Below are 115,343 nucleotides of genomic sequence, written 5' to 3' on the forward strand. Positions count from 1 at the left end.
CGCTGCTGTCCGTGGTGTTCGCGATCGTGCTGTTCCACGAGCATCCATCTGCACTCGCGCTGGCGGGGGCGGCCGTGGTGGTGGCGGGCATCGTCGGCATCGGGCTCAGTACGGGACGGCCAGTCCAGCCCGGGATGCGCGGGCCCGACCAGCCTGGGATGCGGCGAGCCGGGATACACCGGATGCTCGGCCCCGGCATCCTCTACGGCCTGCTCACCGGCGTCACCATCGCCGTCTACACGCTGTGGGACGCGTTCACGGTCAACGACCTCGGCGTCTCTCCCGTCGCGTTCATGGTGGGATGCAGTCTCGGCGAGGTGGTGCTGCTCGCTCCCGTGCTCGTGCGGCGACGCGCGGAGGTCGTCGCGGTGTGGCGGCGGTTCCGGTGGCAGGTGGTGATCGTGGGGGTGCTGTCCCCGTTGTCGTACATCCTGGTGCTGAGCGCCGTGCAGCTCGCCCCTGTCTCGCTCGTCGCCCCCGCGCGTGAGCTGAGCGTGGTGCTGGTGAGCCTGGCCGGGTGGCTGATCCTGCGCGAGCCGAAGCCGGCGCAGCGGATGGCGGGAGCCGTCGTGGTACTCGGCGGGGTCGCGATGCTCGCCCTGAGCTGATCGCCCTGAGCTGACCGCCCCGCGCGGAGCAGGCGCGCCGCCGAACGCGCCACGCTCGTCTGCCCACGGCGAACAGGCCGGAAATGCGTCACGGGCTCCGATAGATTCATGTTCGAAGCGACAAGGAAATGGAGCGACACATGGCCGACATGGGCATGCAACCCAGTGTTTTTGACCGACTGCTGAAGGACCGCATCATCTGGCTCGGGTCCGAGGTCCGGGATGAGAACGCGAACGAGATCGCCGCAAAGCTGCTTCTCCTCGCCGCGGAGGACGCGCAGCGCGACATCTACCTTTACATCAACTCGCCAGGCGGGTCGATCACGGCCGGCATGGCCATCTACGACACCATGCAGTTCGTGCCGAACGACATCGTCACGGTCGGCATCGGCATGGCCGCCTCGATGGGGCAGCTGCTCCTCACGGCCGGTACCAAGGGCAAGCGGTACATCACCCCGAACGCACGCGTCCTGCTGCACCAGCCGCACGGCGGCTTCGGCGGCACCGCGAGCGACATCCAGACTCAGGCGCAGCTCATCCTCGACATGAAGAAGCGCCTCGCAGAGATCACGGCGGCCCAGACGGGCAAGAGCGTCGAGCAGATCAACGCGGACGGTGACCGCGACCGCTGGTTCACCGCGCAGGAGGCCCTCGAGTACGGCTTCGTCGACCACATCCGTGAGACGGCGACCGAGGTCGTCGGCGGCGGCGGAACCGCGGACGAGAAGTAAGACCTCGGAAGGAATAGGAATCGACATGAACATCCCCAACTTCGGCGGTCAAGCGTTCAACGGGGTCCAGGCTCCCGGCTCGCGCTACATCCTCCCGAGCTTCGAAGAGCGTACGGCATACGGCTACAAGCGCCAGGACCCGTACGCCAAGCTGTTCGAGGACCGCATCATCTTCCTCGGCGTGCAGGTGGACGACGCTTCGGCAGACGACATCATGGCCCAGCTCCTCGTGCTCGAGAGCCAGGACCCGGACCGCGACATCGTCATGTACATCAACTCGCCAGGTGGCTCGTTCACCGCGATGACGGCGATCTACGACACGATGCAGTACATCCGCCCGCAGATCCAGACGGTCGTGCTCGGCCAGGCGGCATCCGCAGCCGCCGTGCTGACGGCGGCCGGCAGCCCGGGCAAGCGTCTCGCACTGCCGAACGCCCGCATCCTCATCCACCAGCCCGCCGTCGGCGAGGCAGGCCAGGGGCAGGCGTCCGACATCGAGATCCAGGCCAACGAGATCATGCGGATGCGCACCTGGCTCGAGGAGACGCTCGCGCGCCACTCGAACCGCTCGCAGGAGCAGGTCAACAAGGACATCGACCGCGACAAGATCCTGTCGGCGGCCGAGGCCCTGGAGTACGGCCTGATCGACCAGGTGCTGACGAGCCGCAAGACGCTCCCGGCGCTGGTCAAGTAAGACAGCATCCCGAGCCTGCTGCGATGAACGAACGGGGCGATCGTCTGGACGACGGTCGCCCCGTTCGTCGTGTCAGGGCGTATGCGGACGCAGCGTACGATCCTGATGTGTGGCCGGCGAACATCCCCGCCGTCGCGCAGCTGCTCCGCACGGGGCTCGAACTCGCGCAGGGCGTGACGTTCCTGGTGGGGGAGAACGGCAGCGGCAAGTCCACCATCGTGGAGGGCATCGCGACCGCGTACGGCCTGCCGCCGGAGGGCGGGAGCAACCAGGGGTCGCACTCCACGCGCCCGAGCGAGTCTCCGCTCGGGGAGTGGCTGATGGTGGAGCGCAGCCCGTCTGCTCCGCGCTGGGGATTCTTCCTGCGCGCGGAGACCATGCACGGCTACTACTCCTACCTCGAAGCGCTGCCGGGCAGCCCGGACAGGCACCTGCACTCGCTGAGCCACGGAGAGTCGTTCAACGACCTGCTGGTGAACAAGCTCAACCACCCGCAGTACGTCGCAGGGCTGGTGTGCCTCGACGAGCCGGAGGCGGCGCTGTCGTTCGAGTCGTCGCTGCGCTGGCTGGCGAACCTGAACGAGATCGTCGACCGCGGCACGCAGGTGCTGTGTGCGACGCACTCGCCGATCCTCGCCGCGCTGCCGGGGGCGCGCATCCTGGAAGTTGGCGAGTGGGGCATCAGGAAGACCACCTGGGAGAGGCTGGGGATCGTGCAGCACTGGCGGTCGTTCCTCGACGCGCCAGGGCGCTATTTCCGCCATCTGCTGTAAGCAGAACGGATGCGCGTGGCGCGCGTGACCAAATGCGGCCAGGTGCGCGCCAATGTCGCTTCCACAGGTTAGGCTCGACGGGAAAGACCCTGAGAAGGAGGGGAGAGGGATGGCACGCATCGGGGAAAGCGCCGATCTGCTCAAGTGTTCCTTCTGTGGCAAGAGCCAGAAGCAGGTCCAGCAACTGATCGCCGGACCGGGCGTGTACATCTGCGACGAGTGCGTCGAGCTGTGCAACGAGATCATCGAAGAGCGACTCGCCGAAGCAGGCGAAGAGGCGGCGGGCGAGTTCGACCTGCCGAAGCCCAAGGAGATCTTCGGGTTCCTCGAGGAGTACGTCATCGGCCAGGAGGCCGCGAAGCGCGCACTGGCGGTGGCTGTCTACAACCACTACAAGCGCGTCCGCGCCAAGGCGTCGATCACCTCGGCGGATGCGATGGACGACGTCGAGATCGCCAAGAGCAACATCCTGCTGATCGGCCCGACGGGCTGCGGCAAGACGTACCTGGCCCAGACGCTGGCGAAGCGGCTCAACGTTCCGTTCGCCGTCGCAGACGCGACAGCCCTCACCGAGGCGGGCTACGTCGGCGAGGACGTCGAGAACATCCTGCTGAAGCTCATCCAGGCCGCGGACTACGACGTCAAGCGGGCTGAGACCGGCATCATCTACATCGACGAGGTCGACAAGATCGCCCGCAAGGCCGAGAACCCGTCGATCACGCGCGACGTGTCAGGCGAGGGCGTGCAGCAGGCGCTGCTCAAGATCCTCGAAGGCACGGTGGCTTCCGTCCCGCCGCAGGGCGGACGTAAGCACCCGCATCAGGAGTTCATCCAGATCGACACCACGAACGTGCTGTTCATCGTGGCCGGTGCGTTCGCCGGACTGGAAGACATCATCTCCCAGCGCGCAGGCAAGAAGGGCATCGGCTTCGGCGCCCCGCTGCACTCGAAGGGCGACGACGTCAACCTGTTTAGCGAGGTGCTGCCGGAAGACCTGCACAAGTTCGGGCTCATCCCGGAGTTCATCGGCCGTCTGCCCGTCGTGACCACGGTCACGCCGCTCGACCAGGACGCGCTGATGCAGATCCTCACGGTGCCGAAGAACGCGCTCGTACGGCAGTACCAGCGCATGTTCGAACTCGACGGGGTGCAGCTCGACTTCGAGCAGCCGGCCCTCGAAGCGATCGCCGACCTCGCGGTGCTCCGCAAGACCGGCGCCCGCGGACTGCGCGCGATCATGGAAGAGGTCCTCGGGCCGATCATGTTCGAGGTGCCGTCCAGCGCAGAGGTCGCACGCGTCGTCGTCACCCGAGAGGCAGTGCTCGAGAACGCCGCGCCCACGATCGTCCCGCACCGCCCGCGGCGCGAGGAGAAGTCGGCGTAGCCGCCTCCGCCTAACCGTAGAGAGTCGCCCCCGTCACCACGGGGGCGGCTCCGTTTGTACGGAGAGGTCGCGGACACGCCGTGCCGAACGTCCGTTCGGACGGAGGAACCGGCCGTGTCGCGCCGAAGATCCGTCCGAACGGAGAAGCCGGCGGCGTGGTGCGCCGGGTCTCCGTCCGGACGGATGGTGCGCGCTCAGCCGGCGAGACCGCGCCGTTCCAGCAGCGGCTCGATGACGGAGTCACGGCCGCGGAAGTCGCGGTAGGCCTCCAGCGGGTCCTTCGAGCCGCCGACGCCGAGCAGACGCTGACGGAAGCGGTCGCCGTTGTCGCGGGTCAGGCCGCCGTTCTCGGTGAACCAGGCGACCGTGTCCGCATCCAGCACCTCGCTCCAGATGTAGGAGTAGTACCCGGCGTCGTAGCCGCCAGAGAAGGTGTGCGCGAAGTACGTGCTCGCGTACCGTGGCCGCACGGCCGGGTTGGCGAGGCCGGCGGCCGCGAGGGCCTGCGCCTCGAACGCGGCGACGTCGTCGACCGTGTCGTCGGCGGTGATCGCGTGCCAGGCCTGGTCGAGCATGGCGGCGGCGAGGTACTCGCTGGTCTGGAAGCCCTCGTTGAACGCCTCCGACTCGTGCAGCTTGTCGACGAGCTCCTGCGGCATCCGCTCGCCGGTGACGTTGTGCACGGCGTAGTTCTCGAGGATCTCCGGCCAGAGCATCCACATCTCGTTGACCTGGCTGGGGAACTCGACGAAGTCGCGGTACACGTTGGTGCCGGCGAACTTCGGGTATGTGACGCGCGCGAACAGTCCGTGCAGGGCGTGGCCGAACTCGTGGAACAGCGTGTTCGTCTCGTCGTAGCTGAGCAGGGTCGGCTCGCCGGCCGCCGGCTTCGGCACGTTCAGGTTGTTGACGACGATCGTCGGGTATTCGAGCAGCGCCGACTGGGAGATCAGCGGGTTCATCCACGCCCCTCCGCGCTTGGAGTCGCGCGTGTAGAGGTCGAGGATGTAGAGGCCGAGCTCTGAGCCGTCCTCGTTGCGCACCTCGAAGACGCGCGCCTCCGGGTGGTATGCGACCAGGTCAGGCCGCTCTTCGAAGGTGATGCCGTAGAGCTTCGTCGCCGCGAAGAAGACGCCGTCGCGCAAGACGCGCTCCGCCTCGAAATACGGGCGCATGGCCGCGACGTCGATGTCGTACGTCGCCTGGCGCACCTTCTCGGTGTAGTAGGCCCAGTCCCAGGCGGCAAGCTCTCCGCCGTCGCCGAGCTGCTGCTGCAGGGCGGCCTGCTCGGCGAGCGCGTTGCGCGCGGCGGCGGGGGCCAGCCGGCCGAGCATGGCGGCGACGGCCTCCGGCGTCTTGGCCGTCTGGTCGGCCGTGACGTACGCGGCGTGCGTCTCGAAACCGAGCAGCCTGGCACGCTCGGCGCGCAGCCGGGTGATGTCGAGCACGAGCTGCCGGTTGTCGTTCTCGCCGCCCCGGATGCCCCGGGAACGGGATGCGGTCATGATGCGCTCGCGCACGTCGCGATTCGTCAGCCCGGCGAGGAACGGATGCCCGGTGGGGAGCACCAGCGTGACGACGTACTTGCCGTCCAGGCCTCGCTCCTTCGCCGCCTCCGCCGCCGCAGAGATCGCGCCGTCGCCGAGCCCGTCGAGGTCGGAGACATCGTCGAAGACCACGGCGAGGTCGTTGGTGTCTGCGAGCAGGTTCTTCTCGAACCGGGTTGTGAGCGTGGAGAGCTGCTGGTTGTACGCGCGCAGCTTCTCCTTGTCCTCGTCACTGAGCCCCGCGCCTGCGAGCGTGAACTCGTCGTAGTAGCGCTCGACCAGGTAGCGGGACTCCGCGTCGAGGTCCAGCGCATCCAGGCTGTCGTGGATGGCCTTGATCCGGCCGTAGAGCACCGGGTCGAGTCGGATAGCGTCCTGGTGCGCGGCCAGCAGGGGAGCGATCTCCTCCTCGAGCGCGTTGGTGAAGTCGCTGGAGTCCGACGAGCTCTTGTTGAAGAAGACCTCGGCGACGCGCTGCAGGGTCTGGCCAGACCGCTCCAACGGGATGACGGTGTTCTGGAAGGTGGGCTCTGCAGTGGATGCGGTGATCGCCGCCACCTCGGCCAGCTGCTCCTCGAAGCCTCTGTCGAAGGCGGGCCGGTAGTGCTCGTCGCGGATGTCTGCGAACGGCGGCAACTGGTACGGGAGGGTGCTGGGGGAGAAGAACGGGTTCGTGTCTGCCATTGATCCAGCCTAGGGCTGTCGCCGTCCGGCGTGCAAAGGACTCTATGCAAATGAATCCTTGCAAAATACTGATTGCAAAGAAGTGCTTGCAAAGAAGTCTTTGCATTGCTAATCTCTGAGCATGGCCACCGACGAAGACAACGCAGCCCAGCAGACGGAGAAGCCCCCGGCGATCTCCCACCCCATGCACGACGCCCTGGGCATGGAAGCGCTGCGGGCGCTCGCGCACCCACTGCGGGTCGAGATCATGAACGAGCTCTCCGACTTCGGCCCCGCCACGGCGAGCGGTCTCGCCGAGCGGCTGGGGGAGTCCAGCGGTTCCACCAGCTACCACCTGCGCCAGCTCGCCAAGCACAACATCATCGTCGAGGATGCCGAGAAGGGGTCCGGCCGCGAACGCTGGTGGAAGATGGCGCCGGGCGGCGTCACCCTCGGCTCGTTGGAGACCCTGGCCACCCCGGCCGGACGCGAGGCCAACGAGCTGATCTCGCGCGAATGGCAGCAGAACAACGAACGCCGCCTCACCGCGTTCCTGCGCCGCGGCCTCGACGTCTACGGCAGCGAGTGGATGCAGGCCAGCACCCTCTCCACCTCGCACCTCCAGCTCACCATCGACCAGCTCGCCGAGTTCGGCCGCGAGTACTACGCCATGCAGACCAGGTTGCGCGAGAAGTGGCGCGCGGCCGACGGCAGTGACACCAGCGGCGGCGGAGAGAGCCCGGAGGGCAGCCTTCGCGTCCAGGTGCAGTTCAACGCATTCCCGCTCGTGGAGGCGAGCGAGCGATGAGCACCGCGACGGCGCAGAAGGTCGCGCGCACGCCGATGAGCGCCGGGTTCAACCGGCTCTGGACGGCGGCCATCGCGAGCAATCTCGCCGACGGCGTCGGCCGCACGGCGGTGCCGCTGATCGCGACGACGCTCACCCGCGACCCGGCCCTTATCGCCGGGCTCAGCGCCGTGACCTTCCTGCCCTGGCTGCTGTTCGGCATCCCGGCCGGAATGCTGCTCGACCGGGTGGACAGGCGGATCGCGATGGCGGTCGCCAACTCGCTGCGGTTCGCGGTCGCCGCGCTGCTCGCCGTGCTCATCTCCACCGACGCCCTGACGATCTGGCTGCTCTACGGCTGCGTGCTGCTGTTCGGGCTGGGGGAGACGGTCTTCGACAACGCGACCACCACGGTCGTCCCGAGCCTGGTCACCCGTGATCAGCTCGACAGGGCGAACGGCAGGATGCAGTCGGCGGAGATCGTCGTGCAGAACTTCATCGCGACCCCGATCGCCGGGTTCCTGTTCGCGGCCGCCATCGTGCTGCCGGTCTGGCTCACCGGAGGCGGGTTCCTGATCGCCGGTCTGCTGGCGCTCACGATCCCTGCCGCCGCGGCCAGCGCGTACCGGAAAGGCGCAGCGGTCGACGGCGAGGCCGCTCAGGATCGTCCGACCTTCAGCGCCGTCGTCTCGTTCCTCGTGCACCACTGCTTCCTGCGGACGATGATCATCCTCACCTCGATCACCGCCTCCGCCCTCGCGTTCGCGCAGGGCAGCGTCGTGCTGCTTCTGCTCCAGACCTTCTCCGTCCCCGCCGCGCTCATCGGCGTCGTGACGGCGGCGGTCGGCGTCGGCGCCCTGGTCGGCGCACTCATCTCCAGCCGCCTGGTCGAACGGTTCGGCCGGGGCCGGGTGATGTTCTGCTCGATGCTCGTCAGCGGCGCGGGGGTCCTCTGCGTCGGCGTGACGGGGAACGTAATCTTCGCCATCAGCTCGTACGCGGTCGGCGCCTTCGGCGTGGCCGTCTGGAACGTGCCGTGGGGTGCGCTGCGTCAGGCGATCGTGCCGAACGACATGCTCGGTCGCGCGATGGGGATCGTGCGCACCATCGGCTGGGGTCTCACCCCGATCGCCACGGTGCTGGGCGGCTTCGTCGCCCGCATCGACCTGCGCCTGCCGTTCGTCATCGGCGGCATCGTCGTCGTCGCACTGACGCTCATCGCGGTGCGGCTCCTGCTCTCCGCCGGCACGCACGTGCCGGCGACCGAAACAGCAACGGAAGGAACCGGATCATGACCGCCTTCGCAGTCACCGTCCCCAGCATCCACCAGGCCACCTGGACCCAGCGCACCGCGATCAGGTTCGGCAGTGCCATCGCCGCGTGGGGGGTGCGCAGCGCGATGCTCCGCACGGCTCCGCATTACGCCGATCAGCTCGCAGCGGTCGAGCGCACGCGCGACTTCGCCGCGCGCGATCTGCCGCAGCTTCCGCGCTGACACGCCGACCGCGCTGACACGGACCAGGCACGACGCCAGCCGAGCCGGGCGGGTTCAGCCTTCGAGGTCGAACTCGTCTGGTTCCTGCTGGACAGGCTGGGTGATCGTCGCCGAGTCCTCCTGCCGGTTGAACCGGATGACCGTGCCGTCGTCGAGTTCGACGACAGGGTTGCCCTCCAGCCAGGTGAGCGTCCACTTCCAGCCGTCGGTGGCCACGTCGGTCGCCACGAGCTCCTCCTCGACCGTGCTGATCGCGTACGCGACCACCTCGGGGAGGGTGCTCGGGGCGTCGTCTCCCACCGACCAGCGTGTGCCGAGCTGCATCAGGCGCTCGCCTGGTTCTCGAGAAGGTCGATCTCGTATGTGACCCAGGAGGTTCGGGTCGCGACGGAGTCGTACACCTGCTGCGCCTCGGTGTTGTCGCGCGCGGTGATCCACTGGACGACGCCGAGGCCGCGCTCCTGAGCGCGGTCGCGCGTCGCCGCGATGAGCGAGCGGCCGATGCCCTTTCCTCGCTGGTCCTCCGACACGAACAGGTCGTCGAGGAACAGACCGCGGTCGCCCTCCAGCGGGCGGGCGAACTCGCGCATGTGCGCCAGCCCGACGATGCGGCCGTCGTCCACGGCGACCAGCCCGTCCTCCTCGTGGTCGGGAGCGGTCAGCCAGGACCAGAGCAGAAGAGCCTTCTGATCGGTGAGCGTGGTCTCGTAGAACGCCGCGTACTTCTCGTACAGGTCCAGCCAGGCGAAGAAATCGCCGTCTGCGACCGGTCGGATCTCAATCGACATGGGTGCCTCCGTTCGCCTTCCCCGCACGGCTGTGTCTCAGTGCGTGTTTCGACCTTATCGCGCGCATCCCGAGCGGTCGATGCCGTCGGGGGTCCGGGATGCGCACGAGTGCTTCACGGTACGAGGTCGTACGTGACCCACTTGGTCTTCTCTGCGACGCGATCGTAGACGCGCCGAGCAGTCTCGTTGTCTTTGGCGGTGATCCACCGAACGACGGACAGGCCCTGTTCGCGAGCGCGGTCGCGCAGCGCTTCGAGGAGCGCTGTTCCCGCGCCGTCTCCGCGCGCGTCCCTCGCCACGAACAGGTCGTCGAGGTAGAGGCCGCGGCTGCCGTCGAGGGGCCGGACGAACTCGCGCACGTGCGCCAGCCCGATCGGGGTGCCCTCGTCGTTCACGGCGAAATACGCCTCCAGCTCGTTGTCCGCATCGGTGATCCAGCTCCACACCAGCAGAGCCTTCTCATCCGTCAGCGGCTGCTCGTAGAACTCGCCGTACCCCGCATAGAGGTCGAGCCAGGTGAAGAACTCGTTGTCTTCCACACTCCGGACCGTCACGGTCATCGTTCCTCCTCGCTCGGGGCCTGGGCCAGCAGGATATCGGTCACTGATAGTTCATCGGCTGCTGCGAAACGCAGTTCGGCGATCTTGCCCACCGAACGCAGGTCGCCCGCCGCGCTCTCGATGGCGGCGATCTCGGTCTCCGGACCCGCGATGACGGCCGAATCGACGGCCGTGCGCTGGGAGGCTTTGGCCGTGGTCTTGGCACCGCGGATCGCGGTCAGCGCGCGGCCGACGATGCCGAGGACGGCGGCGTCCGCGCTCCAGTCTCCTGCGACCTCCGAGGCGACCGGCCACGCGGCGGTGTGGACGGAGCCGTCGTTGAACCAGCTCCAGGCCTCCTCCGTCGCGAACGGCACCACCGGTGCGAACAGGCGCAGGAACGCCGACAGGGCGATGCGGAGGGCGACGACCGCAGAGGTCTGCTCCGCGCTCGGCTCGCCGTATGCGCGCTCCTTGACCAGCTCGAGATAGTCGTCGCAGAACGTCCAGAAGTACGTCTCCGCGATTTCCAGGGCGCGCGCGTGGTCATAGCCGTCGAGCGCAGTGGTGGCGTCGGAGACGACCGTCGACAGGTTCTGGAGCATGCTCCGGTCGAGCGGGCTGGTGACGAGCGCGATGTCGTCGGCGCCCGTCGCCTCGAAGCCCAGGATGAACTTCGCCGCGTTCAGGATCTTGATGGCCAGACGGCGGCCGATCTTGATCTGCGTCGGGTTCTGCGGGTCGAAGGCGGCGTCCGTGCCGAGCCGCGACGACGCCGCCCAGTAGCGCACAGCATCCGACCCGTGCTTCTCCAGGATGTCGGCGGGGGTGACGACGTTGCCCTTGGACTTGGACATCTTCTTGCGGTCGGGGTCGACGATGAAGCCGGAGAGCGCAGTGTGCGCCCACGGCGCGACCTGGTTCTCCAGCTCGGAGCGCAGCATGGTGGAGAACAGCCAGGTGCGGATGATGTCCTGACCCTGCGGGCGCAGGTCGAACGGGTACACCGCGTCGAAGAGCGCGTCGTCCCGCTTCCAGCCTCCGGCCAGCTGCGGCGTGAGCGAGGACGTCATCCAGGTGTCCATCACGTCGTGCTCGCCGACGAAGCCGCCCGGCTGGTTGCGCTGCGCCTCGTCGAAGCCGGGGGCCGCATCCGAGGACGGGTCGACAGGAAGCTGGTCGTGCGCGGGGAGGATCGGCTCGTCGAACACCGGGTTGCCGTCCGCGTCGAGCGGGTACCAGACCGGGATGGGGACGCCGAAGAAGCGCTGGCGCGAGATGAGCCAGTCGCCGGTGAGGCCGCCGACCCAGTTCTCGTAACGCACGCGCATGAAGTCGGGATGCCAGTCGATGCTCTGGCCGAGCTCGATCAGCCGGGCGCGCAGCACCTCGTCGCGGGCGCCGTTCTTCACGTACCACTGACGGGTCGAGACGATCTCGAGCGGCTTGTCGCCCTTCTCGAAGAACTTGACGGGGTGCTGGATGGGCTTGGGGTCGCCATCCAGGTCGCCGGATGCGCGGAGCAGGTCGACGACGGCCTGCTTGGCCGAAAAGACGGTCTTGCCTGCCAGCTCGGCGTACGCTGCCTTGCCTGCCTCGCTCTCGATGGCGAGCGGCGCCTCCGACACGATGCGGCCGTCGAAGCCGATGATCGCGCGGTTCGGCAGGTCGAGCTCGCGCCACCAGGTGACGTCGGTGATGTCGCCGAAGGTGCAGATCATGGCGATGCCGGAGCCCTTGTCCGGCTGCGCGAGGTGGTGCGCGAGCACGGGGACCTCGACGCCGAACACCGGCGTGGTGACGGTCGTGCCGAACAGCGGCTTGTATCGCTCGTCATCCGGATGCGCGACCAGTGCGACGCATGCCGGCAGCAGTTCCGGCCTGGTGGTCTCGATCCAGATCGGCCCGTCCGCGCCGTGGAAGGACACGCGGTGGTACGCGCTCGGCTGGTCGCGGTCCTCCAGCTCTGCCTGGGCGACGGCGGTGCGGAACGTGATGTCCCACAGCGTCGGCGCCATCGCCTGGTACGCCTCGCCGCGCTCGATGTTGCGCAGGAAGGCGAGCTGGGAGGTGAACAGCGCCTCCTGGCCGATGGTGCGGTAGGTCTGGCTCCAATCGACCGAGAGGCCGAGCGAGCGCCAGAGCGCCTCGAACTGCTTCTCGTCCTCGACGGTCAGCCGCTCGCACAGCTCGATGAAGTTGCGGCGCGAGATCGGCTTCTGGTCTGCCGCCTTGCTGCTCTTGTTGTCCCCGCCCTCGAACGGAGGCACGAAGTCGGCGTCGTACGGCAGGGTCGGGTCGCAGCGGACGCCGTAGTAGTTCTGCACGCGGCGCTCGGTCGGCAGGCCGTTGTCGTCCCAGCCCATCGGGTAGAAGACGTGCTGGCCGCGCATCCGGTGGTAGCGGGCGACGACGTCGGTGTGCGTGTAGCTGAACACGTGACCGATGTGGAGCGATCCGCTGGCGGTGGGCGGTGGCGTGTCGATCGAGTAGATGCACTCGCGGTCGGCGGCGAGGGCCGCATCCCGGGGGAAGAGGTAGGTTCCCGCGGTCTGCCAGTGGGTGCCCCACTTGGCCTCCAGGCCCTCAAGGGCTGGCTTCTCCGGCACCGGGTTGGCGGCGTTCATCGTTCTCCGATTCGCTATATGCGGCACCGTGTCGATGGTGAGGTGCCTGAGTGTGCAGTCCTCCCAGGGTACCGGAGGCTCACTCTGGCGCGACGACCTCGTCGATGATCGGCCTGCGGCGGGCGGCGAACAGGGCGGCGACGAGCGTGATCACGCTCATGATGCCGAGCACGATGCCGGGGTGCCACCAGGCGTTGCCCGTCGCGTTTCCGAGGATCAGCGTGAGCGCGGGGACGAACGCGGTCAGCAGTGCGGCGATACTGTACGCGACCGAGAGGCCGCTGTAGCGGACGTCGCTCGGGAACAGGTCGGACATGAGCCCGCCGAGGCCCGCCCAGGAGAGCGTCGGCAGGATGCCGCCGATGATCATGCTGCCGACCAGGATGGGGAACGTCGCGTACTGCAGCAGGAAGTACATCGGGAACGCGATGATCAGCGTGCCGATCGCGCCGATGGCCACGACGCGGGCGGAACCGATCCTGGTGGCCCAGACGCCGAACAGCGGGATGGTGACGAGCTGCAGCAGGCCGCCGATGGTGGTGGCGATGAGCAGGTCGGAGAAGCTGAACTTCAGCACGGCGGTGCCGTAGTCGACCATGTACGTGTTCATCAGCGAGTACGAGCCGATGCCGAGAACCGCAGCGCCGATGGCGATCACGAACCCGCTCGGGGCCTTGCGGAACACCTGCAGGACGGGGAAGCGGTCGCGCTTCCCGGTCTCCAGGAGCTGCTTGAACACCGGCGTCTCGTCGATCGACCAGCGCAGGTAGAGCGAGACGAGCAGCAGCGGGATGGCCGTCAGGAACGGGATGCGCCAGCCCCAGGCCGCGATGTCCGCCTGGCTGAGCATGGTCGACATCAGGATGAAGACGACGGCGCTCAGGATGCTGCCGACCGGCGAGCCGAGCTGGGGGAGCGCGGCGTAGAAGCCGCGGCGTTTCGGGTTGGCGTACTCGGTCGCGAGCAGGATCGAGCCACCCCACTCTCCACCGAGGCTGAGACCCTGCACGAGGCGCAGCACGACGAGCGCGATCGCTCCGAACCAGCCGGCGGTGGCGTAAGTCGGCAGCACGCCCACGAGCCCGGTGCCGATGCCCATCATCAGGATGGTGATCAGCAGCGTCGGGCGACGACCGATCCTGTCGCCGAGGTGGCCGAAGATGATCGCGCCGATGGGCCGGATGACGAAACCAGCCGCGATGGTGAGGAACCCGGCGAGCACGCCGCCGAACACGCCGAGTGGCTGGAAGAACAGCGGGCCGACGAAGAACGCGCTGAAGTACGCGAAGAGGTAGAAGTCGTACGACTCGAGCGAGGTGCCGACGAACGAGGCGATGGTCACGCGGCGCGCGGTGCCGGGGGTGATGCCAGGGCGGTCTGTTTCGCCGCGGACGATGGTGTCTGGTGCTGTCGCGTTGGGGGACGTCACGGGGTTCCTTGTCTGACGGGCTGCAGTGGTCGGGTTAATATGTGGACCGGGTCCAATAATAGGCGTGAGGAGGTAACGCGTGACGCAGAGCGAGCATTCCCGTTCGGGGCGGCCCCGTGCATCCTCGCGGCTGATGATCGCCGAAGCGGCGGGCGAGCTGTTCCTGGAGAAGACATACGACGGCACGACCGTCGACGACATCGCGAGGCGAGCAGGGGTCGGCAGGGCCACCTTCTTCAACTACTTCGGAGCCAAGAGCGACCTGCTCTGGCTGGAGGTGGACGAGAGCCTGCGCGGTTTCGACCAGCTCCTCTCCGAGACCGATCCCGATGCGCCGCCGATGACAGCCGTTCTGGATGCGATCACAGCTCTGGCCGACGAGTTCGGCCCTGCGCGGCTGCCGCTCGCCGTGACGCAGTACGAGCTGATGGGCACGGACGGCGAGCTCGAAGCCTCCGCCCTCCCGAGGTTCCTCACGCTCGTCCGGCAGCTCAGCGCGTTTCTCGCCGGCCGCCTCGGCGAGCCAAGGGATGCGCTCCTGCCTCGCGCCATCGCGACCGCCGTGATCGGAGCAGCCGGCGCCGCAGCGGCGGTCTGGGCGCGCAGCGGCGTGCGACGGGGCCCGCTCGCGCGGGTGATCGTGGCGGCGGTCGGTCCGGTCTGCGCCGGCTACGCGTCCGCGCTCGACGACCAGCCTCGATAACGCTCGTAAACCCGTTAGAATCGTGCGTACAGACATCGACCCGGCGATCACCGGCGAGTCTTCGGAAGAACAGCGCACCGCGAGGGGCGCCAAGTAGAACCGAACGGGTCTGGCCCGTCACAGCCAAAGAAAGAGCGGTTGCAGCCACACCGAGAGTGGCCGCGGCAAGCGGGGTGGTACCGCGGCGGACGAGTCACACGTCCGGCGTCCTCGTGCAGACGAACGACCTGCCAGGAGTGAGATGCCGTACCCCAAGTCCCCGGAAGAACCTTCGGCGAGCGCATCGGCGGCGCGCGATGCCCAGCCGGGCGTCAGCCCGAGCCCGAGCTTCCCGGACATCGAGACCGACGTGCTCGCGTTCTGGAAAGAGGACGGCACCTTCCGTGCATCCATCGACAACCGGCAGGATGCGCCGGAGTGGGTCTTCTACGACGGCCCGCCATTCGCCAACGGCCTGCCGCACTACGGTCACCTGCTGACCGGATACGCCAAGGACGTCTTCCCGCGCTTCCAGACGATGCGCGGCAAGAAGGTCGAGCGCAGGTTCGGCTGGGACACCCACGGTCTGCCCGCCGAGCTGGAGGCTGAGCGGCAGCTCGGGCTCACCGACAAGAGCCAGATCGAGGAGATGGGCATCGCGGCCTTCAACCAGACCGCGAAGGACGCGGTGCTGCACTACACCCGCGAGTGGCGGGAGTACGTCACCAGGCAGGCGCGCTGGGTCGACTTCGACAACGACTACAAGACGCTCGACGTCACATACATGGAGTCGGTGATCTGGGCGTTCAAGCAGCTGCACGAGAAGGGCCTCGCCTACGAGGGCTACCGCGTGCTGCCGTACTGCTGGCGCGACCAGACCCCGCTGTCCAACCACGAGCTCCGGATGGACGACGACGTCTACAAGATGCGTCAGGACCAGACGGTCACCGTCACGTTCCCGCTGACCGGCGCGAAGGCGGAGTCGCTCGGTCTCACCGGCGTGCGGGCGCTCGCCTGGACGACGACGCCGTGGACCCTGCCGACCAACCTCGCGCTGGTCGTCGGGCCCGACATCGAGTACGCGGTCGTGCCGGCTGGCCCGAACGGCGCGGCCGACGCGCACGGCACCCCGGACGACGAGGTGCTGAGCGGCGAGTACCTGCTCGCGGTCGACCTCGTCGGCAACTACGCCAAAGACCTCGGCTACGAGTCCGTCGCGGATGCGGTGGCCGCCGTGAGGCGCCGCATCCGTGGGGCCGAGCTCGAGGGCGTCACGTACGACAGGCTCTGGGACTACTACGCGGACACCGAGGAGTACGGCACGCAGAACGCGTGGCGCCTCCTGGTCGACGACTACGTCACCACCGAGGACGGCACGGGCATCGTGCACCAGGCTCCGGCATACGGCGAGGACGACCAGCGTGTCTGCGAGGCCGCCGGCATCCCGGTCATCATCTCGGTGGACGACGGCGCCCGGTTCCTTCCTGTGGTCGAGGACGTGGCCGGCTTACAGGTGTTCGAGGCGAACAAGCCGCTCACCAAGCTGCTCAAGGAGAACGGCCGGCTGCTGCGCCAGGCGAGCTACGAGCACTCGTACCCGCACTGCTGGCGCTGCCGCAACCCGCTGATCTACAAGGCGGTGTCGAGCTGGTTCGTGCGCGTGACCGACTTCCGCGGGCGGATGGGCGAGCTCAACCAGCAGATCAACTGGGTGCCGGAGAACGTCAAGGACGGCCAGTTCGGCAAGTGGGTCGGCAACGCCCGCGACTGGTCGATCTCGCGCAACCGCTACTTCGGCTCGCCGATCCCGGTCTGGAAGAGCGACGACCCCGCGTACCCGCGCATCGACGTTTACGGCTCGCTGGCCGAGCTGGAAGCCGACTTCGGCACGATCCCGACGAACGCGGCAGGTGAGCCCGACCTGCATCGTCCGTTCATCGACGACCTCACGCGGCCGAACCCCGACGACCCCACCGGCCGTTCTACGATGCGCCGCATCCCGGACGTGCTGGACGTCTGGTTCGACTCCGGGTCGATGCCGTTCGCCCAGGTGCACTATCCGTTCGAGAACCGTGAGTGGTTCGAAGGGCACAACCCGGCCGACTTCATCGTCGAGTACATCGGGCAGACCCGCGGCTGGTTCTACATGCTGCACACGCTGTCCACGGCGCTGTTCGACCGGCCGGCGTTCAAGAACGTGATCAGCCACGGCATCGTGCTGGGCAGCGACGGGCAGAAGATGTCGAAATCTCTGCGCAACTACCCGGACGTCAACGAGGTCTTCGACCGCGACGGCTCGGATGCGATGCGCTGGTTCCTGATGGCGAGCCCCGTGCTGCGCGGCGGCAACCTGATCGTCACGGAGGAGGGCATCCGCGAGGGCGTCCGCCAGGTGCTGCTCCCGCTGTGGAGCACGTGGTACTTCTTCTCCCTCTACGCCAACGCGACCGGGTACGAGGCGAAGCGCCGCACAGACTCGACGGACGTGCTCGACCGCTACCTGCTGGCGAAGACCCGCGAATTGGTCGAGGACGTCACCGCCGACCTGGAGGCACTGGACTCCACGCTGGCCGCAGCCAAGCTGCGCGACTTCGCCGACATCCTCACCAACTGGTACGTGCGTCGTTCGCGTGACCGATTCTGGGAGGGCGTGGGCGCCGATGGCGCAGGGACGGAAGCGTTCGACACCCTCTACACCGTGCTGGAGACCGTCGCGCGCGTCGCGGCCCCCCTGCTCCCGCTGGTCACGGAGCGCGTCTGGCAGGGCCTCACCGGTGGGCGCAGCGTGCACCTGACCGACTGGCCGGACGCCGCCGAGTTCCCGGCGGACGACGCCCTGGTGGATGCGATGGACCGCATCCGCGGCATCAGCTCGACCACGCTGTCGCTGCGCAAGCAGGCTGGTCTCCGCGTGCGCCTCCCGCTCGCGTCCCTGACCATCGTCGCCGAGAACGCGGATGCGCTGCGGCCGTTCGATGGCATCCTGCGCGACGAGCTCAACGTGAAGGCGGTGGAGCTGGTCGAGCTGCACGAGGACAGCGCTGCGACCTACGGGATCACCAGCAGGCTGACGGTCAACGCCCGCGCGGCAGGACCGCGTCTCGGCAAGGACGTGCAGAAGGTCATCCAGGCCGCCCGTGCAGGCGACTGGTCGGAGAACGGCGGGGTGGTGACCGCCGGCGGCTTCGAGCTGGTCGACGGCGAGTACGAGCTCGTGCTGGAGACGGTGCAGGCGGACGGCGAGTCCACCCAGGCGCTCGCGCTGCTGCCGGGCGGCGGGTTCGTGCTGCTGGACACGCTGACGACGCCGGAGCTGGAGGCGGAGGGACTGGCGCGTGACATCATCCGCGCTGTGCAGGACACCCGCAAGAGCGCTGGCCTCGATGTGAGCGACCGGATCGAACTCTCTCTCAGCTTCGACGACCAGGCGGACGGGAACGCCGTGGAACGCGTCGCCGCAACCGTTGACATCGGAGCAGAGACCCTCGCCACGGTAGTCGGCATCGCGTCCGGCGGTGTCGCCGAGGTCGAAGGCGAGTACAGGAAGAGATTCGCCGCCGGGCAGTTCGCGAACGCGGGCGCATTCACGGTGGGCGTGGCCAAGGCGGAGGTGACGGTCTGATGAGCGACCCCATTCCAGCGGACGAGTTCCGCGACGCGGCGGACGCCGTCTACCAGGCGCTGCTGGCGCGCATCGGCGAGGGGGCGCCGGAGCGGCGACTGGATGCGACCAGGCGCGCAGTCGAGCTGCTGGGCGACCCGCAGCGGGCGTACCCGATCGTGCACATCACCGGCACGAACGGCAAGACATCGACCAGCCGCATCATCGAGAGCATCCTGCGGGCGTACGGCCTGCGCACGGGGCTGTTGACCAGCCCGCACCTGGTGCGTTTCAACGAGCGCATCGTGATCGACGGTCAGCCGATCTCCGATGAGGATCTGGTGCGCAACTGGGAGGACGTCCAGCCGTACATCGAGATCGTGGACAGCGAGCTCGCCGAGGGCGGGCATCCGCCGCTCACCTTCTTCGAAGCGCTGACGGTGCTGGCGTACGCCGCGTTCGCCGACGCGCCCGTCGACGTGGCCGTGATCGAGGTCGGCATGGGCGGCGAGTGGGACTCCACCAACGTCGGAGACGGCCAGGTGGCGGTGTTCACCCCCATCTCGCTCGACCACACCAAGGCGCTCGGCGACACCGTCGCGGAGATCGCGCGCACCAAGTCGGGCATCATCAAGCCCGCGGCCGACGTGGTGAGCGCCGCGCAGACGCAGGATGCGCTGGCCGAATTGAAGAACGCGGCGGAGCTCACGGAGTCCACCATCTCGACCCAGCCAGGAGCGTTCGACGTCGCATCCACGTCGGTCGCCGTCGGCGGTCAGCTGGTGAGCATCCGGGGCCGCGCTGCGACGTATGAGGAGCTGTTCCTGCCGCTCTACGGCGACCACCAGGCGCAGAACGCTGCCGTCGCCGTCGCGGCCGTCGAGACCTTCCTCGGCCGTGGCACCCAGCCGCTGAAAGCAGACCTGCTGGAGGAGGGCTTCGCCACGGCGACGTCACCTGGGCGCCTGCAGCTCATCGGGGTCGACCCGACCGTCCTCGTGGATGCGGCCCACAACCCGGCGGGCGCGCAAACCCTCGCAGATGCGATGCGCCGTTACTTCGATTTCGACGAGCTGACCTTCGTGTTCGGGTCCCTGGCCGACAAGGACGCGCGCGGCATCGTGCGCGCCCTCGCCCCCGTCGCCACGCAGTTCTACGTGACGGAGCCGCGCTCCGACCGCGCGCTGCCGGCCGACGAACTGGGCGAGATCGTGCTCGACGAGGTCGGCGACGAGGCGACCATCGTCTACGGCGACCTCGCTGAGGCGCTCGACGCCGCCCGCGAGTGGGCGGCGGAGGAACCGAAGCGCGCCGTGGTCGTCACCGGCTCGATCGTGCTCGTCGGCGACGCGATGGCCATCGCGGAGGCCGGCGAGTGGAAGCAGGCAGGGGCGTGAGCGGAGCGCAGCAGGACGGCGCAGACGGGCCCGCCGCCGACAAGGCAGCGGCTCCCGCTCGGAGGCCGCGGCGCGAACGCACCGTCCGCGAGATGCTCGGCTCCATCGTGCTCGGCTTCGAACTGCTCGTCGTCTTCCTCGGCGCTCTCGTGCTGTTCGGGCTCGGGTCGCTTCCCGCCGCCGTCGCCCTCGGCGGGGGAGCGGTGGTCGTCGTCCTGATGATCGTCGCCATGGGCACCCTGCAGTCCCCGGTGGGGATCGTGCTCGGCTGGTTCGTGCAGCTGGTGGTCGTCGCCGCCGGTTTCCTCGTGCCTGCCTTCTTCATCGTCGGCGCCATCTTCACGGCCATGTGGGCGTACTGCATGATCGCCGGCGCCCGCATCGACCGCAACAAAAAGGCCGCGAACGCGGCCGCAAACGGAACGGAGAATCCATGACCACCCCCGTCGAAGAGACCCTGGTGCTCGTCAAGCCGGACGGCGTCGCTCGCAACCTCACCGGCGAGATCCTGCGCCGGATCGAGGCGAAGGGCTACTCGCTCGTCGACATCCGGATGCTCCAGGCAGACCGCGACCTGCTCGCCGCTCACTACGCGGAGCACGAGGGCAAGCCGTTCTACGAGCCGCTGGTCGAGTTCATGGAGTCCGGCCCCATCGTCGCGATCCGCCTCGCAGGCAACCGCGTGATCGAGGGTTTCCGCTCCCTCGCCGGCACCACGGACCCCACCACGGCGGCCCCCGGCACCATCCGCGGCGACTTCGCCCGCGACTGGGGTCTCAAGGTGCAGCAGAACCTCGTGCACGGCTCCGACTCGCCAGAGTCTGCCGCCCGCGAGCTCGCCCTCTGGTTCGCCTGACCCCCAGTCCCCAAACCATCGAGTCCGGACTTGTTCAGGCGACACGCCGTGTGTCGCCTGAACAAGTCCGGACTYGTTTGTTTGGGAGGGGCTAGACGAAGACGTTGTTGATCCAGTCGAGCTGGATCTGGGCGAGGATCGCGACGATGGCGTACGAGATCACCGTGATGAGCGGAACCCAGGTGTAGAGCTTGCCGAAGAAGACACGCCCGGCTTCCGGGATGGGGATGTTGCCCGTCTTGAGGTTGTAGAGCGTGACAGCCCAGAACGTCGGGATGGTGACCAGCCAGGTGACCATGCACCAGGGGCAGAGCACGTTGAGCACGGTGATGGACTGAGTGATGAGGAAGATCACGAGCGCCATCGCGCCGATGACGCCCAGGTTGAAGAGCATCCAGAACCACTTGGCGAAACGGGCGCCGGCGAGCACGCCGACCCCCACGGCGATGGTCGCCGTCCAGCCGATCAGGCCGAGTAGCGGGTTCGGGAAGCCGAACAGCGAGCCCTGCCAGGAGTTCAGGTTCTTGGTGCACCCGACGAGCAGGCTGAAGTTGCACGACAGCTGCGCATCCGGGTTCTCCAGGAGGTGGAACTTGTCCATCGTGAGCATGAACGCCGCCCAGAGCCCGATGGCCCCTGCGACGATCAAAAAGATGGCGAGTACGGTCGGGCGGCGCTCGGCTGTAGTGACTGACACAGTCGGATTATGGCATGTGCATTCGCGTGTCGCCCTGGGAGGCAACCGCGTTCCCGGTACGGTCATGCGATAATCGTTGCAACTGGTTCTCCGGCAGCGTGCCGGAGAGACGCCAGCGAAGGCTTGAGGGCGTTGCGACGCCCAGGACAGTCGGCCGAAGTGGTCGACGTACGACGAACGTAAGACGAAATGAGATCGCTGCGGACCGCGCCACGAGCCGACCGCACGCGTGAAGGATTAGCGGTGGCAGGCGCAACGCGTCCGCTGCCCTCATGAAAGTACCCGGTGCGCGGGAGACCGCCGCCGGTCGAGGAGTGCACCAGCGATGGTGGAAAACGAAAATACTGACAACACGCAGAACAACGGATCGGAAGCGGGGCCCAGGAAGCGATCTCGCCTCTTCGGTTCCAGGAAGAGCGCCAAGAAGAGCGCCTCCGCCGTGCCTGCGAACGATTCGCGTGAGGCCATTGCGTCCTCCGCGCCGACGGTGGCCGGGCACGCCTCGACCGCGCCTGCCGTCCAGGAGAGAACACCCATGGACGAGAACATCACCAACGACGGCCACGACGACATCATCGGCGCAGGTCCGTTCCCCGCCGGTCAGCCGGCCGTGACGACGCAGAGCGCACAGGATGCGGTCTCCGGCGCGGAACCGGACGGTTCGGAAGCGGACGCCGCGGACGCCGACGCCGCGGCAACAGCGGACGCCGACGCGGCTCTGCCCGGCCTCCCGCCGACCACGCTGCTGTTCCAGGCACCCGACATCATCCCGCTGCCTCCGCTCCCGCACGACGAGTACGACGACGAGCCGAGCACGGTCCGCCGCCGTTCGCGCCGCCGCGCGGGCGAGGAGAACCGGTCCGGCTCAAACGATCCGGCCAACACCGTCGTGAAGGTACGCGCACCGCGCGAGCCGGAGCTGATCACCGAGCCGCAGAAGGTCAAGGGCTCGACCCGCCTGGAGGCGAAGAAGCAGCGCCGCCGCGACGGACGCGACGCCGGTCGCCGCCGTCCTGTCATCACGGAGGCGGAGTTCCTCGCCAGGCGGGAGTCCGTCGACCGCCAGATGATCGTGCGCGAGAAGGGCGGCCGCATCCAGATCGGCGTTCTGGAGGACAAGGTGCTCGTCGAGCACTACGTCGCCAAGTCGCAGGAGGCGTCGCTCATCGGCAACGTCTACCTCGGTCGCGTGCAGAATGTGCTGCCCAGCATGGAGGCGGCGTTCGTGGACATCGGGCGCGGTCGCAACGCCGTGCTGTACTCCGGCGAGGTCGACTGGGACGCAGCGGAGACGGGCAACCAGCCCCGCCGTATCGAGCTGGCGCTCAAGCCGGGCGACCGCGTGCTCGTGCAGGTCACCAAAGACCCTGTCGGCCACAAGGGCGCCCGACTGACCAGCCAGGTCTCTCTGCCGGGCCGCTACTTGGTCTATGTGCCGAACGGCTCGATGAACGGCATCAGCCGCAAGCTGCCGGACACCGAGCGCGCGCGCCTCAAGAAGATCCTCAAGGAGGTTCTCCCCGAGAACACCGGCGTGATCGTGCGCACCGCCGCAGAGGGCGCGACGGAGGAGCAGCTGACGCTCGACGTCACGCGTCTCACCGCGCAGTGGGCGGACATCAGCAGGCAGGTCGAGACGGTGGGAGCGCCTGCGCTCCTGCACAGCGAGCCCGACCTGCTGATCAAGATCGTGCGCGACGTCTTCAACGAGGACTTCCAGAAGCTGATCATCGCCGGCCAGGATGCGCAGAGCACCATCGAGAACTACCTGCGTCAGGTGGCTCCCGACCTGCTCGACCGCGTCGAGGCATACTCGGGTGACCGGGATGCGTTCGACGAGTTCCGCATCACGGAGCAGATCGAGAAGGCGCTCGACCGCAAGGTCTGGCTGCCTTCCGGCGGCTCGCTGGTGATCGACCGCACAGAGGCGATGACCGTGGTCGACGTCAACACCGGCAAGTTCGTCGGATCTGGCGGAAACCTCGAAGAGACGGTCACCAAGAACAACCTGGAGGCGGCGGAGGAGATCGTCCGCCAGCTGCGCCTGCGCGACATCGGCGGCATCATCGTCGTCGACTTCATCGACATGGTGCTCGAGTCGAACCGCGACCTCGTGCTCCGTCGCCTGATCGAGTGCCTGAGCCGCGACCGCACCAAGCATCAGGTGGCAGAGGTCACGTCGCTCGGCCTGGTCCAGATGACGAGGAAGAAGCTCGGCCTCGGCCTGCTCGAGACGTTCAGCGAGGCCTGCGAGGTCTGCGCTGGCCGCGGCGTCATCGTGCACCACGACCCCGTCGTGAAGCACCGTCAGACGCCGCAGCAGCAGCCGCAGAGCGAGCGCCGTCGTGGACGAGGCAACCAGCAGTCCGGCGGCTCGGGCAACGGCTCGTCGAACGGCAACGGAAACGGTTCCTCGAACGGCAACGGAGGCTCGAACGGCAACGGAGGAACGCCGACCGGTGTGACGCACGCCATCACCGACGACGCCAAGAACGCACTCGCGCAGATCGCAGCGTCGACGCTCGCCCACCCGCACGATGACCACCAGCAGCATGTGGATGCAGACGCAGCGGCGACCGAGGCCGCCCACGGCAAGCACGTGGCCGAGGAGCAGCAGCAGGATGCGCCGAAGAAGTCCCGCCGCAAGAACGGCAAGCGCGACAGGGCGAAGGCAGCGGAGGCCGAGCAGGCCGCCGCTGAGGCGACGAGTAACGAGCCGGCGCGCACCGAATCTGCTCCGGCCGAGCAGGCTGCACCCGCTGCAGAGGCGGCGCCCGACCGCCAGGCAGCCGCTGAGCGCCCCGCTGCGCGACGCGAGGCCGCCGAGGCGCCCGTACCCATCATCGAGCTCCCTGAGCCCGCTGCGGCGCCCGTGACGCGTCGCACGCCCACCAAGGAGGCCGAGCTCCTGCTCGACTCTGTGCTCGACGCGCTCCCGCAGCCGAAGCAGCCAGGTCAGGGCCGTGGCCGCAGCCGCAGGGTCAGCACCGCTGCGATCGTCGGCGGAGACATCGCCCCGGAGATCACCCGTTCGGAGCAGTCCGAGTAACCCGGGCTGTCCAGCCGCGCTGAAGGCGCGGGGTCAGTGCTTGCGCACTCGATCCCGCGCCTTCACGCGTAGTCCGCTCGCGCGCAGCCGGATGACGAGCTCCTTGCCGTCCACCGCCGTCGCTCCCGCGGCCACCAGCTCGTCGTAGCGCTTGTCCGGCACGTCGTAGTGGTCAAGGTCGAAAGCGCGCGGTGCGATGCCGTTGGCGGCCGCGAAGGCGTGCAGCTCGTCCAGGCTCGCGTCGCTGACCAGGTGCGACCACAACATGCCGTGGGCGGGCCATGCCGGGGGATCGATCAGGACCGTCATACAATGATTGTAGGAACCGGCGCCGTCGATGGCGCCGATCGGTCCCGGAGCCCTCTCGTTGAATTGACGATAGATGGGTCGTCGGGTAAAGTTGACCGTTGGTGTGTGTCGGGCGTATCCCGCTCGACCATCATGGTTTTCTGAGAGCCGGTCCGTTGCACACTGCGACGGAGACGGACTCGCCAGTAACTTCCTGAAGAGTAAAGAGACAGGACCAGGTCCGCGGCTCATCGAGCCGAGGGGAGCTGTTCCCCGAAGAAAAGGTACGTAAAAGTGGTTTACGCAGTTGTGCGCGCCGGAGGCCGGCAGGAAAAGGTCGAGGTCGGCACCATCGTGACGATGGACCGGATCAAGGCTGATAAGAACGGCAACGTCGAGCTGGCTGCTGTGCTGCTTGTCGACGGCGACAAGATCACGTCCGACGCCGGTTCGCTGGCGAAGGTCAAGGTCACTGCTGAGGTCCTCAACGACCTCCGTGGCCCGAAGATCGTGATCCAGAAGTTCAAGAACAAGACCGGCTACAAGAAGCGCCAGGGGCACCGTCAGGACCTCACGCGCGTCAAGATCACCGGCATCAAGTAGCCGATCGACCTCAGGCTTAGGAGAAGAAGCAGATGGCACACAAAAAGGGAGCGAGCTCGACTCGCAACGGTCGTGACTCGAACGCACAGCGCCTCGGCGTGAAGCGCTTCGGTGGCCAGGTCGTCGGAGCGGGCGAGATCATCGTCCGTCAGCGCGGCACCCACTTCCACCCCGGCGTGAACGTCGGACGTGGCGGAGACGACACCCTGTTCGCCCTCGCAGCCGGCTCGGTCGAGTTCGGCAACAAGGGCGGCCGCAAGGTCGTCAACATCGTGGCCGCCGAGGCGTAAAGCCCCGCACCACGCACCAGCATTCGAGGATGGGCGGGCTTCGGCCCGCCCTTTCTCCATTTACAGACTGAGAAGTCAGGAATCGAGGGACCCCCATGGCAACGTTCGTGGATCACGTGACGTTGCACCTGCGCGCCGGCAACGGCGGCAACGGGTGCGTCTCCGTCCGGCGGGAGAAGTTCAAGCCGCTGGCGGGTCCGGACGGCGGCAACGGCGGGAACGGCGGCGACATCGTCCTCGTCGCCGACCCGCAGGTCACCACACTGCTCGGCTACCACCGGGCTCCGCACCGCTCGTCGGAGAACGGCGGCTTCGGCATGGGCGACCACCGCAGCGGCCACCTGGGCGAGGAGCTCGAGCTCCCTGTTCCCGTCGGCACCGTGGTCAAGGACCCGTCCGGCGCCGAGCTCATCGACATGAACGAGCCGGGGATGCGCTACGTCGTCGCCCCTGGCGGCATCGGCGGCCTCGGCAACGCCGCGCTCTCCAACCCGAAGCGCAAGGCGCCCGGCTTCGCCCTGCTCGGCACGCCGGGCTGGGAGGGCGACGTCCTCCTGGAGCTCAAGACGGTCGCCGACATCGCGCTCGTCGGCTACCCGTCCGCCGGCAAGTCGAGCCTGATCGCCGCGCTGTCGGCCGCCAAGCCGAAGATTGCGGACTACCCGTTCACCACCCTGCACCCGAACCTGGGTGTCGTGCAGGCCGGTGACACCCGGTTCACCATCGCCGACGTCCCCGGTCTGATCGAGGGCGCGAGCGAGGGCAAGGGCCTCGGTCTCGAGTTCCTGCGCCACGTCGAGCGCTGCAGCGCGCTGCTGCACGTCCTCGACTGCGCGACGCTGGACCCTGGACGCGACCCGCTGAGCGATCTCGACGTCATCCTGGGGGAGCTGGGCGCATACCCGGTCCCCGAGGGGCAGACGCCGCTGCTGGATCGCCCGCAGCTCATCGCCCTCAACAAGATCGACGTGCCTGAGGCGCGCGAGCTCGCCGAGTTCGTCCGGCCCGACCTCGAGGCTCGCGGCTACCGCGTGTTCGAGATCTCGACCGTGAGCCACGAGGGACTGCGTCAGCTGTCCTTCGCCCTGGCAGAGCTGGTCGAGGAGGCGCGCGTCGCGCAAGCCGCGGCCGAGGCGGAGCGTCCGCGCATCGTCATCCGGCCGCAGGCCGTGGACGACGGAGGGTTCGTCGTCAAGGTCGAGGGCGGCTCCGACGGCCCTGTGTACCGCATCTTGGGCGCCAAGCCGGAGCGCTGGGTGGCGCAGACCGACTTCGCGAACGACGAGGCCGTCGGCTTCCTCGCCGACCGGCTGGCGAAGCTGGGCGTCGAAGACAGGCTGTTCAAAGCGGGAGCCGTCGCAGGTTCCACCGTGGTCATCGGCCGGAACAACGGCGTCGTGTTCGACTGGGAGCCGACGCTCACGTCCACCGCGGAGCTCATCACCTCGCCGCGTGGAACGGACGTGCGCCTCGACGGCAACGACCGCCCCACCCGCAACCAGCGCCGCGAGGACTACTTCGACCGGATGGATGCCAAGGCGGAGGCCCGCGCAGAGCTGCTGCGCGAACGCGAGGCAGGGCTCTGGCAGGATGACGACTACGCGGACGCCGTCGAGGCGCTCGACAGCGCGGACAGTGCGCAGGGCGGCCAGACGCAGGGCACTCAGAACAGGGAGACCGATTCGGAATGACCATCGACGACCGCAGCCAGGTCCCCACAGCACGGCGTGTCGTCGTCAAGGTGGGTTCGTCCTCCATCAGCGGGGAGAACGCCGGGCAGATCGGTCCGTTGGTCGATGCTCTCGCCGAGGCGCACGGGCGCGGCACCCAGGTGATCCTGGTGTCGTCCGGTGCCATCGCCACGGGCATCCCGTATCTGGCGCTGCAGGAGCGCCCCACCGACCTGGCGACCCAGCAGGCGGCGGCGGCGGTCGGGCAGAACGTGCTCATCTACCGCTACCAGGACAGCCTCGACCGCTACGACATCGTCGCCGGCCAGGTGCTCCTGACCGCAGGCGACATGGAGACGCCGACCCACCGCATCAACGCCAAGCGGGCGATGGAGCGGCTGCTCGACCTGCGCATCCTGCCCATCGTCAACGAGAACGACACGGTCGCGACGCACGAGATCCGGTTCGGAGACAACGACAGGCTCGCGGCGCTGGTCGCACTGCTGGTCGACGCCGACCTGCTCGTGCTGCTCTCCGACGTGGATGCGCTGTACACCAAGCCCCCGCAGGAACCGGGAGCTGAGCGCATCGACATCGTCGAGTACGACGACGCGCTGGAGGGCGTGGAGATCGGCTCGACCGGCCTGTCCGGCGTCGGAACGGGCGGGGCGCTCACCAAGGTGTCCGCCGCTCGCCAGGCCGCGGAGAACGGAACGGCGGTCATCCTGACCGCTACGGCCAACGTCTCCGAAGCGCTGGCCGGCGCTGCCGTCGGCACCTGGTTCGCTCCGGCACGGGATGCGGTCACCGCGTCCTAAACTTGACGCATGGTCGACACCATCACCGAACCCCTCTCGCTGGTCGAGAAGCTCGCAGCAGCCAAGCGGGCGTCCATCGTGCTCGCCACGGCGAACACGGACGCGAAGAACGCCGCGCTGCTGGCGGTCGCGGCCGGTCTGCGGTCGCAGGCTCCGCGCATCCTGCAGGCGAATGAGCTCGATCTCGCCAACGGCAGGGAGAACGGCCTGACCACCGGCCTGCTCGACCGGCTCACGCTGTCGGAGGCGCGCTTGGATGCGCTGGCTGAGGCTGTGCGCGAGGTCGTCGGCCTCAGCGACCCTGTCGGGGAGGCGGTGCGCGGCAGCCACCTGCCGAACGGCGTGTCGATCACGCAGGTGCGGGTGCCGTTCGGCGTCGTCGGCGCGATCTACGAGGCACGACCCAACGTCACGGTCGACATCGCGGCTCTCGCCCTCAAGAGCGGAAACGCGGCCGTGCTGCGCGGAGGGAGCGCCGCGATCAACACGAATCGGGTGCTGGTCGAGGTGATCCAGGATGCGTTCGCTTCCGTCGGCCTCCCCGCCGACGCTGTGCAGACCATCGACGAGTTCGGCCGCGACGGCGCCACCCAGTTGATGAAGGCCCGCGGATACGTGGATGTGCTGATCCCGCGGGGGAGCGCCGACCTGATCCGCACGGTCGTGACAGAGTCGACCGTCCCGGTCATCGAGACGGGCGCCGGCGTGGTGCACATCGTGCTCGACGAGTCCGCCAGAGAGGACTGGGCCGTCGACATCGTGCGCAACGCCAAGGTGCAGCGCCCGAGCGTGTGCAACGCCGTGGAGACGCTGCTCGTCCACCGCGCGGCCGCCGACCGGCTGCTCCCGCCCGTGCTCGCCGCGCTGACCGCGTCCGGTGTCACGGTGCACGCCGACGAGCGAGCGATCGGATACTCCTCTGCGGCGGTTCCTGTGACGGAGGAGGACTGGGCGACGGAGCACATGAGCCTCGACATCTCGGTGAAGGTCGTCGACGATCTCGACGAGGCGATCGGCCACATCCGCCGGTACTCGACCCAGCACACCGAGTCGATCATCACGAACGACCTGGCCAACGCCGACCGCTTCCTCGCCGAGGTGGACTCCGCGGTGGTCATGGTGAACGCCTCCACCCGGTTCACCGACGGAGGCGAGTTCGGCTTCGGAGCCGAGGTCGGCATCTCCACCCAGAAACTGCACGCGCGCGGGCCGATGGGGCTGCCGGAGCTGACCAGCACCAAGTGGATCGTCCGCGGGTCAGGGCAGATCAGGGCCTGACACGCCACTAGACTGTTTCGCAGGCGTTCGCGCGCCTTCGGAAAGGAAGAAACTCGATGACTCACCTGACGCTGCTGCTGGCCGAGGCCGAAACGCACGTTGAACTCCCCATGCCGACATGGGCGTACGGCGCGATCGCGATCGTGATCTTCACCGTCCTCGGTTTCGTCATCTGGTCGTACCGCGACGTCGCGAACCGCCACAGCCACAAGGCGGGTCCAGGCGCCGCATCGCACGCCGGCGCGCCCGGCGCCACCCACCACGGCACCGGACACCCCACCCAGGGTCACTGACCTCTGCACGACGAATGCAGCTGACGGAGAAGCGTCGCACGCGCATCGGCGTGATGGGCGGCACGTTCGACCCCATCCACCACGGTCACCTGGTCGCGGCCAGCGAGGTCGCCCAGTCGTTCGACCTGGATGAGGTCATCTTCGTCCCCACCGGGCACCCCTGGCAGAAGGGCGAGGTCACGCCGGGGGAGCACCGCTACCTCATGACGGTGATCGCGACCGCCTCCAATCCCCGCTTCACGGTGAGCCGCGTCGACATCGACCGCGAGGGCCCGACGTACACGATCGACACCCTCCGCGACCTGCACGAGTCCCGCCCGGACGCCGAACTCTTCTTCATCACCGGGGCGGACGCCATCGCGCAGATCCTCAGCTGGCGCGATGTGCAAGAGCTCTGGGACCTCGCTCACTTCGTCGCTGTGAGTCGTCCGGGACATGACTTGAGTATTTCTGGATTGCCAGCGCAGGACGTAAGCTTGTTGGAAGTTCCGGCCCTGGCGATCTCGTCAACCGACTGCCGGACCCGGGTGAGCAGGGGATTCCCGGTCTGGTACTTGGTGCCGGACGGGGTTGTTCAATACATCTCCAAACACCATCTGTATCGGAGTGTGGCATGACTTTGTGGCAAGACCCGCCGCCACAGACACGGCGTCAGGCGCGTGAGAACGAGCGTTCAGCGGCACAGGCCGCCGGTCAGGCGTCCCGTCGTGCAGGAACGGCAGAGCCGACCCCGGCCGGGGAGATCCCGACCATGACGACGCCGTACACGTTCTCGTCCGGTCGCGACGCGGCTGACCCGGCGGAGACCGCCGACGGCGCAGAGCCCCCCGCGATCCCCGCATCCGCGTTCGAGGAGCCGGGCGTCACGCCGCCGAGCCGGCCGAACCTGCCGACGTTCGGCAACGCGTTCGACCTTCCCGCCGCGCCTGTCGCTCCCGCCGCCGCTGCGCCCGCCGCCGCTGCGCAGACCGACGACGCCCTGTTCAAGCAGTCCACGGATGCGTCCCAGCCGGAGCCCGTGACGGTGCCGGTCGCCGTGGTGAAGCAGGAGGACGCGGCTGCCGCTTCCCCCGCGCCCGCGCCGACCCCGACTCCGGAGCGCACGCTGACGCGCCGCGAGCTGCGCGCCATGCAGCAGGCGCAGGAGGCCAACCAGCAGGCAGGGCACCCGGATGCGGTGATCCCCGTCACCTTCACGCCTCCGCCTGAGCCTGCTCCCGCGCGTCCGTCTGCAGGGCCGGAGGTGGAGTCGTCCTCGCCGAGCGCCTGGCCGTTCGCGCCGCTCGGGTCCGCGTCGGCGGCGGCGCCCGCTGCTGCGAAGGGCGAGACCGCGCCCGCTGCGCCACAGGACGCTCCTGCTCCCGCCGTGACAGCATCCACCGCCGACGCATCGCTGCTGGCTCCGCCCACCGCGGCCGCGCCGGTAGCGGCCGAGAAAGACGACGCGGACAGCTCGCTCGAGCGTCAGCCGTTCACGCCGCCGACCGGCCACTGGTCGACCGCCGCCGAGCGCGACGACAAGAACCAGCCGTTCGACCAGATCATCTCGCGCAACGTCGGCCAGCCCGGCTCTGCGACCACGACCAACGCCCTCATCCTCCCCGTGCTGCCGACCGCGGACGCGACAGGCCCGCTCACCGCGACAGGGGAGATCCTGGTCACCGGGTCCATCGACCTGCCACGCGGCCTCGGCTCGACCGGCGCCCACCCCGACCGCATCGACTCGTCGGACCTCGACCGTCTGCTCGAGGGAGACGAGAACGAGTTCAACACGTCCGAGGTCGCGCCCATCCGTGCATCCAGGGCCATCAGCTCGCACACGTCCACCCGCGGCGTCATCGCCCCTCCGAAGAAGCGCGGCGGCAAACTGCCCGTCGTGCTCATCGTCACCGCCGGCGTGCTCGCCGTCGGCGTCATCGGCCTGCTCATCTCCGCATACGTCTTGAAGGTGTTCTGATCATCCTTTCCACTCCGTCCCAGCCTGCCGTCCCCACCGGGGAGGTCGGCGCGTGACCGCGACAGACCACGCCAAGCAGATCCTGCAGCTCGCCGCCCGCGCTGCCGACTCCAAGTCCGGAGAGGACCTGGTGGCGCTCGACGTCTCAGGGCCGCTCCCGCTGACCGACGTGTTCCTGCTGGTCAGCGGCCGCGTGGAGCGCAATGTGATCGCGATCGCCGGCGAGATCGAGGACCAGCTCAACGAGGCGGGCGTCAAGACGCTGCGCCGCGAAGGCAAGGCAGAGGGCCGCTGGGTGCTGCTCGACTTCGGCGACCTGGTCGTGCACGTCTTCCACGAGGAGGATCGCATGTACTACGCGCTCGAGCGCCTGTGGAAGGACTGCCCGGTGGTTCCGCTGGAGCTGCCCGTGCACGAGGGCGCCGAGTAGCCAATCCCGTGTCGCGTCCGGCCGCGAACCGGATTGGCGGGGTTCTCCCTGCCCTGTGTGAGAGTTCTCTCATGAACCGTTGATTGACTGGCGGAATGAGATGCCCGACAGACAACGCCACCCTCGTGATGAGCGAGCGCAGTGGTATCGAGATCGACTACTGCCCCGAGTGCCGCGGAGTGTGGCTCGACCGCGGAGAGCTCGACAAGATCATCGACCGCGCGCAGCCTGCCCAGCAGCCGCAGCAGACCGCCCCGTATGCTCCGCCCGCCCAACCGCAACACCCCGCGCAGCAGCAGGCTCCACAGCAGCACTACGGGCAGCAGCAGTACGGCCAGCAGGGATACGGCCAGCAGCAGTACCCGTACAAGAAGAAGCGCGAGAACTGGCTCAGCGAACTCTTCGACTAATCGCGGCACGCCCGAGCGTCGCGCTGGTTTCTTGCAGACCTGGATCATGTAGTACGCTAAACGAGTTGTTTCGGAGAGATCGGGAGCAGCATCTGGGTCTGTGGCGCAGCTGGTAGCGCACCTGCATGGCATGCAGGGGGTCAGGGGTTCGAGTCCCCTCAGATCCACCAAAAACCCCCGGAGTTCCACGGAACTCCGGGGGTCTTCTCGTTCTCGGTCGTCAGCCGATCCGCTTCTTCCACCGCGCCGCGTAGCTGAGCGGAACGAAGCCGATGGCCTCGTTCACGTCGAGCATCGGGCGGTTGTCCTCGGCGTTCATCGTCTCGACGATCCTGCTGTCCGGGAAGCGGGCGCTGAGCTCGCGCAGGTTGGTGAGCTTCAGAAGCATCCCGAGGCGGTGGCCGCGGTGGTCGGCGAGGACCAGCGTGTCCATCTGCTCGGCCGGCCGATCCGGCTCGGCAGGGACGCCGAGCTCTGTGTAGCCGGCTGGGTGTCCGGTCGCGGTCTCGACGGCGATCGTGGTCAGCATCGACATCGGGCTCTCCGCCCAGATGGCGTCGAAAGCGCGGATGCGGTCGGCGGTCCAGACGTCCTCTGTCTGCTCCATGCCGGCGTTCGGGGTGTCCGTGGTCATCCGGGTGCGCATCAGCGCGAAGGCGTCCACCCATTCGTCGGGCGTTGGTCCCTCCCAGGTCACCGTCCGGTAGCCCGTCGCCGCTGCCTGCGCTGCGTCGAGGCTCGACGCGGCGACGTCCGCATCCATCGGCAGGGTGAGGCCGCTCATCCGGCCGACCTGCTCCAGGGTGAAGCCGTAGCGGAGCAGGAACCGGGTGGATGCGAGACGAGCGGGCACCGATCCGAAGCCGGTGGGCGCCGGGATGCTGTCTCCTCCCAGGCCCGCGGGGAAGTCGGTCTGGTTCTGGATGGTGCGGCGGCCGGCGTCCCGCGCCATCCGTTCCAGACGCTCGTACAGTGCTGAGCCGATCCCCGCCGACCGATAGTCGGGCAGGACGGACACGGCCGACCAGCATTCGGAGGCGTCGCCCGGCATGGCCAGGGTGCCTCGGCCGACGACCCGGCCGTCGACGGTGGCGATGAGCCCGAGCGATTTCGTCGACTGGTCCTTCCAGTTCGGCAGCAGCTCGGCGGCTGCCACCTCTGGGTCGGCGACGGGGAAGGCGTCTCCACGCAGCTCGGCCTCCACGATGCTGCGCACCGTGGCCATGCCGATGAAGTCGGCGGCGTCAGGGGCGTCGATGCTATCGGGCACCGTGACCGTGGAGATGGTGAACGCTGGAGTGGTGGTGCTGGTGTGCTCTGGGGAGGAAACGAACTCGGAAACGTGCTCAGAAGATGACATGGGGTCCTCGGTTTGCAGGGTCGATCGACTCACCCACGGTCGTGGGGAGGAAGGAAATCACTGCTACCGGATCACGTTGGACAGTGTTGCATGGCGCCGACGCGGAGAGCAAGAGGGTTCTTGTGCTCGATCGCCGGATGCCGATTGAATGACGGGATGAGCACCGTCGACCCGACCATCGCCCGCCGCGAGCGAGCGGAGCGGCGGCCGTCGAACCTCCGGGTCACGGTCGTGCTGCTGCTTCTGCTGGTCGGCGGCCTCGCCGCAGGGTACGGCTGGGGCGGGTTCGGCACCATGATGCAGGAGCAGCCGGATGAGCCTCCTGTGCTCGTGCTGATCGCGATCCCGGTCGGGATGCTGCTGGTGATCGCCGCATCCATCGCGTGGGCCGCGATCGTGCTGAAGCGGGGCGACCTCGGCATGATGTACGGGAACGCCACCGTGCTCCTCGGTGCAGGTGTCGGCGTGATCGTGGTCTCCGCGCAGAGCGGCCCGGCGTTCGTCAGGTATATCGGCTACGGTCTGCTCGCGCTGGCCGCGGTGTGCCTGCTGCTCGGGGTCGCCGCCGCCGGCGCGCGCAGGAGGCGCGTCAGCGCGGAGGAGTCAGCGATGCGCTCCGGTACGCAGGTCACCGCCGTGGTCACGGACAAGGGATACACGGTGTTCCACGAGAGCGATCGGATCTTCACCACGGTCACCTTCGGGTTCACCGATCTGCAGGGCGTGCAGCGCTGGGTGCAGCGGCCGATGCTGGTCAGGGCGGAAGACCCCATCCAGAACGGTCAGCAGACGCGGCTGTGGTTCGACGCCGCGAACCCGGGAAACGACAAAGCGATCGTGGTCGAACTCGCGTACGCCTCCCCGCTCCGTTCGCCTCTGCCGCGCCGGTGAGGGGCGTGAGGGGGCTTTCAGGACGCGCAGTGCGCCTCCAAGCTGACCGATAGGTGTTATGGCTAGTATTTCGACATTCCTCCTTTCGCCTCACCCTCCGAAGGACCTTCGATGACCGACCTGCCGCGCAGGCACCAGCGCGCCAAGGGGCCGACCGCCGTGCGACACGGTCGCCTGCCTCGCCGTCGTGCTGCCGGAACGGTCATGCGGATACTCGCCGCGGCGGTCGCCGTCGTGGCGGTGAGCGTCGGAAGCGTCGCAGCGTACGCGGTCTGGGATGTCGCCCGCTCGGTCAAGACGGGCGTCGTCCTGGCCACGCTGCCTGGTCACACCAAACAGGCCATTCCGAACGTCGGCGCCATCCAGGGTGGCGTGAACCTGCTCCTCACCGGCACGGACAGCCGCAGCAACCTCGGCGGCATCTACGACTCGGCCGACGAACAGGATGCGAGCACCGGCGAGGGCAACAACGACGTCACGATGCTGCTGCACATCGCCCAGGACCACAAGAGCGCGATGGTGATCAGCTTCCCGCGCGACCTGATGGTCGAGATCCCGGACTGCCCTGCTCCGACCGGAGGTGGCACCGTCGACGGTTCGAGCAGCGCGATGTTCAACACGGCCCTGTCCCGCGGCGGTCTGCCCTGCGTCGTGCTCACGGTGGAGAAGCTGACAGGGATCGACATCCCGTTCGCCGCCGTCATCAACTTCAACGGCGTGAGCGCGATGTCGAACGCGATCGGTGGAGTGACGGTCTGCCTCGCCACTCCGGTCACCGACGACTTCACCACCCCACCGCTCGATCTGCCGGCGGGGGAGAACACCCTGGTCGGCGACGTCGCGCTGTCGTTCCTGCGGAGCAGGCACGGCGTCGGCGACGGCAGCGACCTCGGCAGAATCAGCAACCAGCAGGTGTTCCTGTCCGCACTGGCCAGGAAGGTCGTCTCCGGCGGCGTGCTCGGAAACCCGGTGCAGCTCTACGGGCTGGCGAAGGCCGCGGTGGAGAACATCACGCCGTCGGACACGCTGACCAACCCGACGACACTGGTCGAGATCGCCCTCGCGCTGAAGGACACCGGTCTCGACAACATGGTGTTCATGCAGTATCCGGCGGTGACCGATCCGGACGACTCGAATCGGGTGATCGTGGACGACACGGCGGCCCAGGCGATCAACACCGCGCTGGTGAACGACCAGCCGGTGAAGCTCACCGGCACGACGGGGCGCGCTGCGGAGGACCAGGCCGGCACGGGAACGCCGACTCCGGCGGTGCCGGCGGCTCCGGACGCGACGGCACCCGCAACGACGGCGCCGGCTCCCGGCGACACGTCGACGGCTCCCGCGACGACCGGACCGATCGAGCTCCCCAGCAGCATCACCGGCCAGACGGCAGCGCAGCAGACCTGCACGAAGGGCAACAACTAGCCGGAGCCGCTCACGGCATCGGCGGCACCACCAGGAAGTGCCAGCCGAGCCACCACCAGAACAGCAGGATGGTGAAGCGCGCAGCTCGGTCGGCCAGCACCACGTCGAGCAGGGTGGAGAACGGCGCGATCCGCAGCGGGTCCCTGTGCGACTGCAGCACCAGAACGGCCATCGCGAGGCCGCAGAGCAGGAAGCCGGCGATCGTGACGTCCCTCATCGTCGTCCCCGCCTGATCAAGGCGTAGCCGCCCGCCAGCCAGAGCACCACGAGCGCCGCGCGGGCGGGTGGCCAGGCGACGGCAGGGTCGACGAGGTCGGAGAGGGCGGGGAAGTCGTTCTCCGCCGTGGGGGAGGAGCGTCCGAGGAAGAACACCGCGATCTCCCATGCGCATCCGGCGACGATGACGGCCGACCATGCGATGGCGGCGCGGCGCACGGCAGCCTTCGCTCCAACGCCCGTGGTGGCCGCATCCGTGGCGCCCGCTTCCCCAGCTCCCGATGCGCGCGGTCGGTCGGCCCACACCACCGGCAGCAGGAGCACCCCGATGCCGATCACGATCGCCGTGTCGACGCCGCCGTAGAGCGGAGCGAACGCGAACGTGACCGCCGCCACGCCGATCAGCGTGTACGCCACGATGCGACGGGACAGCGTCTCCCTGTCCGGCATCGCCCGCAACGGGATGCGCAGCCAGCCCAGCCCGTCGAGCGCGATCACGACGGCCCCGCCCAGGAAGATCCACGCATCCACTGGGGCGCCGCGGAGGAAGTGGAAGACCGCTGTGAGGACGAGCACGAGCAGCCAGGCGAGGCGCGTGACGATGGCGATCCGGGTCGCCACCGGCCCCGATCGCGCGGAGACTGGGCGCGACTCATCGGACATCTCCGCTCCAGGCTACGCCCGGTGGGAGGCGGGAGCGCGCTGGGAACCGGCTGCTGTTGCTATCCGGGCGCGCTCCCCGTTTACTGAGAACATGGTTTCCGAGCGTATGTCGCCGACGCAGCGCAGGGTGCTGCTGATCGCGATCCTGGCGAGCTTCGTCGCCTTCCTCGACGGCGCTGTGATCAACGTGGCGCTTCCCGCGATCTCGAAGGAGCTGGGAGGCGGGCTTCCGCTGCAGCAGTGGGTAGTCGACGGCTACTTGGTGACGCTCGGCTCGCTCATCCTGATCGCAGGGTCGCTGTCCGACGTCTTCGGGCGCAAACGGGTACTGTACGCCGGGCTCATCGGGTTCCTGATCACCTCGCTGCTCTGCGCGTTCGCTCCCACCGGTGTGTTCCTGGTCGTCGCCCGCGCGCTGCAGGGCGTCGCGGGTGCCCTGCTGGTGCCGAGCTCGCTCGCCATCATCATCTCGACCTTCTCCGGTGCCGCGCAGGCGAAGGCGATCGGCCGCTGGACCGCCTGGACAGGTGTCGCGATGATCGCCGGCCCCGTGCTCGGCGGCGTCTTCGTGGACACGCTCTCCTGGCGCTGGGTGTTCGTGATCAACGTGGTGCCGATCGGCATCACCCTCGCCATGATGCTCGGGCTCAAGCAGGAGGACCACGGGATGGGCGGCCGCGTCGACGTGCTCGGCGCCGTCCTCGGGTCGGTCGGTCTGGCCGGAACGGTCTTCGCGCTGATCGAGCAGGGCGTGTACGGCTGGGGGAGCCCGCGCGTCTTCCTGCCGCTCATCCTCGGCCTGGTGTCGCTGGCCGCGTTCTTCTTCTGGCAGACCAGGGCGAAGCAGCCGATGCTCCCGCTCGGACTGTTCCGGGTGCACAACTTCTGGGTGGGCAACATCGCCACCGCCCTCGTCTACGGCGCGCTCGCCTTCGCTCCGCTCACCGTCACGCTCTACCTGCAGCAGGTGGCCGGCTTCGCTGCGACGGCCGCCGGGTTCGTGTTCATCCCGTCGACGCTGTGCATGCTGCTGCTCTCCGGGGTGTTCGGGGGGCTGGCGGGGAAGTACGGGCCGAGGCTGTTCATGGCCATCGGCCCTGTCATCGCCGCCTGCGGCTTCCTCTGGCTGCTGATGATGGGCGAGGACGTGAACTTCTGGACGAACCTCCTGCCCGCCGTTCTCCTGTTCGGTGTCGGCCTGTCGATCACCGTGGCGCCGCTGACCAGCGCGATCCTCGGATCGATCCACCCTGCGCAGGCGGGCATCGGCTCGGCGGTCAACAACGCCGTGTCGAGGATCGCCGGGCTGGTGACGGTCGCGATGATCGGCCTGATCGTCGGAGGCACGCTCGACAGGGCGGGCCTCGACAGGGCGATGATCACCGCTGCCGCCCTGATGCTGGTGGGCGGCATCGTCTCCGCGATCGGCATCCGCAACCACGAACCGGCCGCTGAGAAGGTTCAGACCGTCGTCGACTGACCGGCGAACGCGAGCATCAGCACGTCGACGATCGCGCATCCCATGATGAACTGCATCAGCAGGCGCGTCGGCGAGCGGCGCAGGAGCAGCACGACGCCGGCGACGGCGATCCCGATACCGATCACCAGCCCGATCAGCAACGGGATGCGCGGCGGCCAGCCAGGCCCGAACGCGATCAGGATGCTCGCCGCGGCCAGACAGGAGAACGCGAGCAGCCCGCTCGGCACCGCCCCCATCCGGTGAGGCAGTCCCCGGATGCCTGTGCGGTCGTCGTCCGCGAGGTCGGGAAGCACATTGGTGACGTGGGCGGCGACGCCGAGCAGGGCACCCGCCGCGACGACCCAGGCGGCGGCGAAGCGCGGCGGTTCGAGGCCGAGCGTGGCGATGGCGGGCAGGAGCCCGAAGCTGATCGCGAACGGCAGGAAGGAGATCGCGGTGGCCTTGAGCCCCAGGTTGTATGCCCAGCCCCCCGCGATGGCGATGGCGTGGGCCAGCGTCGCCAGTGGCCCGAGCAGCAGGGTGACCAGGATCGCGGCGACCAGGGCGACGAACGCCCAGGTGCGCACCGTCGTGACGCGGATCGCCCCGCGCGCCGCCGGTTTGTCCGTCCGCTCGACCTGCGCATCCCGTGCGGCGTCGAGCCAGTCGTTCGACCAGCCGATGGAGAGCTGGCCGAGCAGGATCGCCAGCGCCAGCGGCGCGAGGCGGCCGGGCGGGTAGCCGAGGCTCGCGCCCAGCACGGTGGCGACGACGGTCACCACGACGCTGGGGCCGGGGTGGCTGGCGAGCAGCAGCGCGGTCATCGAGCGCACCGCCGGCCTCGCCGCCGGCCCTGCCGTCCCCGGCTTCGCGCGCTGTGTCATGGGCGCCATGCTAGGCCGATCTGCCGTCTTGCAAAAGACTTGCGCTGTCTTGCAAGGAATTGCGTATGCTGAGCGCATGTCGAAACGTCTCGCCGAGGTCGCTCGCAAGGTCGGGGTCAGTGAAGCAACGGTCAGCCGCGTCCTCAACGAGAAACCCGGCGTGTCCGAGGCGACCAGGCAGGCGGTGCTCACCGCACTGGATGTGCTGGGATACGAACGCCCGACCAAGCTGCGCGGAGAGCGCGCCAGATTGGTCGGCCTGGTGCTGCCAGAGCTGCAGAATCCGATCTTCCCCGCGTTCGCGGAGGTCATCGGGGGAGCACTGGCGCAGAACGGATACACCCCGGTGCTCTGCACCCAGACGGCAGGGGGAATCTCCGAGTCCGACTATGTGGAGCTGCTGCTCCAGCAGCAGGTGTCAGGGGTCGTCTTCGTCGGCGGCGCGTACGCCCAGCAGGATGCGTCGCACGAGCACTACGCCAGGCTCACCGATCTGAATCTGCCGACGGTGCTGGTGAACGCGCCCGTCGACGACCTGCACTTCGCGACGGTGTCCTGCGACGACACGGTGGCCACCGCCCAGGCGCTCGGCCACCTGCGCTCGCTCGGGCACGAGCGGATCGGCCTGCTGCTCGGACCGCGCGATCACGTGCCGTCGCAGCGGAAGCTCGCGGCCGCGAAGCGCATCGTCGCTGGCTGGGGCGACGAGTTCGACGACGACCTGGTCGTGCACTCGCTGTACTCGCTCGAGGCGGGGCAGGCAGGGGCTGCCCGGCTGCTGAAGGCCGGGGTCTCCGCGATCGTCTGCGCGAGCGACCCGATGGCGCTCGGCGCGATCAGGGCGGTGCGCCGCGCCGGTCTGTCCGTGCCGTCGGACATCTCCATTGTCGGCTACGACGACTCGGCGCTGATGAACTGCACGGAGCCTCCGCTGACGACCGTGCGCCAGCCGATCGAGCCGATGGGGCGCACGGTGATCGAGTTGCTGCTGCGCCAGATCTCCAGCGATTCCGCCATCTCCGACGAGCTCTTCTTCGAGCCGGAACTGGTGGTTCGCGGGTCGACGGGACCAGCGCTGCACACGTAATTGTTATGCAATTCGGCGCAAATGTACGCAAACGAATTACTCTCTGTCAGTTTCTTGCAGTGAACTGTCATTAACGCTACATTCGGCTCAACGACGACGGAGCCGACTGTTCGGGCACGTCGACGTGACGACCGAACCGCCGACCAGGGTGGCGCGGACGCGCCCCGTTCGATCGGAGCGCACCGCACCGCCGGAGGTCGCCCGACCGAAGGGCACATCCGTGGACCTCCCCGTGCTGACCGTGCACTCCAGCGCTCCGTCGACCGCCCAGCCCACCGCATCCCCGCTGTCGCCGTCCACCGCCGACCCGCTCTGGTGGAGGAGCGCGGTGATCTACCAGATCTACCTGCGCAGCTTCGCGGACGGCAACGGAGACGGCATCGGCGACCTCGCCGGCGTCCGGCAGCACCTCGGCTACCTCAAAGAGCTGGGGGTGGATGCGATCTGGTTCACCCCCTGGTACGAGTCCCCGCTGGCGGACGGCGGATACGACGTGTCCGACTACCGCACGATTCACCCGGCGTTCGGCGACCTGACCGAGGCGGAGACGCTCATCCAGGAGGCGCTCGCCCTCGGCATCCGCACGATCATCGACGTCGTCCCCAACCACATCTCCGACCAGCACCCCTGGTTCCAGGCCGCCCTCGCGGCCGGGCCAGGCTCGCCGGAGCGCGAGCGCTTCTGGTTCCGCCCTGGCCGCGGAGCCGACGGCGACCAGATGCCGACGGACTGGGTGTCCAACTTCTCCGGCGAGACCTGGACCCGCACGACCAACCAGGACGGCACGCCCGGCGAGTGGTACCTGCACCTGTTCACCCCGCAGCAGCCCGACCTCAACTGGAACCACCCCGACGTACGGGCGGAGCATGAGGCCGTCCTGCGGTTCTGGTTCGACCGCGGTGTCGCAGGGGTCCGCATCGACTCGGCCGCACTCCTGGTCAAGGACGAGAACCTGCCGGAGGTGCCGGAGCATCCTGGGCCGGGGGAGCACCCCAACCAGGACAGGGACGAGCTGCACGAGATCTACCGCGGCTGGCGCGCCATCGCAGACTCGTACCCGGGCACCCGCGTGCTGGTCGGCGAGATCTGGCTGCCGGAGATCGACCGGTTCGCGATGTACCTGCGGAAGGACGAACTGCACACCGCGTTCAACTTCGACTTCCTGGCGAGGCCGTGGGAGGCGCGCGAGCTCCGCGCATCCATCGACGAGACCATCGCGGCGCACGCCCCGGTGGATGCGCCGAGCACCTGGGTGCTGTCGAACCACGACGTCACCAGGCCCGTCACCCGCTACGGCCGAGCCGACTCGTCGTTCGCGTTCCTGAAGAAGCGCGTCGGCACGCCGACCGACCTCGCGCTCGGCCGTCGCCGCGCCCGCGCCGCCGCCCTGCTCACCGCCGCCCTGCCAGGCTCGCTCTACCTGTACCAGGGCGACGAGCTCGGCCTGCCGGAGGTCGAGGACATCCCGGCCGACCGGCTGGAGGACCCGATGCACTTCCGCTCCGGCGGCGTCGATCCAGGCAGGGACGGCTGCCGGGTTCCGCTGCCGTGGAGCGGCGAGCATCCGCCGTTCGGGTTCAGCCCGGCAGGTGCCTCCGCGGAGCCGTGGCTGCCGCAGCCGGAGAACTGGGCGCCGCTGACTGTCGAAGCGCAGCAGTCCGACGCCTACTCCATGCTCCGGCTCTACCGCGAGGCTCTGCGGCTGCGCCGCACAGAGGACGGCCTCGGCGACGGACCGCTGCGCTGGCTCGACAGCGCAGACGGCACCCTCGTGTTCTCCCGCGGCGACGCCTTCGTGAGCGTCACCAACCTCTCCTCCGACGCGATCGAGCTTCCCGATCACGTCGCCATCCTGCTCAGCAGCGACCCGCTCGACCGCGGGCTGCTGCCACCGGACTCCACGGCGTGGCTTAGAACACAGCACGGTCCGCCGGAGGTCGCGTAACGCACCGCGACACAGCACACCGCACCTCACCACACCATCGAAAGGAACCGACAATGAGGTCACCACGTACGATCGCGGCCGTGGCCGCGATCACGATCGCCGGGGTCGGCCTGCTTGCAGGATGCTCAGGCTCCGGCAGCGGCGACTCGAGCGACGGCAAGGTGCACATCACCGTTGCCAGTCTCATCCCCGGCAGCGACAAGGCAGCGTTCAAGGCGTTCGACGACCGCGTGAAGGAGTTCGAGAAGGCCAACCCGAACATCGTCATCAAGTCGGAGGAGTACCAGTGGACGGGGCCGACGTTCTCGACCCAGCTCGCCGGCGGCACGCTGCCCGACGTGTTCAACGTCCCGTTCACCGACTCGCAGTCGCTCCTGCAGGCCGGTCAGCTCGCCGACATCACCAAGGAGGTCAAGGCGCTGTCGTACGCGGGCAAGTTCAACGAGAACGTGCTCGCCGTCGCCAAGAGCGGCGACAAGATCTACGGCATCCCGTACGGCCCGTACGCCATGGGGCTCTCGTACAACCGCGAGATCTTCCAGAAGGCCGGTCTCGACCCTGACAAGCCCCCGACGACGTGGGACGAAGTCCGGCAGGACGCCAAGACCATCTCGGAGAAGGTGCCTGGCGTCGCAGGCTACATGCAGATGACGCAGGGCAACACCGGCGGCTGGGAGCTGACCACCACGACGTACGCGCGTGGCGGCCGGATGGAGACCACGGACGGCGGCAAGACCAAGGTCACCACGAACAACCCCGTCACCAAGGAGGCGCTGCAGTTCCTGCACGACCTGCGCTGGGAGGACAACTCGGTCGGCAGCAACTTCCTGCTCGACTGGAGCGGCATCAACCAGGCGTTCGGCGCAGGCCAGATCGCGATGTACCCGTCCGGCTCAGACGTGCTCACCTCGCTGGTGCAGCAGAACAACGTCGACCCGAAGACGTACGGGCTGACGATGCTCCCGATCGACTCCAGCAACAAGGATGCGGGCGTCCTGGTCGGCGGCAACGTCGCGGCGGTCAGCCCCAAGTCCAACGAGGCGCAGAAGACGGCGGCGGTCAAGTGGATCGACTTCTACTACATGCAGAAGCTGCTCAACCAGGACCAGGCCATCGCGGACGCGAAGGTGCTCGCCAAGTCGAACCAGCCGGTCGGCGTTCCGACGCTGCCGGTCTTCGACAAGGCGACGTACGACCAGACGATGTCCTGGATCAAGCCGGAGGTCAACATCCCGTTGGAGAACGTCGCACCGTTCACCGACAAGATCTTCGACGCGAACCTCGTGCCTGAGCCGAACAAGCACACCCAGGAGCTCTACGGAGCACTGGATGCGGTGGTCCAGGCCGTGCTGACGGACAAGAACGCGAACATCGATCAGCTCCTGACGAAGGTCGACTCCGACATTCAGAAGCTCGTCGACGCCGACAAGTAAGTCACCGGTTCGGCCGGCGGGACGCCTCGTGCGCCCCGCCGGCCGCGCCGCACGTTTCCGACCACGACAGAAAGCACTCACCCCATGACAGCGATCGACCGCCAGCGAACGAGTTCGCGCCGCGTCGTGCGACGCACCCCGATGACCTGGCTCCGCGGAGGCGGGCTCAGCAACCTCGTCTTCCTGCTGCCGATGCTCGTGATCTTCGGCGTCTTCTCCTGGTGGCCGATCGTCCGCAGCGTGGTGATGAGCTTCCAGCACACCAACCTCGTCACCGCTCCGACGTTCGTCGGCTGGGACAACTTCGTGCAGGTCGTGAACGACCCGCTGTTCTGGACGGCGATCGGCAACACCGCCTGGTTCGCGTTCCTCGCCCTCATCCTGGGCTACCCCATCCCGCTCATCGCCGCCGTGCTGATGAGCGAGGTCAAGCGCGCGAAGGGGCTGTACAGCGCGCTCGCATACCTTCCGGTGGTCGTGCCTCCCGTGGTCGCCGTGCTGCTCTGGAAGTTCTTCTACGACGCGAGCCCGACGGGCGTGTTCAACACGATCCTCGGCTGGGTGGGCATCCCGCCGCAGCCGTGGATCCAGTCGGCGACCCAGGCCATGCCGTCCCTCGTCGTGGAGGCGACCTGGGCGGCAGCGGGAGGGACGATCATCATCTACCTGGCCGCGATCACCGGCGTCGCGCCGGAGCTGTACGACGCGGCTGAGGTGGACGGCGCCAACATCTGGCAGAAGATCTGGCACGTCACGATGCCGCAGTTGCGCAGCATCCTGCTGATCACGCTCATCCTGCAGATCATCGGCACGGCGCAGGTATTCCTCGAACCGTACCTGTTCACCGGAGGCGGTCCTGTCAACTCGACGGTGACCGTGCTGCTGCTCATCTACCGCTACGCGTTCCAGAACTCGCTCGGTGGCGACTACGGAGCAGCGACAGCGCTCAGCCTGATGCTCGCCGCGTTCCTCGCCGTGCTCTCGCTCGTGTACTTCCGCCTCACCAAGTCCTGGAGCCAGAATTGACCACCTCGACCGACTACACGCCAGAGGTCATGAACGTCATGACCGACGAACTCGACGAGTCCGGCATCGCGCCGGGCGGTCCAGGCGGCCGCAAGCGCAAGCGCCGGTCGCGCAGGCCGAGCGAGCCGTCGGGCGACCGCGGCATCCTGTCGCCGTCCGACTGGCGGAAGCCGGGCATCCGGTGGGGGACGCGCGCCACCCACCTGGTGCTGCTGCTCCTGCTGATCGTGCTCGGCCTCGGGCCGCTGCTGTGGCTCGCCAAGTCGGCGATCACGCCGACGCAGGACACGCTCCGCACACCGATGGCGCTGTTCCCGAACGGCGTCGACTGGGCCAACCTGTCGACGGCCTGGTCGACGGTGCACATCGACGTGCAGTTCATGAACACGATCTGGGTCGCGCTCGGCTCCTGGATTATGCAGATCGTGGTGGCGACGACGGCGGGATACGCGCTGAGCGTGCTGCGGCCGAAGTACGGCAAGGTGATCTATGGGCTCATCCTCGGCACGCTGTTCGTGCCGTCGGTGGTGCTGCTGGTGCCGCTCTACCTCACCATCCTCAACCCGCCCCTGCTCGGGCAGTCGCTGATCAACACGTTCTGGGCGGTCTGGCTGCCCGCCGGCGCGAGCGCATTCAACGTGGTGCTGATCAAGCGGTTCTTCGACAACCTGCCGCGCGAGGTCTTCGAGGCGGCGCGCACGGACGGGGCTGGGCCGTTCCGGCTGTTCTGGTCGATCGTGCTCCCGATGTCGAAGCCCATCCTGGGCGTGGTGTCGGTGTTCGCGATCATCGCGGCCTGGAAGGACTACCTGTGGCCGCTGCTGGTGCTGCGCGACCCGGCCATCCAGCCGCTGTCCGTCCGGCTGCCCACGCTGCAGGCGGCGATCCAGCTCGATGTGTACCTCGCGGCGCTCGCGATCTCCACGCTGATCCCGATCGTGCTCTTCCTGGTGTTCCAGGGGCTGTTCCTGCGGTCGGCGGGGCTGGGCGGAGCTGTTAAGGGCTGAGGCGGCGGCGGTTACCATCGATGGATGAGGAGTCGACGCGGAATCCGGAGGGCGCCGCTTGCGCTGACCCTGGTGACCGCGTCGGCTCTCGCCGTCACCGGCTGCGCTGCCGGGGCGCCGCGCACGGCCCAGCACAGCGCAGCCGATAGCTCTGCCACGCCGGAACAGACGAAGACGGTGGATCCGGCGACGGCGTACGTGAACGCGCGCCTGGCCAACATGACGCTGCGCCAGAAGGTCGCCAGCCTGCTGATGCTGCACCAGCCGGGCACGGACGGCGCCGCCCTGCGCGGCTTCGTCGACCGCTACGGCGTCGGCGGGATGATTCTGATGGGCGACAATGTGCTCGGCAGCCCTGCCGCCCTCGCTGCGCAGAACGCGGCGATGACCGCCTCCGACCCGCAGCTCCCTCCGCTCGTCGCCATCGACGAGGAGGGCGGCGACGTCACCCGGCTTCCCTGGGACACCCTGCCGGGCGCCGACGTGCTCAAGGCCCAGCCGCCCGCAGCGACGCAGGCGGCGTTCTCGCAGCGCGCCGCCCTGCTGAAGCAGGCAGGTGTCACGGTCAACTTCGGCACCATCGCGGACACGACGGCCGACCCGGACTCGTTCATCTACGACAGGGTCCTCGGCATGACGCCCGCTGCGGCGGCCGACAGGGTCGCCGCGTCGGTCACGGGGGAGCGCGGCCAGGTGTTCAGCACGCTCAAGCACTTCCCCGGCCACGGGGAGACGGAGGCGGACTCGCACACGAGCATCCCCACCACCGCGGTCAGCGTCGCCGAGTGGCGGGCGAGGGATGCGCCGCCCTTCGGCGCCGGCATAGCGGCGGGCACGGAGCTGGTCATGTTCGGCCACCTCGTCTACAGCGCGGTGGATGCTGCGCCCGCCTCGCTCTCCGCGCCGTGGCACCGCATCCTGAGCGACACGCTCGGCTTCCACGGGGTGACGATCACCGACGACATGCGGATGCTGCAGGACTCCGGGCTGCCGCAGTACGCGAACCCAGAGGAGAACGCCGTGCAGGCGCTGGCGGCGGGCAACACGATGCTGCTCTACGTGCTCCCTGCGGACCCTGCCGCCGCCGGCCTCGACCCGGATGCGCTGATCGACGCGGTCGTCGGCGCGGTCGGCTCCGGCCGGATTCCCGCCGCGCAGATCGACGCCGATGCCAGGAAACTGCTGGAACTGCGCCACGAGCTGGCCACAAAAGAGTGACGCGTCAACTTTTTTTTTGGATTTCCGGAATAGGACCGCTGTCCATACGCTTGCATGTACCTGTACGGCGCGCGGAGCGCCGCGAACCATACTTCAAGGAGATCACCGAATGACCATCGACATCCCCGGCTACAAAGCAGGCACCTGGACCATCGACCCGGCGCACTCCGAGGTCGGCTTCAGCATCCGCCACCTCATGATCAGCAAGGTGAAGGGCGTCTTCGAGAACTTCGACGCCACCTTCGTCACCGCAGAGAACCCGCTCGAGTCGACCGTGACCGCGAAGGCGGACGTCGCGTCGGTCAACACCAAGGACAAGAACCGCGACGCGCACCTGCGCACCGGCGACTTCTTCCTCGCCGACGAGTTCCCGACCATCGACTTCGTCTCCACGGGCGTCCGCCACGAGGGCGGCGACTTCCTCGTCGACGGCGACCTCACGATCAAGGGCGTGACCAAGCCGGTCACCTTCGAGTTCGACTTCGGCGGCTTCGGCCAGGACCCGTACGGCAACTACAAGGCCGGTGCGACCGCGAAGACCACGATCAACCGCGAGGACTTCGGCCTCACGTACAACGCGGCCCTCGAAACCGGCGGCGTGCTCCTCGGCGAGCAGGTCACCATCACGCTCGAGCTGCAGGCGGTTCTCGCCAACGCGTAAGCGGCACGAACACCAGTCAGGGACTCCGCGCGAGCGGGGTCCCTGTTCTCGTTGACCGGCGCCCGCGCGACGCGCAGCTCAGTGGTGCCGCTTGCGCACGCCAGGCGGCCGCGGCGCCCTGAGCCGGTCGAACACCGGGTTGAGGAACTGCACCAGGAACGCCAGCGACCCGAACCACGGCGCGAGCACGACGGTCAACGCCGCGAGCCCGAGCGCGACCAGCGTGCCCGCCTTGGTCGAGCGGACGCCGGCAGGGGAGAGGCCGGCCACCAGATCGCGCTTGGGTGAGGTCAGGTAGAACCAGTGCACCGTGGTGATGCCGATCACGAACAGGAAGTTGAGCGGCAGCAGCAGGCGAGCGGGGAGGAAGTCGTTGTACTCGCTGATCAGGCTCGTGGTGAACGGGATCAGCACCACGCCGAGGAGCCGGAGTGTGTTGAGCAGGGTCGCGCGCGCATCCACCCTGACCACGTACTCGAACTGCCAGACGTGGATGCGCCACAGCGTCGCCAGCAGCAGGAAGCTGATGACGAGGCTGAGGAAGCCGAACGACTGATCGCCGAGCGCGGCCCAGAGCTGCGCATTCGTGTGGACGTCGCCGAGCTTGGTGACGTCCAGGTCGAGGACCAGGAGCGTCGCCGCGATGGCGAACACGCCGTCGGTGAACGCTTCGAGTCGTCTGGTCGACACCGGCGCGCTGTCGGTGTCGTCGACCCCTGAGGCGGATCCTGACGGGGAGCTGCTGTCGGCGGACATGCGGCCATGCTACGGCCAGCAGGCCCGATCAGGCGCTCTCCTCCCCGGTGATCTCGTCGTGCACGCGGCGCAGGTCCTCCATCAGAGAGCCGATCAGCACCCAGTGGCGCGGGTCAGGCGTCGAGATGACGAGCGGCGCCGTCAGCACCGGGAGCCCAGCGGTATCCGTGGTCGGCTCGGCGGGCGGCGCATCCGGGTCGCGCGCGAGCAGACGCAGATCGTGCGCTGAACGGCGCAGCTCCTCCGCGATTGCCTGCAGCGTCGGCTCTCCGGCGAGCGTGTCGTCGTAGTGGTCGCGGAATGCGCGCGTCATGCCGAGCGCTCTGGTGATGATCGGACGGAACCGGGCGAACAGCTCGGCGTCGTGGTCGAGGGCGACGCGGTGCCTGCCCTGCCGGGGGTTGAGGGTCAGGCTCTCCTCAGCCTGGACCAGCGCCGCGTCCGCTTTCTTCTCCATCGGGCGCAGCAGCCTGGCCTCGATGAGCAGCGCGTTGAGCTGCGCTGCGGTCTGCGGCGTGGTGATCGCCGTCGCCAGCCGGTCGAGGGTGGCCGCGAGCTCGTTGCCGAGAGCGAGGATCGCCTTGTGCGCAGGCTCGCGTTGCACGGGAGGCACGATCGCGATGTTGATGATCACACCGATGACGGCGCCGATGATCGTCTCCACGATGCGCGCGAACGCGTACTCCGGGTTGGATGCGCCGACCGCGAGCACGAGCATCGCGGTGATCGGCACCTGGTTCGCCGTTCCCGGCGTCAGCTTGAGCGCCCAGGCGAGCAGGATCGAGATGACGACGGCGACGAGCACGATCCAGCTGTTCGTGCCGAAGGCGAGACCGATGCCGTAGGCGATGAGCACGCCGACGATCACCCCGATGCTGCGCTCGATCGCCCGGCCGACGGACTGATTGACGCTCGGCTGCACCACGAGCAGGGCGGCGATGGTCGCGAACACCGGAAGCTCGCCAGGCAGCAGCAGGCTCGCCAGCACCCAGGCGAGGATCATGGCGACCGCGGTCTTCGCCACCTGCAGGAAGGGAACCCTGCTCGTCGTCCTGATGTTGGCGGGAAGGCTGATGTTGGCAGGAAGGCGGAGCTTGGCGGGAAATCGTGGAGCCACGGTCCAAGGCTACCGGCGTCAGTCCTCGGCGGTCACCGCAGCGGGCAGTCCGAGGAAACGGCCGTACGCCGTCGCTGCCCGGCGCACCCCCGTCTTCTCCGCCGCCGTGAGCCGCGCGAACGGCAGCGGCTCGACCGTCACCGCCGACGACGTGGATGCGCGTCTCCAGGTGCCGACGACGCGCCCCGCCGAGACGAGGATCGGCGCGAACACGCCGTTCTTGCCCGGCACGACCACGGTGAAGTGCTCGTCGTCGATGACGGGCGTGCGATCCTGGTAGCCGAGCAGGTACTCGTCGAACGCCGGCAGGAGGTCGACTCCCTTCCTGGCTGCAGGAGTGCCGGCCTCCGCGTCCGCCTGCTCCGCCGTCGCAAGGTACTTCACGCCGTCCACCTCCAGCGTGCTGATCCTGTCGCCGAGCACGGCGACGGCCGTCTTCGCTCCTGCCACGGTGCCCTTGGTCCACCAGACGAAGTCCTTGAGCGTCGCCGGCCCGTGACCGTTCAGGTAGCGCAGCAGGAATTCGCCGAGCGCCTCGTCCGGCTCCAGCTCGCGCCGCTCTGGGGCCCACTCGTCCAGCAGCACGAGCGACTGCTGCGTCTTGTGCGTCGGCCCCCAGCACAGCAGGCCGTTCTGGGCGAAGAAGTAGATCAGGTGGTATCCGCGCTGCCCGGCCGTCGCGATGCCGTTGGCCTCCCACAGCGCCATCAGCTCCGCCCTGCCGATGCTGCGGCCACCGGACAGCGCTTCCGTGACGACGTCGCGCGCACGCGTGAAGTCTTCGGACTCCAGTTCGAGCTGGCGATGCCGCAGCGTGAGTCCGGCGATCATCCTCGTGGTCGTGACCCCGAGCATCCAGCGCAGGTCGGCGGACGGCACGAAGTGGAGGGTTCCGCGCATCGGCCAGGAGCGGACGATGCTGCCGTCGTCGAGGGCCGCGAGCACGTCGTCGCGGGTGCTGCCGGCGCTGCGGGCGCCGAGCGCCCAGCAGGCCGCACCGAAGTCCTGCGCCTGCACCGCCAGCATCCGCTGGACGACGGCCACGGGGGTCGGAGCCGACCGATCGTCGAGGAGCTGGGCGCTTCTGCGCATCCGGAGCAGGTCGGCGCGGCGTGCTGGCATGGGTCCAGTATCGCGGTCGGTACCGACATCCGGGGAACGGCGGGTGGAGCTAGTGCAGCAGCCCGAGCTCGTTGAGCTGCTCGCTGAGGCTCGCTCCGTCCGGCGCGTACACCCACGGCGCCCCGCTCAGCTCGGTGTGCTTCGAGGCCTTGGAACGGCCTCCGGCGAGCACGGCCTCGCTGTTCGAGAGCTGCCGGATCGCCACAGCGGACACGCTCTCGGGATGCTCGACGGTGAACTCTCCGTAGAGCGTCTCGTCGTGCTGGCCGTCGTCGCCGATCAGCAGCCATTTGAGACCGGGGAACTCGTCGGCGAGGCGCTCCAGGCTGATCCGTTTGTGGTCGCGGCCACTGCGGAACCAGCGGTCGTGCGTCGGGCCCCAGTCGGTCAGCAGCAGCGGGCCGGCGGGGAAGAGGTTGCGGGAGAGGAACCTGGTGAGCGTCGGCGCGACGTTCCACGCGCCCGTCGAGAGGTAGATAACCGGGGTGCCGGGATGGGTCGCGGCGAGACGTTCCAGCAGCACAGCCATCCCTGGCGTGGCGACCCGCGCGTGCTCGTCGAGGACGAACGTGTTCCAGGCGGCGAGCAGCGGCCGGGGGAGCGCGGTCACCATGACGGTGTCGTCCACGTCTGAGATGATTCCGAAGGTGGCCTTCGGGTCGACGATGAACACCGGGGACTCGAAGACGCGCGTCGACTCGTGCGTGAACATCCGGACGGTGTGCCAGCCGGGCGTGAGCTGCACCGGGATGACCGTGTCGATCACGCCGCCGCGGTCGGGCATCACCGTGTGCCTGTCGCCCTCGATCTCGATCGTGACCGGCGTATCGGCGACGGGCACGCTGGTGAACGACCGCCAGCCGCGGATGCTCTCCTCGCGTTTGCGGTGTTTCCGCTCCGCCCTGCTGCCCGGCTTCGGCTCCTTGGCGAGCACGACCCTGCCCAGGATGCGGGCCCAGGTCGGCGCGCCGTAGCCGGTGTACGGCAGAACGGTCGCCAGGTAGCCGCGCTTGCGGGCTCGGCGCGCGCGGAACTCGTGGAACGCATCCTCGATGCGCGCCGCGCGATGCATGATGGGCTCGACGCTCGCGCCGCGTTTGTCAGGGGTGGCGGGCATATCTGTCTAGTTTCGCATGGACGCTGAGCACCTGTGTGTGCATCCCCCAGATCTGGGGTCGCATCCTGCGGCGAGTCGGAGCGAATTCCCCGGCATAAATGAGGTTTCCCCGAATATGATCCGAGTATCACGGTCGTGGGGACCGTGGGGCTGGGGACCCGACAGACGTATTGTTGAGCTGCAGGAAAGAAGGAGTAGCCCTCGTGCCCATCAACGACCTCGTGGCCGGTCAGAACACATCCGGAGCACCGCTGGTGCGAACCGAACCGATCCAGGAGCGGAGCGCAGCGCGCATCGACGCCCTGCTCGACGCTGCGGCGGAGGTGGTGGATGAGATCGGGTTCGACCGGCTCACCACCGCTATGGTCGCCGAGCGGGCCGGAGCGTCCATCGGCACCGTATACCGGTATTTCCCCGACCGCATCGTGCTGCTCCAGGCGCTGCGCGACCGTGCCGTCCTCCGCTACCGCCAAGCCGTCGTGCAGGGCATCAGGGAGCAGGAGCCCGCGCACTGGTGGATCGCGGTGGAGTGCGCGATCGACGCGTTCGTCGGGATGTTCCGCACGGAGGCCGGTTTCCGCATCATCCGGTTCACCGACGCGGAGCGCGCTGGAGCCCCGGAGGACGAGCCGACGGCGGACGAGGACTTCTTCGCGCACCGGTTCGCCGAGATCCTCTCCGACGAGTTCGGTCTCCCGGCCGGAGACGAGCTGACCTTCCACCTCGAAGTGGTGGTGGAGATGATGGACTCGCTGATCAACCGGGCGTTCGTGCTCGACCAGGCGGGCGACGAGCGCTTCATCGCCGAGGCCAGGGTCGTTGCCCGCGAATACCTCGAGAAGCGGTACGGCGGCGACGCCTGAGCCGCTGAGGCTGGTGAGGCCGGTCAGGACGCGCGGCGCCTGACCAGGCAGAACGGGTGCCCGACGGGATCCCGGTACACCCGGAAGCTGTCGCGCACGCCCGCTGGAGACGCCGGATCGGGCAGCCCCGTCTTCCGGGCGCCGAGCGCGATGGCGTGCGCCTCCGCCTGCTCCAGATCGTCGACCCCGAAATCGAGGTGCGACTGCTGCGGCACGGTCGCGTCCGGCCAGGTGGGCGCCCGGTAGTCCGGCTCGCGCTGGAACGCGATGCCGTTCGTGCCGACGGCGGGGCGCGTCTCCGCCCACTCGTCTTCCCCCTCGGTCTCGACGACCTGCCAGCCGAGCATCCCGGCGTAGAAGCGTGCAAGCTCCGCGGGATGCGGTGCGTCGAGCACAGCACCACGACATCGAACCCGATGCCCCCGAACCTGGGAATGTCGGTGGCTGGTGGCATGTTGCCATCCGATACGTCCTCCATACCGAAGAGAGTATTCAGAGCCACCGACACGGAAAGGGGGTTCGGTGATCCGGACCGCCCGCGCCACAATTCGACGCAATCCTTTGCCAAAGCGAGCCAATCGTGTTTGGGTGAAAGGACAGGCCTGTGTCGATCCGATGCCCACTTCGAGGAATGAGCCGCACCAATGATCGAGTTCCGCTCGGTAACGAAGCAGTTCCCCGACGGCACGGTCGCTGTCGAGGACTTCTCGCTCGTCATCCCGTCGCGCGAGATCACGGTGCTCGTCGGATCCTCCGGCAGCGGCAAGACCACGATCCTGCGGATGATCAACAGGATGGTCGACCCCACCAGCGGCACCGTCGAGATCGACGGAGAAGACGTGATGTCGCTCAAGCCGGTGCAGCTGCGCCGCAGCATCGGCTACGTCATGCAGAACTCCGGCCTGCTGCCGCATCGCAAAGTCGTCGACAACATCGCCACCGTGCCCCTGCTCCGCGGAGAGAAGAAGCGGGACGCGCGGGAGCACGCCCTCGAACTGATGGACACGGTCGGCCTGGAGCGCTCGCTCGCCGACAAGTACCCCAGCCAGCTCTCCGGTGGCCAGCAGCAGCGCGTCGGCGTCGCACGCGGTCTCGCCGTGAACCCGAACATCCTGCTGATGGACGAGCCGTTCGGCGCGGTCGACCCGATCGTGCGCGACGAGCTCCAGAACGAGCTGCTGCACCTGCAGCGCGAGCTCGACAAGACCGTGGTGTTCGTGACGCACGACATCGACGAGGCGTTCCGGCTCGGCACCCAGGTGGTCATCTTCCGCAAGGGCGGGATCGTCGCGCAGAAGGGCACGCCGAGCGAGATCCTGTCCAACCCGGCCGACGAGTTCGTCGCCTCCTTCATCGGGGCCGACCGCGGCAAGCGCGCGCTGCACATCGAACAGACCTCGACCGGCAGCGTCCTCGTCGACAGCGACGGCCGTACGGCCGGCGTGCTCACCCCAGAAGGCAGCATTTCAGAAGGCAGCACCTCAGAAGCAAGGGCCACGACCGCACAGGTCGTGGGTGCTCCGGCGCAGGGTGAGGAAGCGTCGTGAGCTGGCTGTGGTCGAACTTCGGCCTGGTCTGGGACCTCACGGTCGCTCACGTCACGCTGAGCGTCTTCCCGATCGTGATCGGCTTCATCGTCTCGCTGCCGATCGGCTGGGTGGCGAACCGCTACCGGGTGAGCCGCGGCATCCTGCTGACACTGGGTGGCATCCTTTACGCCATCCCGTCGCTACCGCTGTTCGTGGCGATGCCGGCGTTGATCGGCACGCAGATCCTCGACCCGAAGAACGTGGTCTTCGCTCTGAGCCTGTACGCGCTCGCGCTGATGGTGCGCACGACAGCGGATGCCCTCGCCAGCGTTCCAGGTGACGTGATGCAGTCGGCGACCGCCATCGGCTTCAGCACCTGGCGCCGGTTCTGGGCGGTAGAGCTCCCGCTGGCAGGACCGGTGCTGCTCGCCGGACTGCGCGTGGTGTCGGTGAGCACGGTGAGCCTGGTGAGCGTCGGCTCCCTGGTCGGCGTGAGCAACCTGGGCACGATGTTCGTGCAGGGCCTGAACCAGTACAACAACGCAGAGGTGGTCACCGGCATCGTCGGCATCATCATCATCGCCCTGATCTTCGACCTCGCCCTCGTGCTGTTCGGGCGGCTCCTGATGCCGTGGACGAGGCTCGGCACGAACAAGCGCGTGACCCGCAGGGCCGCGCTGAAGGCGGTGACCGGCGCATGACCGACATCCTCGCGGCGTTCGCCTGGGTCTTCGATCCCACCAATTGGGCCGGGCCGGGCGGCATTCCGGTGCGGCTGGGGGAGCACGTCTGGTACTCCCTGCTCACGCTCATCCTGGCCGCCGTGATCGCCCTGCCGATCGGCTTCGCGATCGGGCACACCGGGCGGTTCCGTGGACTGGCCGTCGGCATCTCGGGCGCCCTCCGCGCCATCCCGACCCTCGGCCTGGTGGTCTACCTGGCGCTGATCACGCTGAATCTGAGCATCATTCCTCCGCTGATCGCGCTGACGATCCTGGCGATCCCTCCCGTGCTCGCAGGGGCATACTCCGGCCTCGAGTCGGTCGACAGGCGCACCATCGACGCGGCGAGGGCGATGGGGATGACCGAGCTGCAGATCCTGTTCAAGGTCGAGCTTCCGCTGTCCCTGCCGCTGATCATCGGAGGCCTGCGCTCTGCAGCGCTGCAGGTGGTCGCCACCTGGACGGTCGCGGCGATCCTGCCGGTCGGCGGCCTCGGCCGCTACCTGTTCGACGGTCTTGCCGTGCAGAAGTACGACGAGATGCTCGGCGGCTCGATCCTCGTGATCGCGCTGGCGCTCGTCACGGACGGCGTGTTCGCGATCGTGCAACGCCTCGTCGTCCCGCGCGGTGTCGCGGCAGGCAAGGTCCAGGATGTGCGCACAAAGGACCCCTGGCGCCCGTTGGGCCCATCCGTCCCGAACCACCCGCTCGGAACGAGCCTCTGAGCCCAGCCGACGTCCCATTCCCACAGTCACATAGCACCCACCGAAAGAGAGAAATCACATGTTCGCATCGAAGAGAGGCCGCATCGCGGCCGGCGTCCTCGCGGCGGGAGCCCTCCTGGCTCTCAGCGCGTGCTCGTCCGGCGGCGGAGCGCTCGGCGGCAACACGTCCACGTCGTCGTCCGACAGCGTCACCATCGGCTCCGCCGCGTTCGGCGAGTCGGAGATCCTCATGCAGATCTACGCGCAGGCCCTCGAGGCCAACGGTGTGAAGGTCAGCCTGAAGCCCAGCATCGGCCAGCGCGACGTCTACCTGAAGGCGCTGCAGGACGGCTCGATCGACCTCATCCCCGAGTACTCGGGCAACCTGCTCCAGTTCTACGACAAGTCGGCCACCGCCACCTCGAGCGACGACGTGTACACGGCGCTCGGCAAGGCGCTGCCGTCCGGCTTCGAGGTGCTCGACCAGGCGAAGGCGCAGGACGCCGACTCCTACAACGTCACCAAGGAGTTCTCGGAGAAGTGGGGCGTCAAGAGCCTGTCGGACCTCTCCAAGGTCACCGAGCCGCTGACCGTCGGCGCCAACCCGGAGTTCCAGGAGCGTCCGTACGGCATCCCCGGCCTCAAGAGCGCGTACGGCGTGACCGCCACGCTCAAGCCGATCAGCGACTCCGGCGGCCCGCTGACCGTCGCTGCGCTCAAGAACGGTGACGTGCAGCTCGCCGACATCTACACGACGACGCCCGCGATCAAGGACAACGGCTTCGTCACGCTGGAGGACCCGAAGAGCCTGATCGCCGCGCAGAACATCGTGCCGCTGATCAACTCGAAGAAGGCCAGCTCGACGGTCAAGGACGTGCTGAACAAGGTCTCGGCCGAGCTCACCACGGCCGACCTGATCGACCTGAACGGCGAGAACCAGGGTGCAAGCAAGACCCAGCCGGATGCGCTGGCGAAGGAGTGGCTGGCGAAGCACCCCATCAAGAAGTAGTGCTGAACGACGGCGAGGTCTAGACCTCGTCAGGATGCGGCGGCTCGGGTTCCCGGGCCGCCGCATCCATGTGTTTGGCCTCGCGCTTCTGTAGCACCTTCTTGACGATGTACGCGAGCACGATGAACGCGGCGATGATCGCCACGAACACGTAGCCGGCGCCGTGCAGCTCCTGGGAGAGCTCGCGGTAGCTGCCAGCGGCGGCAGAGCCGACGGACACGTAGGCGAACGCCCAGATCACGCAGGCGGGGGCCGTCCAGGCCATGAAGGTGCGGTAACGCATCGGGCTCATCCCCACGGTGAGCGGGATGAGCGAGTGCAGCACAGGCAGGAAGCGTGACAGGAACACGGCGATGCCGCCGCGTTTGGCGAGATACGCCTCGGCTCTGTCCCAGTTGTTCTGACCGAGCTTCACGCCGAGCCTGCTCGCCCGGATCTTGGGACCGAAGTAGCGGCCGAGCGCGAAGCCGATGCTCTCCCCGGCGAGGGCGCCGAGGATGACGACGACCACGAGCGCGAAGTACTCGAACGGTCCGGCGACGGCGGTGCTCGCCACGAGCACGATGGTGTCGCCCGGCACGATCAGGCCGATCAGGATGGACGTCTCCAGCAGGATCCCGACGCCGGCGAGCAGCGTGCGCAGGACGGGGTCGACGCTCTGGACGATGTCCAGGATCCAGGTCAGGGCCTCGTTCACGTGGCAGGTCCGCGGCGGATCATCGAGAAGAAGTACTCCAGGGTGGCGGCCATGTCCGCCGTGCCGTCGAGCATCCACTGCACCTGCATCCCGTCGGCCACTGCGATCGCCATGCGAGCGACCTGCAGCGGGTCGAGCGACGGGTCGATGCGGCCGGCCTCCTGCTCGTCGCGCACGTGCTGCTCGATCGCGCCGATCAGCGTCGCATAGCGCCGGACGAAGTAGTCGTGGCCGGGGTGGTCGTCGTCCGCCGCCTCCGCCGAGATGGTCGCGTAGAGCTGCACGAGCCCCGGGACGTCTGCGTTGTGCCGCACGATGTCGACCAGCGTGTCGAAGCCGCGGACGGTTCCGCCATCGGGATGCGCGTGCTCGTCCACCTCGTCGCGCTTGCGGAGGACTTCGGCGAACAGCTCCTCCTTCGACGAGAAGTGATGCAGCAGACCGGCCTGGCTGAGGCCGACCGACGACGCGATCTCGCGCAGGGATGCGCCGCGGTAGCCCTTCACAGCGAACACCTCGAGCGCTGTCGTCAGGATCTCTTCGCGCTTGGCGATTCCCTTGGCGTACGACCCCTTTTTCGGCCCGGACTTCGATCCGGCACTCGACCCCGCAGTGGACATGGGGAAATGCTACTGTGCGTCGCCTGAGCGAACGCGCAGCGTCAGCTGGTGAGGACCAGGACGGGAGGCACGATCACCAGGGCCGCCGTGATGACGACGATGATCAGCCGGAGCGCCGGCCCGACCGTTGGCTGCTCGGTGACGAGCCGCGTCTCGCGGGCCGCGATCGCGTGCCGGCGCTGCTCAGGGGTGCGCCTGTCCTTGGGAGCTCCGAGCACTGCTCCGGCCGTTCCGGTGTCGTCGACGACGCGGATGGCGTCGGCGAGCACCAGGTCGCCGGAGGTCTGCCGCGCGGCGTCGTCCGCGAGCATCTCGATCAGCAGGGCGACCGCATCCTGTGCCCTCGTCGCAATCGGGAACCAGGGGAGCGCACGCTTCCAGGAGCGGAAAGCGTCGAGCAGGAGGTGATGCTTCTGGCGCAGGTGGGCGTGCTCGTGGGCGATCACCGCATCCAGCTGCTCCGGGGTGAGCAGGGCGATCATCCCCTCGGAGAGCACCGTGACGCTCTTCGCCCCCGGCAGGCAGTATGCGGCGGGCGCCGGGTGGTCGATGATGCGGGTGCTCGGGGTGTCCGGCAGCGGTTCGCTGAGCAGGCTGAGCAGTTCTCGGTGCCGGTGACGCTGCCGTCTGCTGCGCTCGGAGGTGAGCGCCAGGTTGAGCAGCAGGTGAATGGTGAGCAGGACGGCGGCGCTCAGCGCAAACGTGTTGAGCAGTGAAGCGTCGGAGGGAAGCGGCCCGGCGAACACCGTGGATGCCGCGCCTCCGACGCGCGACCAGAGATCGTCGCCGAACGGCTGCAGTCCGAACAGCAGCAGCGAGCCGATCATCGAGATGCCACCGGCGAGAGCGATGGACTGCCAGAGCGCGAGGGCGAGCACGGGGGCGGAGGCAGGCCACTTCGCGCGCGCGAGGAGCAGTGGAACCGGCCACGCCAGCACGAGGGCGAGTACGCCGAGCAGGAGTGCGACGTCGTTGACGGGGGTCACTGTCCGGCTACGGGGTGCGCGCGTCGAGGAGGCGGCGAAGGGTCTCCGCCTCCGACTCGTCGACGGAGCCGATGAAGTATGCGAGCGCGGCGCTGCGGTCGCTGGAGGATTCGAGCACTTCGCGCATCAGGTCGGCGACGTGGCCGGCGCGGGAGACGGCGGCGGAGTAGAGGTGCGGACGGGCATCCCTGTCGCGTTCGGCGAAGCCCTTCTGCTCGAGACGGGAGAGCACGGTGAGCACGGTGGTGAGCGCCGGAGTCTTGCCGTCGGTGCGGGAAGCCGCTAGCTTGTCGCGTAATTCATTGGCGGAGATCGGGGCTCCGCTGTTCCACAGAGCGTCCATGATCGCTCGTTCGAGTTCTCCGAGATTCGCCACGGATCAAGCGTACCGCGGTGTGGCTGAGAATGTTCTACACTTTGTAGAAGTTGAGTTCTACAGAGCGTAGAAATCACTGGGAAGGTGGAACACGCCGTGCACGAACTTCTGGATCCCCTACTGCTGTCGCGGTGGCAGTTCGGGCTGACGACGATCTATCACTTCCTGTTCGTCCCGCTTACCATCGGCCTGGTGACGTCCGTGGCGATCTTCCAGACGGCCTGGTACCGCACCGGGAAGGTGCACTACCTGCAGCTCACCCACTTCTTCGGCAAGCTCTTCCTGATCAACTTCGCGATGGGCGTCGTCACCGGCATCGTGCAGGAGTTCCAGTTCGGGATGAACTGGTCCAACTACTCCCGCTTCGTCGGCGACGTGTTCGGCGCACCGCTCGCCCTCGAGGGCCTGCTCGCGTTCTTCCTGGAAGCGACGTTCATCGGCCTGTGGATCTTCGGCTGGGACAAGCTCCCGCGTGGCCTGCACCTGGCGACCATCTGGGTCACCGCGGTCGGCAGCATCCTCTCGGCGTACTTCATCATCGCGGCCAACGCGTTCATGCAGAACCCGGTCGGCTACAAGCTCAACGAGGCGAAGGGACGCGCGGAGCTGACGGACATCGGCGCCGTGCTCACCAACAAGGTCGCCCTCGCCGCCTTCCCGCACACGATCTTCGCCTGCTTCATGGTGTCGGCCGGCCTCATCATCACGGTCGCGGCGTGGCATCTGTCTCGCAACCAGCACCTCGACACGATGCGCCCAGCGCTCAAGTTCGGTCTCTGGGTGATGGTCGGCGCCGGTGCGCTCACCGTGCTGAGCGGCGACCAGCTCGGACTCGCGATGGTCGAGACGCAGCCGATGAAGATGGCGGCCGCCGAGGCGCTGTACAAGACGTCGACGGGCGCGGACGCGTCGTTCTCGATCTTCACCCTCGGCACACCGGACGGCGTGCACGAACTGTTCTCGATCCGCATCCCGTATCTGCTGTCTTTCCTGTCGACGCACACCCTGAACGGCACCGTCGAGGGCATCAACGACCTGCAGGCGCAGTACGTGCAGCTGTACGGCCCGGGCGACTACACGCCGACCATCTGGGTCACGTACTGGGCGTTCCGCTGGATGATCGGGCTCGGGATGCTGCACGTGCTCGTCGCCGTCGTCGGGCTCTGGCTCACCCGCAAAGGCAGGATGCCGACGAACCGGTGGGTCTGGAAGGCCGCGATCTGGGCGTTCCCGCTGTCGATGCTCGCGATGATCGTCGGCTGGGTCTTCACCGAGATGGGCAGGCAACCCTGGATCGTGTTCAGCCTGATGAAGACGGAGGACGGCGTGTCGCCAGGGGTCACCGGCCTCACGGTGCTGATCTCGCTGATCGCCTTCACCGCCGTGTACGGCGCCCTCGCCGTCGTCGAGTTCTCCCTGATGAAGCGCGCGGCCCAGAAGGGGCCAGCGCCTGCAGACGAGCACGTGGACGAAGACGGCAAGCATGTCCCTGTCACGACGGTCTACTAGGAGGCTCTGATGGATCTCGCAATTCTCTGGTTCGGCATCGTCGCGTTCTTCTTTGTCGGCTACTTCGTGCTCGATGGCTTCGACTTCGGGGTGGGCATGGCGATCCCGTTCCTCAGTAAGGACGACGTCGACCGCCGCGTGATGATCAACACCATCGGCCCGGTCTGGGATCTCAACGAGACCTGGGTGATCGTCGGCGGCGCCGCCCTGTTCGCGGCGTTCCCCGAGTGGTACGCCACCCTGTTCAGCGGCTTCTACCTGGCGCTGCTGCTCATCCTGCTGGCGCTGATCGTGCGCGGCGTCTCGTTCGAGTACCGGCACCAGCGGCCGGACTCGCGCTGGAAGAAGTGGTTCGACGGGATGATCTTCGTGGGCTCGTTCCTCCCTGCGCTGCTGTGGGGCGTCGCCTTCGCGAACATCGTGCAGGGCGTCGCACTGGATGCGCACTACGACTACACCGGAACCCTCTTCGACCTGCTGAACCCGTATGCGCTGCTCGGCGGCGTGACGACGCTGCTGCTGTTCTTCACGCACGGCGTGGTGTTCATCTCGCTGAAGACGGACGGTGAGATCCGGGCGCGCGCCAGGAAGCTCGCTGCGCGCTCCGGGCTCCTGGCGATCGTCGTCGCGGCGACGTTCCTGCTGTGGACGGCCATCGCGCACTTCTCGGTGGTGTTCCTGATCCTGGCCGTGCTCGCCGCTGTCGCGCTCATCGCATCCTGGGTCGCCAACCTGCGCGGGGCGGAGGGCTGGTCGTTCGCGTTCATGGCCGTCACCATTGCGCTTGCCGTGGTGTCGCTGTTCGCCGCGCTGTTCCCGAACGTGATGCCGTCGTCGCCGAACCCGGAGAACAGCCTGACGATCGCCAACGCGTCGAGCTCGGAGACGACGCTGACCGTGATGACCTGGGTCGCGGCGATCTTCCTGCCGCTGATCCTCCTCTACCAGGGGTTCACGTACTGGATCTTCCGCAAGCGTGTGACGCGGGCGAGCATCCCTGCCGACCCGCCTGCCGAACCTCCCGTGCTCGTCGAGGTCGGCTGACCCGTGCGTCCCCTCGATCCCCGGCTGCTTCGCTACGCGGCGGCGGCGCGCCTCACCCTCGTGGCGGGCGGCGTGCTCGCCGTGGCGCGGACGGCGTGCATCGTGCTGTTCTCCTGGCTGGTGACGCAGCTGGTGGTTCGCGCCATCGCGGGGGAGCCGCTCGGCTCGCTCGGCGGGCTGCTCTGGATGCTCGTGCTCGTCGTCCTCGTCCGCGGCGGGGTCGGCTGGCTCACGGAGTCGGTCGCCGCGCGCGGGGGAGCGACGGTGGTCGGCCAACTGCGGAGCGCGCTCGTCGCGGCCATCGGGCGGCTCGGCCCGGCGTGGCTGCGGTCCAGGAGCACGACGGAGGTCACCGTGACGACGGGCCGCGGCCTCGACGCGCTCGACGGCTACTTCACCAGCTACCTCCCGCAGCTGATCGCCACGGCGATCGCCACGCCCATCCTGGTGGTCGCGATCTTCTGGCAGGACCCGACCAGCGGCATCATCGTGCTCGTCACGCTGCCGCTCATCCCGGTGTTCATGATGCTGGTCGGCTGGGCGACCCAGGCGGCGCAGGCCAGGCAGTGGTCGGCGCTTTCCCGGTTGTCGCGCGGCTTCCTCGACGTGGTCGACGGTCTCTCGACCCTCAAGCTGTTCGGTCGTCAGCACCGTCAGGAGGCGCGCATCCGGTCGGTGAGCGAGGACTACCGCGTGCACACCATGAAGGTGCTGCGCATGTCGTTCCTGTCCGGCTTCGTGCTGGAGCTCGCCGCGAGCCTGTCCGTCGCGCTCGTCGCGGTGGCGATCGGGCTGCGGCTGCTGAACGGCCAGCTGGACCTGTCCGTCGGCCTGTTCGTGCTGCTGCTCGCTCCGGAGGCGTTCCTTCCGCTTCGGAACGTCGGGGCGAGCTTCCACGCGGCCACGGAGGGCATCGAGGCGGCGCAGGCGGCGTTCGCGATCCTGGACGAGGACAGGTCGGCGCGGGATGCGGTCGCGGCGCACGCCACGGCGACGGCCTTGGACGGCGGCCTGGCGTTCGACGACGTGACGATCGCCTACGACGACCGCGAGGTCGTGCGCGGATTCTCCGCGACCGTCCCGCCCGGGACGTTCGCCGTGCTGACCGCGCCGAGCGGGAGCGGCAAGTCGTCGCTGCTCGGCGCCGTGCTCGGCTTCGTGCCGTTCGCCGGGTCCATCGCAGCAGGAGGTGCAGCGGATGCGGACGGTCGCCGCTCCGCCATCGCCTGGGCAGGGCAGACGCCCGGCCTGATCGCGGGAACGGTGGCGTCGAACGTGGCGCTCGGGGACGCGCATCCGGAGCCGGAGCGGGTGGCGGAGGCGTTGCGCCTCGCTGCTGCGGACGAGGTCGCGCAGGAGACGCTGCTGGGCGTCGGAGGAGCAGGACTGTCCGGTGGGCAGGCGCAGCGGGTGGCCGTTGCGCGGGCGCTGTACCGGTTGCGCGCATCCGGGGCCGCTGTGCTGCTGCTCGACGAGCCGACCTCGGCCCTCGACGCGACGGCGGAGGCGCGGCTGCTCACCACGCTGCGGGCGGTCGCCGCCGATGGCGTCGCCGTGCTCGTGGTGAGCCACAGGGAACAGGTGGCCGACGCCGCCGATGTGGTGCTGAGGATGGAGGTGGGCAGTCGTGTCGAGTGAGCTGCTGGAGACCGTCGCAGCGCAGGGGGACGGCGCCGGGAGTGCGCGCATCTATCGCGCGTCGCCCGGCGCCCGTCGCGTGCTGCGACTGGCGCTTCCCCCGCTTCGGCGGCTGTGGGCGGCGATCGCGTTCGGCGTGCTGAGCGGCGGGAGTGCCGTCGCGCTGCTGGCATCGTCGGCCTGGCTGATCGCGCGAGCGGCGGAGCAGCCGGCCCTGATGTACATCTCGCTCGCCGTGGTCGGGGTGCGGGCGTTCGCGCTCGGGCGCGCGTTCTTCCGCTATCTGGAGCGGCTGTCCGGCCACGATGCAGCCTTCCGGCAGCTACCCGAGGTGCGGACCGAGCTCTACACGCGGCTGGTGCCGCTCGCACCGGACGGTCTGGGCGGCACCCGCCGCGGCGACCTGCTGTCGCGGCTCGCAAACGACGTCGACGAACTGCAGAACTACCCGCTGCGGGTGGTGCAGCCGCTCGTCACCTCCGGCCTGATCGCGCTGCTCACCGTAGTCGGCGCCTTCCTGCTGCTGCCGGGGGCCGCGATCGGGCTCCTCCTCGCCCTCCTGCTCGCGTTCGTGGCGGGCACGCTCGTGAACAGCTGGGCGTCCGGCCGGGCCGAACGGCGGCTGTCGCCGCTGCGGGCGGACCTCAGCGACGCGGTCACCGACCTGGTGCGCAGCCTCGACGTGCTGACCGCGTTCGGCGCGCTCGACGCTGCGCAGCAGAGGGTGGACGAGGCGAGCGCGCGGCTCACCGCCGCCGTGCGGTCCCGGGCGGTCGGTGTCGCGCTGACCGGCGCTGTGGTCTCTGTGCTGGCAGGGGCGGCCACCGCGATCGCCCTGGCCGCCGGCATCCCCGCTCTTGACGCAGGCCAGCTCGACGGGCCTGGACTCGCGGTCGCCGCGCTGCTGCCGCTCGCCGTCTTCGAGGTGTTCGGAACGGTGCCGCTCGCCCTCGGCGCGTGGCGCCAGGTGGTCGCCAGCGCGGAGCGGATCTCGACGACCGCCCCGGATGAGCTGCCCGCCGGGATCCCGGTGGACCCCGCATCGCCTCGGCAACTCGTCGTGCGTTCGGTGCCCGAACTGGAACTGCGCGGGCTGAGCGCGCGCTGGCCAGGCGCATCCCGTGCGGTGCTGTCGGATGTGGCCGTGCGCATCGAACCGGGAGAGCGCGTGCTGCTCACCGGTCCGACCGGTGCTGGCAAGACGGCGGTCGCGCACGTGCTCACCCGCCTGGTCGACTACACCGGCAGCTACACCATCGACGGGATCGAGGCTGCGACCGTCAGACAGGACGATGTGCGCCGCATCGTCGGCCTGTGCGAACAGCAGCCGTACCTGTTCGACGCCGACCTCCGTCAGAACCTGCTCTTCGCGAAGGACACGGCGACGGACGACGAGCTCCTCGCGGTCCTGGAGCGCGTCGGCCTCGGCGACTGGACGGCGGAGCGCGGCGGCCTCGACGCTGCCGTTGGCGAGCGCGGCGCGCTCGTCTCGGGAGGGCAGGCCCAGCGGATCGCACTCGCACGCGCGCTGCTGGCCGACTTCCCTGTGCTCGTGGTCGACGAACCCACGGCGAACGTCGACGGCGCCGTGGCAGACCGCGTCGTGCGGGACATCCTCACGACGGCCGCGCAGGACGGCCGGAGCGTGCTGGTGATCTCGCACACGCGTGTGCCCGACGAGCTGATCGACCGGAGCGTCCGGCTGGAGGACGGGAGGGTCGTGGCCTAGAGCGTCGGCGTCGGCGTCGGCGCGGCCAGAGCGTCAGATCGGTCGCACCAACGCCGCGAGTCGCGACCGCCACGCCGCCGTTCGCGCAGCGTCCTGCGCCACTCGAGGCCCGTCCAGCCAGGCCGTCACCGCGCGGATGCCGTGCAGGGCGTTCACGGCCCACACCACCGCCCCGTCCAGCTCGGCGGGCGTCACAGCCTCTTCGTCCACCGGGATGCGCATCGCCGCAGCCACCCCGCGCACCGTCCGCGCCGCGACGCTGTCGACCTTCGCGAAGGTCAGCGGGGGAGTCGCGAGGGTGTCGCCGCGCCACCAGAGCAGCGCGGTGGTCGTGCCGTCGGAGATGAGGCCGTTGTCGAGGATCACGGCTTCGTCCGCTCCGGCCCGCTGCGCCCGCTCGCGGAGAACGCCGAGCCGCTCGATGTCCGGGCCCTTGATGTCGGGCACGCGGCGAGGATCATCGTCCGCGGTCGCGAGGACGACGGATTCGGTCAGCGCGGGCGCGGTGCGGAGGCGGAATCGCAGGAGGTGCGCATCCCGGATCGTCGCGAGTTCGAACCGCGGAAACCAGGAGCCGGAGCGCGGGATGGCTGCCACGGCCGCGTCCCAGAAGCTCTCGGCGGCGGTGCGGTCGCGGAAACCCTGCTCGCGCACCGAGTCGAGGAAGCGCTCGCGGTGCAGGCCGAGGGCGAGAACCGTGCCGTCCGCGACGAGGAACGAGTCTGCGACGTCAAGGGTCTGGCCGGGCGCCGCCCCGTCGCGCTCACCGCCGACGAGTTCGCCGTCCCGCCAGTCGAAAAGGGTGGTCCGCGCATCCATTCGCCTAGGCTAATGCAGTGCCAACCCGTCTTCGTGTGCAGCAGTTCGACGGGCGACCGGACGTTGCCGACGCCTTCGTCGCGCTGTTCGCCGGCGCTCCGGACGCGGTGTGGCTGGATGCGGGACCGGACGCAGAGGACGGCAGGAGCATCATCGCCACCGGCACGGTCGTGGCCGCATCGTCTCTGGCCGACGGCAGCGTGCGCGTGAGTGACGGCGACACCAGCACGCAGAGGCAGGGCACGATGCTCGCGTTCCTGCGCGCCGACCTCGCAGCGCGCGAGCGTATCGCCGCTCGCACCCCCGAGCCGTCGTTCGCGCTCGGCTGGGTGGGCTGGCTGGGCTACGAGTCAGGGGCAGAGGCGCTCGGATTGCCGGTGTCGATCGATGACGGACCGGCGGCGGCGATGCTGTTCGCCGACCGCGCGGTGGTCTTCGACCACGGCGCAGGGACGGTCGAGCTGCTGGTGCTCGATGGCGAATCCGCTCCCTCGTCTGCCGACGCGGCCGACGCCTGGCTCGCCGCCACCGCAGCTCGCCTCCACGCCGCGGACGGAGCAGCTGCGGCCTACGTTGCCGCGCATCCCCTGCCCGTAGCCGCTCCCGCCACCTGGCGGCACGACGACGACGCATACCTCGCGATGATCCGCTCCTGCCAGGAGTCCATCTGCGCGGGCGACGCGTACCAGCTCTGCCTCACCAACCGTGCAGACGCCGCCTCCGCCGCCGACCCGCTCGCCGTCCACTTACGCCTCCGGGCGGCGAGCCCTGCGCACCACGCCGGATTCCTCCGCATCGCAGGCACAACGCTGGTGAGCTCGTCGCCCGAGCAGTTCCTCGCCGTCACCGCCTCCGGCAGCATCCGCAGCAAGCCGATCAAGGGAACGCGCCCGCGCGGCGCGACGGTCTCCGCCGACCTCGCGCTCCGCGCCGAGCTGGAGGCCAGCGAGAAGGAGCGCGCGGAGAACGTGATGATCGTCGACCTGATGCGCAACGACATCGGACGAGTGAGCGAGGTCGGCTCCGTCGGCGTGCGGCACCTGCTCGCCGTCGAGAGCTACGCTCAGGTGCACCAGCTCGTCAGCACGGTCGAGGGCCGCCTGCGCGACGGGCTCGGCGCCGTCGACGCGATCGAAGCGTGCTTCCCTGCCGGGTCGATGACCGGTGCGCCGAAGCTCAGCGCCATGCGCATCCTGTCCGGGCTCGAACGCGGGCCGCGCGGCGTGTACTCGGGATGCTTCGGCTACCTCGGGCTCGACGGCGCCGCCGACCTCGCCATGGTCATCCGGAGCATCGTCTACCGCGACGGCGGGGTCGCCATCGGCGCGGGCGGAGGGATCACCGCGCTGTCCGTCCCGGAGGAGGAGCTGGAGGAGGTCCGCATCAAAGCGAGGGCGCTGTTCGCCGCCGCAGGGCTGTTCGCAGCGGGCGCACAGGAGCAGGGGAACGGATCGCAGCACGGCAACGTTTAGTAGTGTGGATGTTCGGGCGGACGCCGCCCGGAGACTTCCCGACCGCATCCACTCGATTCGCGGTCAGCACCTTCAAGAATGAGAGTCACGTGGCACACGAGCACGATTCAGCGAACGCGCCGGCCGAGGGCGCGCACTACGACTTCGCCGCCATCCAGGACAAGTGGCTTCCGGTCTGGGACGACCTGAAGCCGTTCGCCACGGACGACCCGACGGACACCCGTCCGCGCAAGTACGTGCTCGACATGTTCCCGTACCCGTCCGGCGACCTGCACATGGGGCACGCCGAGGCGTACGCGCTCGGCGACGTCATCGCACGCTACTGGCGTCAGCAGGGCTTCAACGTGCTGCACCCCATCGGCTGGGACTCGTTCGGCCTGCCGGCGGAGAACGCGGCGATCAAGCGCGGCCTCGACCCGAACGGGTGGACCAACGACAACATCGCGCAGCAGAAGGCCAGCATGCGCCGCTACGCGCCCAGCTTCGACTGGGACCGCGTGCTGCAGACCAGCGACCCCGCGTACTACCGCTGGAACCAGTGGCTGTTCCTGAAGCTGTACGAAAAGGGCCTGGCGTACCGCAAGGCATCCCAGGTCAACTGGTGCCCGTTCGACCAGACCGTGCTGGCCAACGAGCAGGTCGTCGGCGGCCGCTGCGAGCGCTGCGACAACCTGGTCACCAAGAAGAAGCTCACCCAGTGGTACTTCCGCATCACCGACTACGCGGACCGCCTGCTGGACGACCTGAATCAGCTCGAGGGCGCCTGGCCGTCCAAGGTGCTGTCGATGCAGCGCAACTGGATCGGCCGTTCGACCGGCGCGGACGTCCAGTTCGCGATCGAGGGGCGCGACGAGCCGGTGACCGTCTACACCACGCGCCCTGACACGCTGTACGGCGCGACCTTCATGGTCGTCGCTCCGGACTCCGACCTGGCGGCAGAGCTGGTCCAGGATGCACGCCCAGAGGTCGCCAAGCGGTTCAACGACTACCTGGATGCGGTGCGCGGCACCACCGAGATGGACCGCCTGAGCACCGAGCGCGAGAAGACCGGCGTGTTCCTGGAGCGCCACGCGATCAACCCGCTGACCGGCGAGAAGCTGCCGATCTGGGCAGCCGACTACGTGCTGGCCGACTACGGTCACGGCGCGATCATGGCCGTGCCTGCGCACGACCAGCGCGACCTGGACTTCGCCCGCGCGTTCGACCTGCCCGTGCGCGTCGTGGTCGACACCAACCAGCCGGTCACCGGCGCCATCCCCGTCATCCACACGGACCCGGAGACGGGCGAGCCGATCCTGCCGGACGACCTGCCGCTGCAGAACCCATCCGAGACGGGCGTCGCCCTCACCGGAGAAGGTCGCCTGATCAACTCCGGCCCGTTCGACGGACTGAGCAAGTCTAACGCGATCCGTCGCGTCACGGAGGCGCTGCAGGCGAGCGCGCTCGGCACGCCTGCCAAGAACTTCCGGCTGCGCGACTGGCTGATCTCCCGCCAGCGCTACTGGGGCACTCCCATCCCGATCATCCACTGCGAGACCTGCGGAGAGGTGCCGGTTCCCGAGGCGGACCTGCCCGTGCTGCTGCCTCCGGCCGAGGGCCTGGACCTGCAGCCGAAGGGCACCAGCCCGCTTGGCGCAGCATCGGAGTGGGTCAACGTGGCGTGCCCGAACTGCGGTGCTCCTGCGAAGCGGGACACCGACACGATGGACACCTTCGTCGACAGCTCCTGGTACTTCCTGCGCTTCCTGTCCGCCCGCGACGACACGCAGGCGTTCGACCCGGCAGAGGCCGAGAAGTGGGCGCCTGTCGACCAGTACGTCGGCGGCGTGACCCACGCCATCCTGCACCTGCTGTACTCCCGGTTCATCACGAAGGTGCTGTTCGACCAGGGCTACCTGAGCTTCACCGAGCCGTTCACGGCCCTGCTGAACCAGGGCATGGTGCTGATGGACGGCTCCGCGATGAGCAAGTCCCGCGGCAACCTGGTGAAGCTGTCCGACCAGCTCGACGAGCACGGCGTGGACGCTGTGCGCCTCACCATGTCGTTCGCCGGGCCGCCGGAGGACGACATCGACTGGGCGGACGTCTCCCCGTCAGGGAGCGCCAAGTTCCTCGCCCGCGCCTGGCGTGTGGCGCACGACGTGACCAGCACGCCGGATGCGGTCTGGAAGAACGGCGACACGGCCCTGCGCCGCGTCACCCACCGCTTCCTCGCCGACGGCCCCGGACTGGTCGAGGCGTTCAAGTTCAACGTGGTCGTCGCACGTCTGATGGAACTGGTGAACGCCACCCGCAAGACCATCGACAGCGGTGCGGGGCCGGCCGACCCTGCGGTGCGCGAGGCGGCCGAGGTCACGGCGATGGCCCTCAACCTGTTCGCGCCGTACGCGGCGGAGGACATGTGGTCGCTGCTCGGCTACGAGCCGGCGGTCGCGCTGGCGCAGTGGCGCAAGCCGGACCCGACGCTGCTGATCGAGGAGTCCGTCACGGCGGTGATCCAGGTCGACGGCAAGGTCCGCGACCGCCTGGAGGTCTCGCCGAAGATCTCGACCGACGAGCTGGAGGCGCTCGGACGCGCGTCGGAGGCGGTCATCCGCTCGGTCGGCGACCGCGAGATCGTGAACGTGATCGTGCGTGCACCTCGCCTGGTGAACATCGCGACGAAGCCGCGCGGCTAGCGAGTCTTCGCCTCGACATTCGACGGCCGCTCTCCACAGGAGGGCGGCCGTCGCCGCTGTCCACGAGTTTGCGGATGCGCCACTCCGGCGCTGCGGGCGTTCCTAGCGTTGGGGGATGCGAGAACGGGAGCAGGACGTGGCGGGCGGGGTGGGTGCCGCGGAGCCGGATGACGCGGCGAGCGCCTGGACGGGCTACAGCGAACCCGGCCCAGGGGCCCTGAGCGAAGCGCCGCCCCGTTCGCGGCGGGTGCGATTGGGGATCGGCGCAGCGGTGGTGCTTCTGCTCGGTGCGCTCGTCGTCTCCATCGTGGTGTCCGCTCTCGGGCAGCGCGGCGCAACGTCCATCGTGGCGCCCGAGTCGACGTCGCTCCGTTCCCCGACGCCCGTCGCTTCGTCATCGGGCGGCAGCGACGAGGTGCTCGTCCACGTCCTCGGAGCGGTGAGCGTCCCCGGGCTGGTCTCCCTCGCCTCCGGTGCCAGGGTGATGGACGCTATCGCCGCTGCGGGTGGCCTCGCCGACGACGCCGACCTCAGCGGTGTGAATCTCGCGCGCCCCGTCTCGGACGGTGAACAGCTCTCCGTCCCGCGCGTCGGAGAAGTGGTCCTTCCTCCCGCCGCGGCGGGCACGGCTGGCGCCGCGGCGGCCGCCCGCGCGCCGTCCGCGACCGTGAACCTCAACACCGCGACCCAGGCCGACCTCGAAACCCTCCCTCGTATCGGCCCGACGCTCGCCGCCCGCATCCTGGACTGGCGCACCACCAACGGCCGGTTCACCGCAGCCACCGAGCTGCTCGCCGTGACCGGCATCGGCCAGAAACTCTTCGACGGCCTGAAAGACCATGTCACGATATGACCCCCGATCTTCGCCTCGTCGCCCCCGCCGTGTCGCTCTGGCTCGCGGCCGCGCTGACCATCGGACTCCTCGATCTGGCACGCCCGTTGGCCGTGGTGTGGTGGCTGCTCGCGGCGGCGGCCCTCACGGCGGCGTTCCTGCTCCGGCGGCGTGGGCGACGCGGTCCCGGCGGGGGTGGGCGAGCCCCGAGGCGCGCCGAGCGCACCCGCTCCACACCCGTGCTCGCGGCGACCACCGCCAGTGTGTGCCTCGCCGCCGTCGCGCTCGTCACAAGCACGATCGCAGCTCAGGCCCCTGGACGGAACCCTCCCGAGCTCGTAACGGCCGCCTCGAACGGGACTCAGGTCACCGCCACCGTGCGCACTCAGACCACGCCGCAGGCGATGTCTCCGGGGTTCGACGGCTCCGTCCGCTGGCGCTGGCGAGGCACCACGGAGTCGGTCCTCGTGGGCCGGGAGCACACAGGGGCTCCCGGCACCGCCGCAGGCGGGGAGAGCGAGGCGGCCCTAGGCACCGCCGCGGGTTCGCCGCGCGTTGGGGCCGAATCACCCACCGCAATTGCAGCGTCCGCCCCCGTCACGATCGTCGCGACCCTGGCCGAAGAATCTGCCCGTCCGCCCGCCTTCGGCACCCTCCTCCGCGTTACCGGCACCATCACCCGTAACCCCGCGGGCGAGAAGACCAGCTTCACCATCTCCGCCGACAGCCCGATCATGCGCCTGGAGGACCCTCCGTGGTGGCTCGCCTGGACCGACCAGGTCCGCGAGCGCTTCGCCGCGTCCGCCGCGACCATTCCCGGCGACGGCGGCGCGCTTCTTCCCGGACTCGCCATCGGCGACGAGAGGGCCGTCCCGTCAGTCCTGGACGACGCGATGAAGACGAGTTCCCTCAGCCATCTCACGGCGGTCTCCGGCGCCAACTGCGCTCTCGTCACGGCGGCGGCCTTCTTCGTCAGCGCTCGCGTCGGCCTCGGCAGGCGCAGCAGGGTGGCCGTCGCGCTTCTCGCCCTCGCTGCGTTCGTCGCACTCGTCACGCCGGGCGCGAGCGTGATCCGTGCGGCCACGATGGCCGTCGTCGTCCTCTTCGGCATCGCTCGGGGCAGACCGTCGCGTGGCCTGCCGCTCCTCGCCATCGCCGTCATCGTGCTGCTCGTTCATGATCCGTGGCTTGCGAGGGACTACGGCTTCGCGCTCTCGGTGCTCGCCACCGGTGGGCTGGTGGTCCTGGCTGGACCGCTCACGCGCATCCTGAGCCGGTGGCTGCCGAGAGGGCTCGCGCTGGCCGTCGCCGTGCCACTCGCCGCCCAGCTCGCGTGCCAGCCCGTGCTGATCATGCTTACGCCGACCCTCCCGCTCTACGGCGTGGTCGCCAACCTACTGGCCGGTCCCGCCGCGCCGGTCGCCACCCTGTTCGGCTGTCTCGCGTGCCTCGCCCTACCGTTCATCCCTGGTCTCGGGCACGCATTGGTGTGGGCTGCCTGGCTGCCATCCGCCTGGATCGCCCAGGTCGCCACGACCACGAGCGGGCTCCCTGGAAGCGCTCTGCCCTGGGCGGACGGCCTCGTCGGCGTGGTGCTGTGCGCCGCCGCGCTGGCGGCCGTCGCCGTGCTGGTGCTCACGCGCAGCCGTGTCGGCCGCGGGGTTCTCGCCACCGCGGCTGCGTCCTCCCTGGCTCTCGGAGCGTCCGGCTATCTCGGGATGCTCGGGGGCGGCTCGATCGGCCGGCTGACCGCGCTGCCGAACGCGTGGCAGATCGCCGCCTGCGATGTCGGGCAGGGCGATGCGCTCCTCATCCGCGACGCTGGCCAGGTCGCGATGATCGACGTCGGACGCCACCCCGACCTCGCCGCCGCCTGCCTCGACAGGCTCGGCATCGCGCGCATCGACCTCCTCGTGCTCACCCACTTCGACGTCGACCACGTCGGCGGCCTCTCCGCTCTCGACGGCCGGGTCGCGCGCGCGATCGTGGGTGAGCCCGGCCGCGACCTCGACCGCCACGCCATCGACAGCCTGCGACGATCCGGCGCGCAACTCGACCAGGGTTTCGCGGGCATGGGCGGGATGCTCGGCGCGCTCCGCTGGCGCATCCTCTGGCCTCCCGTGCCGCTGGAGGGGGTCTCGGCGCTGACCGGTAACCCCGGCAGCATCGTCGTCGCCGTCGACGGTCGAGGCATCCGCTCCCTTTTCCTCGGTGACCTCGGCGAAGACACACAGAGTTCCCTGCTTGGCGCGGGGGTCGTCGATCAGGTGGACGTGGTCAAGGTCGCCCACCACGGCTCCGCCGACCAGAGTGAACGCCTCTACTCCAGGCTGAACGCAGCCCTCGCCCTCGTGTCCGTCGGCCGCGACAACGGCTACGGCCACCCGACCCCCTCCGCGCTCGGGATGCTCGCCACAGCAGGCGCGGCTGTCGCCCGCACCGACACCTCCGGACTTCTCCTCGTCTCGCCCGGTCCCGAGCCAGGCACCCTCGAACTCTGGACAGAGCGGCGGGAGCCCGCCGATGCGGCCGCGGGCACCTCTGCCACCGCGTCCATCGCCTCCCGACCGGCCTCCCGTGACGGTGGCCGCCCGTACACTGGAACGGACCGAGGAGGAACGTGGCGGCACGAGGCGGCAGCAGGGCGAGCGCGAGCAAGGGACGGGCGCCGAGCGCCGTCATCCCGCAGCTCGCCTGGAATCAGATCAGGACGGCGCCCGTCGTCCTCGTCTCCGGCACGGAGGGGTTCCTCGCCGACCGGTCCATCCGGATGCTGCGCGACACCCTCAAAGCGGAGGACCCGAGCCTCGAGATCAGCGACATCAACGCTGGCGACTACGCGCCGGGGGAGCTGCTCACTCTCGCGAGCCCCTCCCTGTTCGGCGAGCCGCGACTGATCAGGGTCGATGCCGTCGAGAAGTGCAACGACTCCTTCCTGAGCGACATGCTCGACTACCTGACAGGCACAGCGGACGGCACCGTCGTCGTGCTAAGGCACGGAGGCGGGGTGCGCGGCAAGAAGCTGCTCGACACCATCCGCGCTGGAACAGGCGGCGGCATCGAGGTGGTCTGCACAGAGCTCAAGAAGGACGCTGACAAGTACGACTTCGCTCAGGCCGAGTTCAGGAGCGCCGGCAAGAAGATCACAGCGGGCGCGCTGCGAGCGGTCACCTCGGCGTTCGCCGACGACCTCGCCGAGCTCGCGGCGGCATGCCAGCAGCTCATCTCGGACACCGCAGCGGAGGTCACGGAGGCGACCGTCGACAAGTACTACGGCGGAAGGGTCGAGACGAACGCGTTCCACGTCGCAGACGCCGCGATCGCGGGCCGCTACGGCGAGGCCCTGGTGACGATGCGCCACGCCTTGGCGTCGGGCGCCGACCCCGTTCCGATGGTCGCCGCGTTCGCCAGCAAGGTCCGCACGATGGCCAAGCTGTCCGGCGCCCGCGGCGGCTCCGGCCAGCTGGCGCAACAGTTCGGGCTCGCCCCATGGCAGGTGGACCGCGCCAAGCGCGACCTCCAAGGCTGGACGGAAGACGGGCTCGGACGCTGCATCGAGGTCCTCGCCGAAACCGACGCGAACGTCAAGGGCGGCGGCCGCGACCCCGTCTTCGCCCTCGAGCGCATGATCCGCATCGTGAGCGCCCGCGGCCGAGGAGCGTAACCTCCCGCACACGCGAAAAGCCCCCGTCCGGAGACGGGGGCTCTTCGCTGCCGGATCTGGTCCGGGATGCTGGTGCTGCTTAGAGAGCTGCGACCTGCTTGGCGATCGCCGACTTCTTGTTGGCGGCCTGGTTCTTGTGGATGACGCCCTTGCTGGCCGCCTTGTCGAGCTTCTTGCCTGCGAGCTTCAGCGCCGAAGTCGCCTTGTCCTTGTCGCCTGCTGCGACGGCCTCGCGGGTTGCGCGAACGGCGGTCTTGACCTCGCTCTTGACAGCCTTGTTGCGCTCCTGCGCCTTCTTGTTGGTGCCGATGCGCTTGATCTGCGACTTGATGTTTGCCACGTGGTTACTTTCGTTAGAAGTGAGTTTCGGATGAGCCGCTCAGCGAGAGAGGGCGCCTTGCGGCAGTCGTGCGGACGAACCCACACGCAAGCCAACAAACAACTTTACCAGTGCGCCGCCTCAGCGCCAAACCGGACCGGGGATGCGCCTGGCCTGGTCAGGCAGGCGGCGCATCCCCGGAGTCGCGCGCCCGCACGCGCCGCTTCGACGAGTCGGCGACTACTCCGCAGCGACCGCCTGCGGCGCGTACGAACCGCTCGCGATCTCCTCGAGCAGTGTCGGGCCGTTCGGCTCCCAGCCGAGGTCGATGCGCGCCTTGCTCCCGCGGGCCTGCTGATCGAGCAGCAGCGCGTCGGCGAACGCCGCGCCGAGGCGGTCACGGCTGTCCTCCGCGCTCTCCTCCTGCACGCCGCCGACCACGCCAGCGGCAGCGGCCGCTGCCTCGCCGAGCTCCCGCACCGTCGGGTTCTGTCCGCTGGCGCCCAGGTACACCGCGCCTGCGTCGCCGTTCTCGAACGCGAGCACATACAGGGCGGCGAGATCGTCCACGTGCACCGTCGTCCAGTGCTGCGTGCCGTCGCCGACCAGACGGATCGCAGGAGACACCCCCGTGCCGCGCGGCGCATCCACGATCACTGTCGGGATTCCCGTGCCGCGTCCGTAGACCACCGCGGGAACGACGACGGCCGTGCGAACGCCTTCGGCCGCGAGGACGATCGCCTCGGTCGCTCCGCGCCACGCTGTGAGCGCAGGCGGTGCGGAGGGGGAGTCCTCGACGATGTCGGCGTTCGAGCCGTACGTCCAGATCCCGCCGGTGTGCACGAACGACTTGCCGCTGCCGGCGAGGCCGGTCAGCACGGCCTTCACGAAGCCGGGGTCGACGTCCTTCGCCGATGCCAGGTGGATGACGCCGTCGCTGTCGCGCGCCGCCCGCTCGACCAGTTCGCTGTCCGTCGCGTCGCCGATGAGCGCGGTCGCGCCCGCCGCCTCGACCTGCGCCGCCTTCGCCTCGTCGCGGACCAGCGCGGTGACGCTGTGCCCTTCCTCGATGAGGCGGGGGAGGACGGATGATCCGATGAAGCCGGTCGCGCCGGTCAGAAGAATGCTCATGCAGACCACAATCGCGCATCCACCCGATCCATTCCCGCCATGCGCCGGCCGCGCACCCGCACGCACCCGCACGCATCCGCCGGTCACCCCGGGCGTAGGCTCGAATCCATGACCACAACCTCTTCTGTCGCCATCGTCAACGCATATATCGTCCCGGTCGCCGGTGACCCGATCGAGAACGGCACCGTCCTCATCCAGGACGGGAAGATCGCCGCCGTCGGCGCCGACATCAGTGTTCCGGACGGCGTCGAGACCGTGGATGCTGCAGGTAAGTGGGTGCTCCCCGGCTTCATCGAGTCGCACGGCCACGTCGGCATCCACGAGGAGGCGAACGGCCCTGCGGGTGACGACACCAACGAGATGACCACCCCGAACACCGCGGCCGTCCGCGCCATCGACGCCATCAACATCGACGACGAGGGCTTCAGGGACGCCCTCTCCGGCGGTGTCACCTCGATCGTGGTCAAGCCGGGCTCCGGCAACCCGATCGGCGGTCAGACCGTCGCCATCAAGTCGTGGGGCGGCCGCACCATCGACGAGCAGGTGCTGCGGGAGGCCGTCAGTGTGAAGTCCGCGCTGGGCGAGAACCCGAAGCGCGTCTACGGCGGAAAGAACGTCACCCCGAGCACGCGGCTGGGCGTCGCCATGATCATCCGCGAGGCGTTCGTGGATGCGCAGAACTACCGTGCCCAGCGCGACGATGCGCAGAAGGAGGGCAAGCCGTTCGCCCGCGACCTCGGCAAGGAGACGCTGGTGCGCGTGCTCGACGGCGAGCTCGCCTGGGATCAGCACACCCACCGCCACGACGACATCGCCACCGCGATCCGACTCGCCGACGAGTTCGGCTACCGCCTGGTGATCAACCACGGCACGGAGGCCCACAAGATCGCCGACGTGATCGCCGAGCGTGACATCCCGGTCATCTTCGGCCCGATGTTCACCTCGCGGTCGAAGGTGGAGCTGCGGGACCGCGCGATCGGCAACCTCGCGAAGATCGCCGCCGCAGGCGTCCGCGTGGCCATCACGACCGATCACCCCGTCGTGCCGATCAACTTCCTCGTGCACCAGGCATCGCTCGCGGTGAAGGAGGGCCTGCCGCGCGAGACGGCTCTGGAGGCGCTGACGGTCAACCCTGCGGCGTTCCTGCAGCTCGACGACAGGGTCGGCTCGCTCACCCCCGGCCTCGACGGCGACGTCGTGATCTGGTCGGGCGACCCGCTCGACGTCAACTCCCGGGCCGAGCGCGTCTTCATCGACGGCGCCGAGGTCTACCGCTGGGAGAACGGCGCTGGCATCGTCGTGGAGCGCGCGGAACGCTTCGCCTGACGCCCGGCCCACCCCGGCCCACCCCGGCCCACCCCGGCCAGCCACTCGTGTCGAAACGCCGTGCGCGCCCAGTGCCGCACGGCGTTTCGCGACGAGTCGTCGGAGCTGACGCTGCCTCGAATAGGAGACGCGCCCGTTGCCGTGGGAGAATCGCAGCACAATGTCACCACGAGCTCTGAAGGCCCTCGAGCCCGCCGCGACCGATCCGGCGTTCATCCGCAACTTCTGCATCATCGCCCACATCGACCACGGCAAGTCCACCCTGGCCGACAGGATGCTGCAGATCACCGGCGTCGTCGCCGAGCGCGACATGCGCGCGCAGTACCTGGACCGAATGGACATCGAGCGTGAGCGCGGCATCACGATCAAGAGCCAGGCCGTCCGGATGCCCTGGGCGGACGACGACGGCCAGGCGTTCACCCTGAACATGATCGACACCCCCGGTCACGTGGACTTCACCTACGAGGTGTCCCGCTCTCTCGCCGCGTGCGAGGGCGCGATCCTGCTGGTCGATGCCGCTCAGGGCATCGAGGCGCAGACACTCGCGAACCTGTATCTCGCGCTCGAGAACGACCTCACGATCATCCCGGTGCTGAACAAGATCGACCTGCCGGCCGCCGACCCTGACAAGTACGCCGCCGAACTCGCCAGTCTCATCGGCGGCAAGCCGGAGGATGTCCTGCGCGTCTCCGGCAAGACCGGCATCGGCGTCGACGCGCTGCTCGACAGGGTCGTCGACCTCATCCCCGCGCCCGTCGGCGTCAAGGACGCCCCTGCGCGCGCCATGATCTTCGACTCCGTCTACGACAGCTACCGCGGCGTCGTCACCTACGTGCGCATGATCGACGGCACGCTGTCGCCGCGCGAGCGCATCCAGATGATGTCGACACGGGCGACGCACGAGATCCTCGAGATCGGCGTCTCCGCCCCGGAGCCCACACCGTCGAAGGGGCTGGGCGTCGGCGAGGTCGGCTACCTGATCACGGGTGTGAAGGACGTGCGCCAGTCCAAGGTCGGCGACACCGTGACATCGGCTGCCAAACCGGCGACGGATGCGCTCCCTGGATACACAGAGCCGAAGCCGATGGTCTTCTCCGGCCTGTACCCGATCGACGGCAGCGACTACCCGGAACTGCGCGAAGCGCTCGACAAGCTCAAGCTGTCGGATGCGGCCCTCGTCTACGAGCCCGAGACCTCCGTCGCCCTCGGCTTCGGTTTCCGCTGCGGCTTCCTCGGTCTGCTGCACCTGGAGATCGTCACCGAGCGCCTGGAGCGCGAGTTCGGCCTCGACCTCATCACCACGGCGCCCAGCGTGATCTACGAGGTGACCACCGAGGACAAGAAGGTCATCACGGTCACCAACCCGAGCGAGTTCCCCGGCGGCAAGATCGCCAAGGTCGAGGAGCCGATGGTGAAGGCCGCGATCCTCGCGCCGAAGGACTACGTCGGCGTCATCATGGAGCTCTGCCAGAGCCGCCGCGGCTCGCTCCTCGGCATGGAGTACCTCGGCGAGGACCGTGTCGAGATCCGCTACACGATGCCCCTCGGCGAGATCGTCTTCGACTTCTTCGACCAGCTCAAGAGCCGCACCGCCGGCTACGCCTCCCTCGACTACGAACCCACCGGCCAGCAGGAGGCCGACCTGGTGAAGGTCGACATCCTCCTCCAGGGCGAGCAGGTGGATGCGTTCAGCGCGATCGTCCACCGCGACAAGGCGTACGCGTACGGCGTCCTGATGACCGGCCGTCTGCGCGAGCTGATCCCGCGTCAGCAGTTCGAGGTCCCCATCCAGGCGGCCATCGGTGCGCGCATCATCGCCCGCGAGAGCATCCGCGCGATGCGCAAGGACGTGCTGGCGAAGTGCTACGGCGGCGACATCACCCGCAAGCGCAAGCTCCTCGAGAAGCAGAAGGAGGGCAAGAAGCGCATGAAGATGGTCGGCCGCGTGGAAGTCCCCCAGGAGGCGTTCATCGCCGCCCTGTCCGGCGACGTGGAGAAGAAGGACAAGAAGTAGGCTCGGTGTCCGGTTCTCTGATGGGCCGCGACGGTCGTCGGCAGCGCGAAACCCCGCCGGCGCCCCTTCGCGTCGCTGTGGCGCTCCTCCTGCTGGTCGGCCTCGTCATCGCCGTGCAGTTCATCGTGACATTTGCGACCCATGACTGGCAGGACTTCGCGGCTCGTGCGTCGCACACCCTGGAGGCGAAGGGTGTCTTCGAGGTCAGGATTCCCGCCATGGTGGGGACGACCGTCGCGCTCGGGGTGGGGTTGATGCTCGTCGCGTTGGTGATTTCCGAGCTTCCCGTGCTCTGCGGCTGGTTGGTGTTCCGCGGTCGGGTGTGGGCGCGTATTCTGCTGACTGTTCTCGTCGGTCTCACAGCCATACTGTCCCTCACCGAACCTTCCCCGACTTTGGCGCTTGACGCCGCAAGCATCGCCGCGACGGTGCTGCTCTGGCTGCCGAGCTCGAGCGCGTTCATCCATGCGGAACACGCGCGACGTAAGGTGCGCGCGGGCCGCGGCGCATCGGATGCGAAGTCGCTCGCCCGCCCGGACTGAACGACACGCACTCCGCACGCGTTCTGCGCCGCTGCGTACTGGTCGTGTCGATTCGGCTTGTTCACCGCGGCAGCTCGTGGGATGACGGGCAGCGCGACGCGCGCTCATTACCTCACGCCCTCACCCGCCCCATTTCCTCCCGCGTGGCGCGCGCCAAGTAGAGTTGTCGTCTGGCTCCACCCGTTGGAGACTGGGCACACAGAGTGAGGAAGAGAAGTAGCACCAATGCGTCGCTCAACGTTCACCGATCAGCCCGTCACCTACGGTGCGGTCGGTGGCACGCAGGCTCCCGACCTGCTCTACTACCCGCCGAAGGGCTACAAGTCGTTCATCCGTCAGGCGCGGATCGGCAGCGGGGAGGAGCGGTTCGCATCCACGGTCACCGCCCTGATGACGTGGGGGGTGCAGCGGGGGAGCGGCATCAAGGTCACCGAGACGCATGAGGGCACCGGCGTTCAGTACGAGGGCGTCGTGTTCAACCCGGACGGCACCCCGGCGAAGATGCAGGAACACCGGCCGTCGGAGGCGATCTTCGCGGACGACGGGTCGCCGTACATCGCCAACGGCATGACCGCCGTGCTGAAGATCCCGTTCTGGCCGGTCCACGTGTCTGCGCCCGTCCGTGTCGTCTACGTCATCGACGAGCAGCATCGCGCCGGGTTCGCGTACGGCACCCTGCACGGCCACCCGGAGTCCGGCGAGGAGGCGTTCCTGGTCGAGCTGCGCGACGACGGGTCCGTGTGGTTCGTGCTGCGCGCGTTCTATCGGCCGTCGACCGCGTTCTACCGGCTCGTGTCGCCGATTCTGCGACTCGCCCAGCGTCATTACACCGCGAAGTACCTGCGGTCGCTGCTTCCCGCCAGGGCGGCCTGAGGTGCCGAGCGCTCTTCCTCTCGGCGACCCTGCTCCCGCAGACGGCCTCCTGCCAACCTCCGTACTCGACGGCGTCGCCGAGCGCGCGTTCGGCGTGTACCTGCACGTTCCGTTCTGCCGGGTGCGCTGCGGATACTGCGACTTCAACACGTACACCGCGACCGAACTGCGCGGCGTCTCGCAGTCCGAGTACGCCGGCCACGCCCAGCGGGAGGTCGATTTCGCCGCCAGCGCACTGGAGCAGAGCGGGCTTCCCGCCAGGGAGGCGTCCACCGTGTTCTTCGGTGGAGGAACGCCGACGATGCTTCCCGCCTCGGATCTGGCCGGGATGCTCGCCGCCGTCCGGGATGCGTGGGGGCTCGCATCCGGCGCCGAGGTCACCACAGAGGCCAACCCGGACTCCGTCGACGCCGCCTACCTGCGCAGCCTCGCCGACGCCGGGTTCACCCGGGTGTCGTTCGGGATGCAGTCCGCCGTGCCGCACGTGCTGGCGACGCTGGAGCGCACCCACGACCCTGAGCGCGTGCCGCTGGTGGTGGAGTGGGCCAGGGATGCAGGGCTTCAGGTGAGCCTCGACCTCATCTACGGCACGCCCGGCGAGTCGCTGGAGGACTGGGAGCGGTCGCTGGGGTCCGCGATCGCCTGCCGCCCCGATCACCTCTCGGCGTACTCGCTGATCGTGGAGACCGGGACCAAGCTGGCCAGGCAGATCAAGTCCGGTCAGGTCGCGGAACCGGACGAGGACCTGCAGGCCGACATGTACGAGCTGGCGGATGCGCGCCTCGCCGACGCCGGATACGGCTGGTACGAGGTCAGCAACTGGGCGCGCGACGACGACCACCGGTCGCGGCACAACCTCGCGTACTGGCAGGGACACGACTGGTGGGGCGTCGGACCCGGCGCGCACAGCCACGTCGGCGGGGTCCGCTGGTGGAACGTGAAGCATCCTGCCGCATACGCCGGCCGAGTGCAGGCGGGGGAGTCGCCCGCTGCCGGCCGCGAGACCCTGGATGCGGAGACGAGGCGGGTCGAGCGCGTGCTGCTGCTCACGCGCATCAGGGACGGCATCGCCACCGCCGAGCTCGACCAGCACGGACGCACGGCCGTCGCCGGGCTCATCGCCGACGGGCTGGTGGATGCGCGTGCAGCGCTCCGCGGGACGATCGAGCTGACGCTCTCCGGCCGCCTCCTGGCCGACGCCGTCGTCCGCCGCCTGCTCGACGACTGACCGCATCCCGAGCAGCCGGGAACGCGCACCCCGAAACGACGAACGCCCCGGCTCGGAACAGAGGTCCTGAGGCGGGGCGTTCGTGGCGCGTGGTGCTAGCTGACGAACTTGATCGCCACCGGGTACACGTAGTACTGACCCTGGTTGGCCTTGATCGCGGCGATGATGCTGAAGACGATGTTCAACACAGCGGCCGCGGCGATGATGATCACGCCGACGAACACGATCGACAGGATGCCGCCGACGATGTACGCAATGAAGATCGTGATCTGGAAGTTCAGAGCGGTCGCGGTGTGCGCGCGGACGAACGGTCCCTTGTCCTTGAGGACGAGGTAGCCGACGAGGGCCGGGATCCAGTTGAAGATGATGCCACCGATGTGGACCAGCGTCGCCCAGAGCTTCTCATCCGAGGGGCTGAGCTGCTGGGACTGGCCTCCGTACGGTGCGCTGGGCGGCGGCGGGGGCGTTGCGGACATTGTTCTCTCCTTGGCTTCGCCCGCTGGGGGCGGACGGGGTCGTGGACGGGATCGTCAGCCATAACAGTAGGGCAAACGTGCCGAAACTGGGAAGACGCCGAGAGACACGGAGTCTCTCGGCGTCTTCGACGCAGCGGAACGGGCTACTTGATGAAGCGGAAGTTCACCGGGTAGCGGTATGTGCCGCCTCCGTTGACCTTGACGAAGCCGAGGATCGAGAAGATCAGGTTGACGACGTAGAGGATCCACGGGATGAGCAGCCCGAAGATCAGCCAGCCGAAGCCGGTGAACGCCAGCACGGCGCCGACGATCTGGGAGGCGACCCAGACGATGATCCAGGTGATCTGCCAGTTGAGCGCTTCCTTGGACTCCTGGTTGGTCAGCTGCCCGCGGTCCTTGAACACGAGGAAGATGATCAGCGACGGCAGGATCCAGAGGATGCCGCCGAGGTGGGCGAACGATGCCCACTGCTTGTCCTGCGTGGGGTCGAGCGGTGCGGCGGGCGCCGCGTACGGCTGGCCGGGCTGCTGACCGTACGGCTGGCCTGGCTGCTGGCCGTATGGCTGGCCCGGCTGTTGCGGCGGCTGCTGACCGTACGGCTGCTGCGGAGGCACCTGCCCGCCGTACGGCTGCTGCGGCGCCTGCGGCGGCACCTGGCCTGTCGGCTGCTGCGGGGGTACGTTCGGCTGTTGCGGTGGGACGCCGCCGCCTGCCGGATCGACCGGCGGTTGGTTCGGGTCACTCATGGTCGGAGCCTTTCGTTCGCGGATCGTACGAATCGAACCTGTGCGCATACCGTACTGCCGCCGCTCGCGGTGGGGCAATGGTCGCGTGGGCGTGTCAGCGCGTTATGATTAGCACTCAGGTTCAGCGAGTGCTAAGGGTCTTCGGGAGGCGGGTCGGATGGTTTCTGAGCGGAGCCTCGAAGTGCTGCGTGTCATCGTGCAGGACTACGTCGCCTCGCGGGAGCCGGTCGGTTCCAAGAGCATCGTCGAGCGCCACTCCTTCGGCGTCTCCGCCGCGACCATCCGCAACGACATGGCCGCTCTCGAAGAGGAAGACCTGATCGCCGCCCCGCACACCTCGTCCGGTCGTGTGCCGACGGACAAGGGCTACCGCCTGTTCGTCGACCACCTCGCCGAGGTGCGTCCGCTCAGTCAGGCGCAGCGCCAGGCCATCGAGGTGTTCCTCGGTGAGTCGGCCGACCTGGACGACGTTCTCGCGCGCACCGTCCGGATGCTCTCCCAGCTCACCAACCAGGTCGCCCTCGTGCAGTACCCGTCGGTGTCGCGGTCGCGCATCCGGCACATCGAGCTGGTCACGCTGGCTCCGCGGAGGCTGCTCAGCGTTCTGATCACCGACACCGGCGCCGTCGAGCAGCGCACCATCGAACTCGCGGCGGAGCTGTCCGACGAGGACGTCGCGGAGATCCGGGGCGCCATCAACGGCGCTGCGGCCGGCCTTCCGCTCGCCGACGCCGCCGCCAGGCTCGCCCAGCTCCCTCATGCGCTCACCGAGCGCACCCAGGCGCTGGTCGCTCCCGTCGCCTCCGCCCTGATGGAGCAGATCGCTGCCAACCGTCAGGACAAGCTCGTGATGGCGGGCGCCGCGAACCTGGTGCGCACGGAGCACGATTTCTCCGGGAGCATCTACCCCGTCCTCGAAGCCATCGAGGAGCAGGTGGTGCTGCTGAAGCTGTTCGGTGAGATGGCGGGCGATCAGCACGGGGTGGCGGTGAGCATCGGCCGCGAGAACGCGTCGTTCGGGCTCGCGGAGACCTCCGTGCTGTCGAGCGGCTACACCGCATCCGGGTCGGAGCTGGCGCGTCTCGGCGTGCTCGGCCCGCTCCGCATGGACTATTCGAGCAACATGGCCGCCGTGCGAGCGGTGGCCCGCTACCTCTCCCGCCTGCTCGGCGAATAAGACAACGAACACGAAGGATAAGCCGTCTGTGGCCGACCACTACGAAGTTTTGGGCGTTGAGCGCAACGCCACCCCCGACGAGATCAAGAAGGCGTACCGTCGCCTCGCCCGTGAGCTGCACCCGGATGTGAACCCGTCCGCCGAGGCGTCAGAACGCTTCAAGCTGGTGACCCACGCGTACGACGTGCTCAGCGACCCGCAGCAGCGTGAGCAGTACGACCTCGGGCCGCAGGCCGGATTCGGCGGGGGAGGCCAGAACTTCGGCGGCTTCGGCGACATCTTCGAGACCTTCTTCGGCGGTGGCGGCCAGTCCCGCGGCCCCAAGTCGCGTCGCGAGCGCGGCCAGGACGCCCTGCTGCGCGTGGAGGTGGACCTCGACGAGGTCATCTTCGGCACGCACCGCGACCTCGAGGTGGACACGGCCGTCGTCTGCGAGACCTGCAACGGCTCGTGCTGCCAGCCGGGAACCGCGCCGGTCACCTGCGACATCTGCCACGGCACCGGCAGCATCCAGCGGTCGGTCCGCTCGCTGCTCGGCAACGTGATGACCTCGACGCCGTGCGGCACCTGCCGCGGCTACGGCACCGTCATCGCCACCCCGTGCGTCACCTGCCAGGGCCAGGGCCGCGTGCGCGCCCGTCGCACAGTCCCCGTCGACATCCCCGCCGGCGTCGACACCGGCCTGCGCCTGCAGATGCCGGGCAGCGGTGAGGCCGGCCCCGCCGGCGGCCCGAACGGCGACCTGTACCTCGAGATCAAGGTGAAGCACCACGACGTGTTCAGCCGTGACGGCGACGACCTGCTCTGCACGCTCGAAGTGGCGATGACGGATGCGATCCTCGGTACGACCGCAACGGTGAAGGCGCTCGACGGCGACATCAAGCTGGAGCTGAAGGCTGGCATCCAGAGCGCGGACATCATCACGGTGAAGGACCGCGGCATCACGCACCTGCGCGGCAACGGCCGCGGCGACCTGCGGGTGGGTATCCAGGTGGTCACCCCGACCAAGCTCGACCACAAGGAGCGCGAGCTGATCAAGCAGTTCGCCGCGACCCACAAGCAGGACGACCCGTCGCTCGCGCGGTTCCAGCAGGGGCTGTTCGCGAAGCTGCGCGACCGCTTCCTGAACGTCTGACCTTGCGATGAGCTCCCTCTACCTGCGCGAAGACCTGGCCGACGCCGCGGTCGGCGAACGCCTGTCGATCACGGGGTCAGAGGCGAAGCACGCTGCGACGGTGAACCGCACGCGGCCGGGCCAGACCGTGATGATCGGCAACGGCCGCGGTCTGGTTGCGAGCGGCGAGGTTGTCGAGGCGACGAACACCGCACTCACCATCGACGTGGCCGACGTGCAGCGCGTCGAGCGTCACGCGCCGGCGATCACGCTCGTGCAGGCGCTCGCCAAGGGCGACCGCGACGAGCTCGCGATCCAGGCGGCCACCGAGCTCGGGGTGGATGCGGTTGTCCCGTGGGCCGCGAGCCGTTCCGTCTCCCGGTGGGAGGGCCAGAAGGTCGCCAAGGGCCGCGAGCGCTGGGCGACCATCGTGCGCGAGGCGGCGAAGCAGTCGATCCGCGCCTGGGTGCCGGAGGTCGGCGAGCTGGCCACGACCACGCAGGTCGCCGCGCTGTGCGCAGATGCGCGCGTGCTGGTGCTCGAGCCGGACGCCGAGGCGAAGCTGACCGACGCAGTGCGCGAGGCCGCCCTGGATGGCCGCCCCCTCGTGCTCGTGGTCGGCCCGGAGGGCGGCATCGCTCCGTCCGAGCTCGACGCGTTCCGCGACGCAGGGGCAGAGCTCGTGCGCCTGGGCGCGACAGTGCTGCGCACGTCGACCGCCGGGCCGGCAGCTCTGGCGGTGCTGAACGCATCCAGCGGTCGCTGGTAGACGGCGCGCTTAAGATGGGAACCATGGAAACCGAGCAGCCCTCGATCTTCACGCGCATCATCGCGCGGGAGATCCCGGCCGACATCGTCTACGACGGCGAGCGCATCATCGCGTTCCGCGACATCGCGCCCAAGGCGCCCGTGCACCTGCTGGTGGTGCCGAAGACGCAGCAGTATCGCGACGTCGTGGAGCTCGCCGCGGGCGACCCGGCGCTGCTCGCCGAGCTGGTCGCGACGGCGAAACGACTCGCCGAGGAACACGCGGACGGCGATTTCCGTTTGATCTTCAACACAGGGGCGAATGCGGGACAGACCGTGTTCCATGTTCATGCCCACGTTCTGAGCGGAGAGCTCGAGGAAGGAAGCCTTGCCGACTAGCGAATCAACGCCTGCAGCGGGAGAACCGGAAGCCACGGCAGCGGCTGCCACGGAATCGGCGGCCGCGTCCGAGGCGCGCCTGCACGTCGACGGCGTGCAGATGGTGCGGCTGCTCGGCCCGCAAGACCGCCTGCTCACCACTCTGGAGCGGCAGTACCCGCAGGTCAGCGTCCATGTGCGCGGCAACGAGATCTCACTCACCGGTGACCCGGCACAGGTGGATGCTGCGCGCCGCCTGATCGAGGAACTGCTGCTGATGGTGCGCAACGGCCAGGAGATCAGCCCTGCCGAGGTGACGAGTTCGGCCAAGATGCTCGACACCGGCCTCGGCCTGAGTCCGTCGGATGTGCTGAGCCAGGCGATCCTCACCGCCCGCGGCAAGGCGATCCGGCCGAAGACGCTCGGCCAGAAGCAGTACGTCGACGCCATCGACCACAACACGATCGTCTTCGGCATCGGCCCGGCAGGTACGGGAAAGACCTACCTCGCGATGGCGAAGGCCGTGCAGGCCCTGCAGCGCAAAGAGGTCAACCGGATCATCCTGACGCGCCCGGCCGTGGAAGCGGGGGAGCGGCTCGGTTACCTGCCAGGCACGCTCACCGACAAGATCGACCCGTACCTGCGTCCGCTCTACGACGCCCTCAACGAGATGATGGATCCGGACATCGTGCCCAAGCTGCTCGCAGCGGGCACGATCGAGGTCGCACCGCTGGCGTACATGCGCGGGCGCACTCTCAACGACTCGTTCATCGTGCTCGACGAGGCGCAGAACACCACGCCAGAGCAGATGAAGATGTTCCTCACCAGGCTCGGCTTCGGCTCGCGGATGGTCGTCACCGGCGACATCACGCAGGTCGACCTGCCGACCGCGGCGAGCGGTCTGCGCCTGGTCACGCGTGTGCTCAAGGACATCGACGACATCTACTTCGCGCGGCTCACCAGCGACGACGTCGTCCGGCACACGCTGGTCGGCCGCATCGTGGACGCGTACACCGAGTACGACGCGCAGAAGCAGGCGCTGCACTACGAGCGCGAGCAGGCGGCGGAGTTCGCCAACCGCGCTGAGCGCCGTTCCTCCGTCCCGCGCGACCGCTTCCCGAAACGACGTTAGGCCCGGCCCATGAGTATCGAAGTCAACAACGAGTCGGCCATCGCGGTGGACGAAGCGGCCCTGCAGCGCCTCGCCGGGTACGCGTTCGACATCATGCACGTGCATCCGGACGCCGAGCTCGCCATCGTCCTGGTGGACGAGGCGGCGATGGAGCAGCTGCACGTGCAGTGGATGGACGAGCCTGGTCCGACGGACGTCCTCAGCTTCCCGATGGACGAGCTCCGTCCGGGCACGGAAGAGGAGCCGGCTCCGGCAGGGCTCCTCGGCGATGTCGTGCTCTGCCCGCAGGTCGCCCAGGCCCAGGCGGAGACGGCTGGACACTCCCTGATGGAGGAGCTGCTGCTGCTCACCACGCACGGCATCCTGCACCTGCTCGGCTTCGACCACGCCGAGCCGGCGGAGGAGCGCGAGATGTTCGGCATCCAGCGCGACATCCTGGTGGGTTTCTCCCGCTACGACCGACAGCGATAGGCACCGGATGCTCGCAACGCTGTTCTTCATCGTCGCGTTCCTGCTCGTCGCTTTCGGCGGCCTGATGGCCGCTGTGGACTCCGCGCTGTCCGTGCAGTCCAGGAACGACATCGCCGAGCTGGCGGAGACGTCGCGCGCGAAGAAGTCGCTGCTCGCCATCGCCGCCGATCCCGGCGCGCACTTCAACGCGATCAACTTCAGCCGCATCACGGCGGAGACGACGGCCGCGGTGCTCGTCACGCTCGCATTCGAGCAGATCTTCGAGGAGTGGTGGATCTCCCTGCTGCTCTCCGCCCTCATCATGACGGCGGTGTCGTTCGTGCTGGTCGGCGCGAGCCCGCGCAGCGTCGGACGTGCCAACTCCACGATGCTGCTGCGGCTGACCGCTCCGCTCGTGCGCTTCATCCGGGTGCTGCTCGGTCCCATCGCCGGTGGGCTGGTGGCGCTCGGGAACCGGGTGACCCCGTCCCGTGCCAGGTCAGCGCCGGTCGCGAGCGAGGAGCAGTTGCTCAGCATCGTCGACGAGGCGACCGAGTTCGACGTGCTCGAAGAGGACGACCGCGAGCTCATCCACTCGATCTTCGAGTTCAACGAGACGGTCGTGCGCGAAGTGATGATCCCGCGCACCGACATGGTGACGGTCGACAAGACCGCCGGCCTCGGCACCGCGATGGGCCTGTTCTTCAGCAAGGGGGTGTCCCGGATGCCGGTGATCGACGGCGATCCGGACGAGGTCGTCGGCGTGCTCTACCTGCGGGATGTGGCGAAGCTGAGCTTCGAGAGCCCGCTCGGCGCCGACCAGATCACCATGGGAGACATAGCCCGCCCTCCGCTGTTCGTACCCGAGTCGCAGAAGGCCGACGCTCTGCTGCGGCAGATGCAGCTCGAGTCCAACCACTTGGCGATGGTGGTCGACGAGTACGGCGGCATCGCGGGCCTGGTGACCCTGGAAGACCTGATCGAGGAACTGGTCGGCGACATCTCCGACGAGTACGACCACGAAGTCGAGCTCGTGCAGCAGATCGGCGACGGCCGCTACCGGGTCAGCACGCGCCTGCCGCTCGACGACCTCGGCGAGCTGTTCGACGCGGAGATCGAGGACGACGACGTCGACAGTGTCGGTGGACTGGTCGCCAAGGCGCTCGGCCGCCTGCCCGATGTCGGCTCCACCGCCTCCAGCCACGGCCTCCGCTTCACGGTGGACCGCACAGAGGGCCGCCGCAAACACGTCACCACCGTGCTCGTCGAACGCGACGCCGCACTGATCTCGGCGCCAGGGGCGCCGGAAGAGGAGAACCACTCGTGAACGACTTCCATGCAGGCTTCGCGTCGTTCGTCGGCCGTCCCAACGTCGGCAAGTCCACCCTGACCAATGCGCTCGTCGGCGAGAAGGTGGCGATCACCTCCTCCAAGCCGCAGACCACCCGCCGCGCCATCCGCGGCATCGTCCACCAGAAGAACGGCCAGCTGATCCTGGTCGACACCCCCGGCATCCACCGCCCGCGCACGCTGCTCGGCGAGCGCCTGAACTCGCTGGTGCAGTCGACGCTCGGCGACGTGGATGTGATCGGGTTCTGCGTGCCCGCCGACGAGAAGATCGGCCCGGGCGACCGGTTCATCAACGAGCAGCTGGACGAGTACCCGCGGGCAAAGAAGGTCGCGATCGTGACCAAGATCGATGCGGCGAGCAAGGCGGCCGTGGCCGAGCAGTTGCTCGCGGTCTCGGCGCTGCGCGAGTGGGAGGCGATCGTTCCGCTGTCGGCGACCAGCCGCATCCAGCTGGACACGCTCACCACCGAGCTGATGCGCCTGCTGCCGCTCTCGCCCGCCCCGCTCTACCCGTCGGACGCCGTCACGGACGAGGGACTGGAGGACCGGATCTCCGAGTACATCCGCGAGGCCGTGCTCGAGGGCGTCGAGGACGAGCTGCCGCACTCGCTGGCCGTCACCATCGACGACATCATCGAGCGCGACGACAAAGACCTGGTCGAGGTGTACGCGAACCTGTTCGTGGAGCGCGACAGCCAGAAGGCGATCGTGATCGGCAAGGGCGGCAGCCGCATCAGGGAGGTCGGGGCGACGGCGCGCAAGCCGATCGAGGAGCTGCTCGGCAAGCACGTGTTCCTGTCGATCAGGGTGAAGGTGGCGAAGGATTGGCAGCGCGACCCGAAGCAGCTCGGGCGGCTGGGGTTCTGAGCGGCGGCGTTCCGGTCCCTGCGTACATCCCTGGGATGAAATCCGCGGCTGGGCGCGGCTTCCTGCCCGCGCGCACCGTAGCGTAGAGGGATGCCGAACCGTAGCAGCCTGGTGGAGAGGATCGTCCCGTATCGCTGGGTCCTCGAACCGGCGCTCGGCGTCGTCCTCTTTCTCGCCTGGCTGATCACCGGCCTGCCGTTCGAGTTCCAGTCTGCGCTCGCACTCACCTTCTACAGTGCGGCCGTCGCCATCTCCCGCGTGCTGCCCCCTCTGTCGCTCGGGATGCTCTGGCTGGCCGTGCTGACGGAGGCGACAGAGACCGTCTCCATGCCGATGCCCTTCCGGGTGATCTCGACCGTGGCGGTGCTGATCGCGGTGTTCAGCATCGCCGCCCACGCCGGCAACGTGGTGCGCTGGCTCGATTTCGCTTCGGCGATCCTGATCGCACCGATGCTCGCGTACCTGTTCACGGTGCGGGGCGAACTGAAGTTCCCGCTGATCGGGCCGGTGATCGGCGGGTACTACACCAGTCAGGGCGTCGGGCTGCTGCTGATGAGCCTGCTGCTGGCCGTGACGTTCGTCGCCGGCTGGCTACTCGGCTTCCTGGTGGCCAGGCAGCGGGCGACCGGCGCCGCCGGCGATGCTGGGGCAGCGGACCACTCCGTGCTCGTCTGGCTCGCGTCCTCTGGGGGCACCCCGGTCTCCGCCAGCGACCCGAACAGGACGGGGCTGGTGCGCCGCCTCACCGGGCGGCAGCTCACCTTCGACATCGCGGGTGCCGTGCTGTTCGCCGTGTTCTGCCTGCCGCTCGACTCCGCCGGCCTGTTCGGGGTCGGCGGCGACGGGGGAGCGCGCTCCGCGATCGTGGTCGTGATCGGCTTCACGGTCGCGGTGGCGGTGCGCAGAATCTCGCCCGCCGTTGCGCTCGCCATCGCCTGGCTGACCGCCGTGCTGCAGATGACCACGGGGCACAGCATCCAGTTCAGCGACGTCGGCATCCTGATCGTGCTGTACGCGACCGCGGCGTACGGCGACCGCATCGTGCGCTGGTCGGGGCTCATCTCCGCCGGGCTCGGAGCCGTGGTCGCCGCGCTGTACCTCTCGCTCACCGCCGCGCTGAACCAGAGCTACCTCGACCTGCTGTCCGGGGCGATCTCCCGGCTGGCGCTGGAGTTCGTCTTCCTCGTCGTGGTCAGCGTCACGGTCCTCGGTCTGTCCTGGGTGCTCGGCCTGCTCATGCGCACCTGGCGCAACGCGCGCGTGTCGCGCAGGGCGCAGGTCGTCGCCGAGTTCGACAGAGCCCGCGCCGTGGAGGACGTGGTGGTCGAGCAGGAGCGCACCCGCATCGCCCGCGACATGCACGACGTGGTGGCCCACTCGCTCGCCGTGGTGATCGCGCAGGCGGACGGCGCCCGCTACGCCAGGCACGCGGACCCCGACTCGGTGGACGAAGCCCTGAAGACCATCGCATCCACCGCCAGGTCAGCGCTCGGCGACGTGCGCGTGCTGCTCGCCGAGCTGCGCCACTCCCAGCCGGAGGGCCCGCAGCCGTCGCTCGACGACCTCGACCGCACTGTCGAGCAGGTGCGCGCCGCAGGGCTCGACGTCACCGTCGAGCGCATCGGCGGCTACGGGATCCTCGGCTCCGCCCAGCAGATCGCCGCGTACCGCATCGTGCAGGAAGCGCTCACCAACGCGCTCAGGCACGGAGACACCAGCCAGCCGGCCACCGTCGTCCTCGCCGAAGTCGCCACTGGCGACGGCGGCACCGGCGACGGTGGACCAGGCGTCGCCATCACCGTGAGGAACACCATGAAGACCGTCACCATCGACACCCCGTCCAGCGGCGCCCTGCCGCGCATCGGCCACGGCCTGCCAGGGATGCGCGAGCGCGCGTCCCTGGCAGGCGGGAGTCTCGCGGCCGGGCCAGCAGGCGGCGACTTCCTGGTGAGCGCCTTCCTGCCGGCGGGGGAGAAGGCGTGAGCGGCGACGGCCTGAGCGGCGACGGCGGTACGACGACCGTGCCAGAGGGGACGAGTCGCATCCGGGTGCTGCTGGTGGACGACCAGCCGCTGTTCCGCGCAGGCGTCAGGATGCTCGTCGGCTCCCAGCCGGACCTGGAGTTCGTCGGAGAGGCGGCCAACGGCGCAGAGGGCGTGCAGCTCGCCCGCGAGACGGCGCCGGACGTCGTGCTGATGGACATCAGGATGCCGGTGATGGACGGGATCGCCGCCACCACAGCGATCATCGAGAGCGCCGCCCGCGAGGCGCGCAACGCACCGCGCATCGTGGTGCTCACCACCTTCGACCTGGACGAGGCCGCCGCGCGCGCCATCCGCGGCGGTGCCAGCGGGTTCGTGCTCAAGGATGCCGAGCCGGAGTTCCTGCTCGCGGCGATCCGCACCGTGCATGCAGGCAGCGCCGTGATCGCGGCAGGGGCGACGCGCGAACTGTTCCAGTTCTTCTCGTCCAGCGAGCCGGTGAAGCCAGAGCCGGAAGAGTTCGGCAGCCTCACCGCGCGCGAGAAGGAGATCTTCGTGCTCGCCGCCCGCGGCCTCAGCAACTCGGAGATCGCCGCCGCGGAGTACCTGAGCGAGGCGACGGTGAAGACCCACATCAGTCGCATCCTGAGCAAGCTCGGGCTGCGTGACCGCGTGCAGATGGTGGTCTACGCGTTCGAGCACGGGCTCACCTCCGCCGAGTAGCGGCCAGAGATCATCCTGAGGGCTGATGGCGGATAGCCCCACCGCCCGATTCGGCACCCTGGGCGGCTCCCTAGCGTGGGGAGTATGGACAACATCACCAGCGAGACCGTCACCTCAGCCAGCTCGACCATCCCGCCGGAAGAGCCGTTGGTGGCGCGCGTGGTGGACGCGACGAAGTCCTACGGCACGGGCGCAGGCACGGTGAACGCGCTGGACGGCGTCTCGCTCGGCATCCCGGCAGGGCGCTTCACCGCGATCATGGGGCCGAGCGGTTCTGGCAAGTCGACGCTGATGCACGTCATGGCCGGGCTCGACACGGTCACCGGTGGCCAGGTGTTCCTCGGCGATACCGAGATCACCAGCCTGGGGGATGCGGAGCTCACCGTCCTGCGGCGCCGTCGCGTCGGCTTCGTGTTCCAGTCGTTCAACCTGGTGCCGACACTCGATGTCGCCGCGAACATCCACCTGCCGTTCGAGCTCGACGGGCGTCGTCCGACCAGGACGCAGGGGGAGTGGATCGACCACCTGATCGACTCGCTCGGCCTGCGGTCGCGGCTCACGCACCGCCCGCACGAGCTGTCGGGCGGGCAGCAGCAGCGCGTCGCCATCGTGCGGGCGCTCGCCACCAGGCCCGACTTGATCTTCGCCGACGAGCCGACGGGCAACCTCGACTCCCGCACCGGGCGCGAGGTGCTCGCTCTGCTCGCGGAGGCGAGTCGCACGTACGGGCAGAGCATCGCGATGGTGACCCACGACCCGATCGCCGCGAGCTATGCAGACCGCATCGTGTTCCTCGCCGACGGCCGCGTCGCCGCCGAGCGTCCGCGCTCGGCCGCCGAGGACATCTCCTCGTACATGCTCGGCATGGAGCAGCACGCGTGAGCCGCCCGTTCTCCGCGTTCCGCGCGAACGCCAGGGACCACCGCGCGAGCATCCTGGTCGCCGCCCTCAGTGCTGCGTTCGGGGTCGCGCTGCTGTCCACCACCGGCGTGCTGTCCGCGTACATCTCCGCCAGCGAGGTCGGTGTGCACTCCTCGGTCGGCTTCGCCCTCGGGATCGTCGCCGGGGTCTTCTTCGTCATCGCCGTCTACGTCGGAGCCATCGTCACCACCAACACGTTCGCAACCGTGATCGCAGGTCGCACCAGGACGATTGCCCTGCTGCGGCTGATCGGATCGAGTGCGCGCACGCAACGGCGCTCCGTCGCGAGCGAGGGGCTCGCGGTCGGGCTGATCGGTGCCGCTATCGGCGGGGTGACGGCTGCGGTGCTCTCGCTCGCCGCTGTGCGGCTGTTCGTCGCCGTCGGAGTGCTGCCGGATGCGCTCTACCCCGTGATCACCCCGGCGCTGCTAGCGCCGGTGGCCGTGGTCGTCGTGACCACCTGGCTCGCCTCCTGGGTGGGCAGCAGGCGCGTCCTGACCGTCACGCCCGTCCAGGCGCTCGGCGCAGCGGAGGAGCGCCCGCCCGCGGCCGTCCGCCAGCGAGCGCGCATCGTCGTCGCCGCGGCGCTGCTGGTCGTGGGACTCGGCCTGCTCGTCTTCGGGCTGCTCCTCGGGCTGGGAGTGTTCGCGCGCTCCGGCATCCCGATCGCCAGCGGCTACGGCGTGCTGATCGCGATGCCGGGCGGCGTGCTGTCGTTCACCGGCATCGTGCTGGCCGCCCCGTTCTTCATGCCCGCCGTGCTCCGCTGGGTGGGGATGCTGTTTGGCCGCGGGGCCGCTGGCAGGCTCGCCGCAGCGAACGCGGTGCGCAACCCAGAGCGCAGTTCGCGCACCACGATCGGTCTGGTGATCGGCGTCACGCTCATCACGATGTTCGTCGTCGCCGCCCAGTCGTACCTCCAGATGATCCGGGAGGCGTCGCAAAACGAGCCGGAGCTGTACGCGGGAGCTGAAAGTGTGCTCACGGTCACCATGCTGGTGTTCAGCGTCCTGGTCGGCTTCTCGGCGATCATCGCAGCGGTCGGGGTGATCAACTCGCTCTCGCTCAGCGTGCTGCAGCGGAGGCGCGAACTCGGCCTGCTGCGAGCGCTCGGGTTCAGCGCGTCGCAGGTGCGCAGGATGATCCTGGCCGAGAGCGCCCAGCTCACCATCGCGGCCGTGATCACCGGGCTGGTGCTCGGAACCGCGTACGGCTGGGTGGGGGCGCAGTCGCTGCTGGGGAGCATCCCCGGCGGTGGGCTGCACGCCCCGGTGGTCCCGTGGTCGTTCATCGCGATCATCGTGCTGGCGGCGGCGATCCTGGCTCTCCTGGCGTCCCTCGCGCCGACCAGGCGGGCGACGGCGGTCGCGCCCGTGGCGGCCCTCGCAGTCGACTGACGCAGCCGTCTGCCGCGGGACTCTCTCGGAGTCCGCTGAGTGTCAGCCCGGCCTCAGCTTTCCGCAGCCTGAGTGCCCCATAATCGAACCGCTTTTGCACGCATTGTGAGAGGAACCGCCCTGAACTGGCTCATGACCCTGCGCATCGACAAGCCGCCCTTCCTGGTGGCTGTCGATGTCGTGGCCGCGGTCCTCGCGCTGTACCTGGTGGTGCGGCCGACCATCCGGCGCACGCTGGCCGGACTCCTCGCTGCCGCGGTCGGGGCCGGGATCGGCTGGCTGGCCACCTGGCTGCTGATCGACGTGCTTGACGTCTTCGGCGTCGCGCTCACCCCGGTGACCAGGATGTGGGCGGTGCTGGCGTTCGCCGGGATCGGGCTGGCCGTGGCCAACCTGTTCCGCTCCCGCTGGTGGAGGAAGCTCGTCGCCGTGCTGAGCATCCCGGTCTTCATGGTGATGGCGGCCGCGGGCATCAACGTCGACTTCGGCGAGTACCGCGACCTCAACGACGCGCTGGGCGTCGTGCCGTACCCTGCGCTCTCCTTCCACTCGGAGCGGGGCGAGGTGGCCGACATCGGCACCGACTACGCCTCCACCTGGACGGCCCCGGCGAGCGTTCCTGCCAAGGGCGCGATCGGAACCGTGCGCATCCCGGCGACCGAGTCCGGGTTCGCGGCGCGGAAGGCGGTCGTCTACCTGCCGCCTGCCGCACTCACGCCGAAGCCCCCTGTGCTTCCCGTGCTCTACGCCTTCTCCGGTCAGCCTGGCGCCCCGGCGGACGTCTTCACGGCCGGCAGGATCGGCCAGACGATGGATGCGTTCGCCGCGACGCACCACGGCGTCGCACCGATCGTGGTCGCCGCCGACCAGCTCGGTGGCCCAGGACGCAACCCGATGTGCGTCGACTCTGCGAAGTTCGGCAATTCGGCGACCTACCTGCTGAAGGACGTTCCCTCCTGGATCAAGGCCCACTTCCGGGTCAGCAGCGACTCTGCGGCGTGGAGCGTGTTCGGCTATTCGCAGGGCGCCACCTGCGCCGTCCAGTTCCTCACCGGCCACCCGACGATCTTCGGGTCGGCTCTCGCATCGTCGAGCGAGCTCGGCCCGACGCTGGGGGACCGCGCTTCCACTGTCCAGTCCGGCTTCGGCGGGTCGGTGACCGCGTTCGAGGACGCGCAGCCCGCCCACCTGATGACCACGCACGCTCCCTATGAGAACTCGATGCTGATCCTCGGCGTCGGCCAGAACGACGCGAAGTACACTTCGTTCGCCCGAACACTCGACGCCGATGCGACACAGGCCGGAATCCGCACGCGGCTCCTCATCTCGCCCGGCACGGCACACGATTGGAACACCGTGCGGTACACCCTGCGGAACGGCTTCCCGCTGATCGCAGCTCACCTGGGCCTGACCTCGTGACCGCCGTGACGGCCTGGCTCGCGCGCGTCGCGCGCCGCACAGGGACGCTGATCGCGACGCACCCGTTCACCGCGGCGATGACCGCGCTGATCCTGGTGCTCGCTCTCGCGACCGGTCCGATCCACGGGCCGAGGCGACCGCTGCACATCTGGCTCGGCACGGGCCCCGGCCCCCTGGTCGACGGCCACTGGTGGACGCCGGTCACCTCGGTGCTGTTCACCGACAACCTGGCCGAGCTGATCGTCGCTCTCATCCTGACCGTGCTGCTGGTCGGTGCCGCCGAGCAGCTCATGGGCACCTGGCGCACGGCGGTCTCGTACTTCGCCACCGCGATCGTGGGCACGGTCGGCGGCATCGCGCTCCAGCTCCTCGCCTCCACCACGGGCGAGATGTGGGCGAGGAACGTGCACAACCTGGTCGTGCTCGACGTCTTCACGGCCCTCGGCGGCACGATCATGGCCGCCAGCGCGTTCGCCGGCGCACTGTGGCGTAGGCGCATCCGGGTGCTGACGGTGCTGATCGCCGTGATGTACGTGCTGTACTCCGGGATGCCGTCCGACGTCTATCGGCTTCTCGCCGTGCTCGCCGGTCTCGGCCTCGGCGTGCTGCTGCGACCTGGTGCACGCCTCGGCGGTTGGGTCCGCAGCTCCCATCACGAGATCCGGGTGCTGCTCGCGTCCGCGGTGACGATCACCGCGATCGGGCCCGTGATCGGGCTGCTCACCACAGCGCGCTACGGCCTGCTGTCTCCCATCGCCCTGCTGTTCACCTCCGACGTTCCGGACAAGGGCTCCGTGCTCGAACGCTGCCAGGCGTTCGCAGTGACCAGACAGTGCGTACACGACCTGACCATCGAGCGGATCAACGGCCTCGGGCCGATCCTGCTCTCTGTGCTCCCGCTGCTCGTACTGCTCGTCGCGGCGTACGGGCTGCTGCGCGGCAACCGGTTCGCGCTGTGGCTCGCCGTGTCGGTCAACGCGCTGCTCGCCGTGCTCTCCGCGCTCTACTTCGGCATCCTGCCGCTCGGCTCCGCCCCGCACCCGCACGTCGGCGCGCGCTACTGGGAGGTGACGGCCATCCTGGCGCTGTCTGCACTGCTCCCGCTGGCCATCGCCATCCTGCTGATCGCGTTCCGGCAGCACTTCCCCGTGCGTCCGCCTGCGCGGTCGGTGCGCCGTTATGTGCTCACCGTCGTCATCTCCGGCGTCGTGCTCGCCGCGCTGTATGTGCTGGTCGGCTACCTGCAGAAGGACACCGGCTTCACCAGGCCGCTCGATCTGAGCGACCTCATCGACGATGTGCTCGAACGGTTCGTGCCTGTCAGCTTCCTGCGCCGCGAGCCGGTGCAGTACCTGCCGACCACGCCGCTCGCGATCTTCGTCTACCGCAACATCGGCACGGTGTTCTGGCTCATCGTGATCATCGGGGCGATCCCGGTGATGCGCGGACGGGCATCGTGGCGCAAGGGGACGAGCGACGCGGCGCGCGTGCGCGAGCTCCTGGAGCGCGGAGGGGGAGACCCGATCTCGTTCATGGCCACCTGGCCGGGCAACGACTACTGGTTCGACCCGACGGACGGACGCGCCATCGCGTACCGGGTGGTCGGCAGGATCGCGATCACCACGGGCGGGCCGTTCGGTGCGCATCCACCGCACGACCGCTCCATCGACCGGTTCGCCCGGTTCTGCGACGACAACGGCTGGACCCCCGTGTTCTACAGCGTGGATGCCGGCCTCGAGCCGCTCTTCGAGCAGATGGGCTGGTCGACGATGGTGGTGGCGGAGGAGACCGTCATCCGCCCGCAGCAGTGGGAGACCACCGGCAAGAAATGGCAGGACGTCCGCAGCTCGATCAACCGTGCGCAGCGTGCAGGCATCAGGGCGGAGTGGACGACGTACCAGGCGCTCCCGCTCAGCTCCGCCGTGCAGCTCTCCGACATCTCCGAGCAGTGGGTGGCGGAGAAGGACCTCCCGGAGATGGGCTTCACCCTCGGCGGCCTCGACGAACTACGCGACCCCGCTGTGATGCTGATGCTCGCGATCGACGAGTCCGGACGCATCGAGGGAGTGACGAGCTGGCTGCCCAACTACCGCAACGGCCTCGTCATCGGCTGGACGCTCGACTTCATGCGCAGGCGGCCGGGGAGCATCAACGGTGTGATGGAGTTCCTGATCGCCGAGGCAGCCACCAGGATGCGCGACGAGGGCGTCGAGTTCATGAGCCTGTCCGCCGCGCCGCTGGCGCACACCGCGAGTGCGGGAGGGCAAGGAGGCGACGGGGAGACGCGCGGTATGGACCGCATCCTGAACTTCCTCAGTGTGTCGCTCGAGCCGGTGTACGGCTTCCGGTCGCTGCTCAAGTTCAAGCGCAAGTTCCAGCCCGAGCTGCATCCGCTGATCATGGCGTACCCGGACCCTGTCGCTCTGCCCGCGATCGGGATCGCGCTGGTGCGCGCATACCTGCCCCAGCTCTCTGTGCGGCAGGCGGTGGCGTTGGCGAGCGGGCGCGGGTGACCGGACGGGGTGCTGACCGCTCACACGCCCCGTGCTACCCTGGTTTCTGTGTACGGTCTGCTCCTCCTTAGCTGCCGCGACGAGTCCTAGTTCTGGGCCTCACTCGTCGCGGAGTTCGTCGTTGGCTCTCCACCACACCTCGCGAGGAGAAGACAGACCATGAAGAACACACAGGCGCCGAGCGCCATGCCGATCCACAAATACCGCCCGTTCCATGAGCAGATCCGGGTGGAGCTGCCCGATCGCACCTGGCCGGATGCCCGCATCACGGTCGCCCCGCGCTGGTGCGCCGTCGACCTGCGCGACGGCAACCAGGCGCTGATCGACCCGATGAGCCCCGAGCGCAAGCGCATCATGTTCGACCTGCTGGTCCGGATGGGCTACAAGGAGATCGAGGTCGGCTTCCCGTCTGCGAGTCAGACCGACTTCGACTTCGTGCGCAGCCTCATCGAGGAGGGTGCGATCCCGGACGACGTCACCATCCAGGTGCTGACCCAGGCCCGCGAGCACCTGATCAAGTGCACGTACGAGTCGCTGGTGGGCGCCAAGCAGGCCATCGTGCACCTCTACAACTCCACGAGCATCCTGCAGCGGGATGTGGTCTTCCGCACCGATCAGCAGGGCATCGTCGACATCGCGCTGGAGGGTGCGCGTCTCTGCAAGCAGTTCGAGGCGACGGTCCCCGGCACCGAGATCTACTACGAGTACTCCCCGGAGAGCTACACCGGCACCGAGCTGGAGTTCGCGGTCGACATCTGCAACCAGGTGCTCGACATCTTCGAACCGACGCCGGAGCGCAAGGTGATCATCAACCTGCCTGCCACGGTCGAGATGGCGACGCCGAACGTCTACGCCGACTCGATCGAGTGGATGTCGCGCCACCTGAACCACCGCGAGAACGTCATCCTGTCTCTGCACCCGCACAACGACCGCGGCACCGCCGTCGCCGCCGCCGAGCTGGGCTACATGGCGGGCGCCGACCGCATCGAGGGCTGCCTGTTCGGCAACGGAGAACGCACCGGCAACGTCGACCTGGTGACGCTCGGCGTCAACCTGTTCACGCAGGGGATCGACCCGCAGATCGACTTCAGCGACATCGACTCCGTCAAGCGCACGGTCGAGCACTGCAACCAGCTGCCGGTCGGCGAGCGCAGCCCGTGGGGCGGTGACCTGGTGTTCACCGCGTTCAGCGGCTCCCACCAGGATGCGATCAAGAAGGGCTTCGAGGCGATGGCCGCCGACGCGGAGCGTCAGGGCACAACGGTCGACGAGCTGGTCTGGGCGGTCCCGTACCTGCCGGTCGACCCGAAAGACCTGGGCCGCAGCTACGAGGCGGTCATCCGTGTCAACTCGCAGTCCGGCAAGGGCGGCGTGGCCTACCTGCTGAAGAACGATCACGCGCTCGACCTGCCGCGCAAGCTGCAAATCGAGTTCTCCGGGGTGGTGCAGGCCAAGACCGACGCCGAGGGCGGCGAGGTCTCCAGCGACGACATCTGGGCGATCTTCCAGGACGAGTACCTGCCGGCGCCGGTCGACGAGGCCGACGCCAAGTGGGGCAGGTTCGAGCTGGGCAGCACCAGCACCACCAACGAGACAGGCGACCACGTGGCGCTCACCGTGACGCTGCGCGACGGCGACACGGTCTCCAAGGCGTCCGGAGAGGGCAACGGCCCGATCGCGGCGTTCTTCGACATCCTGAACGACCGCGGCATCAACGTGCACCTCTACGACTACTCGCAGCACACGCTGTCCGCGAGCGAGTCTGCGCTGGCCGCCGCATACGTCGAGGTGGATGTGGACGGCACGCGCCTCTGGGGCGTCGGCATCGACGCTGACACGACCACCGCCTCCTTCAAGGCCGTCGTCTCCGCCGTCAACCGCGCCATCCGGGCCACCGCAGGCACCGGCTCTGCCGCTCCCGCCGACCTCGTCTCCGCCTGACCCGCGTCCCCCAGCCAGCGAGCCGGGACTTGTGCACGCGACACGCCGTCGTCAGCCGTGCACAAGTCCCGGCTCGATTGCTTCGGAGACGCGTCAGTCTGGGCGGTCGAGCTTGTAGCGGGGGATGGAGCCGGTCTCTGTGCGCTCCACCGTGCGGGCCTCTGCCCTGCGACGGAGGGGGATGCGCGGCCAGCGCGGGAGGGAGATGCGCCCGAGCTCGCGCTGCTCTGGCAGGCTCCAGCCGAACCGCACCGCCAGCAGCCGGATGATGAGCGTGACGGCCACGCAGACGGCAGCGGCCACGCTGATCGGAACGCCGAGATCGACCAGCACGACGAGCACCACCGTGCCGGCGCCAGCCGCCACGGCGTAGAGCGAGCCGACGTGCATCAGCGCGATGGGCAGGTTCAGCAGCATGTCGCGCAGGATGGATCCGCCGACAGCGGACACCACACCGACGAACACCGCAGGCACCTCCGGAAGGCCGAGCGCGAGCGCCTTGGTCGCGCCGATCGCGCCGAAAAGCCCGATCGTGAGGGCATCGAGGAAGGTGATGATCGGGTCGAGCCGGCGGAACAGCCGGATGAGGAGCATCCCGAGCAGTGCGGCGACGACCGTGGTCAGCAGATACCAGTTGGAGAGCAGCGCCACCGGTCGCGTGACCAGCAGCAGGTCGCGCAGCAGACCGCCGCCGACCCCGGTCGCCACGCCGATGATGGCGACGCCGAGCAGGTCGAGCTTGCGGTCGCGGAAGCCAGAGGCGAACATCGCGCCCTGCAGGCTGCCGACGCCGACGGCCACGAGGTCGGCCCAGAGCGGAATCGTGAAGGCCGTGGTGCTCATAGGTCACTTGTACCATGCGCGGCGCGGTAGCGAGTTCGGCGGCTGCGCAGAGCGCGGCATCAGGGGACTGTCGGCGTGAGGCGGGATACTGGAGTGTGCCTGTCTACCGTGATGAAGCCGTCGTGCTCCGCACCCACAAACTGGGGGAAGCCGACCGCATCGTCACCATGCTCACACGGCAGCACGGCAAGGTGCGGGCGGTCGCGAAGGGTGTTCGGCGCACCGCATCCAAGTTCGGGTCGCGGCTGGAGCCGTTCATGGTCGCCGACGTGCAGTTGTACGAGGGCCGCAGCCTGGATGTGGTGACGCAGGCCGAGTCGCTGGGCGCGTACGGCGCGCTGATCGCGGACGACTACGCCAGCTACACGGCGGCGAACGCGATGGTCGAGACCGCCGACAGGCTCACCGAGGCGGAGGCGTCGCTGCAGCAGTACCTCCTGCTGGTCGGCGCGCTGCGGTCGCTCTCGAAGCGCGAGCACGGCGCATCCCTCACCCTCGACTCCTATCTGTTGCGGGCGCTGTCGCTCGCCGGGTGGGCGCCGAGCTTCCTCGACTGCTCCCGCTGCGGAACGGCGGGTCCGCACGACCATCTCGTGGTGCAGCTCGGCGGCGTGGTCTGCGACGACTGCGCTCCGCAGGGCGCGCCACGACTGGATGCGCAGACCATCGCGCTGCTCGGCGCCCTGCTCACCGGCGACTGGGCGGCGGCGGACGACACGGACGACAACACGCGGTCGAAGGCGAGCGGCGTGGTCGCCGCGTACACGCAGTGGCACCTGGAACGCGGGCTGCGCTCGCTCCAACATGTACAGCACGAACGGAAAGCGAACGGATGAGCCCCAAGCCATACACGCACAAGGACGCGGTGAAGTTCCGCCCGCTCGACTGGACGGGCGTGTACCCGCCGGCCATCCCGGCCGCCGCCGTGCCGGACCACGTCGCCATCGTGATGGACGGCAACGGCCGCTGGGCGAACGGCAGAGGGCTGACCAGGATCGAGGGTCACAAGGCGGGCGAGGCGTCGCTGCTCGACGTGGTCGCAGGCGCCATCCAGATCGGGGTCAAGCACCTCAGCGTCTACGCGTTCTCCACCGAGAACTGGAAGCGCTCGCCCGACGAAGTGCGCTTCCTGATGGGCTTCAACCGGGATGTGCTGCACCGCCGCCGCGACCAGCTCAACGAGTGGGGCGTCCGGGTGCGCTGGGCGGGGAGGAAGCCGCGGCTCTGGTCGTCGGTGATCAAGGAGCTGCAGTTCGCCGAGAAACTCACGGCGGGAAACGACGTGCTCACCCTGACGATGTGCGTCAACTACGGCGGCCGCACCGAGATCGCGGATGCGGTGCGCAGCATCGCGGAAGACGTGGCGGCGGGCCGGATGAAACCGTCGGCGGTGAGCGAGAAGAGCATCCAGCGTCACCTGTACGCGCCCGACCTGCCGGACGTCGACCTGTTCGTCCGCAGTTCAGGCGAACAGCGCACGAGCAACTTCATGCTCTGGCAGAGCGCATACGCAGAGATGGTCTTCCTCGACACCCTGTGGCCGGACTTCAGCCGCGCCGACCTATGGAACGCGATCGACATCTACGCCAATCGCAACCGCCGCTTCGGCGGGGCGGTGGATGCGCCGGGAATGAAGGCGTGACCGCATCCGTTGCCCCTGGTGTGAGTGAACCCATCAAAATCGACATCTGGTCCGACATCGCCTGCCCGTGGTGCTACATCGGAAAGCGCAAGTTCGAAGCGGGAAGCGGGCTGTTCGCCGGGAGCGGCGACGACCGCGCCGTCGAGGTCGAGTACCACTCGTTCGAGCTCTCGCCGGACACCCCCGTCGACTTCGACGGCAGCGAGATCGACTTCCTGGCCGGGCACAAGGGCATGCAGCCCGAGCAGGTGCATGGCATGCTGGAGCGCGTCACCGGCATCGCGTCCTCGGTCGGCCTCGACTACGACTTTGACGCCCTGAAGCACACCAACACCGTCAAGGCGCACGAGCTCCTGCACTTCGCGAAGGCGAACGGCAAGCAGCTGGAGCTCGCGGAGCGCCTGTTCAAGGCGTACTTCGTCGAGGGCAAGCACGTCGGCCGCATCGAGGATCTTGCCGATCTGGCCGCCGAGGTCGGGCTCGACAGGGCGGCGGCGGTCGCCGCGCTGGAGTCGAACGAGTTCCTCTCGGACGTGCGCGCAGACCAGTCGCTGGCGCAGGAGTACGGCATCCAGGGCGTCCCGTTCTTCGTGATCGACGGCCGCTACGGCGTGTCGGGCGCGCAGGACGCCGCCACGTTCGCGCAGGTGCTCGAGCAGGTCTGGACCGAGCGTGCAGAGGTGACAGCGTGAGCGCGGCGGATGCGGAGACTCCCGCGGCTCTCGCTGCGCCGTCCTTCCCGCTGATCGCGCTCGGCGATGTGAACGCTGCCGCCTGCGAAGGCGACGCGTGCCTGATCCCAGGGGCCGAGGTTCTCGCTACTCCGGGTCGGTGATGTCGGCGACGGTCGCCGCGTAGGCGGCGACCAGCTCGTCTGCGTCAACGAACAGGGAGTAGCCGTGCTCACCGGCGCCCATCGACACCGTGCGGCCGGGGATGGACGCGTCGGCGACGACCGGCCAGGCCGTGCGGCTGCCGAACGGGGTGATGGTGCCGCGTTCGTACCCTGTGGCCTCGAACGCGATCGATGCATCGGGGAGCTGCAGCTTGTTGACGTGGAGCACGGCGCGGAGTTTCGGCCAGGAGATCTTGCGTCCGCCTGGCACGAGTGCGAAGACGAATGTGTCGTCGCTGCGCTTGACCACGAGCGTCTTGACGATGTCGGACGGCGCGATGCCGAGCAGCTGTGCCGCCTCGTCCAGGCTGCGGGCGGCGGGGCGCTCGATCACGCGGATGCTCACGCCTCGGGCCGCTGCGTCCGCCTCGACGCGCGCCCTGCCGCTGTCGGCGTTCGCGTGGCCGGGGTCCGTGGCATGCTCGGTGGCGCTGTCCACAGCCGTCTCTTCGCCCTGATTCTCCACAGCTTCTGGTCGCTCGGTCATGCTGCTCCGCTCTATCTGGGAGAATTGAGGAAATGACTACTACAGCAACGATAAGCCACGCGCCACAGCTGACCATCGGTCCGCTGGCTCTCGACGTGCCCGTCGTGCTGGCGCCGATGGCCGGGATCACGAACACCGCGTTCCGCAGGCTCTGCCGCGAGTTCGGCGCCGGTCTCTACGTGAGCGAGATGATCACCTCGCGCGCCCTCGTCGAGCGCACCCCGGAATCCCTGCGGCTCATCACCCACCACGAGTCGGAGACGCCGCGCTCCATCCAGCTCTACGGGGTCGACCCGAAGACCGTCCGCGAGGCGGTCACCATGCTCGTCGCGGAGGATCGCGCCGACCACATCGACCTCAACTTCGGCTGCCCGGTGCCCAAGGTCACCCGCAAGGGCGGGGGAGCCGCGCTGCCGTGGAAGCTCGGGCTGTTCCGCGAGATCGTGGAGGGAGCAGTGGATGCGGCGGGCAGCATCCCGCTCACGGTCAAGATGCGCAAGGGCATCGACAGCGACCACCTCACCTATCTCGAAGCGGCCAAGGCGGCGGAGGGCGCCGGCGTCGCATCCATCGCCCTGCACGCCAGGACCGCGGCCGAGTTCTACTCCGGGCACGCGGACTGGTCGGCCATCGCGAAGCTCAAAGAGACCATCACCGGCACGCCGGTACTCGGCAACGGAGACATCTGGTCGGCAGCGGACGCCATCCGGATGGTCGAGGAGACGGGCTGTGACGGCGTCGTCGTCGGCCGCGGCTGCCTCGGCCGCCCGTGGCTGTTCGGCGACCTGGCCGCGGCGTTCCGTGCGCGAGCAGGGGAGATCGACGCCGCTGAGGCCGAGCGGGCGCAGGCGCACCCGTCTCTCGGGCAGGTCGCAGCCACGTTCCGCAGGCACGCCGAGCTGCTGGTCGAGTTCTTCGACAGCGAAGAGCGCGGCTGCCGCGACATCCGCAAGCACGTCGCCTGGTACTTCAAGGGCTATCCGGTGGGCGGCGACCTTCGGGCGAGCCTCGCAACGGTGGACACGCTCGCTCACCTGGACGACCTCCTCGCAACGCTCGACTGGGACCAGGAGTACCCGGGAGAGGCAGCGGAGGGTCAGCGCGGCCGAGCGGGAAGCCCGAAGAAGCCTGCGTTGCCGGACGGCTGGCTCGCCAGCCGCGACCTCGACGGTTTCCAGCGGGCAGAGGTCGCCGACGCGGAGGTGCACAACAGTGGTGGATAGTTCGGTCGTTCACGGCCTCGGGCACGACTCCGGTCATGCGCACGGCGACGCTGCCGCGAATTCCGGGGTCACGGGCTCCGGATACAGCGAGCACGATCGCGAGCGCTGGCTGCCGGAACAGCACTCCAGCAGGCGAAGCGACTTCGCCCGCGACAGGGCCCGGCTGCTGCACTCGAGCGCTCTCCGCCGTCTCGCGGCCAAGACGCAGGTGCTCAGCCCGACGGCCGGGCTCGACTTCGCCAGGAACAGGCTGACGCACTCGCTCGAGGTCGCCCAGGTCGGCCGCGAGCTCGCCAACAGCCTCGGGCTCGACCCGGACATCGTCGACACCGCGTGTCTCGCGCACGACATCGGCCACCCGCCGTTCGGGCACAACGGCGAGAGGGCCCTCAACTCCTGGGCAGACGACATCGGCGGCTTCGAGGGCAACGCGCAGACCCTGCGGCTGCTCAGCAGGCTGGAGCCGAAGGTGTTCGGCCGCGACGGGCGCCCGTACGGTCTCAACCTCACCAGGGCCAGCCTCGACGCGAGCTGCAAGTACCCGTGGCCGGACACCTCGTCGGTCGCCGACCCGAGCGGTCGCGCCAAGTTCGGCTTCTACCGCGACGACACCGCCGTGTTCGAGTGGATGCGCGCCGGCGCTCCGGATCGCGTGCGCTGCATCGAGGCCCAGGTGATGGACCTGAGCGACGACATCGCGTACTCGGTGCACGACTTCGAGGATGCGGTGGTCAACGGTTACATCGACGTCGCCGCACTCGGCAGCAGGGTCGACCACGACGACCTGGTGCGCTCGATGTACGACTGGATCGGCGGCGAGTTCAGCCATGACGAGCTGATCGCGGCGTTCGACAGGCTCGACAACCTCGACATCTGGCTCGACGGCTGGGACGGCAGCCGCCGCTCGCAGGCCAGGCTGAAGAACCTGACCAGCCAGCTCATCGGCCGGTTCGCGCACGCCGCCGTGCACGCGACGAAAGAGACCTCAGGCAGCACGAACCTCATCCGGTTCGGCGCGGACGTGGTGGTCCCCGCGCCGATCCAGGCGGAGATCGCGGTGCTCAAGGGCATCGTGGCGACGTTCGTGATGTCGAAGAACACCCGGCAGCCGATCTACGCGCAGCAGCGCCAGATCCTCACGACCCTGGCCGACCTGCTCTACTCTCGCGGCCCGGCAGAGCTCGACCCCGGCTTCGCGGAGGACTGGAAGGACGCGGAGGACGACACGCAGCGCAAGCGCGTGATCGTCGACCAGGTCGCAAGCCTCACCGACCAGTCGGCTCTCAGCTGGTACGAACGGCTGGTGCAGCACTGAGCGGCGCCGATGAGTTCACTCAGCGGGCTTGAAACGCCGACGCCAGTGCAGAATGCTGGAGTTCTCGGCATCGAGAGGAAAAGATGAGCACCCCACCACCCCCGGCGAACGGCGATCAGCCGACGCCAGACGATGCCACCACCCCGGCCACACCTGAGCCGGCGACCCCTCCGCCAGCGCCAGACTCCGCCGCGGGTGCGCCAGGTGCCGAACCGGCTGCGACTCCGGTCAAGCGGACAGCAGCACGCGGAGCGGGGAAGACGCCCGCGTCGGGAACGTCCGCGCCGAAGGTGCGCGCCGCACGCGCGACCACGCCGAAGACGCCCGCCGCTGGTGCTGCTGCGAAGACGCCCGCCGCTGGTGCTGCCACAGCCAGGACGCCCGCCGCTGGTGCTGCCACAGCCAAGACCCCCGCCGCCAAGACGCCCGCCGCACGGACGACGACGCCGAAAGTGCCAGCCGCTGCTCAGACTCCGGCCGCTGGTGCGGCCGCCGCTGCGAAGAAGCCCGCGACGCGCACGCCCGCCGCAGGCAGCGCGGGGTCGGCCACCGAAGCGAAGACCACGCCGACCGCACGCACCAAGCGTGCCGCGGCGAACAAGCCGGCCCCCGCAGCTCCGAACGGGGAGGCTCCGTCGATCATGGACGCCGCGCTCGGCGCGGCGAACCCGATCGGCACCCCTGCCACTGCCGCCACACCGGCTGTGCCCGCCCCTCCAACGGAGGCCGCCGCCGCGTCTACTCCTGCTGCCTCCTCCGCGCCGGCGACCGCTACAGCGACGTCGGCCGCGTCAGCGACGTCCGCCAGTCCTCCGACTCCGGCAGCTCCCGCGACGCCAGCCGCTTCCGCGGCCCAAGCGGGGGACCCTGCGCCTGTCGCCTCAGAACCCACCGCGACGGCGGAGACCGTTCGCCTTCCGGAGAGCGTCGTCGGCGAGCAGGGCATCCAGAGCGGTGCGACGCCGCCCCCGCCTCCCGCACCAGGCGCTCCCACTGCGGCGTACGCAACAGCCGGCCCAGGCGCAGGTGCAGGCGCCTCGCCCACCGGGCACGGGCGCACCGTCTCCGACTTCGCCGACCGGCTCGACGACACGCGGTTCTTCTCGTCGCTGTTCGACTTCACGTTCACCAACTACGTCACCAGGAAGCTCGCTGGGCCCGTCTACGTGGTCGGGCTGGTGCTGATCGGGCTGAGCACGCTGCTGTCGCTCGTCTACAGCCTCACGCTCGCCATCGGAACGCACTCCGTCGTCGGCGCCTTCGTGTTCCTGTTCGGCGTCATCATCACGCTCGTCGGCGCCATGCTGAGCGTGCTGCTCCTCCGGGTCGGGATCGAAGTGTTCGTCGCGATCATCGAGATCGCGCAGAACACCAGGAAGCGCTCGAAGCAGCGCGACTGACCTCCGGCACCCACCTCGAGCACGAGATACCGCGACGCGCGAGAAGAGTCGCCGCGGCTCAGTAGAATCGTTGTATGGCCGGCCGAATTCGACAGAGTGACATCGAAGAGGTCAAAGCCCGCACCAACATCGCCGACATCGTCGGCGACTACGTGAGCCTCAAGTCCGCCGGGGTCGGGTCGCTCAAGGGCCTCTGCCCGTTCCACGACGAGAAGAGCCCGAGCTTCACGGTGCGCTCCGCCGTCGGGCGCTACCACTGCTTCGGCTGCGGTGAGGGCGGCGACGTCTACGAGTTCCTCCAGAAGCTCGACCACGTCTCCTTCACAGAGGCCGTCGAACGTCTCGCCGCGCGCATCGGATATCAGCTGCGCTACGAGGACGGAACGGGCGGGCCGTCCGAGCACGGCAACCGCGCGCGCATCCTCGCCGCCAACGGCGCTGCGGAAGAGTTCTTCCGCAGCAAGCTCGGTTCTCCGGAAGCGAAGATCGGTCGGCGGTTCCTGGGGGAGCGAGGCTTCGACGCCATCGCAGCAGGCCGCTTCGGCGTCGGCTTCGCCCCGAAGAGCTGGGACGAGCTCACCAAGCACCTGCGCGCCAAAGGCTTCAGCACGGAGGAGCTCACCACCGCAGGACTCGTGTCGCAGGGCGATCGCGGCGTGTACGACCGGTTCCGCGGACGACTGATCTGGCCGATCAGGGACGTGACGGGCCAGACCATTGGATTCGGCGCGCGCCGCCTGCTCGACGACGACAAAGGCCCCAAATACCTCAACACCCCGGAGACGCCGGTCTACAAGAAGGCGCAGGTGCTCTACGGGCTCGACCTCGCCAAGCGGGACGTGTCGAAGCTGGACCAGGTGGTCGTGGTCGAGGGATACACCGACGTGATGGCCTGCCACCTCGCCGGCATCACCACCGCCGTCGCCACCTGCGGCACAGCGTTCGGCGTCGACCACATCAAGGTCATCCGGCGCATCATGGGCGACGACAACAGCACAGGCTCCGTCATCTTCACCTTCGACCCGGATGCGGCGGGCCAGAAGGCTGCCACCCGCGCGTTCGGCGAGGAGCAGCGCTTCTCCGCCCAGACCTACGTCGCTGTCGGACCGGACGGCCTCGACCCCTGCGACCTGCGGCTCGCGAAGGGGGACGACGCCGTGCGCAGGATGATCGACGCCAAGAAGCCGATGTTCGAGTTCATGATCCGGCAGGTGGTCGACAAGTACGATCTCGACACCGTCGAAGGCCGTACGGCCGCGATGCGCGGCGGTGCGCCGATCGTCGCGACCATCCGCGACCCGGCATCCCAGAACGGGTACGCCCGCGAGCTCGCCCGGCTCTCCGGCGCCGACCTGCAGGACACGCTGCGCGCGGTGCAGGCTGCGCGCCGCTCCGAACAGGGAGCAGGACAGCGGGCCGGTCAGCGCCAGGGTGCGGGAGCCGACCAGCGCGGCCAGCAGGGCGAGCAGGGTCAGGACGGGACCGCATCCACGGCCGTCGTTCAGCAGGCCGACCTGCGCGATCCGACGCAGCGCACGGAGCGCGAGTCGCTGATGGTGCTGCTGCAGCTTCCCGCAGAGGTCGGGCAGGAGCGGGCGGCGCGCGCCGTGCAGGTGCCGTTCGTGAACCCGACGCACGCCGTCATCAAAGACGCGATCGCCAGCCAGCTCACCACGATGACAGACCCTGGCTGGGTCGACAGGGTGCTCGCGGAGGTGCCGCAGGGCTACGGGCCGACCGTCAACGCCCTCGCCGTCGGCGCCCTCCCGCAGGCAGCGGGAGACGTCTCCCGGTACGCCCGGTCCATCGTGGACGGCCTGATCGACCGCGACCTGCTCCGCGAGAAGGCCGAGCTCACCAACCGGCTGGCACGCACCGATCAGCAGGAGACCGAACTGCGCCGGTCGTTGCAGGTCGCGATGGCGTCGATCGACGCCGAACGGATGCGGTTGCGCGGAGAATAGGGCATTCAAGCACTTTTCGTGTGCGTTGCGCGCAGATGAGCGCAGTTATGTTGCACTAACGTAAAGATCTCGCTACGAAGTGCATTCGGATGCATCTACCGCGCGCATTTCGTGTTAGGACATACCTACGCGATTCGGCACAGCTGCAGATCTCTGCGCGCCGAGTCGGTGACCCCACACCAGGAAGAGGTACTCGGATATGAGATCCGCACACATCAGCGGCAAGCGCCTGCTGGCCGTGTCCGCCGCACTCGCGGCGACGGCCTTGGTGCTCGCCGGCTGCTCAGGGAGCAACAACAACAGCTCCGGCGGCAGCGGTGGAACGTTGACCATCGGCACGACCGACAAGATCACCTCGATCGACCCGGCCGGTTCGTACGACAACGGTTCGTTCGCTGTGATGAACCAGGTTTACCCGTTCCTTCTGAACTCGCCGTACGGCAGCCCGGACGTGAAGCCCGACATCGCGGCGAGCGCCGACTTCACCTCGCCGAACGAGTACACGGTCAAGCTCAAGCCCGGCCTGAAGTTCGCCAACGGCCACGACCTCACCTCCTCGGATGTGAAGTTCACCTTCGACCGTCAGAAGAAGATCAACGACCCGAACGGCCCTGCGTCGCTGCTCGCGAACCTCGACAGCGTCTCGGCTCCCGACAAGACCACGGTCGTGTTCAAGCTGAAGGTCGCCAACGACCAGACCTTCGCGCAGGTGCTCTCCAGCCCCGCCGGCCCGATCGTCGACGAGCAGGTCTTCTCCGCCGACAAGGTGACGCCGGACCAGACCATCGTCAAGGGTCACGCGTTCGCCGGTCAGTACGACATCACGAGCTACGACTTCAACAACCTGATCGCGTACAAGGCCAACCCGAACTATCAGGGTCTCCTCGGCAAGCCGGCCACCGACAAGGTGAACGTCAAGTACTACGCCGAGTCGTCGAACCTCAAGCTCGACATCCAGAAGGGCGCGATCGACGTCGCGTTCCGCAGCCTCACCGCCACGGACGTCGACAGCCTCTCCTCCGACAAGAACGTCAAGGTCGTGAAGGGCCCGGGTGGCGAGATCCGCTACATCGTGTTCAACTTCAACACCATGCCGTACGGTGCGACCACGCCGGAGGCCGACGCGAAGAAGTCGCTCGCCGTCCGTCAGGCCGCTGCCGACCTCGTCGATCGCGCGACCATCGCCAAGCAGGTCTACAAGGACACGTACACCCCGCTCTACTCGTTCGTCCCCGAGGGCCTGACCGGCGCGACCACCGTGCTCAAGGACCTCTACGGTGACGGCAACGGCGGACCGAGCCTCGACAAGGCGAAGGCCGCTCTGCAGGCCGCGGGCGTCAGCACGCCCGTCGCGCTCAACCTCCAGTACAACCCGGACCACTACGGCCCGTCCTCCGGCGACGAGTACGCACTCGTGAAGGAGCAGCTGGAGGCCGGTGGCCTGTTCAAGGTCAACCTGCAGTCGACCGAGTGGGTGCAGTACTCGAAGGACCGCGTTGCCGACGTGTACCCGGCATACCAGCTCGGCTGGTTCCCGGACTACTCGGACGCCGACAACTACCTGTCGCCGTTCTTCATCAAGGACAACTTCCTTGCGAACCACTACGACAACCCGGAGGTCCAGTCCCTCATCGAGCAGCAGCTCGGCGAGACCGACTCGGCCGCCCGCACGAAGCTGATCGAGGAGATCCAGGCCAAGGTCGGGGCCGACCTGTCCACCCTGCCGCTGCTGCAGGGCGCTCAGGTCGCCGTGGTCGGAAAGACGGTGAACGGCGCGGACAAGACGCTCGACCCGTCATTCAAGTTCCGCTACGCTGCCCTCTCCAAGGGCTGATATCAGCAGGCTAGCCAACTAGCCGACCGGGGGCGGTCCGCACGACGCGGGCCGCCCCTCCTCGAACCACCCACGATTGGCTTCCATGACAGCGACTGTCACCGGCCCGGCCGCGCCAGCAGCGCCCGGTCCAGAACGAACCAGGACGAAGCAGCGGCGATCGGGAGGCGGCCTCGGCCGGTACATCCTGGTCCGCGCCCTCCTGATCATCCCGACGATCTTCATCCTCGTCACCCTCGTCTTCTTCCTGATGCGCTCAACCGGCGACCCGATCACCGCGGCGCTCGGAGGGAAGCTGCCTCCCGCGCAGCTGCAGCAGCGCATCCATGAGGCCGGGTACGACCGGCCCCTGATCGTGCAGTACTTCGACTACCTCGGGCAGATCCTGCGCGGCGACTTCGGCACCAGTTTCACCGACCACCAGCCGGTCACGCAGATCCTGCTCACCTATGGTGCGGCGACGCTGGAGCTCGCGTTCTACGCGCTCATCGTCGCCTTCATCGTCGGCATCCCGCTCGGCATGGTGGCCGCGTACTTCCGCGACAAGGGCCAGGACGCGTCCCTCCGCGTGTTCGCGATCCTCTGCTACGCGACGCCGGTGTTCTTCGCCGGTCTGCTGCTCAAGCTGGTGTTCTCGATCTGGCTCAACTGGCTTCCCGTCGCCGGGCGCGCATCCACCAGCTCGGAGCTGGAGATGCAACTGCTGCCCAACAAGACGGGCATCTACCTGATCGACGCGTTCCAGACCGGCGACCCCGCCGTGGTCGCCGACGTGCTCACGCACGCGATCCTGCCCGCCGTCGCGCTCGGCCTGCTCACCGCCGGCGTGTTCCTGCGGCTGGTGCGCACCAACGTCATCGGCACGCTCTCCACCGACTACGTGGATGCGGCCAGGTCGCGCGGCGTCAGCGAGTTCCGGCTGGTGCGCAAGCACGCATACCGGCCGGCCCTCATCCCGATCATCACCGTGATCGGCCTGCAGATCGCGCTCCTCCTCGGCGGCGCGGTGCTGACGGAGACGACGTTCGAGTGGAAGGGCCTTGGCTTCCAGCTCGCGCACTATCTGCAGGCGCGCGACTTCGTCGCCGTGCAGGGCATGGTCGCCCTGCTTGCCGTCGTCGTGGCGCTCACCAACTTCATCGTCGACATCATCGCGGCGCTCATCGACCCGAGAGTGAGGTACTGAGATGGCGAAGCGCAGCATTCTGGACAGGCTCCCCATCGTCCACCAGCTCCGGCAGAGCGTCGGCCTGCAGCGCGGGATGCTCGTGGCGGGCCTCGTGATCACCGGCGTCTTCATCCTGGTCGCGATCTTCGCCCCGCTGATCGCGCCGTACGGCTTCGCCCAGCTGCGCGATGCGAGCGGGCAGTTCGGCTCGCAGCAGCCGCCGAGCGGCGCCCACATCTGGGGAACGACCGTCGGCGGCTACGACGTGTTCTCGCGCACGATCTGGGGAGCGCAGACCGCGATCTCCGTGATCATCGTCGCGGTGATCCTGTCGATCTTCGTCGGCATCTTCCTCGGTCTCGTCTCCGGCTACTTCGGCGGCTGGCTGGACAGGATCCTCGTGGTGGTCTGCGACGCGATCTACGCGTTCCCGTCGCTGCTGCTGGCGATCGTGATGGCCATCGTCATCAGCGGCGGCCAGTCGAACCTGTGGGGCGGCATCCTGGCCGCGGCGATCTCGATCACCGTGGTGTTCATCCCGCAGTACTTCCGCGTCATCCGCGCCGAGGCGGTGCGGATCAAGGCGGAGGCGTACGTCGAGTCTGCGAAGGTGGTCGGCGCGAGCAACAGCCGCATCATGTTCCGGCACGTGCTCCGCAATTCGACCCGCACCCTGCCGCTGATCTTCACGCTCAACTCGTCGGAGGCGATCCTGACGCTCGCGGGACTCGGCTTCCTCGGCTTCGGCATCGAGCCGACCGCCGCAGCGGAGTGGGGCTACGACCTCAACAAGGCGCTGTCGGATGTGACGAGCGGCATCTGGTGGACCGCGGTGTTCCCCGGCGTCGCCATCGTGCTGGTGGTGCTCGGCATCACCCTCGTCGGCGAGAGCCTGAACGACCTGGCCGACCCGAGGCTCCGCGGTCGCCGTGCCGTCGCTCAGGCGGCGGGAACGGTCGCGGAGACTTCCGTCGTCCCCGGTGGAACGCTGGACGCCGGCCCAGGAGGGATCGACGGCCTCGAGGGCGGGGAATCATTCGACGAACACGGAATCGAGGTCAAGCCATGAGCGACGTCGTACAGATCGACAACCTGGTGGTCTCGTTCTCCACCGACGCCGGCGCTGTGAAGGCCGTCGACGATG

106 protein-coding genes, 1 tRNA gene and 1 pseudogene (2 of these 108 running past the window's edge) are annotated in these 115,343 nt (G+C 68.6%); 80 read left to right on the forward strand and 28 right to left on the reverse strand.

From position 1 onward, the window contains the following. The 5 genes from ASE16_RS08135 to clpX form a co-directional block, all read left to right on the forward strand. Nucleotides 1–608 carry the 3' portion of a DMT family transporter gene (locus ASE16_RS08135; protein WP_055893421.1) on the forward strand. The gene continues 304 nt to the left of window position 1, outside the view, so the window shows 608 of its 912 coding nt (coding positions 305–912); the start codon falls outside the window, past its left edge; the stop codon is at nt 606–608. 140 nt (nt 609–748) lie between these two features. Then, complete coding sequence (locus ASE16_RS08140; RefSeq protein WP_055893424.1) at nt 749–1,339, forward strand: ATP-dependent Clp protease proteolytic subunit; 591 nt, start codon at nt 749–751, stop codon at nt 1,337–1,339. 25 nt (nt 1,340–1,364) lie between these two features. Continuing rightward, nucleotides 1,365–2,033: an ATP-dependent Clp protease proteolytic subunit gene (locus ASE16_RS08145; protein WP_055893428.1), complete on the forward strand. Its 669-nt coding sequence runs from the start codon at nt 1,365–1,367 to the stop codon at nt 2,031–2,033. Nucleotides 2,034–2,056: 23 nt separating this feature from the next. Then, on the forward strand, nt 2,057–2,806 hold the full coding sequence (locus tag ASE16_RS08150; RefSeq protein WP_055893432.1) for an AAA family ATPase: 750 nt from the start codon (nt 2,057–2,059) through the stop codon (nt 2,804–2,806). Nucleotides 2,807–2,915: 109 nt separating this feature from the next. Then, nucleotides 2,916–4,190, forward strand: a complete 1,275-nt coding sequence (clpX, locus tag ASE16_RS08155) for an ATP-dependent Clp protease ATP-binding subunit ClpX (RefSeq protein WP_055893434.1) — start codon at nt 2,916–2,918, stop codon at nt 4,188–4,190. A 194-nt stretch (nt 4,191–4,384) separates the two neighbouring features. Here the strand turns inward: clpX and ASE16_RS08160 are convergent, their stop codons facing one another. Further along, nucleotides 4,385–6,421 (reverse strand): M3 family metallopeptidase, encoded by a 2,037-nt coding sequence (locus tag ASE16_RS08160; RefSeq protein ID WP_055893436.1) that lies wholly within the window; start codon nt 6,419–6,421, stop codon nt 4,385–4,387. Nucleotides 6,422–6,542: 121 nt separating this feature from the next. Between ASE16_RS08160 and ASE16_RS08165 the strand changes: the two genes are divergently transcribed. The 3 genes from ASE16_RS08165 to ASE16_RS08175 are packed head-to-tail and all read left to right on the forward strand — an operon-like array spanning nt 6,543 to nt 8,682. Next, nucleotides 6,543–7,208: a winged helix-turn-helix domain-containing protein gene (locus tag ASE16_RS08165; protein WP_082581312.1), complete on the forward strand. Its 666-nt coding sequence runs from the start codon at nt 6,543–6,545 to the stop codon at nt 7,206–7,208. Then, a complete protein-coding gene (locus tag ASE16_RS08170) occupies nt 7,205–8,482 on the forward strand; it encodes an MFS transporter (protein WP_055893438.1) in 1,278 nt (425 codons plus the stop codon). The genes ASE16_RS08165 and ASE16_RS08170 overlap by 4 nt, the downstream gene beginning before the upstream one ends. After that, nucleotides 8,479–8,682 (forward strand): hypothetical protein, encoded by a 204-nt coding sequence (locus ASE16_RS08175; RefSeq protein ID WP_055893440.1) that lies wholly within the window; start codon nt 8,479–8,481, stop codon nt 8,680–8,682. Before ASE16_RS08170 ends, ASE16_RS08175 begins: the two co-directional genes overlap by 4 nt. A 54-nt stretch (nt 8,683–8,736) precedes the next feature. Here the strand turns inward: ASE16_RS08175 and ASE16_RS08180 are convergent, their stop codons facing one another. The 5 genes from ASE16_RS08180 to ASE16_RS08200 form a co-directional block, all read right to left on the reverse strand. Continuing rightward, a complete protein-coding gene (locus ASE16_RS08180; RefSeq protein ID WP_055893442.1) occupies nt 8,737–9,006 on the reverse strand; it encodes a hypothetical protein in 270 nt (89 codons plus the stop codon). Continuing rightward, entirely contained in the window at nt 9,006–9,470 is a 465-nt protein-coding gene (locus tag ASE16_RS08185; protein WP_055893444.1) for a GNAT family N-acetyltransferase, read from the reverse strand. Before ASE16_RS08185 ends, ASE16_RS08180 begins: the two co-directional genes overlap by 1 nt. 113 nt (nt 9,471–9,583) lie before the next feature. Beyond that, nucleotides 9,584–10,030, reverse strand: coding sequence for a GNAT family N-acetyltransferase (locus tag ASE16_RS08190; protein ID WP_055893447.1), 447 nt, complete (start codon nt 10,028–10,030; stop codon nt 9,584–9,586). Then, on the reverse strand, nt 10,027–12,636 hold the full coding sequence (gene valS / locus ASE16_RS08195) for a valine--tRNA ligase (RefSeq protein ID WP_055893449.1): 2,610 nt from the start codon (nt 12,634–12,636) through the stop codon (nt 10,027–10,029). The genes ASE16_RS08190 and valS overlap by 4 nt, the downstream gene beginning before the upstream one ends. Before the next feature lie 79 nt (nt 12,637–12,715). Beyond that, nucleotides 12,716–14,065 (reverse strand): MFS transporter, encoded by a 1,350-nt coding sequence (locus ASE16_RS08200; protein ID WP_055893453.1) that lies wholly within the window; start codon nt 14,063–14,065, stop codon nt 12,716–12,718. 133 nt (nt 14,066–14,198) lie between these two features. Here ASE16_RS08200 and ASE16_RS08205 point away from each other — a divergent pair, with 133 nt between their 5' ends. The 5 genes from ASE16_RS08205 (at nt 14,199) to ndk (ending at nt 20,601) form a co-directional block, all read left to right on the forward strand. After that, nucleotides 14,199–14,768 (forward strand): TetR/AcrR family transcriptional regulator, encoded by a 570-nt coding sequence (locus tag ASE16_RS08205; protein WP_082581313.1) that lies wholly within the window; start codon nt 14,199–14,201, stop codon nt 14,766–14,768. A gap of 241 nt (nt 14,769–15,009) precedes the next feature. After that, nucleotides 15,010–18,369, forward strand: a complete 3,360-nt coding sequence (gene ileS / locus ASE16_RS08210) for an isoleucine--tRNA ligase (protein WP_055893459.1) — start codon at nt 15,010–15,012, stop codon at nt 18,367–18,369. Beyond that, nucleotides 18,369–19,745, forward strand: a complete 1,377-nt coding sequence (locus ASE16_RS08215) for a bifunctional folylpolyglutamate synthase/dihydrofolate synthase (protein WP_055893462.1) — start codon at nt 18,369–18,371, stop codon at nt 19,743–19,745. The genes ileS and ASE16_RS08215 overlap by 1 nt, the downstream gene beginning before the upstream one ends. Then, on the forward strand, nt 19,742–20,182 hold the full coding sequence (locus ASE16_RS08220; protein ID WP_055893463.1) for a DUF4233 domain-containing protein: 441 nt from the start codon (nt 19,742–19,744) through the stop codon (nt 20,180–20,182). Before ASE16_RS08215 ends, ASE16_RS08220 begins: the two co-directional genes overlap by 4 nt. Continuing rightward, nucleotides 20,179–20,601, forward strand: coding sequence for a nucleoside-diphosphate kinase (gene ndk, locus ASE16_RS08225; protein WP_055893466.1), 423 nt, complete (start codon nt 20,179–20,181; stop codon nt 20,599–20,601). The genes ASE16_RS08220 and ndk overlap by 4 nt, the downstream gene beginning before the upstream one ends. A 91-nt stretch (nt 20,602–20,692) precedes the next feature. Here ndk and ASE16_RS08230 read toward each other — a convergent pair whose 3' ends face one another. Continuing rightward, nucleotides 20,693–21,298, reverse strand: a complete 606-nt coding sequence (locus ASE16_RS08230) for a vitamin K epoxide reductase family protein (RefSeq protein ID WP_055893470.1) — start codon at nt 21,296–21,298, stop codon at nt 20,693–20,695. Between the two features lie 325 nt (nt 21,299–21,623). Here ASE16_RS08230 and ASE16_RS08235 point away from each other — a divergent pair, with 325 nt between their 5' ends. Then, nucleotides 21,624–24,347, forward strand: coding sequence for an Rne/Rng family ribonuclease (locus ASE16_RS08235; RefSeq protein WP_055893472.1), 2,724 nt, complete (start codon nt 21,624–21,626; stop codon nt 24,345–24,347). A gap of 33 nt (nt 24,348–24,380) precedes the next feature. Here the strand turns inward: ASE16_RS08235 and ASE16_RS08240 are convergent, their stop codons facing one another. After that, nucleotides 24,381–24,656, reverse strand: a complete 276-nt coding sequence (locus ASE16_RS08240) for a DUF4031 domain-containing protein (RefSeq protein ID WP_055893475.1) — start codon at nt 24,654–24,656, stop codon at nt 24,381–24,383. A gap of 273 nt (nt 24,657–24,929) precedes the next feature. On the opposite strand from ASE16_RS08240, the gene rplU reads away from it, so the two are divergent. From rplU to ASE16_RS08295, 11 genes are all read left to right on the forward strand, one after another. Then, nucleotides 24,930–25,238 carry a 50S ribosomal protein L21 gene (gene rplU, locus ASE16_RS08245; RefSeq protein ID WP_055893478.1) on the forward strand — a complete coding sequence of 103 codons (309 nt, stop codon included), beginning with the start codon at nt 24,930–24,932 and terminating at the stop codon, nt 25,236–25,238. A gap of 32 nt (nt 25,239–25,270) precedes the next feature. Then, nucleotides 25,271–25,528, forward strand: a complete 258-nt coding sequence (gene rpmA, locus ASE16_RS08250; RefSeq protein ID WP_055893481.1) for a 50S ribosomal protein L27 — start codon at nt 25,271–25,273, stop codon at nt 25,526–25,528. A gap of 95 nt (nt 25,529–25,623) precedes the next feature. After that, nucleotides 25,624–27,219 carry a GTPase ObgE gene (gene obgE / locus ASE16_RS08255; protein ID WP_055893485.1) on the forward strand — a complete coding sequence of 532 codons (1,596 nt, stop codon included), beginning with the start codon at nt 25,624–25,626 and terminating at the stop codon, nt 27,217–27,219. After that, the gene (gene proB / locus ASE16_RS08260; RefSeq protein WP_055893489.1) at nt 27,216–28,016 is read left to right on the forward strand and encodes a glutamate 5-kinase; all 801 of its coding nucleotides are present in this window, start codon (nt 27,216–27,218) and stop codon (nt 28,014–28,016) included. Before obgE ends, proB begins: the two co-directional genes overlap by 4 nt. Before the next feature lie 9 nt (nt 28,017–28,025). After that, nucleotides 28,026–29,294 (forward strand): glutamate-5-semialdehyde dehydrogenase, encoded by a 1,269-nt coding sequence (locus ASE16_RS08265; protein ID WP_055893492.1) that lies wholly within the window; start codon nt 28,026–28,028, stop codon nt 29,292–29,294. Nucleotides 29,295–29,350: 56 nt separating this feature from the next. Next, entirely contained in the window at nt 29,351–29,587 is a 237-nt protein-coding gene (locus ASE16_RS08270) for a hypothetical protein (RefSeq protein ID WP_055893494.1), read from the forward strand. Nucleotides 29,588–29,601: 14 nt separating this feature from the next. After that, nucleotides 29,602–30,204, forward strand: a complete 603-nt coding sequence (gene nadD / locus ASE16_RS08275) for a nicotinate-nucleotide adenylyltransferase (protein ID WP_055893497.1) — start codon at nt 29,602–29,604, stop codon at nt 30,202–30,204. Further along, nucleotides 30,201–31,544: a hypothetical protein gene (locus tag ASE16_RS08280; protein WP_082581315.1), complete on the forward strand. Its 1,344-nt coding sequence runs from the start codon at nt 30,201–30,203 to the stop codon at nt 31,542–31,544. The genes nadD and ASE16_RS08280 overlap by 4 nt, the downstream gene beginning before the upstream one ends. 52 nt (nt 31,545–31,596) lie before the next feature. Next, nucleotides 31,597–31,974 (forward strand): ribosome silencing factor, encoded by a 378-nt coding sequence (rsfS, locus tag ASE16_RS08285; protein WP_055893503.1) that lies wholly within the window; start codon nt 31,597–31,599, stop codon nt 31,972–31,974. Between the two features lie 95 nt (nt 31,975–32,069). Further along, a complete protein-coding gene (locus ASE16_RS08290; protein WP_055893506.1) occupies nt 32,070–32,384 on the forward strand; it encodes a zf-TFIIB domain-containing protein in 315 nt (104 codons plus the stop codon). Nucleotides 32,385–32,478: 94 nt separating this feature from the next. Then, nucleotides 32,479–32,554: transfer RNA gene (locus ASE16_RS08295), tRNA-Ala, on the forward strand. A 50-nt stretch (nt 32,555–32,604) separates the two neighbouring features. On the opposite strand, the gene ASE16_RS08300 is transcribed toward ASE16_RS08295, so the two are convergent. Further along, the gene (locus ASE16_RS08300) at nt 32,605–33,654 is read right to left on the reverse strand and encodes a GNAT family N-acetyltransferase (protein ID WP_162255972.1); all 1,050 of its coding nucleotides are present in this window, start codon (nt 33,652–33,654) and stop codon (nt 32,605–32,607) included. A 246-nt stretch (nt 33,655–33,900) separates the two neighbouring features. Between ASE16_RS08300 and ASE16_RS08305 the strand changes: the two genes are divergently transcribed. Together ASE16_RS08305 and ASE16_RS08310 are read left to right on the forward strand one after the other, a co-directional pair. Continuing rightward, nucleotides 33,901–34,635 carry a hypothetical protein gene (locus ASE16_RS08305; RefSeq protein ID WP_055893511.1) on the forward strand — a complete coding sequence of 245 codons (735 nt, stop codon included), beginning with the start codon at nt 33,901–33,903 and terminating at the stop codon, nt 34,633–34,635. A 111-nt stretch (nt 34,636–34,746) separates the two neighbouring features. Next, complete coding sequence (locus ASE16_RS08310; RefSeq protein WP_055893514.1) at nt 34,747–36,060, forward strand: LCP family protein; 1,314 nt, start codon at nt 34,747–34,749, stop codon at nt 36,058–36,060. A 10-nt stretch (nt 36,061–36,070) separates the two neighbouring features. Here ASE16_RS08310 and ASE16_RS08315 read toward each other — a convergent pair whose 3' ends face one another. Both ASE16_RS08315 and ASE16_RS08320 read right to left on the reverse strand, forming a co-directional pair. After that, entirely contained in the window at nt 36,071–36,277 is a 207-nt protein-coding gene (locus tag ASE16_RS08315) for a DUF6186 family protein (RefSeq protein ID WP_055893517.1), read from the reverse strand. Continuing rightward, the gene (locus tag ASE16_RS08320) at nt 36,274–36,939 is read right to left on the reverse strand and encodes a hypothetical protein (protein ID WP_157480217.1); all 666 of its coding nucleotides are present in this window, start codon (nt 36,937–36,939) and stop codon (nt 36,274–36,276) included. The genes ASE16_RS08315 and ASE16_RS08320 overlap by 4 nt, the downstream gene beginning before the upstream one ends. Nucleotides 36,940–37,030: 91 nt before the next feature. Between ASE16_RS08320 and ASE16_RS08325 the strand changes: the two genes are divergently transcribed. Next, entirely contained in the window at nt 37,031–38,419 is a 1,389-nt protein-coding gene (locus ASE16_RS08325; RefSeq protein WP_157480219.1) for an MFS transporter, read from the forward strand. On the opposite strand, the gene ASE16_RS08330 is transcribed toward ASE16_RS08325, so the two are convergent. Further along, entirely contained in the window at nt 38,401–39,282 is an 882-nt protein-coding gene (locus tag ASE16_RS08330; protein WP_055894430.1) for a UbiA family prenyltransferase, read from the reverse strand. The two genes, ASE16_RS08325 and ASE16_RS08330, sit on opposite strands and share 19 nt — an antisense overlap. Before the next feature lie 76 nt (nt 39,283–39,358). Here ASE16_RS08330 and ASE16_RS08335 point away from each other — a divergent pair, with 76 nt between their 5' ends. From ASE16_RS08335 to ASE16_RS08365, 7 genes are all read left to right on the forward strand, one after another. Continuing rightward, the gene (locus tag ASE16_RS08335) at nt 39,359–40,369 is read left to right on the forward strand and encodes a LacI family DNA-binding transcriptional regulator (RefSeq protein WP_055893526.1); all 1,011 of its coding nucleotides are present in this window, start codon (nt 39,359–39,361) and stop codon (nt 40,367–40,369) included. A gap of 286 nt (nt 40,370–40,655) precedes the next feature. Continuing rightward, a complete protein-coding gene (locus ASE16_RS08340) occupies nt 40,656–42,314 on the forward strand; it encodes an alpha-amylase family glycosyl hydrolase (RefSeq protein WP_200949603.1) in 1,659 nt (552 codons plus the stop codon). Between the two features lie 53 nt (nt 42,315–42,367). Then, a complete protein-coding gene (locus tag ASE16_RS08345) occupies nt 42,368–43,747 on the forward strand; it encodes an extracellular solute-binding protein (RefSeq protein WP_055893528.1) in 1,380 nt (459 codons plus the stop codon). Nucleotides 43,748–43,831: 84 nt separating this feature from the next. Continuing rightward, the gene (locus ASE16_RS08350; protein ID WP_235500420.1) at nt 43,832–44,773 is read left to right on the forward strand and encodes a carbohydrate ABC transporter permease; all 942 of its coding nucleotides are present in this window, start codon (nt 43,832–43,834) and stop codon (nt 44,771–44,773) included. A 29-nt stretch (nt 44,774–44,802) separates the two neighbouring features. After that, nucleotides 44,803–45,780, forward strand: a complete 978-nt coding sequence (locus ASE16_RS08355) for a carbohydrate ABC transporter permease (protein ID WP_082581362.1) — start codon at nt 44,803–44,805, stop codon at nt 45,778–45,780. 24 nt (nt 45,781–45,804) lie between these two features. Then, nucleotides 45,805–46,998, forward strand: coding sequence for a glycoside hydrolase family 3 N-terminal domain-containing protein (locus ASE16_RS08360; protein WP_082581316.1), 1,194 nt, complete (start codon nt 45,805–45,807; stop codon nt 46,996–46,998). Nucleotides 46,999–47,107: 109 nt separating this feature from the next. Further along, nucleotides 47,108–47,659, forward strand: a complete 552-nt coding sequence (locus ASE16_RS08365) for a YceI family protein (RefSeq protein WP_055893531.1) — start codon at nt 47,108–47,110, stop codon at nt 47,657–47,659. Between the two features lie 78 nt (nt 47,660–47,737). Here ASE16_RS08365 and ASE16_RS08370 read toward each other — a convergent pair whose 3' ends face one another. From ASE16_RS08370 to ASE16_RS08385, 4 genes are read right to left on the reverse strand one after another with little or no spacing between them, the layout of a single operon-like run. Continuing rightward, nucleotides 47,738–48,415, reverse strand: coding sequence for a TMEM175 family protein (locus tag ASE16_RS08370; RefSeq protein ID WP_055893536.1), 678 nt, complete (start codon nt 48,413–48,415; stop codon nt 47,738–47,740). A gap of 28 nt (nt 48,416–48,443) precedes the next feature. Continuing rightward, the gene (locus tag ASE16_RS08375; protein ID WP_235500421.1) at nt 48,444–49,532 is read right to left on the reverse strand and encodes an FUSC family protein; all 1,089 of its coding nucleotides are present in this window, start codon (nt 49,530–49,532) and stop codon (nt 48,444–48,446) included. Between the two features lie 18 nt (nt 49,533–49,550). Then, the gene (locus tag ASE16_RS08380) at nt 49,551–50,654 is read right to left on the reverse strand and encodes a winged helix DNA-binding domain-containing protein (RefSeq protein ID WP_055893538.1); all 1,104 of its coding nucleotides are present in this window, start codon (nt 50,652–50,654) and stop codon (nt 49,551–49,553) included. A 49-nt stretch (nt 50,655–50,703) separates the two neighbouring features. Then, entirely contained in the window at nt 50,704–51,771 is a 1,068-nt protein-coding gene (locus tag ASE16_RS08385; protein ID WP_055893541.1) for an App1 family protein, read from the reverse strand. Between the two features lie 203 nt (nt 51,772–51,974). Here ASE16_RS08385 and ASE16_RS08390 point away from each other — a divergent pair, with 203 nt between their 5' ends. Continuing rightward, on the forward strand, nt 51,975–52,634 hold the full coding sequence (locus tag ASE16_RS08390) for a TetR/AcrR family transcriptional regulator (protein ID WP_055893544.1): 660 nt from the start codon (nt 51,975–51,977) through the stop codon (nt 52,632–52,634). A 23-nt stretch (nt 52,635–52,657) separates the two neighbouring features. Here ASE16_RS08390 and ASE16_RS08395 read toward each other — a convergent pair whose 3' ends face one another. Then, a complete protein-coding gene (locus ASE16_RS08395) occupies nt 52,658–53,029 on the reverse strand; it encodes a VOC family protein (protein WP_055893547.1) in 372 nt (123 codons plus the stop codon). A gap of 249 nt (nt 53,030–53,278) precedes the next feature. Between ASE16_RS08395 and ASE16_RS08400 the strand changes: the two genes are divergently transcribed. Genes ASE16_RS08400 through ASE16_RS08415 form a run of 4 tightly spaced genes read left to right on the forward strand, consistent with a single transcriptional unit; the run spans nt 53,279 to nt 56,598 of the window. Further along, nucleotides 53,279–54,181 carry an ABC transporter ATP-binding protein gene (locus tag ASE16_RS08400; RefSeq protein WP_055893551.1) on the forward strand — a complete coding sequence of 301 codons (903 nt, stop codon included), beginning with the start codon at nt 53,279–53,281 and terminating at the stop codon, nt 54,179–54,181. After that, nucleotides 54,178–54,864 (forward strand): ABC transporter permease, encoded by a 687-nt coding sequence (locus tag ASE16_RS08405; protein ID WP_055893553.1) that lies wholly within the window; start codon nt 54,178–54,180, stop codon nt 54,862–54,864. The genes ASE16_RS08400 and ASE16_RS08405 overlap by 4 nt, the downstream gene beginning before the upstream one ends. After that, on the forward strand, nt 54,861–55,610 hold the full coding sequence (locus ASE16_RS08410; RefSeq protein WP_055893556.1) for an ABC transporter permease: 750 nt from the start codon (nt 54,861–54,863) through the stop codon (nt 55,608–55,610). Before ASE16_RS08405 ends, ASE16_RS08410 begins: the two co-directional genes overlap by 4 nt. A 58-nt stretch (nt 55,611–55,668) precedes the next feature. Beyond that, nucleotides 55,669–56,598 (forward strand): ABC transporter substrate-binding protein, encoded by a 930-nt coding sequence (locus tag ASE16_RS08415; protein WP_055893559.1) that lies wholly within the window; start codon nt 55,669–55,671, stop codon nt 56,596–56,598. Nucleotides 56,599–56,617: 19 nt separating this feature from the next. On the opposite strand, the gene ASE16_RS08420 is transcribed toward ASE16_RS08415, so the two are convergent. From ASE16_RS08420 to ASE16_RS08435, 4 genes are read right to left on the reverse strand one after another with little or no spacing between them, the layout of a single operon-like run. Next, entirely contained in the window at nt 56,618–57,295 is a 678-nt protein-coding gene (locus tag ASE16_RS08420; RefSeq protein ID WP_055893563.1) for a DedA family protein, read from the reverse strand. Continuing rightward, entirely contained in the window at nt 57,292–57,915 is a 624-nt protein-coding gene (locus tag ASE16_RS08425; protein WP_055893566.1) for a TetR/AcrR family transcriptional regulator, read from the reverse strand. The genes ASE16_RS08420 and ASE16_RS08425 overlap by 4 nt, the downstream gene beginning before the upstream one ends. Before the next feature lie 41 nt (nt 57,916–57,956). Further along, nucleotides 57,957–58,901 (reverse strand): M56 family metallopeptidase, encoded by a 945-nt coding sequence (locus ASE16_RS08430; protein ID WP_055893569.1) that lies wholly within the window; start codon nt 58,899–58,901, stop codon nt 57,957–57,959. Nucleotides 58,902–58,908: 7 nt separating this feature from the next. After that, nucleotides 58,909–59,277, reverse strand: coding sequence for a BlaI/MecI/CopY family transcriptional regulator (locus ASE16_RS08435; RefSeq protein WP_055893572.1), 369 nt, complete (start codon nt 59,275–59,277; stop codon nt 58,909–58,911). 96 nt (nt 59,278–59,373) lie between these two features. Here ASE16_RS08435 and ASE16_RS08440 point away from each other — a divergent pair, with 96 nt between their 5' ends. From ASE16_RS08440 to cydC, 4 genes are all read left to right on the forward strand, one after another. After that, nucleotides 59,374–60,786, forward strand: a complete 1,413-nt coding sequence (locus ASE16_RS08440; RefSeq protein ID WP_055893575.1) for a cytochrome ubiquinol oxidase subunit I — start codon at nt 59,374–59,376, stop codon at nt 60,784–60,786. A 9-nt stretch (nt 60,787–60,795) separates the two neighbouring features. Further along, on the forward strand, nt 60,796–61,830 hold the full coding sequence (gene cydB / locus ASE16_RS08445; protein ID WP_055893578.1) for a cytochrome d ubiquinol oxidase subunit II: 1,035 nt from the start codon (nt 60,796–60,798) through the stop codon (nt 61,828–61,830). Nucleotides 61,831–61,833: 3 nt separating this feature from the next. Continuing rightward, complete coding sequence (cydD, locus tag ASE16_RS08450; protein WP_055893580.1) at nt 61,834–63,468, forward strand: thiol reductant ABC exporter subunit CydD; 1,635 nt, start codon at nt 61,834–61,836, stop codon at nt 63,466–63,468. 79 nt (nt 63,469–63,547) lie between these two features. Further along, a complete protein-coding gene (gene cydC / locus ASE16_RS19755) occupies nt 63,548–65,197 on the forward strand; it encodes a thiol reductant ABC exporter subunit CydC (protein WP_414843028.1) in 1,650 nt (549 codons plus the stop codon). A gap of 33 nt (nt 65,198–65,230) precedes the next feature. Here the strand turns inward: cydC and ASE16_RS08460 are convergent, their stop codons facing one another. Continuing rightward, a complete protein-coding gene (locus ASE16_RS08460) occupies nt 65,231–66,016 on the reverse strand; it encodes an aminotransferase class IV (protein ID WP_055893584.1) in 786 nt (261 codons plus the stop codon). Between the two features lie 17 nt (nt 66,017–66,033). On the opposite strand from ASE16_RS08460, the gene pabB reads away from it, so the two are divergent. From pabB to holA, 5 genes and pseudogenes are all read left to right on the forward strand, one after another. After that, complete coding sequence (gene pabB, locus ASE16_RS08465; RefSeq protein WP_055893586.1) at nt 66,034–67,488, forward strand: aminodeoxychorismate synthase component I; 1,455 nt, start codon at nt 66,034–66,036, stop codon at nt 67,486–67,488. Between the two features lie 89 nt (nt 67,489–67,577). Next, the gene (leuS, locus tag ASE16_RS08470) at nt 67,578–70,166 is read left to right on the forward strand and encodes a leucine--tRNA ligase (protein WP_055894443.1); all 2,589 of its coding nucleotides are present in this window, start codon (nt 67,578–67,580) and stop codon (nt 70,164–70,166) included. Nucleotides 70,167–70,281: 115 nt separating this feature from the next. Then, nucleotides 70,282–71,019 (forward strand): helix-hairpin-helix domain-containing protein, encoded by a 738-nt coding sequence (locus ASE16_RS08475; RefSeq protein ID WP_082581318.1) that lies wholly within the window; start codon nt 70,282–70,284, stop codon nt 71,017–71,019. A 713-nt stretch (nt 71,020–71,732) separates the two neighbouring features. After that, nucleotides 71,733–72,956, forward strand: a pseudogene (locus ASE16_RS20365) (ComEC/Rec2 family competence protein); the annotation flags it as partial. Nucleotides 72,957–73,618: 662 nt separating this feature from the next. After that, the gene (holA, locus tag ASE16_RS08480; protein ID WP_055893588.1) at nt 73,619–74,662 is read left to right on the forward strand and encodes a DNA polymerase III subunit delta; all 1,044 of its coding nucleotides are present in this window, start codon (nt 73,619–73,621) and stop codon (nt 74,660–74,662) included. A 79-nt stretch (nt 74,663–74,741) separates the two neighbouring features. Here the strand turns inward: holA and rpsT are convergent, their stop codons facing one another. Both rpsT and ASE16_RS08490 read right to left on the reverse strand, forming a co-directional pair. After that, the gene (gene rpsT / locus ASE16_RS08485; protein WP_055893591.1) at nt 74,742–75,002 is read right to left on the reverse strand and encodes a 30S ribosomal protein S20; all 261 of its coding nucleotides are present in this window, start codon (nt 75,000–75,002) and stop codon (nt 74,742–74,744) included. Between the two features lie 219 nt (nt 75,003–75,221). After that, nucleotides 75,222–76,112 (reverse strand): NAD-dependent epimerase/dehydratase family protein, encoded by an 891-nt coding sequence (locus ASE16_RS08490; RefSeq protein WP_055893596.1) that lies wholly within the window; start codon nt 76,110–76,112, stop codon nt 75,222–75,224. 108 nt (nt 76,113–76,220) lie between these two features. Between ASE16_RS08490 and ASE16_RS08495 the strand changes: the two genes are divergently transcribed. The 5 genes from ASE16_RS08495 to hemW all read left to right on the forward strand — a co-directional run bounded on the left by ASE16_RS08495 (nt 76,221) and on the right by hemW (nt 82,095). Continuing rightward, entirely contained in the window at nt 76,221–77,438 is a 1,218-nt protein-coding gene (locus ASE16_RS08495; protein ID WP_055893599.1) for an amidohydrolase, read from the forward strand. 160 nt (nt 77,439–77,598) lie between these two features. Further along, nucleotides 77,599–79,452, forward strand: a complete 1,854-nt coding sequence (lepA, locus tag ASE16_RS08500; protein ID WP_055893601.1) for a translation elongation factor 4 — start codon at nt 77,599–77,601, stop codon at nt 79,450–79,452. 5 nt (nt 79,453–79,457) lie between these two features. Then, nucleotides 79,458–79,994, forward strand: coding sequence for a hypothetical protein (locus ASE16_RS08505; protein ID WP_157480221.1), 537 nt, complete (start codon nt 79,458–79,460; stop codon nt 79,992–79,994). Between the two features lie 225 nt (nt 79,995–80,219). Further along, nucleotides 80,220–80,867: a DUF1990 family protein gene (locus ASE16_RS08510; protein ID WP_055893606.1), complete on the forward strand. Its 648-nt coding sequence runs from the start codon at nt 80,220–80,222 to the stop codon at nt 80,865–80,867. Nucleotide 80,868: 1 nt separating this feature from the next. After that, nucleotides 80,869–82,095 (forward strand): radical SAM family heme chaperone HemW, encoded by a 1,227-nt coding sequence (gene hemW, locus ASE16_RS08515; protein WP_055893608.1) that lies wholly within the window; start codon nt 80,869–80,871, stop codon nt 82,093–82,095. A gap of 95 nt (nt 82,096–82,190) precedes the next feature. Here hemW and ASE16_RS08520 read toward each other — a convergent pair whose 3' ends face one another. After that, a complete protein-coding gene (locus ASE16_RS08520) occupies nt 82,191–82,571 on the reverse strand; it encodes a DUF4870 domain-containing protein (RefSeq protein WP_055893610.1) in 381 nt (126 codons plus the stop codon). 143 nt (nt 82,572–82,714) lie between these two features. Next, nucleotides 82,715–83,317: a DUF4870 domain-containing protein gene (locus tag ASE16_RS08525; RefSeq protein ID WP_055893612.1), complete on the reverse strand. Its 603-nt coding sequence runs from the start codon at nt 83,315–83,317 to the stop codon at nt 82,715–82,717. Nucleotides 83,318–83,474: 157 nt separating this feature from the next. On the opposite strand from ASE16_RS08525, the gene hrcA reads away from it, so the two are divergent. From hrcA to leuA, 15 genes are all read left to right on the forward strand, one after another. After that, nucleotides 83,475–84,494, forward strand: coding sequence for a heat-inducible transcriptional repressor HrcA (hrcA, locus tag ASE16_RS08530; protein WP_055893616.1), 1,020 nt, complete (start codon nt 83,475–83,477; stop codon nt 84,492–84,494). 28 nt (nt 84,495–84,522) lie between these two features. Further along, nucleotides 84,523–85,629: a molecular chaperone DnaJ gene (gene dnaJ / locus ASE16_RS08535; protein ID WP_055893619.1), complete on the forward strand. Its 1,107-nt coding sequence runs from the start codon at nt 84,523–84,525 to the stop codon at nt 85,627–85,629. Between the two features lie 7 nt (nt 85,630–85,636). Further along, on the forward strand, nt 85,637–86,377 hold the full coding sequence (locus ASE16_RS08540) for a 16S rRNA (uracil(1498)-N(3))-methyltransferase (protein ID WP_055893623.1): 741 nt from the start codon (nt 85,637–85,639) through the stop codon (nt 86,375–86,377). A gap of 23 nt (nt 86,378–86,400) precedes the next feature. Beyond that, on the forward strand, nt 86,401–86,754 hold the full coding sequence (locus ASE16_RS08545) for a histidine triad nucleotide-binding protein (RefSeq protein WP_055893626.1): 354 nt from the start codon (nt 86,401–86,403) through the stop codon (nt 86,752–86,754). Continuing rightward, nucleotides 86,744–87,865: a PhoH family protein gene (locus ASE16_RS08550; protein WP_402849735.1), complete on the forward strand. Its 1,122-nt coding sequence runs from the start codon at nt 86,744–86,746 to the stop codon at nt 87,863–87,865. The genes ASE16_RS08545 and ASE16_RS08550 overlap by 11 nt, the downstream gene beginning before the upstream one ends. Before the next feature lie 9 nt (nt 87,866–87,874). Continuing rightward, nucleotides 87,875–88,336, forward strand: coding sequence for an rRNA maturation RNase YbeY (ybeY, locus tag ASE16_RS08555; protein WP_055893629.1), 462 nt, complete (start codon nt 87,875–87,877; stop codon nt 88,334–88,336). 7 nt (nt 88,337–88,343) lie between these two features. Further along, nucleotides 88,344–89,642 (forward strand): hemolysin family protein, encoded by a 1,299-nt coding sequence (locus ASE16_RS08560; protein ID WP_055893632.1) that lies wholly within the window; start codon nt 88,344–88,346, stop codon nt 89,640–89,642. Beyond that, nucleotides 89,639–90,532, forward strand: coding sequence for a GTPase Era (gene era, locus ASE16_RS08565; RefSeq protein WP_055893635.1), 894 nt, complete (start codon nt 89,639–89,641; stop codon nt 90,530–90,532). Before ASE16_RS08560 ends, era begins: the two co-directional genes overlap by 4 nt. A gap of 90 nt (nt 90,533–90,622) precedes the next feature. Beyond that, nucleotides 90,623–92,515 carry a sensor histidine kinase gene (locus ASE16_RS08570; protein WP_055893638.1) on the forward strand — a complete coding sequence of 631 codons (1,893 nt, stop codon included), beginning with the start codon at nt 90,623–90,625 and terminating at the stop codon, nt 92,513–92,515. A gap of 38 nt (nt 92,516–92,553) precedes the next feature. Further along, nucleotides 92,554–93,237, forward strand: a complete 684-nt coding sequence (locus ASE16_RS08575; protein ID WP_055894448.1) for a response regulator — start codon at nt 92,554–92,556, stop codon at nt 93,235–93,237. 84 nt (nt 93,238–93,321) lie between these two features. After that, nucleotides 93,322–94,119: an ABC transporter ATP-binding protein gene (locus ASE16_RS08580; RefSeq protein WP_082581320.1), complete on the forward strand. Its 798-nt coding sequence runs from the start codon at nt 93,322–93,324 to the stop codon at nt 94,117–94,119. Further along, complete coding sequence (locus ASE16_RS08585; protein ID WP_055893641.1) at nt 94,116–95,555, forward strand: ABC transporter permease; 1,440 nt, start codon at nt 94,116–94,118, stop codon at nt 95,553–95,555. Before ASE16_RS08580 ends, ASE16_RS08585 begins: the two co-directional genes overlap by 4 nt. 132 nt (nt 95,556–95,687) lie before the next feature. Further along, nucleotides 95,688–96,974: an alpha/beta hydrolase gene (locus tag ASE16_RS08590; protein ID WP_235500423.1), complete on the forward strand. Its 1,287-nt coding sequence runs from the start codon at nt 95,688–95,690 to the stop codon at nt 96,972–96,974. Then, nucleotides 96,971–99,487 carry a DUF2156 domain-containing protein gene (locus ASE16_RS08595; protein WP_235500424.1) on the forward strand — a complete coding sequence of 839 codons (2,517 nt, stop codon included), beginning with the start codon at nt 96,971–96,973 and terminating at the stop codon, nt 99,485–99,487. Before ASE16_RS08590 ends, ASE16_RS08595 begins: the two co-directional genes overlap by 4 nt. 159 nt (nt 99,488–99,646) lie before the next feature. Next, complete coding sequence (gene leuA, locus ASE16_RS08600; RefSeq protein WP_055893644.1) at nt 99,647–101,428, forward strand: 2-isopropylmalate synthase; 1,782 nt, start codon at nt 99,647–99,649, stop codon at nt 101,426–101,428. 93 nt (nt 101,429–101,521) lie between these two features. Here leuA and ASE16_RS08605 read toward each other — a convergent pair whose 3' ends face one another. Next, nucleotides 101,522–102,271, reverse strand: coding sequence for a trimeric intracellular cation channel family protein (locus tag ASE16_RS08605; protein ID WP_055893646.1), 750 nt, complete (start codon nt 102,269–102,271; stop codon nt 101,522–101,524). Between the two features lie 95 nt (nt 102,272–102,366). Between ASE16_RS08605 and recO the strand changes: the two genes are divergently transcribed. Genes recO through ASE16_RS08620 form a run of 3 tightly spaced genes read left to right on the forward strand, consistent with a single transcriptional unit; the run spans nt 102,367 to nt 104,605 of the window. Further along, nucleotides 102,367–103,107: a DNA repair protein RecO gene (recO, locus tag ASE16_RS08610; protein ID WP_055893649.1), complete on the forward strand. Its 741-nt coding sequence runs from the start codon at nt 102,367–102,369 to the stop codon at nt 103,105–103,107. After that, nucleotides 103,104–103,913: an isoprenyl transferase gene (locus ASE16_RS08615; protein WP_055893651.1), complete on the forward strand. Its 810-nt coding sequence runs from the start codon at nt 103,104–103,106 to the stop codon at nt 103,911–103,913. Before recO ends, ASE16_RS08615 begins: the two co-directional genes overlap by 4 nt. Nucleotides 103,914–103,933: 20 nt before the next feature. After that, nucleotides 103,934–104,605, forward strand: a complete 672-nt coding sequence (locus tag ASE16_RS08620; RefSeq protein WP_055893654.1) for a DsbA family protein — start codon at nt 103,934–103,936, stop codon at nt 104,603–104,605. Nucleotides 104,606–104,731: 126 nt separating this feature from the next. Here ASE16_RS08620 and ASE16_RS08625 read toward each other — a convergent pair whose 3' ends face one another. Next, the gene (locus ASE16_RS08625; RefSeq protein WP_082581321.1) at nt 104,732–105,295 is read right to left on the reverse strand and encodes an aminoacyl-tRNA deacylase; all 564 of its coding nucleotides are present in this window, start codon (nt 105,293–105,295) and stop codon (nt 104,732–104,734) included. 32 nt (nt 105,296–105,327) lie between these two features. On the opposite strand from ASE16_RS08625, the gene dusB reads away from it, so the two are divergent. The 8 genes from dusB to ASE16_RS08670 form a co-directional block, all read left to right on the forward strand. Next, nucleotides 105,328–106,518, forward strand: a complete 1,191-nt coding sequence (gene dusB / locus ASE16_RS08630; RefSeq protein ID WP_055893657.1) for a tRNA dihydrouridine synthase DusB — start codon at nt 105,328–105,330, stop codon at nt 106,516–106,518. Further along, nucleotides 106,508–107,833, forward strand: a complete 1,326-nt coding sequence (locus ASE16_RS08635) for a deoxyguanosinetriphosphate triphosphohydrolase (protein ID WP_268765801.1) — start codon at nt 106,508–106,510, stop codon at nt 107,831–107,833. Before dusB ends, ASE16_RS08635 begins: the two co-directional genes overlap by 11 nt. 83 nt (nt 107,834–107,916) lie before the next feature. After that, nucleotides 107,917–109,233 (forward strand): DUF4282 domain-containing protein, encoded by a 1,317-nt coding sequence (locus ASE16_RS19760; protein ID WP_157480223.1) that lies wholly within the window; start codon nt 107,917–107,919, stop codon nt 109,231–109,233. A gap of 74 nt (nt 109,234–109,307) precedes the next feature. Beyond that, a complete protein-coding gene (gene dnaG, locus ASE16_RS08650) occupies nt 109,308–111,197 on the forward strand; it encodes a DNA primase (protein ID WP_055893668.1) in 1,890 nt (629 codons plus the stop codon). A 199-nt stretch (nt 111,198–111,396) separates the two neighbouring features. Then, nucleotides 111,397–113,031: an ABC transporter substrate-binding protein gene (locus ASE16_RS08655; RefSeq protein WP_055893671.1), complete on the forward strand. Its 1,635-nt coding sequence runs from the start codon at nt 111,397–111,399 to the stop codon at nt 113,029–113,031. 85 nt (nt 113,032–113,116) lie between these two features. Further along, nucleotides 113,117–114,217 (forward strand): ABC transporter permease, encoded by a 1,101-nt coding sequence (locus ASE16_RS08660; RefSeq protein ID WP_055893674.1) that lies wholly within the window; start codon nt 113,117–113,119, stop codon nt 114,215–114,217. A gap of 1 nt (nt 114,218) precedes the next feature. Next, nucleotides 114,219–115,268: an ABC transporter permease gene (locus ASE16_RS08665; RefSeq protein ID WP_055893677.1), complete on the forward strand. Its 1,050-nt coding sequence runs from the start codon at nt 114,219–114,221 to the stop codon at nt 115,266–115,268. Beyond that, nucleotides 115,265–115,343, forward strand: the start of a protein-coding gene (locus tag ASE16_RS08670) for a dipeptide ABC transporter ATP-binding protein (RefSeq protein ID WP_055893682.1). Its footprint extends 1,613 nt past the window's final position; 79 of the gene's 1,692 nt are visible here — the first part of the coding sequence; its start codon is at nt 115,265–115,267; the stop codon falls past the right edge of the window. Before ASE16_RS08665 ends, ASE16_RS08670 begins: the two co-directional genes overlap by 4 nt.

The sequence above is a fragment of the Leifsonia sp. Root227 genome, from assembly GCF_001428745.1.
In the GTDB taxonomy this organism is placed as follows: Bacteria; Actinomycetota; Actinomycetes; order Actinomycetales; family Microbacteriaceae; genus Leifsonia.

Bases quoted from the DNA above. Each gene is read 5' to 3' on its own strand.
- ASE16_RS08140 (WP_055893424.1), top strand. From the start codon at position 749: ATGGCCGACATGGGCATGCAACCCAGTGTTTTTGACCGACTGCTGAAG.
- ASE16_RS08145 (WP_055893428.1), top strand. From the start codon at position 1,365: ATGAACATCCCCAACTTCGGCGGTCAAGCGTTCAACGGGGTCCAGGCT.
- ASE16_RS08150 (WP_055893432.1), top strand. From the start codon at position 2,057: ATGAACGAACGGGGCGATCGTCTGGACGACGGTCGCCCCGTTCGTCGT.
- clpX (WP_055893434.1), top strand. From the start codon at position 2,916: ATGGCACGCATCGGGGAAAGCGCCGATCTGCTCAAGTGTTCCTTCTGT.
- ASE16_RS08160 (WP_055893436.1), bottom strand. From the start codon at position 6,421: ATGGCAGACACGAACCCGTTCTTCTCCCCCAGCACCCTCCCGTACCAG.
- ASE16_RS08165 (WP_082581312.1), top strand. From the start codon at position 6,543: ATGGCCACCGACGAAGACAACGCAGCCCAGCAGACGGAGAAGCCCCCG.
- ASE16_RS08170 (WP_055893438.1), top strand. From the start codon at position 7,205: ATGAGCACCGCGACGGCGCAGAAGGTCGCGCGCACGCCGATGAGCGCC.
- ASE16_RS08175 (WP_055893440.1), top strand. From the start codon at position 8,479: ATGACCGCCTTCGCAGTCACCGTCCCCAGCATCCACCAGGCCACCTGG.
- ASE16_RS08180 (WP_055893442.1), bottom strand. From the start codon at position 9,006: ATGCAGCTCGGCACACGCTGGTCGGTGGGAGACGACGCCCCGAGCACC.
- ASE16_RS08185 (WP_055893444.1), bottom strand. From the start codon at position 9,470: ATGTCGATTGAGATCCGACCGGTCGCAGACGGCGATTTCTTCGCCTGG.
- ASE16_RS08190 (WP_055893447.1), bottom strand. From the start codon at position 10,030: ATGACCGTGACGGTCCGGAGTGTGGAAGACAACGAGTTCTTCACCTGG.
- valS (WP_055893449.1), bottom strand. From the start codon at position 12,636: ATGAACGCCGCCAACCCGGTGCCGGAGAAGCCAGCCCTTGAGGGCCTG.
- ASE16_RS08205 (WP_082581313.1), top strand. From the start codon at position 14,199: ATGATCGCCGAAGCGGCGGGCGAGCTGTTCCTGGAGAAGACATACGAC.
- ileS (WP_055893459.1), top strand. From the start codon at position 15,010: ATGCCGTACCCCAAGTCCCCGGAAGAACCTTCGGCGAGCGCATCGGCG.
- ASE16_RS08215 (WP_055893462.1), top strand. From the start codon at position 18,369: ATGAGCGACCCCATTCCAGCGGACGAGTTCCGCGACGCGGCGGACGCC.
- ndk (WP_055893466.1), top strand. From the start codon at position 20,179: ATGACCACCCCCGTCGAAGAGACCCTGGTGCTCGTCAAGCCGGACGGC.
- ASE16_RS08235 (WP_055893472.1), top strand. From the start codon at position 21,624: ATGGTGGAAAACGAAAATACTGACAACACGCAGAACAACGGATCGGAA.
- ASE16_RS08240 (WP_055893475.1), bottom strand. From the start codon at position 24,656: ATGACGGTCCTGATCGATCCCCCGGCATGGCCCGCCCACGGCATGTTG.
- rpmA (WP_055893481.1), top strand. From the start codon at position 25,271: ATGGCACACAAAAAGGGAGCGAGCTCGACTCGCAACGGTCGTGACTCG.
- obgE (WP_055893485.1), top strand. From the start codon at position 25,624: ATGGCAACGTTCGTGGATCACGTGACGTTGCACCTGCGCGCCGGCAAC.
- proB (WP_055893489.1), top strand. From the start codon at position 27,216: ATGACCATCGACGACCGCAGCCAGGTCCCCACAGCACGGCGTGTCGTC.
- ASE16_RS08265 (WP_055893492.1), top strand. From the start codon at position 28,026: ATGGTCGACACCATCACCGAACCCCTCTCGCTGGTCGAGAAGCTCGCA.
- ASE16_RS08270 (WP_055893494.1), top strand. From the start codon at position 29,351: ATGACTCACCTGACGCTGCTGCTGGCCGAGGCCGAAACGCACGTTGAA.
- nadD (WP_055893497.1), top strand. From the start codon at position 29,602: ATGCAGCTGACGGAGAAGCGTCGCACGCGCATCGGCGTGATGGGCGGC.
- ASE16_RS08280 (WP_082581315.1), top strand. From the start codon at position 30,201: ATGACTTTGTGGCAAGACCCGCCGCCACAGACACGGCGTCAGGCGCGT.
- ASE16_RS08290 (WP_055893506.1), top strand. From the start codon at position 32,070: ATGAGATGCCCGACAGACAACGCCACCCTCGTGATGAGCGAGCGCAGT.
- ASE16_RS08305 (WP_055893511.1), top strand. From the start codon at position 33,901: ATGAGCACCGTCGACCCGACCATCGCCCGCCGCGAGCGAGCGGAGCGG.
- ASE16_RS08310 (WP_055893514.1), top strand. From the start codon at position 34,747: ATGACCGACCTGCCGCGCAGGCACCAGCGCGCCAAGGGGCCGACCGCC.
- ASE16_RS08315 (WP_055893517.1), bottom strand. From the start codon at position 36,277: ATGAGGGACGTCACGATCGCCGGCTTCCTGCTCTGCGGCCTCGCGATG.
- ASE16_RS08320 (WP_157480217.1), bottom strand. From the start codon at position 36,939: ATGTCCGATGAGTCGCGCCCAGTCTCCGCGCGATCGGGGCCGGTGGCG.
- ASE16_RS08325 (WP_157480219.1), top strand. From the start codon at position 37,031: ATGGTTTCCGAGCGTATGTCGCCGACGCAGCGCAGGGTGCTGCTGATC.
- ASE16_RS08330 (WP_055894430.1), bottom strand. From the start codon at position 39,282: ATGACACAGCGCGCGAAGCCGGGGACGGCAGGGCCGGCGGCGAGGCCG.
- ASE16_RS08335 (WP_055893526.1), top strand. From the start codon at position 39,359: ATGTCGAAACGTCTCGCCGAGGTCGCTCGCAAGGTCGGGGTCAGTGAA.
- ASE16_RS08345 (WP_055893528.1), top strand. From the start codon at position 42,368: ATGAGGTCACCACGTACGATCGCGGCCGTGGCCGCGATCACGATCGCC.
- ASE16_RS08350 (WP_235500420.1), top strand. From the start codon at position 43,832: ATGACAGCGATCGACCGCCAGCGAACGAGTTCGCGCCGCGTCGTGCGA.
- ASE16_RS08355 (WP_082581362.1), top strand. From the start codon at position 44,803: ATGAACGTCATGACCGACGAACTCGACGAGTCCGGCATCGCGCCGGGC.
- ASE16_RS08360 (WP_082581316.1), top strand. From the start codon at position 45,805: ATGAGGAGTCGACGCGGAATCCGGAGGGCGCCGCTTGCGCTGACCCTG.
- ASE16_RS08365 (WP_055893531.1), top strand. From the start codon at position 47,108: ATGACCATCGACATCCCCGGCTACAAAGCAGGCACCTGGACCATCGAC.
- ASE16_RS08370 (WP_055893536.1), bottom strand. From the start codon at position 48,415: ATGTCCGCCGACAGCAGCTCCCCGTCAGGATCCGCCTCAGGGGTCGAC.
- ASE16_RS08380 (WP_055893538.1), bottom strand. From the start codon at position 50,654: ATGCCAGCACGCCGCGCCGACCTGCTCCGGATGCGCAGAAGCGCCCAG.
- ASE16_RS08385 (WP_055893541.1), bottom strand. From the start codon at position 51,771: ATGCCCGCCACCCCTGACAAACGCGGCGCGAGCGTCGAGCCCATCATG.
- ASE16_RS08400 (WP_055893551.1), top strand. From the start codon at position 53,279: ATGATCGAGTTCCGCTCGGTAACGAAGCAGTTCCCCGACGGCACGGTC.
- ASE16_RS08410 (WP_055893556.1), top strand. From the start codon at position 54,861: ATGACCGACATCCTCGCGGCGTTCGCCTGGGTCTTCGATCCCACCAAT.
- ASE16_RS08415 (WP_055893559.1), top strand. From the start codon at position 55,669: ATGTTCGCATCGAAGAGAGGCCGCATCGCGGCCGGCGTCCTCGCGGCG.
- ASE16_RS08425 (WP_055893566.1), bottom strand. From the start codon at position 57,915: ATGTCCACTGCGGGGTCGAGTGCCGGATCGAAGTCCGGGCCGAAAAAG.
- cydB (WP_055893578.1), top strand. From the start codon at position 60,796: ATGGATCTCGCAATTCTCTGGTTCGGCATCGTCGCGTTCTTCTTTGTC.
- ASE16_RS08460 (WP_055893584.1), bottom strand. From the start codon at position 66,016: ATGGATGCGCGGACCACCCTTTTCGACTGGCGGGACGGCGAACTCGTC.
- ASE16_RS08475 (WP_082581318.1), top strand. From the start codon at position 70,282: ATGCGAGAACGGGAGCAGGACGTGGCGGGCGGGGTGGGTGCCGCGGAG.
- ASE16_RS08490 (WP_055893596.1), bottom strand. From the start codon at position 76,112: ATGAGCATTCTTCTGACCGGCGCGACCGGCTTCATCGGATCATCCGTC.
- ASE16_RS08495 (WP_055893599.1), top strand. From the start codon at position 76,221: ATGACCACAACCTCTTCTGTCGCCATCGTCAACGCATATATCGTCCCG.
- lepA (WP_055893601.1), top strand. From the start codon at position 77,599: ATGTCACCACGAGCTCTGAAGGCCCTCGAGCCCGCCGCGACCGATCCG.
- ASE16_RS08510 (WP_055893606.1), top strand. From the start codon at position 80,220: ATGCGTCGCTCAACGTTCACCGATCAGCCCGTCACCTACGGTGCGGTC.
- ASE16_RS08520 (WP_055893610.1), bottom strand. From the start codon at position 82,571: ATGTCCGCAACGCCCCCGCCGCCGCCCAGCGCACCGTACGGAGGCCAG.
- ASE16_RS08525 (WP_055893612.1), bottom strand. From the start codon at position 83,317: ATGAGTGACCCGAACCAACCGCCGGTCGATCCGGCAGGCGGCGGCGTC.
- hrcA (WP_055893616.1), top strand. From the start codon at position 83,475: ATGGTTTCTGAGCGGAGCCTCGAAGTGCTGCGTGTCATCGTGCAGGAC.
- ASE16_RS08540 (WP_055893623.1), top strand. From the start codon at position 85,637: ATGAGCTCCCTCTACCTGCGCGAAGACCTGGCCGACGCCGCGGTCGGC.
- ASE16_RS08545 (WP_055893626.1), top strand. From the start codon at position 86,401: ATGGAAACCGAGCAGCCCTCGATCTTCACGCGCATCATCGCGCGGGAG.
- ybeY (WP_055893629.1), top strand. From the start codon at position 87,875: ATGAGTATCGAAGTCAACAACGAGTCGGCCATCGCGGTGGACGAAGCG.
- ASE16_RS08560 (WP_055893632.1), top strand. From the start codon at position 88,344: ATGCTCGCAACGCTGTTCTTCATCGTCGCGTTCCTGCTCGTCGCTTTC.
- ASE16_RS08570 (WP_055893638.1), top strand. From the start codon at position 90,623: ATGCCGAACCGTAGCAGCCTGGTGGAGAGGATCGTCCCGTATCGCTGG.
- ASE16_RS08580 (WP_082581320.1), top strand. From the start codon at position 93,322: ATGGACAACATCACCAGCGAGACCGTCACCTCAGCCAGCTCGACCATC.
- ASE16_RS08590 (WP_235500423.1), top strand. From the start codon at position 95,688: ATGACCCTGCGCATCGACAAGCCGCCCTTCCTGGTGGCTGTCGATGTC.
- leuA (WP_055893644.1), top strand. From the start codon at position 99,647: ATGAAGAACACACAGGCGCCGAGCGCCATGCCGATCCACAAATACCGC.
- ASE16_RS08605 (WP_055893646.1), bottom strand. From the start codon at position 102,271: ATGAGCACCACGGCCTTCACGATTCCGCTCTGGGCCGACCTCGTGGCC.
- ASE16_RS08615 (WP_055893651.1), top strand. From the start codon at position 103,104: ATGAGCCCCAAGCCATACACGCACAAGGACGCGGTGAAGTTCCGCCCG.
- ASE16_RS08625 (WP_082581321.1), bottom strand. From the start codon at position 105,295: ATGACCGAGCGACCAGAAGCTGTGGAGAATCAGGGCGAAGAGACGGCT.
- dusB (WP_055893657.1), top strand. From the start codon at position 105,328: ATGACTACTACAGCAACGATAAGCCACGCGCCACAGCTGACCATCGGT.
- ASE16_RS19760 (WP_157480223.1), top strand. From the start codon at position 107,917: ATGAGCACCCCACCACCCCCGGCGAACGGCGATCAGCCGACGCCAGAC.
- dnaG (WP_055893668.1), top strand. From the start codon at position 109,308: ATGGCCGGCCGAATTCGACAGAGTGACATCGAAGAGGTCAAAGCCCGC.
- ASE16_RS08655 (WP_055893671.1), top strand. From the start codon at position 111,397: ATGAGATCCGCACACATCAGCGGCAAGCGCCTGCTGGCCGTGTCCGCC.
- ASE16_RS08660 (WP_055893674.1), top strand. From the start codon at position 113,117: ATGACAGCGACTGTCACCGGCCCGGCCGCGCCAGCAGCGCCCGGTCCA.
- ASE16_RS08665 (WP_055893677.1), top strand. From the start codon at position 114,219: ATGGCGAAGCGCAGCATTCTGGACAGGCTCCCCATCGTCCACCAGCTC.